At 50.4% G+C, this 115,343-nt stretch carries 100 protein-coding genes, 4 tRNA genes and 1 riboswitch (2 of these 105 only partly in view); of the genes, 46 read left to right on the top strand and 58 right to left on the bottom strand.

Going from position 1 to position 115,343, the window contains the following annotated elements; translation table 11 throughout:
* Nucleotides 1-559: the 3' end of an L-methionine/branched-chain amino acid transporter gene (yjeH, locus tag CLR69_RS11710; RefSeq protein ID WP_129712714.1), read on the top strand. 695 nt of this gene lie to the left of the window's left edge; the window shows 559 of its 1,254 coding nt (coding positions 696-1,254); its start codon lies off the left edge, out of view; the stop codon is at nucleotides 557-559.
* A gap of 73 nt (nucleotides 560-632) precedes the next feature.
* On the opposite strand, the gene ubiK is transcribed toward yjeH, so the two are convergent.
* The gene (gene ubiK / locus CLR69_RS11705) at nucleotides 633-914 is read right to left on the bottom strand and encodes a ubiquinone biosynthesis accessory factor UbiK (protein WP_129712713.1); all 282 of its coding nucleotides are present in this window, start codon (nucleotides 912-914) and stop codon (nucleotides 633-635) included.
* Nucleotides 915-1,100: 186 nt separating this feature from the next.
* A riboswitch (FMN riboswitch) is annotated at nucleotides 1,101-1,301 on the top strand.
* Nucleotides 1,302-1,426: 125 nt separating this feature from the next.
* Here ubiK and ribB point away from each other — a divergent pair.
* Complete coding sequence (gene ribB / locus CLR69_RS11700) at nucleotides 1,427-2,080, top strand: 3,4-dihydroxy-2-butanone-4-phosphate synthase (protein ID WP_129702991.1); 654 nt, start codon at nucleotides 1,427-1,429, stop codon at nucleotides 2,078-2,080.
* Nucleotides 2,081-2,165: 85 nt separating this feature from the next.
* On the opposite strand, the gene tehB is transcribed toward ribB, so the two are convergent.
* From tehB to norV, 3 genes are all read right to left on the bottom strand, one after another.
* Nucleotides 2,166-3,026: an SAM-dependent methyltransferase TehB gene (gene tehB / locus CLR69_RS11695; protein WP_129702992.1), complete on the bottom strand. Its 861-nt coding sequence runs from the start codon at nucleotides 3,024-3,026 to the stop codon at nucleotides 2,166-2,168.
* A gap of 105 nt (nucleotides 3,027-3,131) precedes the next feature.
* Entirely contained in the window at nucleotides 3,132-4,268 is a 1,137-nt protein-coding gene (norW, locus tag CLR69_RS11690) for an NADH:flavorubredoxin reductase NorW (protein ID WP_129712712.1), read from the bottom strand.
* 10 nt (nucleotides 4,269-4,278) lie between these two features.
* Entirely contained in the window at nucleotides 4,279-5,793 is a 1,515-nt protein-coding gene (gene norV / locus CLR69_RS11685) for an anaerobic nitric oxide reductase flavorubredoxin (protein WP_129712711.1), read from the bottom strand.
* A 169-nt stretch (nucleotides 5,794-5,962) separates the two neighbouring features.
* Between norV and norR the strand changes: the two genes are divergently transcribed.
* Nucleotides 5,963-7,501 carry a nitric oxide reductase transcriptional regulator NorR gene (gene norR / locus CLR69_RS11680; RefSeq protein ID WP_129712710.1) on the top strand — a complete coding sequence of 513 codons (1,539 nt, stop codon included), beginning with the start codon at nucleotides 5,963-5,965 and terminating at the stop codon, nucleotides 7,499-7,501.
* Nucleotides 7,502-7,598: 97 nt separating this feature from the next.
* On the opposite strand, the gene fumA is transcribed toward norR, so the two are convergent.
* The 3 genes from fumA to CLR69_RS11665 form a co-directional block, all read right to left on the bottom strand.
* A complete protein-coding gene (gene fumA, locus CLR69_RS11675) occupies nucleotides 7,599-9,242 on the bottom strand; it encodes a class I fumarate hydratase FumA (RefSeq protein ID WP_129702997.1) in 1,644 nt (547 codons plus the stop codon).
* 464 nt (nucleotides 9,243-9,706) lie between these two features.
* Nucleotides 9,707-9,943 (bottom strand): helix-hairpin-helix domain-containing protein, encoded by a 237-nt coding sequence (locus tag CLR69_RS11670; protein WP_129712709.1) that lies wholly within the window; start codon nucleotides 9,941-9,943, stop codon nucleotides 9,707-9,709.
* Nucleotides 9,944-9,961: 18 nt separating this feature from the next.
* Nucleotides 9,962-10,855: a LysR family transcriptional regulator gene (locus tag CLR69_RS11665; protein WP_129712708.1), complete on the bottom strand. Its 894-nt coding sequence runs from the start codon at nucleotides 10,853-10,855 to the stop codon at nucleotides 9,962-9,964.
* A gap of 283 nt (nucleotides 10,856-11,138) precedes the next feature.
* Here CLR69_RS11665 and CLR69_RS11660 point away from each other — a divergent pair, with 283 nt between their 5' ends.
* A complete protein-coding gene (locus CLR69_RS11660) occupies nucleotides 11,139-11,609 on the top strand; it encodes a multidrug/biocide efflux PACE transporter (RefSeq protein ID WP_129712707.1) in 471 nt (156 codons plus the stop codon).
* A gap of 9 nt (nucleotides 11,610-11,618) precedes the next feature.
* Here CLR69_RS11660 and CLR69_RS11655 read toward each other — a convergent pair whose 3' ends face one another.
* On the bottom strand, nucleotides 11,619-12,281 hold the full coding sequence (locus CLR69_RS11655; protein ID WP_129712706.1) for a DNA-3-methyladenine glycosylase family protein: 663 nt from the start codon (nucleotides 12,279-12,281) through the stop codon (nucleotides 11,619-11,621).
* A gap of 239 nt (nucleotides 12,282-12,520) precedes the next feature.
* Between CLR69_RS11655 and ada the strand changes: the two genes are divergently transcribed.
* Nucleotides 12,521-13,636 carry a bifunctional DNA-binding transcriptional regulator/O6-methylguanine-DNA methyltransferase Ada gene (ada, locus tag CLR69_RS11650; protein WP_129712867.1) on the top strand — a complete coding sequence of 372 codons (1,116 nt, stop codon included), beginning with the start codon at nucleotides 12,521-12,523 and terminating at the stop codon, nucleotides 13,634-13,636.
* Nucleotides 13,633-14,289: a DNA oxidative demethylase AlkB gene (gene alkB / locus CLR69_RS11645; RefSeq protein WP_129712705.1), complete on the top strand. Its 657-nt coding sequence runs from the start codon at nucleotides 13,633-13,635 to the stop codon at nucleotides 14,287-14,289. Before ada ends, alkB begins: the two co-directional genes overlap by 4 nt.
* A gap of 82 nt (nucleotides 14,290-14,371) precedes the next feature.
* On the opposite strand, the gene CLR69_RS11640 is transcribed toward alkB, so the two are convergent.
* From CLR69_RS11640 to CLR69_RS11615, 6 genes are all read right to left on the bottom strand, one after another.
* Nucleotides 14,372-15,901, bottom strand: a complete 1,530-nt coding sequence (locus tag CLR69_RS11640; RefSeq protein WP_129712704.1) for an FAD-dependent oxidoreductase — start codon at nucleotides 15,899-15,901, stop codon at nucleotides 14,372-14,374.
* Between the two features lie 41 nt (nucleotides 15,902-15,942).
* Nucleotides 15,943-16,290 (bottom strand): FMN-binding protein, encoded by a 348-nt coding sequence (locus CLR69_RS11635; protein WP_129703004.1) that lies wholly within the window; start codon nucleotides 16,288-16,290, stop codon nucleotides 15,943-15,945.
* A 45-nt stretch (nucleotides 16,291-16,335) separates the two neighbouring features.
* Nucleotides 16,336-17,712 (bottom strand): MFS transporter, encoded by a 1,377-nt coding sequence (locus tag CLR69_RS11630; RefSeq protein ID WP_129712703.1) that lies wholly within the window; start codon nucleotides 17,710-17,712, stop codon nucleotides 16,336-16,338.
* Nucleotides 17,713-18,675 carry a cytochrome c nitrite reductase subunit NrfD gene (gene nrfD, locus CLR69_RS11625; protein WP_129712702.1) on the bottom strand — a complete coding sequence of 321 codons (963 nt, stop codon included), beginning with the start codon at nucleotides 18,673-18,675 and terminating at the stop codon, nucleotides 17,713-17,715.
* Entirely contained in the window at nucleotides 18,668-19,366 is a 699-nt protein-coding gene (locus CLR69_RS11620; protein WP_129712701.1) for a 4Fe-4S dicluster domain-containing protein, read from the bottom strand. The genes nrfD and CLR69_RS11620 overlap by 8 nt, the downstream gene beginning before the upstream one ends.
* Before the next feature lie 512 nt (nucleotides 19,367-19,878).
* Nucleotides 19,879-20,844 carry an alpha/beta hydrolase gene (locus tag CLR69_RS11615; RefSeq protein WP_129703008.1) on the bottom strand — a complete coding sequence of 322 codons (966 nt, stop codon included), beginning with the start codon at nucleotides 20,842-20,844 and terminating at the stop codon, nucleotides 19,879-19,881.
* A gap of 277 nt (nucleotides 20,845-21,121) precedes the next feature.
* Here CLR69_RS11615 and CLR69_RS11610 point away from each other — a divergent pair, with 277 nt between their 5' ends.
* The 6 genes from CLR69_RS11610 to CLR69_RS11585 all read left to right on the top strand — a co-directional run bounded on the left by CLR69_RS11610 (nucleotide 21,122) and on the right by CLR69_RS11585 (nucleotide 28,556).
* Nucleotides 21,122-22,021, top strand: coding sequence for a LysR family transcriptional regulator (locus tag CLR69_RS11610; protein WP_129712700.1), 900 nt, complete (start codon nucleotides 21,122-21,124; stop codon nucleotides 22,019-22,021).
* 169 nt (nucleotides 22,022-22,190) lie between these two features.
* Nucleotides 22,191-23,405 carry a D-mannonate dehydratase ManD gene (manD, locus tag CLR69_RS11605; RefSeq protein WP_129712699.1) on the top strand — a complete coding sequence of 405 codons (1,215 nt, stop codon included), beginning with the start codon at nucleotides 22,191-22,193 and terminating at the stop codon, nucleotides 23,403-23,405.
* A 14-nt stretch (nucleotides 23,406-23,419) separates the two neighbouring features.
* Nucleotides 23,420-24,436 (top strand): Zn-dependent oxidoreductase, encoded by a 1,017-nt coding sequence (locus CLR69_RS11600; protein WP_129712698.1) that lies wholly within the window; start codon nucleotides 23,420-23,422, stop codon nucleotides 24,434-24,436.
* Nucleotides 24,437-24,835: 399 nt separating this feature from the next.
* Nucleotides 24,836-26,209, top strand: coding sequence for an MFS transporter (locus tag CLR69_RS11595; RefSeq protein ID WP_129712697.1), 1,374 nt, complete (start codon nucleotides 24,836-24,838; stop codon nucleotides 26,207-26,209).
* Nucleotides 26,210-26,312: 103 nt separating this feature from the next.
* Nucleotides 26,313-27,779 carry a mannitol dehydrogenase family protein gene (locus tag CLR69_RS11590; RefSeq protein WP_129712696.1) on the top strand — a complete coding sequence of 489 codons (1,467 nt, stop codon included), beginning with the start codon at nucleotides 26,313-26,315 and terminating at the stop codon, nucleotides 27,777-27,779.
* 90 nt (nucleotides 27,780-27,869) lie between these two features.
* Nucleotides 27,870-28,556 (top strand): GntR family transcriptional regulator, encoded by a 687-nt coding sequence (locus CLR69_RS11585; RefSeq protein WP_011092523.1) that lies wholly within the window; start codon nucleotides 27,870-27,872, stop codon nucleotides 28,554-28,556.
* A gap of 54 nt (nucleotides 28,557-28,610) precedes the next feature.
* Here the strand turns inward: CLR69_RS11585 and CLR69_RS11580 are convergent, their stop codons facing one another.
* The 7 genes from CLR69_RS11580 to CLR69_RS11550 all read right to left on the bottom strand — a co-directional run bounded on the left by CLR69_RS11580 (nucleotide 28,611) and on the right by CLR69_RS11550 (nucleotide 37,083).
* Nucleotides 28,611-29,972 carry an esterase-like activity of phytase family protein gene (locus tag CLR69_RS11580; RefSeq protein ID WP_129712695.1) on the bottom strand — a complete coding sequence of 454 codons (1,362 nt, stop codon included), beginning with the start codon at nucleotides 29,970-29,972 and terminating at the stop codon, nucleotides 28,611-28,613.
* Nucleotides 29,973-30,005: 33 nt separating this feature from the next.
* On the bottom strand, nucleotides 30,006-31,346 hold the full coding sequence (locus CLR69_RS11575) for a phospholipase D-like domain-containing protein (protein ID WP_129712694.1): 1,341 nt from the start codon (nucleotides 31,344-31,346) through the stop codon (nucleotides 30,006-30,008).
* Nucleotides 31,339-32,007, bottom strand: a complete 669-nt coding sequence (locus CLR69_RS11570; protein ID WP_129712693.1) for a MotA/TolQ/ExbB proton channel family protein — start codon at nucleotides 32,005-32,007, stop codon at nucleotides 31,339-31,341. Before CLR69_RS11570 ends, CLR69_RS11575 begins: the two co-directional genes overlap by 8 nt.
* An 85-nt stretch (nucleotides 32,008-32,092) precedes the next feature.
* Nucleotides 32,093-34,333 carry a TonB-dependent receptor family protein gene (locus CLR69_RS11565; protein ID WP_129712692.1) on the bottom strand — a complete coding sequence of 747 codons (2,241 nt, stop codon included), beginning with the start codon at nucleotides 34,331-34,333 and terminating at the stop codon, nucleotides 32,093-32,095.
* Between the two features lie 77 nt (nucleotides 34,334-34,410).
* Nucleotides 34,411-35,154, bottom strand: coding sequence for an energy transducer TonB (locus tag CLR69_RS11560; RefSeq protein ID WP_129712691.1), 744 nt, complete (start codon nucleotides 35,152-35,154; stop codon nucleotides 34,411-34,413).
* Nucleotide 35,155: 1 nt separating this feature from the next.
* Nucleotides 35,156-35,560: an ExbD/TolR family protein gene (locus tag CLR69_RS11555; protein WP_129703019.1), complete on the bottom strand. Its 405-nt coding sequence runs from the start codon at nucleotides 35,558-35,560 to the stop codon at nucleotides 35,156-35,158.
* Nucleotides 35,561-35,850: 290 nt separating this feature from the next.
* Nucleotides 35,851-37,083: a multidrug efflux MFS transporter gene (locus CLR69_RS11550; RefSeq protein WP_129712690.1), complete on the bottom strand. Its 1,233-nt coding sequence runs from the start codon at nucleotides 37,081-37,083 to the stop codon at nucleotides 35,851-35,853.
* 368 nt (nucleotides 37,084-37,451) lie between these two features.
* On the opposite strand from CLR69_RS11550, the gene azuC reads away from it, so the two are divergent.
* Complete coding sequence (azuC, locus tag CLR69_RS23410) at nucleotides 37,452-37,538, top strand: stress response protein AzuC (protein WP_085996941.1); 87 nt, start codon at nucleotides 37,452-37,454, stop codon at nucleotides 37,536-37,538.
* Between the two features lie 124 nt (nucleotides 37,539-37,662).
* Here the strand turns inward: azuC and CLR69_RS11540 are convergent, their stop codons facing one another.
* From CLR69_RS11540 to CLR69_RS11525, 4 genes are all read right to left on the bottom strand, one after another.
* On the bottom strand, nucleotides 37,663-39,531 hold the full coding sequence (locus CLR69_RS11540; RefSeq protein ID WP_129712689.1) for an Svx/AvrXca family virulence/avirulence protein: 1,869 nt from the start codon (nucleotides 39,529-39,531) through the stop codon (nucleotides 37,663-37,665).
* Between the two features lie 253 nt (nucleotides 39,532-39,784).
* A complete protein-coding gene (locus CLR69_RS11535) occupies nucleotides 39,785-41,095 on the bottom strand; it encodes a purine-cytosine permease family protein (protein ID WP_129703021.1) in 1,311 nt (436 codons plus the stop codon).
* A gap of 14 nt (nucleotides 41,096-41,109) precedes the next feature.
* Nucleotides 41,110-41,799 (bottom strand): helix-turn-helix transcriptional regulator, encoded by a 690-nt coding sequence (locus CLR69_RS11530; RefSeq protein ID WP_129712688.1) that lies wholly within the window; start codon nucleotides 41,797-41,799, stop codon nucleotides 41,110-41,112.
* Between the two features lie 29 nt (nucleotides 41,800-41,828).
* Nucleotides 41,829-42,242: a GNAT family N-acetyltransferase gene (locus tag CLR69_RS11525; RefSeq protein ID WP_129712687.1), complete on the bottom strand. Its 414-nt coding sequence runs from the start codon at nucleotides 42,240-42,242 to the stop codon at nucleotides 41,829-41,831.
* 850 nt (nucleotides 42,243-43,092) lie between these two features.
* On the opposite strand from CLR69_RS11525, the gene fhuE reads away from it, so the two are divergent.
* Nucleotides 43,093-45,324, top strand: a complete 2,232-nt coding sequence (gene fhuE / locus CLR69_RS11520; RefSeq protein ID WP_129712686.1) for a ferric-rhodotorulic acid/ferric-coprogen receptor FhuE — start codon at nucleotides 43,093-43,095, stop codon at nucleotides 45,322-45,324.
* A 114-nt stretch (nucleotides 45,325-45,438) separates the two neighbouring features.
* Here fhuE and CLR69_RS11515 read toward each other — a convergent pair whose 3' ends face one another.
* On the bottom strand, nucleotides 45,439-45,888 hold the full coding sequence (locus CLR69_RS11515) for a hypothetical protein (protein WP_129703025.1): 450 nt from the start codon (nucleotides 45,886-45,888) through the stop codon (nucleotides 45,439-45,441).
* A gap of 276 nt (nucleotides 45,889-46,164) precedes the next feature.
* On the opposite strand from CLR69_RS11515, the gene CLR69_RS11510 reads away from it, so the two are divergent.
* Nucleotides 46,165-46,656 carry a DUF2569 domain-containing protein gene (locus tag CLR69_RS11510; protein ID WP_129712685.1) on the top strand — a complete coding sequence of 164 codons (492 nt, stop codon included), beginning with the start codon at nucleotides 46,165-46,167 and terminating at the stop codon, nucleotides 46,654-46,656.
* A gap of 63 nt (nucleotides 46,657-46,719) precedes the next feature.
* Entirely contained in the window at nucleotides 46,720-47,616 is an 897-nt protein-coding gene (locus CLR69_RS11505; protein ID WP_129712684.1) for a LysR family transcriptional regulator, read from the top strand.
* 52 nt (nucleotides 47,617-47,668) lie between these two features.
* On the opposite strand, the gene CLR69_RS11500 is transcribed toward CLR69_RS11505, so the two are convergent.
* The 7 genes from CLR69_RS11500 to CLR69_RS11470 form a co-directional block, all read right to left on the bottom strand.
* Nucleotides 47,669-49,018 (bottom strand): MFS transporter, encoded by a 1,350-nt coding sequence (locus tag CLR69_RS11500; protein WP_129712683.1) that lies wholly within the window; start codon nucleotides 49,016-49,018, stop codon nucleotides 47,669-47,671.
* A gap of 122 nt (nucleotides 49,019-49,140) precedes the next feature.
* Nucleotides 49,141-49,812 (bottom strand): RraA family protein, encoded by a 672-nt coding sequence (locus CLR69_RS11495; protein WP_197730551.1) that lies wholly within the window; start codon nucleotides 49,810-49,812, stop codon nucleotides 49,141-49,143.
* A 472-nt stretch (nucleotides 49,813-50,284) separates the two neighbouring features.
* Nucleotides 50,285-50,830, bottom strand: a complete 546-nt coding sequence (locus CLR69_RS11490; RefSeq protein WP_242451589.1) for a fimbrial protein — start codon at nucleotides 50,828-50,830, stop codon at nucleotides 50,285-50,287.
* 51 nt (nucleotides 50,831-50,881) lie between these two features.
* Nucleotides 50,882-51,916: a hypothetical protein gene (locus CLR69_RS11485; protein ID WP_129712458.1), complete on the bottom strand. Its 1,035-nt coding sequence runs from the start codon at nucleotides 51,914-51,916 to the stop codon at nucleotides 50,882-50,884.
* Between the two features lie 18 nt (nucleotides 51,917-51,934).
* Complete coding sequence (locus CLR69_RS11480) at nucleotides 51,935-52,684, bottom strand: fimbrial biogenesis chaperone (RefSeq protein WP_129712456.1); 750 nt, start codon at nucleotides 52,682-52,684, stop codon at nucleotides 51,935-51,937.
* Between the two features lie 36 nt (nucleotides 52,685-52,720).
* Nucleotides 52,721-55,219 (bottom strand): fimbria/pilus outer membrane usher protein, encoded by a 2,499-nt coding sequence (locus tag CLR69_RS11475; RefSeq protein ID WP_129712455.1) that lies wholly within the window; start codon nucleotides 55,217-55,219, stop codon nucleotides 52,721-52,723.
* Nucleotides 55,220-55,356: 137 nt separating this feature from the next.
* Nucleotides 55,357-55,905, bottom strand: a complete 549-nt coding sequence (locus CLR69_RS11470; RefSeq protein WP_129712453.1) for a fimbrial protein — start codon at nucleotides 55,903-55,905, stop codon at nucleotides 55,357-55,359.
* Nucleotides 55,906-56,594: 689 nt separating this feature from the next.
* Here CLR69_RS11470 and CLR69_RS11465 point away from each other — a divergent pair.
* Nucleotides 56,595-57,368: a winged helix-turn-helix domain-containing protein gene (locus CLR69_RS11465; protein ID WP_129712451.1), complete on the top strand. Its 774-nt coding sequence runs from the start codon at nucleotides 56,595-56,597 to the stop codon at nucleotides 57,366-57,368.
* Nucleotides 57,355-57,825 carry a FidL gene (locus CLR69_RS11460; protein ID WP_129703035.1) on the top strand — a complete coding sequence of 157 codons (471 nt, stop codon included), beginning with the start codon at nucleotides 57,355-57,357 and terminating at the stop codon, nucleotides 57,823-57,825. The genes CLR69_RS11465 and CLR69_RS11460 overlap by 14 nt, the downstream gene beginning before the upstream one ends.
* Nucleotides 57,826-57,884: 59 nt before the next feature.
* Here CLR69_RS11460 and CLR69_RS11455 read toward each other — a convergent pair whose 3' ends face one another.
* Nucleotides 57,885-58,457, bottom strand: a complete 573-nt coding sequence (locus CLR69_RS11455) for a TetR/AcrR family transcriptional regulator (RefSeq protein WP_129712449.1) — start codon at nucleotides 58,455-58,457, stop codon at nucleotides 57,885-57,887.
* Between the two features lie 92 nt (nucleotides 58,458-58,549).
* On the opposite strand from CLR69_RS11455, the gene CLR69_RS11450 reads away from it, so the two are divergent.
* Nucleotides 58,550-59,443 carry an ABC transporter six-transmembrane domain-containing protein gene (locus CLR69_RS11450; RefSeq protein WP_129712447.1) on the top strand — a complete coding sequence of 298 codons (894 nt, stop codon included), beginning with the start codon at nucleotides 58,550-58,552 and terminating at the stop codon, nucleotides 59,441-59,443.
* A 105-nt stretch (nucleotides 59,444-59,548) separates the two neighbouring features.
* Here CLR69_RS11450 and cueP read toward each other — a convergent pair whose 3' ends face one another.
* The 3 genes from cueP to CLR69_RS11435 form a co-directional block, all read right to left on the bottom strand.
* Entirely contained in the window at nucleotides 59,549-60,100 is a 552-nt protein-coding gene (cueP, locus tag CLR69_RS11445) for a copper-binding periplasmic metallochaperone CueP (protein WP_129712468.1), read from the bottom strand.
* 218 nt (nucleotides 60,101-60,318) lie between these two features.
* Nucleotides 60,319-60,720 (bottom strand): VOC family protein, encoded by a 402-nt coding sequence (locus CLR69_RS11440; RefSeq protein WP_129712445.1) that lies wholly within the window; start codon nucleotides 60,718-60,720, stop codon nucleotides 60,319-60,321.
* A gap of 90 nt (nucleotides 60,721-60,810) precedes the next feature.
* Nucleotides 60,811-61,386: a TetR/AcrR family transcriptional regulator gene (locus CLR69_RS11435; RefSeq protein ID WP_242451586.1), complete on the bottom strand. Its 576-nt coding sequence runs from the start codon at nucleotides 61,384-61,386 to the stop codon at nucleotides 60,811-60,813.
* A 129-nt stretch (nucleotides 61,387-61,515) separates the two neighbouring features.
* Here CLR69_RS11435 and CLR69_RS11430 point away from each other — a divergent pair, with 129 nt between their 5' ends.
* Entirely contained in the window at nucleotides 61,516-62,049 is a 534-nt protein-coding gene (locus tag CLR69_RS11430) for an HPP family protein (RefSeq protein WP_129712443.1), read from the top strand.
* A gap of 83 nt (nucleotides 62,050-62,132) precedes the next feature.
* Here CLR69_RS11430 and CLR69_RS11425 read toward each other — a convergent pair whose 3' ends face one another.
* A complete protein-coding gene (locus CLR69_RS11425; protein WP_129712465.1) occupies nucleotides 62,133-62,759 on the bottom strand; it encodes a TetR/AcrR family transcriptional regulator in 627 nt (208 codons plus the stop codon).
* Nucleotides 62,760-62,876: 117 nt separating this feature from the next.
* On the opposite strand from CLR69_RS11425, the gene CLR69_RS11420 reads away from it, so the two are divergent.
* Nucleotides 62,877-63,464, top strand: a complete 588-nt coding sequence (locus CLR69_RS11420) for an NAD(P)H-dependent oxidoreductase (RefSeq protein ID WP_129712441.1) — start codon at nucleotides 62,877-62,879, stop codon at nucleotides 63,462-63,464.
* Between the two features lie 181 nt (nucleotides 63,465-63,645).
* Nucleotides 63,646-64,737 (top strand): methyltransferase, encoded by a 1,092-nt coding sequence (locus tag CLR69_RS11415; RefSeq protein ID WP_242451584.1) that lies wholly within the window; start codon nucleotides 63,646-63,648, stop codon nucleotides 64,735-64,737.
* Between the two features lie 663 nt (nucleotides 64,738-65,400).
* Here the strand turns inward: CLR69_RS11415 and CLR69_RS22890 are convergent.
* Both CLR69_RS22890 and CLR69_RS11410 read right to left on the bottom strand, forming a co-directional pair.
* Nucleotides 65,401-65,550 (bottom strand): hypothetical protein, encoded by a 150-nt coding sequence (locus CLR69_RS22890; RefSeq protein ID WP_165345987.1) that lies wholly within the window; start codon nucleotides 65,548-65,550, stop codon nucleotides 65,401-65,403.
* Between the two features lie 25 nt (nucleotides 65,551-65,575).
* Nucleotides 65,576-66,763 carry an MFS transporter gene (locus CLR69_RS11410; RefSeq protein WP_129712440.1) on the bottom strand — a complete coding sequence of 396 codons (1,188 nt, stop codon included), beginning with the start codon at nucleotides 66,761-66,763 and terminating at the stop codon, nucleotides 65,576-65,578.
* A 115-nt stretch (nucleotides 66,764-66,878) separates the two neighbouring features.
* Between CLR69_RS11410 and CLR69_RS11405 the strand changes: the two genes are divergently transcribed.
* The gene (locus tag CLR69_RS11405) at nucleotides 66,879-67,835 is read left to right on the top strand and encodes an AraC family transcriptional regulator (protein ID WP_129712438.1); all 957 of its coding nucleotides are present in this window, start codon (nucleotides 66,879-66,881) and stop codon (nucleotides 67,833-67,835) included.
* Between the two features lie 544 nt (nucleotides 67,836-68,379).
* Here the strand turns inward: CLR69_RS11405 and CLR69_RS11395 are convergent.
* Nucleotides 68,380-69,123, bottom strand: a complete 744-nt coding sequence (locus CLR69_RS11395) for a hypothetical protein (RefSeq protein ID WP_197730549.1) — start codon at nucleotides 69,121-69,123, stop codon at nucleotides 68,380-68,382.
* Nucleotides 69,124-69,438: 315 nt separating this feature from the next.
* Nucleotides 69,439-69,514 (bottom strand) — tRNA-Phe (locus CLR69_RS11390).
* Nucleotides 69,515-69,829: 315 nt separating this feature from the next.
* Between CLR69_RS11390 and CLR69_RS23310 the strand changes: the two genes are divergently transcribed.
* A complete protein-coding gene (locus CLR69_RS23310; protein WP_277950126.1) occupies nucleotides 69,830-69,961 on the top strand; it encodes a hypothetical protein in 132 nt (43 codons plus the stop codon).
* A 231-nt stretch (nucleotides 69,962-70,192) separates the two neighbouring features.
* Nucleotides 70,193-72,346 (top strand): ornithine decarboxylase, encoded by a 2,154-nt coding sequence (locus tag CLR69_RS11385; RefSeq protein WP_129712436.1) that lies wholly within the window; start codon nucleotides 70,193-70,195, stop codon nucleotides 72,344-72,346.
* Between the two features lie 90 nt (nucleotides 72,347-72,436).
* Here CLR69_RS11385 and ansP read toward each other — a convergent pair whose 3' ends face one another.
* Nucleotides 72,437-73,888 (bottom strand): L-asparagine permease, encoded by a 1,452-nt coding sequence (ansP, locus tag CLR69_RS11380; protein WP_129703075.1) that lies wholly within the window; start codon nucleotides 73,886-73,888, stop codon nucleotides 72,437-72,439.
* A 360-nt stretch (nucleotides 73,889-74,248) separates the two neighbouring features.
* Nucleotides 74,249-74,878 carry a TetR/AcrR family transcriptional regulator gene (locus CLR69_RS11375; protein ID WP_129712434.1) on the bottom strand — a complete coding sequence of 210 codons (630 nt, stop codon included), beginning with the start codon at nucleotides 74,876-74,878 and terminating at the stop codon, nucleotides 74,249-74,251.
* A 288-nt stretch (nucleotides 74,879-75,166) separates the two neighbouring features.
* Between CLR69_RS11375 and CLR69_RS11370 the strand changes: the two genes are divergently transcribed.
* The 3 genes from CLR69_RS11370 (at nucleotide 75,167) to CLR69_RS11360 (ending at nucleotide 78,480) form a co-directional block, all read left to right on the top strand.
* Nucleotides 75,167-76,375, top strand: coding sequence for a Tm-1-like ATP-binding domain-containing protein (locus CLR69_RS11370; protein ID WP_129712432.1), 1,209 nt, complete (start codon nucleotides 75,167-75,169; stop codon nucleotides 76,373-76,375).
* A gap of 16 nt (nucleotides 76,376-76,391) precedes the next feature.
* Nucleotides 76,392-77,222, top strand: a complete 831-nt coding sequence (locus tag CLR69_RS11365) for a phosphoenolpyruvate hydrolase family protein (RefSeq protein WP_039324005.1) — start codon at nucleotides 76,392-76,394, stop codon at nucleotides 77,220-77,222.
* A gap of 214 nt (nucleotides 77,223-77,436) precedes the next feature.
* A complete protein-coding gene (locus CLR69_RS11360; RefSeq protein WP_129712430.1) occupies nucleotides 77,437-78,480 on the top strand; it encodes an alpha/beta hydrolase family protein in 1,044 nt (347 codons plus the stop codon).
* On the opposite strand, the gene CLR69_RS11355 is transcribed toward CLR69_RS11360, so the two are convergent.
* The 4 genes from CLR69_RS11355 to mutY form a co-directional block, all read right to left on the bottom strand.
* Nucleotides 78,443-79,522 (bottom strand): helix-turn-helix domain-containing protein, encoded by a 1,080-nt coding sequence (locus CLR69_RS11355; protein WP_129712428.1) that lies wholly within the window; start codon nucleotides 79,520-79,522, stop codon nucleotides 78,443-78,445. The two genes, CLR69_RS11360 and CLR69_RS11355, sit on opposite strands and share 38 nt — an antisense overlap.
* A 69-nt stretch (nucleotides 79,523-79,591) precedes the next feature.
* Complete coding sequence (mltC, locus tag CLR69_RS11350; protein WP_129712426.1) at nucleotides 79,592-80,665, bottom strand: membrane-bound lytic murein transglycosylase MltC; 1,074 nt, start codon at nucleotides 80,663-80,665, stop codon at nucleotides 79,592-79,594.
* Nucleotides 80,666-80,717: 52 nt separating this feature from the next.
* Nucleotides 80,718-80,990 (bottom strand): oxidative damage protection protein, encoded by a 273-nt coding sequence (locus CLR69_RS11345; RefSeq protein ID WP_005975842.1) that lies wholly within the window; start codon nucleotides 80,988-80,990, stop codon nucleotides 80,718-80,720.
* Nucleotides 80,987-82,093, bottom strand: a complete 1,107-nt coding sequence (gene mutY, locus CLR69_RS11340) for an A/G-specific adenine glycosylase (RefSeq protein WP_129712424.1) — start codon at nucleotides 82,091-82,093, stop codon at nucleotides 80,987-80,989. Before mutY ends, CLR69_RS11345 begins: the two co-directional genes overlap by 4 nt.
* Nucleotides 82,094-82,258: 165 nt before the next feature.
* Between mutY and trmB the strand changes: the two genes are divergently transcribed.
* The 3 genes from trmB (at nucleotide 82,259) to CLR69_RS11325 (ending at nucleotide 84,152) form a co-directional block, all read left to right on the top strand.
* Nucleotides 82,259-82,978 (top strand): tRNA (guanosine(46)-N7)-methyltransferase TrmB, encoded by a 720-nt coding sequence (trmB, locus tag CLR69_RS11335; protein ID WP_129712423.1) that lies wholly within the window; start codon nucleotides 82,259-82,261, stop codon nucleotides 82,976-82,978.
* A gap of 1 nt (nucleotide 82,979) precedes the next feature.
* Entirely contained in the window at nucleotides 82,980-83,324 is a 345-nt protein-coding gene (locus CLR69_RS11330) for a YggL family protein (protein ID WP_010299679.1), read from the top strand.
* A 114-nt stretch (nucleotides 83,325-83,438) separates the two neighbouring features.
* Nucleotides 83,439-84,152, top strand: coding sequence for a YggN family protein (locus CLR69_RS11325; RefSeq protein WP_129703090.1), 714 nt, complete (start codon nucleotides 83,439-83,441; stop codon nucleotides 84,150-84,152).
* Nucleotides 84,153-84,228: 76 nt separating this feature from the next.
* Here CLR69_RS11325 and CLR69_RS11320 read toward each other — a convergent pair whose 3' ends face one another.
* The 4 genes from CLR69_RS11320 to mutH form a co-directional block, all read right to left on the bottom strand.
* Nucleotides 84,229-85,269 carry an NADP(H)-dependent aldo-keto reductase gene (locus CLR69_RS11320; protein WP_129712422.1) on the bottom strand — a complete coding sequence of 347 codons (1,041 nt, stop codon included), beginning with the start codon at nucleotides 85,267-85,269 and terminating at the stop codon, nucleotides 84,229-84,231.
* 207 nt (nucleotides 85,270-85,476) lie between these two features.
* Nucleotides 85,477-85,695, bottom strand: a complete 219-nt coding sequence (locus CLR69_RS11315; RefSeq protein ID WP_197730548.1) for a YgdI/YgdR family lipoprotein — start codon at nucleotides 85,693-85,695, stop codon at nucleotides 85,477-85,479.
* Nucleotides 85,696-85,871: 176 nt separating this feature from the next.
* Nucleotides 85,872-86,588: a TerC family protein gene (locus CLR69_RS11310; protein ID WP_129712420.1), complete on the bottom strand. Its 717-nt coding sequence runs from the start codon at nucleotides 86,586-86,588 to the stop codon at nucleotides 85,872-85,874.
* Between the two features lie 295 nt (nucleotides 86,589-86,883).
* Nucleotides 86,884-87,579, bottom strand: a complete 696-nt coding sequence (gene mutH, locus CLR69_RS11305; RefSeq protein WP_129712417.1) for a DNA mismatch repair endonuclease MutH — start codon at nucleotides 87,577-87,579, stop codon at nucleotides 86,884-86,886.
* A 696-nt stretch (nucleotides 87,580-88,275) separates the two neighbouring features.
* On the opposite strand from mutH, the gene rppH reads away from it, so the two are divergent.
* The 12 genes from rppH (at nucleotide 88,276) to recD (ending at nucleotide 107,326) form a co-directional block, all read left to right on the top strand.
* Entirely contained in the window at nucleotides 88,276-88,809 is a 534-nt protein-coding gene (gene rppH, locus CLR69_RS11295) for an RNA pyrophosphohydrolase (protein ID WP_129703097.1), read from the top strand.
* A gap of 12 nt (nucleotides 88,810-88,821) precedes the next feature.
* Nucleotides 88,822-91,068 (top strand): phosphoenolpyruvate--protein phosphotransferase, encoded by a 2,247-nt coding sequence (ptsP, locus tag CLR69_RS11290; RefSeq protein WP_129712416.1) that lies wholly within the window; start codon nucleotides 88,822-88,824, stop codon nucleotides 91,066-91,068.
* Nucleotides 91,069-91,294: 226 nt separating this feature from the next.
* Entirely contained in the window at nucleotides 91,295-92,161 is an 867-nt protein-coding gene (gene lgt, locus CLR69_RS11285) for a prolipoprotein diacylglyceryl transferase (RefSeq protein ID WP_129704846.1), read from the top strand.
* 35 nt (nucleotides 92,162-92,196) lie between these two features.
* A complete protein-coding gene (gene thyA / locus CLR69_RS11280) occupies nucleotides 92,197-92,991 on the top strand; it encodes a thymidylate synthase (protein ID WP_129712414.1) in 795 nt (264 codons plus the stop codon).
* A 174-nt stretch (nucleotides 92,992-93,165) separates the two neighbouring features.
* Nucleotides 93,166-93,669: a prepilin peptidase-dependent protein gene (locus CLR69_RS11275; RefSeq protein ID WP_129703103.1), complete on the top strand. Its 504-nt coding sequence runs from the start codon at nucleotides 93,166-93,168 to the stop codon at nucleotides 93,667-93,669.
* Nucleotides 93,670-93,677: 8 nt separating this feature from the next.
* Complete coding sequence (locus CLR69_RS11270; protein WP_129712412.1) at nucleotides 93,678-94,289, top strand: prepilin peptidase-dependent protein; 612 nt, start codon at nucleotides 93,678-93,680, stop codon at nucleotides 94,287-94,289.
* The gene (locus CLR69_RS11265) at nucleotides 94,286-94,741 is read left to right on the top strand and encodes a YgdB family protein (protein WP_242451582.1); all 456 of its coding nucleotides are present in this window, start codon (nucleotides 94,286-94,288) and stop codon (nucleotides 94,739-94,741) included. The genes CLR69_RS11270 and CLR69_RS11265 overlap by 4 nt, the downstream gene beginning before the upstream one ends.
* On the top strand, nucleotides 94,713-95,123 hold the full coding sequence (locus CLR69_RS11260) for a prepilin-type N-terminal cleavage/methylation domain-containing protein (protein WP_129703105.1): 411 nt from the start codon (nucleotides 94,713-94,715) through the stop codon (nucleotides 95,121-95,123). Before CLR69_RS11265 ends, CLR69_RS11260 begins: the two co-directional genes overlap by 29 nt.
* A 325-nt stretch (nucleotides 95,124-95,448) precedes the next feature.
* On the top strand, nucleotides 95,449-98,847 hold the full coding sequence (recC, locus tag CLR69_RS11255) for an exodeoxyribonuclease V subunit gamma (protein ID WP_129712410.1): 3,399 nt from the start codon (nucleotides 95,449-95,451) through the stop codon (nucleotides 98,845-98,847).
* A 96-nt stretch (nucleotides 98,848-98,943) separates the two neighbouring features.
* Nucleotides 98,944-101,892 (top strand): pitrilysin, encoded by a 2,949-nt coding sequence (ptrA, locus tag CLR69_RS11250; protein WP_129712408.1) that lies wholly within the window; start codon nucleotides 98,944-98,946, stop codon nucleotides 101,890-101,892.
* Nucleotides 101,889-105,470 carry an exodeoxyribonuclease V subunit beta gene (gene recB, locus CLR69_RS11245; protein ID WP_129712406.1) on the top strand — a complete coding sequence of 1,194 codons (3,582 nt, stop codon included), beginning with the start codon at nucleotides 101,889-101,891 and terminating at the stop codon, nucleotides 105,468-105,470. Before ptrA ends, recB begins: the two co-directional genes overlap by 4 nt.
* On the top strand, nucleotides 105,467-107,326 hold the full coding sequence (gene recD / locus CLR69_RS11240) for an exodeoxyribonuclease V subunit alpha (protein WP_129712404.1): 1,860 nt from the start codon (nucleotides 105,467-105,469) through the stop codon (nucleotides 107,324-107,326). Before recB ends, recD begins: the two co-directional genes overlap by 4 nt.
* A 30-nt stretch (nucleotides 107,327-107,356) precedes the next feature.
* Here the strand turns inward: recD and CLR69_RS11235 are convergent, their stop codons facing one another.
* A complete protein-coding gene (locus CLR69_RS11235) occupies nucleotides 107,357-108,379 on the bottom strand; it encodes a LacI family DNA-binding transcriptional regulator (RefSeq protein ID WP_129712402.1) in 1,023 nt (340 codons plus the stop codon).
* A gap of 326 nt (nucleotides 108,380-108,705) precedes the next feature.
* Here CLR69_RS11235 and CLR69_RS11230 point away from each other — a divergent pair, with 326 nt between their 5' ends.
* Nucleotides 108,706-109,902 (top strand): L-talarate/galactarate dehydratase, encoded by a 1,197-nt coding sequence (locus CLR69_RS11230; protein ID WP_129712400.1) that lies wholly within the window; start codon nucleotides 108,706-108,708, stop codon nucleotides 109,900-109,902.
* Nucleotides 109,903-109,965: 63 nt separating this feature from the next.
* Here CLR69_RS11230 and argA read toward each other — a convergent pair whose 3' ends face one another.
* Complete coding sequence (argA, locus tag CLR69_RS11225) at nucleotides 109,966-111,309, bottom strand: amino-acid N-acetyltransferase (RefSeq protein WP_197730547.1); 1,344 nt, start codon at nucleotides 111,307-111,309, stop codon at nucleotides 109,966-109,968.
* A gap of 507 nt (nucleotides 111,310-111,816) precedes the next feature.
* Here argA and amiC point away from each other — a divergent pair.
* The gene (amiC, locus tag CLR69_RS11220) at nucleotides 111,817-113,061 is read left to right on the top strand and encodes an N-acetylmuramoyl-L-alanine amidase AmiC (protein WP_129712398.1); all 1,245 of its coding nucleotides are present in this window, start codon (nucleotides 111,817-111,819) and stop codon (nucleotides 113,059-113,061) included.
* Between the two features lie 184 nt (nucleotides 113,062-113,245).
* Here amiC and CLR69_RS11215 read toward each other — a convergent pair.
* The 3 genes from CLR69_RS11215 to CLR69_RS11205 all read right to left on the bottom strand — a co-directional run bounded on the left by CLR69_RS11215 (nucleotide 113,246) and on the right by CLR69_RS11205 (nucleotide 113,572).
* A tRNA-Met gene (locus CLR69_RS11215) sits at nucleotides 113,246-113,322 on the bottom strand.
* 48 nt (nucleotides 113,323-113,370) lie between these two features.
* Nucleotides 113,371-113,447: transfer RNA gene (locus tag CLR69_RS11210), tRNA-Met, on the bottom strand.
* Between the two features lie 48 nt (nucleotides 113,448-113,495).
* Nucleotides 113,496-113,572, bottom strand: a tRNA-Met gene (locus CLR69_RS11205).
* 271 nt (nucleotides 113,573-113,843) lie between these two features.
* Here CLR69_RS11205 and mltA point away from each other — a divergent pair.
* A complete protein-coding gene (mltA, locus tag CLR69_RS11200) occupies nucleotides 113,844-114,974 on the top strand; it encodes a murein transglycosylase A (protein ID WP_129712682.1) in 1,131 nt (376 codons plus the stop codon).
* A 96-nt stretch (nucleotides 114,975-115,070) separates the two neighbouring features.
* On the opposite strand, the gene CLR69_RS11195 is transcribed toward mltA, so the two are convergent.
* Nucleotides 115,071-115,343 carry the 3' portion of a 4-hydroxy-tetrahydrodipicolinate synthase family protein gene (locus CLR69_RS11195; RefSeq protein ID WP_129703124.1) on the bottom strand. 645 nt of this gene lie beyond the right edge of the window, so 273 of the gene's 918 nt are visible here — the last part of the coding sequence; its start codon lies off the right edge, out of view; the stop codon is at nucleotides 115,071-115,073.

Here is a 115,343-nt window from a genome sequence, read left to right as displayed (position 1 = left end):
CGCGGTTTATTGGGGATGCACGGTAGCGGTATTGCATTTTAAAGCTTACGGTGAGGGAATGGCCGCAACGGCGTCATTGCCGGGGATCGTCGTGCAGCTGTTTGGCCAGCACGCTTTGTGGATTGCCTGCTTTGTTGGATATCTGGCCTGTTTTGCCAGCGTGAATATCTACACGCAGGGTTTCGCCCGTTTAGTCTGGTCGCAGGCACCGAAAGGCAGTGCGTTGGCTAAGTTGTCTGTAGGGCAGACTCCGGTTAATGCACTGTCGATGGTTGTTGCCTGCTGTTTGGTGTGCTGCCTGTTGATTTACTGGCTCAGGCTACCGTTGGACATGCTGATTGTGTACGCGAACGGCATCTTTGTGCTGATTTATTTGCTGTGTATGCTGGCAGGGTGGCGTTTGCTGAAAGGGCGCGCCAGAGTGATGGCGGCAATTGGGGGCATGCTCTGCTGTGCGCTATTGCTGATGATCGGCTGGAAATCTCTGTACGCATTAATCATGCTGGCTGTGCTATGGCTGTTCCTGCCGCGTAGGTCGGTTGAACTGGTTTCCCACTGATCGGACGATCGCCGCTGTTGCGGTGTAGAGAATCGAGCAACGCCCTGAGTAGGGCGTTGCATCGCGATGATGATTAGTCGTTTTCCGGTGCTACGGCTGGTTTTTCTTCCACAGACAGTTTCGCTTCCAGCTCGGTCAGGCGCTGTTCCAGACGCGCAATCTTCTCGCGCGTGCGGAGCAAAACCTGCGTCTGAATATCGAACTCTTCACGGTTTACCAAATCCAGTCGGGTCAGCTGTGCTTGCAAGACCTGACGAATCTTTTTCTCCACATCATCACCCAATTCCCGGATACCTTTTGGCATAGATTCATGCACTTGACGGGCGATTTGCTCAATCTTCTTTGGGTCAATCATGTCGCTTTCCTGATTAGGTTATGTAAGTAAATACTATAGCAAGAGCAAGTGTAATGCCTATAAACGAAATCCGACATCTGCTTTGCACATATTCAGCATAATTTTACTGTAATCCAGCATTCGTTTTGCCCTATTTCCTGTGGCGGATCAATTGCCCTGTCGAGGTATTAGCGTTATAGTAAACGCGCTTATTCTCAGGGCGGGGTGTAATTCCCCACCGGCGGTAAACCAGTGAACGTATGAACGAATAAGGTTCTGCGCACTGGAAGCCCGCGAGCGCTCACGCTGTGTTTTCCGGTATTTATTGTCGGTTTCCGCAACGTGAGGTCAGCAGACCCGGTGTAATTCCGGGGCCGACGGTTAAAGTCCGGATGGGAGAGAGTAACGGTATCTGTCGGGTTATGTGCCCGCTCGCGTTATTTTGTTAACCATTGCTATGCAACCAGTAGTGTGGTTACTCCTCAAGCTCGCCCTGATTCTGGTAATCCATAATAACATTGAGGTTTTTTACCATGAATCAGACATTACTTTCTGAATTTGGCAATCCTACCGAACGCGTAGAACGCGCACTTGATGCATTGCGTCATGGCCGCGGCGTGCTGGTACTGGATGATGAAGATCGTGAAAACGAAGGTGACATGATCTTTTCCGCTGAAAATATGACCGTTGAACAAATGGCGCTGACGATTCGTCACGGCAGTGGCATTGTGTGCCTGTGCCTGACCGAAGAGCGTCGCCAGCAACTGGAATTGCCGATGATGGTGGAGAAGAACTCCAGCCATTATCAAACGGCGTTCACGGTGACGATCGAAGCCGCTGAAGGCGTGACGACAGGTGTTTCTGCATCAGACCGCTTGACCACCATTCGTGCTGCGATTGCGGATAATGCCAAGCCGAGCGATCTGAATCGTCCAGGCCATGTATTCCCGTTGCGCGCCCAGGCTGGTGGTGTATTAACACGCGGTGGTCACACTGAAGCGACGGTGGATCTGATGACGCTGGCGGGCTTGAAGCCGTCTGGTGTTCTGTGTGAATTGACGAACGATGATGGCTCAATGGCGCACGCGCCGGAAGTGATCGTGTTTGCCAGACAGCATGATATGCCGGTGCTGACGATTGAAGATTTGGTGGCTTACCGCGTTGCGGCAGAGCGCAAAGCCAGCTGATATCACACAGATAGAGAATGAAAAGGGCCGATTAATCGGCCCTTTTCTATTTTACCGCTTAGGATTTTTAACGGTTGATCCCTATTTAGGATTTTCTTGCCAGCAGCGTAGCGAAACGCAGCTTGATGCGATTACCCTGTGCATCCGTTTTGTGTAATTCACCCATGTCCTCGTTATATTTGAGGATCTCCCAATCGGCATAATAGTTTTTCAGTTCGTCTTCTTTAAAGGTAAACGAGAAGGGCATTGGGCACGGGCAATCTTCCGTCGACATTGCCGCGATAATCAGGTTGTAGCCACCGTTCACGGTGCTGCCCTGCATATTGCTGATGATATGTGGAATACGGTCACGTTCCAGAAACATCAGTACGACGGTTGAGAGGATGAAATCGTATTGCTCTTTGATTTCCGCCAGATTGATGTTGTAAACGCCCGCCCGGATGTTTTCCAGCGCTTCGCTTTTGATGATGTTATTGAGCGAATCAATACTTTGCTCGTGTTTATCACAAGCAGTCACGTCAAACCCGCGCAGGTTCAGATACAGCGAGTTGCGCCCGCCGCCGCAGCCCAAATCCAGTGCTTTACCCGGTTTAATGTGCTGCACTGCGTTGATCACTTCGGAGTGGGTTCGCGTCAGACCGTATTTTTTATGGTAGAAATCTTCCGCCGAACAGAAAAAGCTAAGCTGACATTCCAGGTCGTCAGAGAATGAGACGATACGGTGCCATGCCTGTGGTTCCACAAACGGCGGCTGGTTCTGTTCGGAGAAATGGAACGTCTCCAGCGTATCGCCACCCTCGGTCAGCATGGAAAAGGTCATTTCCCCTTTCAACACGGTCAGTTTTGCCCAGGAGCCTTCTTGTGTGTTGTGCTTTTCCTGAAACGCGGCAGGCAGCGTCTGGCTGTTCCACTGTGGCATCTTCTTATAACAAATGAGATCTTGCATCGTTACCTCGGTCTGTAAATTCTACACTCTATGGCCGTATTCTATTAATCCGCATGCGGTCTGACCAGAAATATGTATTTTAAATGCATTATTTGTTTTTCCGTATCAAACGGTGGCAGAAAGCTGCCGTAGCAGAGGAAATGCCTCTTTCATTCGCTCACCGCCGACCACAAAGGCACACAGCTTTTGCTGACTATCCAGCGCTTTGGCTACCATGCCCTGATCGTTCCATTCCTGCTGCCAGTGCAAATCCCTGCTGGTGGTATCACCTGCCATCTGTAACGGAAACAGTGGCGTTTTGATTTTAACCAGCATCGGCGGCAGCGTCAGCGCTTCACTGGCTCCCAGCAGATTTTTCGCCAGTGTAATCGCGCTGAGCTGAATGGGTTGCAGGAAAGGCAGAATCTTACCGCCAATTTCCGCGCAGTCGCCCAACGCATAAATCTGCGGATCGGTGGTTTGTAGCTGCGCATTAGTCAGGATGCCTTTTCGCACGGCTAAATTTGCTGCTGTTGCCAGTTGCGTATTGGCATGCAAACCGACGGCGGAGATGATGTCGTCCACTTCGACAGTTCGCCCATCGGTAAACATAGCCTGCACACCGGTTTCAGTTTTCTCCAACTGCTGCACGGTTGTGTTTAGCCGCAGCGAAACGCCCTGTTGTGTCAGTGTGAATTGCAGGCGCGCACTGACTTCAGGCGGCATCAGCGCAGGCAGAATGCTGCCGGCGCAGTCAACTAGCGTGACCTGTTTTCCGGCGCGACCCAAATCCATCGCCAGTTCGGTACCGATGAGTCCGGCACCGAGCACCAGCACGCGTTTGGCCTGCCAGAGTCGGGATTCGTGGGCGCGGTATTCCTGCTGACTATTGAGCGTCAGCATGTGTTCGCGCCCTGGAATCGGTGGCACGATTGCGCTGGCACCTGTCGCGAACACCAGCTTGTGGTAATCGTAACGATCCGCTCCGCAGGCAACCTGTTGTGCGTTGCGGTCAATAGCGGTAACACGCGTATTGGCCAGCAGCGTAATACGGTTTTCCTCGGCAAACGCGGTTGCCTGCATTTTGGTCAGCTCGTCGGCGCGCTGTTGCTGACTCATCACATGGCTTAAATCCGGCTTGTTGTACTCATCGCCGCTGTCGGCGGTGATCAGGCGGATAGGGCTGTGGGCATCCAACTTGCGTAGCTGTCGGATGAGCTGGCGGGCGGAAAAGCCCGCGCCAATAATCACGATATCTTTCATCATCCCTTCCTTAGCGAACCGGATTGAAAACGTCTTTACCCAGCCCGCATTCTGGACAGAGGAAGCTGTCGGGTACATCCGACCACATGGTGCCAGGTGTGACGTCCTGCATGGGTTCGCCAAGTGCCGGATCGTAGATCCACTGACAAACGCTGCATTGCATACAGCCGCTTTCTGACTGTGCTGCTGGCTTTGCTGTTGACTGTGGCGCTGCGACGTCATGACATCCACAATCGCTTACGGATTGAGATGCAGCGGTAACTGGCGGTACGGCGGCGGTCGGTTTCACTGGCGAGATGACGCGACGGGCAGGCGTATCATCCAGTGGATGCAGCGCCCACTGGCGGGCAATTTCTCGGCCGTGCTCGCGGCAAATTTCCAGCGCCGAACCGTCAGGACGCCATTTAGTTTTCAGCGCCAGCGTGGTTTCAAAACCGGCGTCCATCAGGCGAGTTTGAATACGGTCTACTGCACCGCCGTTCCAGCCGTAGCTGCCGAATGCCGAGGCTTTTTTGTTCTGGAAACGCAGGCCGGTGATCTCTTCCAGCATGGCCGCGACTTTCGGCATCATCACGTTATTCATGGTGGATGAACCGACCAACACGCCCTTCGAGCGGAAGACCTGAGTCAGGATTTCGTTCTTGTCGTGGCGGGCGACGTTATATATTTTCACCGCGACGCCTGGATCGACATCGTTAATGCCTTGCGCAATGGCGTCAGCCATCATGCGGGTGTTATTCGACATGGTGTCGTAAAACAGCGTGATGCGATCTTCCTGATAGCTGTCAGCCCACTTCAGATACAGGTGGATAATCTGGGCAGGATCGTCACGCCACACGACACCGTGCGAGGTGGCGACCATCGACAGCGGCAGATTGAAGCCGAGCACTTCGTGGATCTTGGCGGTCACCAAACGGCTGAACGGCGTCAGGATATTGGCGAAATAGCGCTGGCACTGTTCGAACAGCTCAGTTTGGTCCACCTCGTCATTAAACAGGTGTTCATCGCAGTAGTGCTGACCGAACGCATCGTTACTGAACAGTACGGCATCTTCGGTCATGTAGGTCATCATACTGTCCGGCCAGTGCAGCATCGGCGTTTCGATAAAGATCAGCTGCTTGCCGTTGCCGATATCCAGCGTGTCGCCGGTTTTGACAGTGTGGAAATTCCACTCAGGATGATGGTGATGACCGGTAATGGAATCGATCGCATTGTGGGTACAGTAAATCGGCGTGTTGGGAATACGCGCCATCAGCTCGCTTAACGCCCCGGCGTGATCCTCTTCGGCATGGTTGATCACGATATAATCAATCGTGTTCAGATCCACTTCAGCCATGAGATTCTGGACAAAGTCGCGGCTGAATTTATGATCGACAGTATCGATCAGCACGGTTTTCTCCTCGCGGATCAGGTAGCTGTTGTAGCTACTGCCTTGCAGCGTTTTGTATTCTGTGCCGTGAAAATCACGGACTTCCCAATCGCGTTGTCCAACCCAGTGGATGTTGTTCTTTACGTGAATTGTCATGTTCTGAAACCTCAATAATTATATGCGGGGAAATATGCTGTAGAGAGATAGCAGGAAGCGTGCCATTTTTTAATATGTTGATTTTTATGTATTTAATAAATATTTGTTGTCATAATGACACGGATTATATATTGTCTTAATGACACAAGTTCTGTCATTAGGACACACCATGACGCTTTCTATTAACGCCCTTGCCCGCATTGCTATCGAGCTGCAAATGGGGCTATCAAATCAGGATCGTTTTCAGCGCTTGATTAACAGCCTGCGCCAACTGCTGCGCTGTGATGCGTCGGCGTTGCTGCGTTATGAAAATCAGCTGTTCCGTCCGTTGGCGATTGACGGCCTGGCACCGGATGTACTGGGGCGACGCTTTCGTTTGTCCGATCATCCTCGTCTAGAGGCGATTGCCCGTGCGGGTGATGTGGTGCGCTTTCCGGCGGACAGCCAGCTTCCCGATCCGTATGACGGCCTGATCCCAAGCCAGGAAGATCTTAAAGTGCATGCCTGCGTTGGCCTGCCGCTGTTTGCCAATCAGAACCTGATTGGGGCGCTGACCGTAGACGGTATGGATCCGTGTCAGTTCGACCATTTTAGCGATGAGGAACTGCGGCTGGTGGGGGCGATGGCGGCAGCGGCGCTGAGTAATGCGCTGCTGATGGAGCGTCTTGAGCGGCAGTTGCCCGCGCCAGTGCATGCCGAAAGTCCGGCCGCGGAAAGTGTGGAGGAAATGGTTGGATTATCGGAACCGATGCAGCGGTTGAAGAAAGAGGTTGATATCGTTGCGGGTTCCGAGCTGAACGTATTGATTATGGGAGAAACTGGCGTCGGTAAAGAGCTGGTGGCACGGGCGATTCATCGCGGTTCCAGTCGTGCAAATCATCCTCTGGTGTACCTGAACTGCGCCGCGCTACCGGAATCGGTGGCGGAAAGCGAATTGTTTGGCCATGTGAAAGGGGCATTTACCGGTGCGATTCATCATCGAACCGGCAAGTTTGAAATGGCCGACAACGGTACGCTGTTTCTGGATGAGATTGGCGAGTTGTCGCTGACGCTACAGGCGAAGCTGTTGCGCGTATTGCAGTATGGCGATCTACAGCGCGTCGGGGATGACAGTAGCCTGAAAGTGAATGTGCGTGTGTTGGCCGCGACCAATCGCGACCTGCGGCAGGCGGTACTGGATGGCGTATTTCGTGCCGATTTATTCCACCGCTTGAGCGTGTTTCCGCTGTCTGTTCCGCCGCTGCGCGAACGTCGTCAGGATGTGGCACTGCTGGCGGGTTTCTTCTGTGAACGCAGCCGCGTGCAGTTGGGGCTGGCACGTTTGGCGCTAACCGCGGAAGCAGGGGCGTTACTGGAACAATACGACTGGCCGGGGAATGTGCGCGAACTGGAGCATGCTATTTACCGCGCCACCGTGCTGGCGCGTGCCGGACAAGAATCGGGCGAGGTGCTTTTAGGCCCAGAGCATTTTAATCTCGAACTTCCCTCCCAACCGGTCCATTCCAGAGCAGGACCGTCAAATGCTATTGAGACCGTGCCCGCTTATTTCATCAGCGGCGGCCTGCGAGAGGCAACAGATGACTATCAGCGGCGGGTTATCCAACACACGCTGGCACGGCATGAGGGCAACTGGTCATCCTGCGCGCGAGAATTGGAAATGGACAGCGGCAACCTGCACCGTCTGGCGAAGCGACTGGGCATCAAATAAAAAACGCCCCGATAGTCGGGGCGTTGCAGACTGTTGACAAACCTATTTCCCGCTCGGCTGGCGTTAGCGGCTAACCTCTAATCACAGCAGAAGTGAGTCAACCGCATTTCACGCATTTGGCGCTCTGAATCACCTGGAAGAAATCGTTGCCTTTATCGTCGACCAGAATAAAGGCCGGGAAATCTTCGACTTCGATTTTCCAGATAGCTTCCATACCCAGTTCAGGGTACTCGACGCAGGTTAGACTCTTGATGCTGTTTTGCGCCAGAATTGCTGCCGGGCCGCCGATGCTGCCGAGGTAGAAGCCGCCGTGTTTATGGCATGCGTCGGTGACCTGCTGGCTGCGGTTGCCTTTTGCCAGCATGATCATGCTGCCGCCGTTGGCTTGCAGCAAATCGACATAAGAATCCATGCGGCCTGCGGTGGTTGGGCCTAATGAACCAGACGGGTAGCCTTCCGGTGTTTTTGCCGGGCCTGCGTAGTAGATCGGGTGATCTTTAATGTACTGCGGCAGACCTTCACCGTTATCCAAACGCTCTTTCAGCTTGGCATGAGCAATATCACGACCCACGATGATGGTACCGGTCAGGGAAAGGCGAGTGGATACCGGATACTGCGACAGCGTCTTCAGGATCTCGGCCATCGGACGGTTCAGGTCGATTTTAACCGCATCGCCTTCGCCCGTTTCACGCAGGTGCTCAGGGATATATTTGCCGGGGTTTTGTTCTAACTGCTCCAGCCAGACGCCCTTGCGGTTGATCTTGCCTTTGATGTTGCGGTCAGCGGAACAGGACACGCCCATACCGACCGGACAAGATGCGCCGTGGCGCGGCAGACGGATAATCCGTACATCGTGCGCAAAATATTTACCGCCGAACTGCGCGCCCAGACCCAGATCGCGTGCCGCTTCCAGAATCTCTTGCTCCAGTGCGACATCGCGAAACGCCTGACCGTGCTCGTTGCCTTCGGTTGGCAGTTCGTCATAGTACTTGGTTGAGGCTAGCTTAACGGTTTTCAGCGTGGTTTCTGCCGAGGTGCCGCCAATCACAAACGCGATGTGGTAAGGCGGACAGGCCGCGGTGCCCAGTGAACGCATTTTCTCGATCAGGAAGCTTTTTAGCTTACCCGGTGTCAGCAGCGCTTTGGTCTCCTGATACAGATAGGTTTTGTTGGCTGAACCGCCGCCTTTGGTGACGAACAGGAATTTATAGTCTTCGCCCTCGGTGCTGTAGAGGTCAATTTGCGCAGGCAGGTTGGTGCCAGTGTTGACCTCTTTGTACATATCCAGCGCGGCGTTCTGCGAGTAGCGCAGGTTATCTTCAATGAATGTGTTGTACACACCCCGCGACAGCGCTTCGGCATCGTTACTGCCGGTCCAGACATTCTGGCCTTTTTTACCAACGATAATCGCGGTACCGGTATCCTGACAGGTCGGCAGAATGCCCTTGGCGGAAATTTCTGAGTTGCGCAGGAATTGCAGAGCAACATATTTATCGTTTTCGCTGGCTTCCGGGTCGTGGAGAATATCGGCAACTTGCTGCTGGTGAGCAGGGCGTAGCATGAAAGAGGCATCGTGGAAGGCTTGTTGTGCCAGAAGGGTCAATGCTGCTGGCTCGACTTTCAGGATATCCTTGCCTTCAAATTGTGCGACAGAAACAAAGTCGCTGCTCAGCAGGCGATATTCGGTGTCATCTTTACTGAGTGGAAAAGGATCTTGGTAATAGAAGGGTTTATTCGACATTTTTTTCTCACTTGCAATTGCATTAATTAGTAAATTCCGACCTTTATAGGATTCAACGTCTTATTATTAAGGTAAGGCGTATTACCGCAGCACCACAGGGATGTCTCGAATACAAAAGTAGTAATCCCTATAATAGTATGGTTTTTTGTCGGGAAGTACTACTTTGGTACATCACAATAATAATCATGATGTGCATTATTTTTCCCTGTGGCAGACGAGAGAAGCCGCGGTGCGGCACTGATTTTCCGTGTGCAGGCTACAAAGGAAAATACGCACGGGTTCGCGTGGAAATATTCCTCTTTTAATTGGCTTAATTAAGTAAAGTAAACGGTGAAATTAAAAACAATAACCATTCCATCTTTAATGTTATTCGTTAACGATATAAAGGAATCGTTATTGGCTTTTTTATCGTTTCACGAAAAAGCAGATTCATCACATAAGCCACAGTGCTGTGGCCGATGTGATTACTGATGTGATTTTGCCAGCGTTATGGCTGCGCTGATGGCAGCGCGTGCCTGTGGGCTGTTTTTCCAGCAGGTTGAGCCTGTCAGTACGGCGGCGTTCGCGACAATATCGCTGACATTTGCCCCGCTCAATTGCGCCAGTGTGGTGAAGCCCATTTGTTCCAGACGGGTGACCACGGCAGGGCCAACGCCTTTTACTGCGAGCAGCACCTCACGTTCCTGTGGGGAAAAAGTCATGGTTGCTCCATAGGTGAATCAGTTAGTGTCCCCAGAGTGTAGCGTACTCTCTTGCTGGGCAAGGAGATTGTCGATCATCCACAGCCCAGCAGGGCCGGGTGGATGGGGTTTGGACCAGACAACGTCTACATCAATCCACTGTGGCCAGCCCGCCACAGGCAACTCCACCAGCTTCTGTCGGTCGTATTGCGCCACCAGCCAGCGCGGAAGCATGCTCCAGCCGTGCCCCTGCTGTGCCATTTCCAGCAGCATAAGGTAGGACGGCGCAGACCAAACGATCCCTTCCGGTTGCAGCCGATCGCTGCGTTTATAGGTATTGAGATAGAGCTGACGGACGGTTGCCAGTTGGCTGCGCGTTACGGCTTTTTCAGCGGCTAGCGGGTGAGCTGCCGACACGAAAATGGCCATTTCAGTCTTGATCTGCAAACGTGCAGCGGCTACATCGGGCGGATAATCCGTTTGGGCGCGTACTAGCCCAACATGCGCACGGTCCATTTGCAGCAGATCGATAACGTCGTCGCCTTCCGCAAGCAGACATTCAAATTCAATATCGGGAAAGTGCTGGGCGAAACGCTGGAGTACAGGTTCATAGTGAGTCGCTTGCCAGATGTCGGACAGCATAAACGTCAGACGAGGTTCGATATGGTCAGCCAGACGGATCGCCAGCTCATCCAGTTCTTCGCTGGCGGATAAGATGGCCTGTACGTGAGAAAGCACTTTTCTGCCCGCCAGTGTCAGAACGGGCTGATGGCCAGATCGATCAAATAGCGTCAGCCCAAGATCGGCTTCCAGATTGGCAATGGCGGCGCTGATGGTGGACTGGCTTTTATGCAATCGCCGGGCAGCGGCGGAAAACGAGCCCGCATCAACGGTGGTTACAAACGCCAGTAAGGATTCTGGTGAATAACGCATCTTTATCTATACCCTAAATAATTCGAGTTTCAGGACAAATCTGCCAGAAGCACATTTGAACGCTGATTGCAGCGGCCCCAACGGGGCGAGGTCCACGTGAGTGGGCCGAGTAGTAAAGCCAACGCGCATGCAACTTGACGCATGACGACTATATCGCTTTTATCGATGGAATCTAACTGTACTCTACCATCTTATGCGATGAAAATAAGGGCGTAATACGATGCCATCCATGGTCATGGCTAAAATTGACCAGTAACGTGCAATAAATAAAAGTGAATGTGCTATGCAGAACAAAACCAGCAAAACCTTACGTGAACGTCTTTGCCATGCGGTGGGCTTTGAACTGATCGCGTTGTCGATCTGTGCACCTGCGGGTGCCTGGCTGCTGAATAAGCCACTTTTCGATATGGGCGCACTGGCCATTATGTTGTCCAGCGTCGCGATGATCTGGAATATGATCTATAACTCGATATTCGATCGCTTATGGCCCGCGGATCGCGTTAAGCGTCGGCTGCCGATCCGTGTTGCTCACGCGCTGGGGTTTGAAGGTGGCTTTATCCTCATTGGCTTGCCGCTGGCGGCGTGGATGCTGAACGTCACGCTGTGGCAGGCGCTGATGGTGGAGATCGGCTTCTTCTTGTTCTTCCTGCCGTATACCGTGCTGTATAACTGGGCTTATGACACGTTACGGGAACGCATTGTGAACCGCCGTCGCCATGTTCGTCAGGTTTCGGCCAGCTCCCGTTCACGCTAACCCTGCGCTTTACCGGTGTGTCAGCTTGAAGCTCTGATACGCCGGTAGTTCAAGCGATCGCCATAAATACCATGATGCCACCGTGCGGTAAGGCTGACAGGGCAGGCTGAGTGCCTGCAATTCACGTGGCTTCGGCATATCCGGTAAATCATAGACGTAGCGTAATCCCTGACGAATTCCCAAATCGTCAAGCGGCATGATGTCGGTGCGTTCCAGCGAATAAATCAAAAACATTTCTACCGTCCAGCGCCCGATCCCCTTTATCGAGGTGAGCTGCTGAATGAGCGTGTCATCGTCCATGTTTGCAGCTTGCTCGAGGCTGGGCACCAGCCCACTGACGGCGCCTTGCGCGATAGCGTGTAGCGTATCCGCTTTGCGGGCGGAAAAACCGCACTGCCGCAGCGTGTCGGTGGAACAGGCCAGCATCTGCTCCGGGTTGGGAAAGGCATCGTCATGCACCCGCAGGAGTTTCGCGACCATTGCGTCTCCTGCTCGCGTCGTCAATTGCTGATAGGCAACGGCACGCATCAGCGCCTCATAGGGTTCCCTGTGAGGCGCAGTTTGATGGCGACAATCGCCAATTTGTTCGATCAGGCTGGCCCAACGCGCATTGATAGCGCTGAGGTGGGTTTTGGCCTGCTGTGTGAAATCCAACGGCGGATGGGATGGCATAAACGGCTTCCGTGATGAGAATGCAAGGGCAGAAAATGAGCATAGGAGATTGCCGCATGGCACGCCATGCGGAAAGGACTATTCGCATGAAAAAGAAAATTCGAATGAAAAAGCAAGAGTTGAACGTGTGTGTAAGGTGCCTTCGGTTTAGCGTTAGCACATGGCGTGACTTTCAGTAATAGTAAGATTGGCAGCAATGCTGAGATTGGAATGAGGTGCATATGATACGTAACGACACGATGCGTAACGATACAATGCTTAGTGATACGCCGTTTCAGGATGCCGACTCGCGCTGGCAGGCGGTAGTAACGCGCGATAAAGCGGCTGATGGCTGCTTTATTTATGCGGTGAAGACGACGGGCGTTTATTGTGTGCCCTCCTGTGCCTCACGTCAGCCCCAGCGTGAAAATGTGGTGTTTTTCGCGACGGCTAATGAGGCTCAGGCGGCAGGTTTCCGTCCGTGTAAACGGTGTCGTCAGGGAGCACTGTCGCGGCAGGAACAACAAGCACAGCAGATTGCCCAAGCCTGCCGAATGATTGAGCAGTCGGAGCATCAGCCAACGCTGGCGATGCTGGCTCAAGCGGTAGGGATGAGCACTTTCCATTTTCATCGCGTGTTCAAAACCACAACGGGCCTGACGCCAAAACAGTATGCTAATGCCCATCGTCATCGGCAGTTACGTGAACACTTAGCAGATAATGAAGAGGTGACTGCGGCGATTATCGCGGCGGGCTATGACGCTAGCGGTCGCTTTTATGCTGAAGCCGGTACGCATTTAGGAATGACGCCGACGGCATTTCAGAACAAAGGAAAGGGGATGACGGTCCACTTTGCTATTGGCAGTTGCTCACTTGGCGAGGTGCTGGTGGCGGAGAGCGAGAAAGGGATTTGCGCGATCCTGTTGGGAGACGACCCTGACGTTCTGCTCAACTCGCTTCAGACGATGTTTGCCAACGCACAGTTAATCGGTGGCGATGCGGTGTTTGAGCAACGGATGGCGCAGGTCGTCGGGTTTGTCGACGATCCGTCCATTGGATTGACGCTGCCGCTCGATATTCGCGGCACCGCATTCCAGCAGCGTGTCTGGCAGGCGCTGCGGGCCATTCCGGCAGGAGAAACGCTGAGCTATCGTGAGGTTGCCGAGCGAATCGGATCGCCCGCTGCCGTGCGCGCTGTCGCAGGTGCCTGTGCGGCAAACCGACTGGCAGTTGCGATTCCTTGTCATCGCGTAGTGCGACATGATGGGGCGCTGTCAGGTTATCGCTGGGGCGTTGTGCGCAAACGTGCGCTGCTAGAGAAAGAGCAAGTGGAGAAAGAACAGGTCGTGCATCAGCCAGAGGAATCGTCGCCGTGAATTTTGATTTATTTGCCGATGAAGCACCGCGTTGCTGGACGGAAATACTGGCACCGGGGGCGGTCATCCTGCGTGGTCGCGCTTATGACGACGCGCCAGCATTGCTTGCGGCGCTGCAAACCGTCATTGCGCGCGCGCCTCTGCGTAATATGGTCACGCCGGGTGGCTTTGTGATGTCGGTGGCGATGAGCAACTGTGGTCGGCTCGGCTGGGTAACGGATGAACAGGGTTATCGTTACACCTCACAGGATCCGATGAGTGGAGAAGCGTGGCCAGCTATGCCGGAGGCCTTTTTCCAACTGGCGAAGCAGGCGGCGAGCGACGCCGGTTTTGCTGATTTCGAACCGGATGCCTGCCTGATCAACCGCTATGATGTCGGCACGCGCATGTCTCTGCATCAGGATAAAAATGAACGGGATTTTCGCCAGCCTATCGTGTCTGTCTCGCTGGGGCTTAGCGCGACGTTCCTGTTTGGCGGTATGGCACGTAGCGATAAAGCGCAGCGCGTTCCGCTGACACATGGCGATGTGGTGGTCTGGGGCGGTGAATCGCGACTCTATTTCCACGGTATTCTGCCGCTGAAAAATGGCACCGTACCGCAAGGGATGCTTGATGAATGCCGTTTTAATCTGACGTTTCGTAAAGCCGGATAGGGAAACCACAGGGATGCTTCCCCCGTGGTCGCCCCGAGTATCTCGATACTCAAACGAATGTCAGTAGACTTAAGGGACGCGCTTATTTCTTGCTGAACTTCATATAATCAAGGGCGCTTTCTGCTGCAATTCGACCTGAGTTGAGCGCAAAGCCAAACGTGCCTCCGCCTAGCAGCAGGTCATAGGTGTCGCCATACATGCCAGCGGCATCATTACCTGTGACGTACAGACCCGGAATGACCTCGCCGGATTTATCTATCGCCTGCATTTTCTCGTCAATCTTCACGCCACCTAACGTGCCCAGTGCAGCAGGCTGCATTCTCACCGCATAGAACGGGCCGGTTTTTATCGGGCGCAGGTAATCCATGTTTTTGTTGAACACCTCATCCCGTTTTTGCGTCGCAAATTTGTTGTTTTCCTCCAGCGTATTCTTCAGCACGCTGGCATCAACGCCCATCTCTTTCGCTAGCCCGTCAACGGTAGCGGACTTGAAGACGAAACCGCGATTTTTCTGACTTTCCTTCGTAAATTCGCTATCGAATTTTGTCAGCTTGGTATTGGCGATCACCCATTCGCCAATCGGCACATCAATGCCGTCTTCGACGTAATGCTTACGGGACGTTTCGTCAAAAATGGAGTACATGATGCCACCCGCTTTTGACAGTGCGTTACCAGAGTGTGGCCAGATGATGACGTTGGATTCATCGGTAAAGCGTCGGCCATGCTGGTCAACCCACAGATAGGGCTGACGTGCAGCGGCCAGTAGGTGAGAGTTAGGCGCGTAGTCTGGCAGACCGGGGCGATAGGCTTGCAGCAGCCCCAGACCGTCCGGTTTGGCACCGGCTTTCCATGCCATATTAATCCCGTCGCCGTCCTTACCGACGTTACCAACCATTATGGTATCGGGGAAGGCTGCGTATTTTTGCAGCATCTCTTTATTGTTGGCATAGCCGCCAGTGGCGATGATGACGGCTTTGGCGTCGATCTGGAAGGTATTGCCGTCGCTATCTTGTGCGATGACGCCTGTTACTTTGCCATCTTTCACAACCAGTTCTTTACCCGCCGTTTTCACCAGCGTGGTGACATCCATACTTTTAAACTGTTCGTGGAATGTCTTGATCAGGTGGCGTCCGTGGCCGGGGCCGTCGATCACATGCCAGGTCAACATACCGCCGGGGCCGCCGGGCCCGATGTATTCAAACTTGATACCTTTCGATTTCACCCACTCAATCGTGTCCGCCGAGCGGTTGACGAAGGCGCGAACCACGAAGGGATTGGCCATCCAGTGGCTGTAATCCATGATGGTTTTAAACGCCATATCTGGCGTCACTATAATCCCCTGGCGTTTCTGCATGCTGCTGTTGGCGGCGAAGATGCCTTCGGCAAAGTTGCCCGTGCCACCGACAATCGGCTGTTTTTCCAGTAAGACGATTTTCGCCCCTTTTTCTGCGGAGGCCATCGTTGCCGAGGTGCCCGCCGCGCCTGCACCGATAATAACGATATCGGCACTTTTCGGAATTTCCGGCTTTGCTGCGTCCGCCGCCTGTGCGGTAGACCAGCTCATCATTGAGAGACAGAGCGTCGTGAGTACACTTTTTCTGAAGCGTTTCATGATGTTTTCCTTGATGTTATTAAGAGTCTTACAACACGGTATTACTTCGCCTTAGCCTGTGAGTACGCGTCTTCCGCCGCTTCTTGTACCGCGCCACTGGTCATCGTGGCACCTGACACGCCATCAACCTGTATGCTCTGTTTTTCGGTCATGGCTTTTGCGAGTTCGATTGCGGCTTCCCCGCCGACTTCGGGTGTCTCTTCCGGGGCATCAATTGTCGATTTGAGGACTTTTCCCTGCGCATCGATATCAAGCGTGACGGTGACATCGCCGCCGATACCCTGTCTGGCGGCGGAATAGGTACCCGCTTTAAAATTCCCCTCCTGTGCGGCTGCTGTTCCCATTGTGAATAACAAGCAAAGTGGAAGGATTCCTGAGCATATTTTCATATCAATAATTCCATCAGTTTTTGAATGAATACGGCGAATAATCCGTTATCTCCCATGAATAAAGTGATAACCGTCGTCGTTATTGAGAGGCCTGAATATCAGGCAGCAAATCGGTAAGCCAATGCCGAGTAATAAAAACAACAGACTGAAAGGGTTAAGATTGAAGATGATTTCTAACTGAGAGAGAAAGCGTAATAGTGGAAATGTCAGCGTCATACTGAGCATGACGGAAAGCAGTTGGCTAATGGTTAACAGGTTATTACCGCTGTGATAAGTGCTGTTATTCAGATTACTGAATGCCAGTGTGCTTTCTGCGGAATATAAGGTTGAAATCAGCACGCCTAATAGCATGGCGATAATACCGATGAGGTGCGTCGAACGCTCTTGCACGGCGACACTCAAGGCAAGGACACACAGCGACGTTACGCTGGTCGTCAGCATCAACAGTCGGCGGTAGCCAATGCGTTTGACCAGTGGCTCGAACAGCAGCTTTGACAACAGTGCTCCGCTGGAAAAGAGTAGTAGAATCAGGCTGGTTTCCGCCGGCTTACAGGCCAGCGTAGTTTGCAGCATAAGTGAGAGCACAACGGGTATTGATGCCAGTAGTGTTCGCGTCACGATGCCGCCAATAACGCCGACAGAAAAGGTTCTGATGCCAAACAGGGCAAGCGGGAATAATGCTGTTTCTGCAATCAAATGTTGTCGGTAGTAAAGAAAAACCAAACCCAATGTGCTGCAAAACAGGAATAACATGACGAACGTTGGTAATATATTTTTCGTGGCGGTGGTTAGCATGAAAGCGATAAGAAATAACATCAAGATGGGAAAGGCGGCTTCATACGCACCTGTGCGTGGCGTCTCTTTAATTGTCACAACCGGAATATATTTGCTTGCCAGAAAAAAGCAGGCTAAAGCCAGCGGAATATTAACGAAGAAAATAGCCTGCCAGGATAGAAAATTAACCAAAAGATTACCGAGTACGGGGCCGATCATCGTGCCGAGTAATCCCAATAAGGTCACCCGATTAAGAAAGCGTAATTTCAGATTTTGCGGCGTGGTACGCAATATCACGGTTCTGATGATGGGCAGCATGAGCGCACCGCCGATGCCTTGAATAAAGCGGTAAACGCCTAAGCTACCAAGAGTGGTGGCTGTCATGCACAGCAGCGAGCCGATCGTGAAAATGGCGATCGCTATCTGGTAGGTTTTTCTTTCTCCTAGCCGTTCCGCCAGCCAGCTATTGGCCGGCGTAAACGCGACGACCGTGACAATGTAGGCGATCACGATCGTTTCCATATACAACACCGGCTGGTGCAGCGACTGTGCGATAGTCGGTATGGCGATATACACCATGGTGGTATCCAGGGATTGCATGAAAAAGGTGGCAGAAGCAATCCAGAATAAGACCCATGACGCGTTCATTCAGGCCACCGTCATTTGTCCGGCATAAAGCACGAACAGCCGTAGCAGGAACACGCCGAATAGACTCATGACGGCTAAGGTAATCACTTGTCCTTTGCCGGAATGGGCAGAAGGTTTACGTACTCGATTGATAATCGAGGGGATCACAATACCGATGCCGATAATGCCAATCCAGAATACGCCTCCCCAGAAACCGGACAGCGCGGTCTGGGCGGCGACAACTTTTTGCCCGCCGCCAAGCAACAGCCCGACAAAAAACGCCAGCAGCAGGAACAACTCGGCATATACCACCGGCGTTTCCACTCGATGGATGAAATGCAGAGAGCGTGAATTCTCTGAGATCTGACGCCCCCACGCGCTGGCCAGCAGCATGACGGCAATACCGGATGTCGTACCGGACACTAAAAACAGGACGGGCAGGACGGGGTTGTTCAGTAACGGGAACGATTTCAGTGCGGACAGCAGAAAACCGGTATAGCAGCCGAGCAGGATTGCCAGCACCAGCAGCAGGTTTTCAACCACCGTGGCGTTTTTGACGATAACTGCCGTGAGTCTACGCGTTCGCATAGCCAGCGCGGGACGGTGCCAAACGGTCTCAAGCTGAGTCAGCCATGCGTCATGATAAAGCGTGATGAGCCATAACAGCATCACGACGAAATACACCTGAAAGAGCATCACCCCAAGCGACATGATGGAGGTGGGATTGTAAAAAACCATCAAATACCAAAAGGTCAGCGGTTTAGTCAGGTGAAAAATCAGAATTACCAACCCGAGGATTACAGCGAGTGGTGCCACAATGGCGGTGGCTTTGATGACGCGATTATTGCCGTGATATTCGCTGGGAACATAGTGCCTGAGCAGCAGCGACAGCGACACCATCCCCGCCGAAATGCCGACCAGAAGAAGATAAACGGCGATGGGCCAGTCCCATACCAGCGTGTCGAACGTGAAGGCATTATGCATTGTCGATTGCTCCTCGTTTCCCAGGAATACGATAGAGTTGAGGCTCGGTACCCAGATAAACCTTGGAGCGGTAGGTCGCATTGCTCTCGATCATCTTGGCAATGTTGCTTTCAGGGTCGTTGAGATCGCCAAATACCAACGCTTTGGTGGGGCAGATTTCGACGCAGGCGGGTTGTTTTCCCGCAGCCAGATTGGTTTCCCGACAAAAATTGCATTTGTCTGCCGTTTTCGTGACAGGGTTGATGAAACGCACATGGTAAGGGCACGCCGCAATACAGTAGCGGCAGCCCACGCAGCGTTTATCGTTGACGTCTACAATGCCGGTGAGAGCGTCTTTGAATGACGCTCCCGTCGGGCAAACGGCAACGCAGGGCGGATTTTCACAGTGCTGGCAGGACTTACGGAAAAATTGCTTGATGGCGCGCGTTTTCTCGACGGCGGGAATGTCGACGGTTTGCAGTATGTCCAGTCGGGTTACGCCATCAGGGACGTTATTCGTCTCTTTGCAGGCCTTGATACAGGCTTTACATCCGATACAACGCATTTCGTTATGCAATAAGCCATATTTAACGGCTAATTTGCCCTGCGCTTTTTCTGGTTCATTTTGCGCTTTGGCGAGACTGATAGGCCCACTAATGGCAATCGTACTTCCCATGTAGGCAATAAAACGACGGCGAGATAATTCTTCCATATTATAAATCTTCACATTGAGGTGATAGCCGTGCGAACGCCATATCTTTCATAGACAGTATTAACCCTGTACCAGCATTAATATTTCGCAGTTTGACGCTAATAGAAAAGAGTGGTCCATCATTACGAGGGAAATAGTTAATAGATCCCGTTGTTATTATGGTTTTATTGGAGCATGGGGATAAAAGACTAAGTGTGCGTTTGGTCACATTTGTTTTTTTGTAGATCCCTATATAACAAACATCAATTTGCTATAAGTTTAATTTAAATGGGATGTTTTTTAGAAAATAATTCATTTATGGGACTTTTCTGTTTTTTTTCTGCGTATGATAAAAATGGATAATTGATGTATATCAGATTGTATGTTTTTTTATGCGAGGTTATGAGGGAGATAAATTGATGGCGGTTTTTTTAGCAACAAATAAAAACGTTAGCACTTATTTAGCGCTAACGTTTATGCAACAAAATAGATAATCTAATGACGAAATAGATAGCTTTAATTGTCTGCGGACATCAAATCTTTAGGTGTTTATCAAGAAAGCGGACGGTAATTTGCATGATGTCCGGTTGCAGCCAATGTGGCCCGCCGTGCTCTGCGTCTTTAACGCTGTAGTACGTTGATTCGATATTTTTTGCTGTCAGAGCCTGATGCAACCGTTCGGTCTGGCGTGGAGAAACCAGGGTATCGTTGGTGCCGTGCATAATCAGGAACGGCGGTGTGGCGGCGCTGATAAAGTTAATGGGGTTGGCCGCTGCCGCTTTATCCGGGTAACGGGTAATTGCGCCTCCCTCATTAAACACCGCGGTGCCGTTGACCCAGATAGCTTCTGTCGCAGAAGGCGACGTGTGTTTCTGAACAACATCGTCAGAGAAGCCTTCACCGACGAGCGTCAGGTCGGATAATCCATAGAAATCAATCACGGCCTGGACATCACTGCTTTGATCGAGGTTATCGCCTTTATCGTAGGTTTTTGAACCATTCGTCGCCCCGGCAAATGCCGCCAGATAACCTCCCGCTGATGAACCGAAAACTGCGGCATGTTGGTCGTCAATGCCGAATTTTTTCGCGTTCGCACGCAGATAGCGAATCGCGGATTTGACATCTTCCAGCGGTGAGGGGAAAAGGACGGTGGGGGCGACACGGTATTCCATGCTGGCAACCACATAGCCAGCCTCTGCAATGCTAAGGCGTTGTTGCAGATAATTGTCTTTATTGGCATTAATGAAGCCGCCGCCGGTAATGAATAACACGACGGGAAGCGCTTTCTGCGCTTCAGGCTGAAGAATATCCATTTTTAATGCAACATTTGGATACCCCCGCATTGATACCTGAGAGTAAACGACATCAGAGATTAACTTCACCGATGTGGTTTCCTGCTTTACGGTAATTTCATGTTGATTCTGTGCTGCATTGATTGCAGTCCCGCTCATCATTGCCAAGGTTGCCAGCCCTATTTTTGTTGTTTTCGAATAACCCATATCTTAAATCCTTTTGTTAGGGATATGTAAACTTTTTCGATTTGTGAGTGACGATGTTATTATTTGTAAAAATAATATTAAAAAATCTTTAATATTAGAGGGCATTCAGTTTTGAATAATCAATTATTTCATTATTGATAATAAGTTGACTATATCTACTATTAACGTTATTTCTCATTAATTAAATGTGCATCTAATCACATTTGATTATTTACAAATCTCTATAATTGTTATTAAAGGTTGTTATAAACGAGGCAGTTAATGCGTAATATAAAAAATGCTTAGTATAAAGCGTGTGATTTATTATCAGGAACTCATCCGTGTTGGGAGTTTCACTAAAGCGGCGAAGGCACTGAATATCTCTCAGGCTTTTTTGTCACAGGAGATCGCGCGCCTGGAGATTGAAACGGAAAGAAAACTGATTAACAGAACCACTCGGCAGTTTTCTCTGACACCATTCGGGAAGCTCTTTGCTGATAAAATTCAGGGCATCATTAAAGAGCATTATGAACTGGAACAGTTCGTTAGCAGCTATGAGGAAAGCACAGACGGTGCGCTGCTGGTTGGCGTGATCCCAATCTTTAATCGTCTGGCCCACTACAATATGTTTAACCTGTTTCAGAAAGCCTATCCCAATATTGATATCTCTTTTATTGACGGTGTGAGCACCGATTTACTGGAAAGGGTGCGGAATGGCGAGATTCACCTGTCTTTCTCGACGCCTTTCGATGAATACCTGAACGATCCTTTGTTTCACCATACCATTTGTCAGGTTGATGACATTGTTGCCGTGATGGCGACGTCACATCCCCTTGCTGACAATAAGACGCTAAGCCTGCCGCAGTTAGTAAAAGAAAAGCTGATCGTTCCGCAAAAAGGGACGGGAGAGCATGCCGCTGTCTCTGAGTCCTTCACCAGACAGGGCATTAACCCCAGCTATTTTCGTGAATGCAGTAACATGGACATCATTATGGATCTGGTGATCAACCTGTCCGGCGTGGTCTTCCTCTGTTCGTCTGTCGCCAAAAGCCTGACCGCTTGCGACGTCGCGGTTATTCCGCTGGAAGAGCAGCTAAAAAGGACTTTCGCCATTAGCTATCTGAAGCGTAGCGTGAACATCCCGATGGTTCGCCTGTTTTTAGATTTCTTACAAGACTACAGTGAGTCTGTTCGGTAGCGCATTTATCCCCCCTTGATTCATTCAGTTTCCGCTTCCCGTTATTCACACGTTTTAGGTAAATGTTGCAAATGTGAATAAATGTGAGGCGATTCAAATTATCATTATAAATATACTTGTATGGTAGTCAGCATAAATGAATGCCTATATGCACAGAAGGATAAGTAACGTGAAGATTGTCAGCGCTGAAGTGTTTGTCACCTGCCCAGGGCGGAACTTTGTCACTCTGAAGATTACGACAGATAGCGGATTAACTGGCCTCGGTGATGCGACGCTCAACGGGCGTGAGTTGCCGGTCGCCTCTTACCTCAAAGATCATGTGTGTCCGCAGCTTATCGGCCGTGATGCACACCAGATTGAAGACATTTGGCAGTATTTCTATAAAGGCGCGTATTGGCGTCGTGGGCCAGTAACCATGTCCGCGATTTCGGCTGTTGATACCGCGCTGTGGGACATCAAGGCTAAAGCCGCCAATATGCCGCTCTACCAACTGCTGGGTGGAGCATCGCGCACGGGTGTGATGGTGTACTGCCACACGACGGGCCACTCGATTGATGAAGTGCTGGATGATTACGCCAAACATCGCGATCTGGGCTATAAAGCGATTCGCGTGCAGTGCGGCGTGCCTGGCATGAAGACCACCTACGGCATGGCGAAGGGCAAAGGGCTGGCCTATGAGCCCGCGACGAAAGGTAACTGGCCAGAAGAGCAATTGTGGTCCACGGAAAAATACCTCGATTTCACGCCGAAGCTGTTTGAAGCCGTACGCGACAAGTTTGGCTTCAACGAACATATGCTACATGACATGCACCACCGCCTGACGCCAATTGAAGCGGCGCGCTTTGGGAAAAGCGTTGAGGACTATCGTCTATTCTGGATGGAAGACCCGACGCCTGCGGAAAATCAGGCGTGCTTCCGTTTAATCCGTCAGCACACCGTCACGCCAATTGCGGTAGGGGAAGTCTTCAACAGCATCTGGGATTGTAAGCAACTGATTGAAGAACAACTCATCGACTACATCCGCACTACGATTACTCATGCGGGCGGGATTACCGGCATGCGCCGTATCGCCGACTTTGCCTCGCTCTATCAGGTACGTACCGGTTCGCACGGGCCGTCGGATCTGTCGCCTATCTGCATGGCAGCGGCGCTGCATTTTGACCTCTGGGTGCCAAACTTTGGCGTACAGGAATACATGGGGTACTCGGAGCAAATGCTGGAAGTGTTCCCGCATAGCTGGACATTCGATAACGGCTATATGCATCCAGGCGAAAAGCCAGGTTTAGGCATTGAGTTCGATGAAAAACTGGCGGCCAAATATCCCTATGACCCCGCTTATTTACCGGTTGCCCGTCTGGAAGACGGTACGTTGTGGAATTGGTAATTAGAGGCCAAAACATGAAAAGTATTGTGATACAGCAGCCAAACTCGTTGGTGATTGAAGAACGCCCGATTCCGCAACCGGCGGCAGGTGAAGTTCGGGTGAAGGTGAAACTGGCGGGTATCTGTGGTTCGGACAGCCACATCTACCGCGGACATAACCCTTTCGCTAAGTACCCGCGCGTCATCGGGCATGAATTTTTCGGCGTGATTGAGGCGGTCGGTGACGGTGTAGACGCGGCCCGGTTGGGCGAACGCGTTTCGGTTGATCCTGTGGTGAGCTGTGGCCACTGCTACCCATGTTCAATCGGCAAACCGAACGTCTGTACCTCGCTGGTGGTGCTGGGGGTACACCGTGACGGTGGGTTCAGCGAGTACGCTGCCGTACCGGCGAAGAATGCACACGTCATTCCTGATGAAATTCCCGATGAGTTCGCCGTGATGGTGGAGCCTTTCACGATTTCCGCCAACGTGACCGCGCAGGTGAAACCAACAGAACAGGATGTTGCCCTGATTTATGGCGCGGGGCCGATGGGGTTGACTTCGGTTCAGGTACTGAAAGGCGTGTTCAACGTGAAAGACGTCATCGTCGTTGACCGCATTCCTGAACGTCTGGATATGGCATTGCGCAGCGGGGCGGACAGGGTCATCAACAACGCATCGTTGTCATTAAAAGATGAGCTGGAGGCGCTGAATATCAAGCCTACGCTAATCGTTGACGCCGCCTGCCATCCGTCTATTTTGCAGGAAGCAATTACGATTGCTTCTCCTGCGGCGCGTATCGCTATTATGGGCTTCTCCAGCGAACCTTGTCAGATCAGCCAGCAAGGAATGACCAGCAAAGAGCTCTCCATTTTCTCATCACGCTTGAATGCCAATAAATTCCCTATCGTGATTGAGTGGCTGAAAGAGAGACGTATCGATCCGGCAAAGCTGATCACACACCGATTTGATTATCAGCAGGTGGAACAGGCGATTGAGGTCTTTGAAAAAGATCAAAAACGCTGCTGTAAAGTCCTGCTGACTTTTAATTAAGCATGACGAGTTATTAGCAACAGGGTCTATATAAAAGGAAAAACACTATCGATTACAGAAAACTATAATCATTCCTTTGAAGTAATTATTTCTCTCTTAATCACTCCAGACCATCAATAACGGGCTGGAGTGGATTGCGACACCATGATGAACGGTAATTTTATTACTGTTATTTATACCCTAAATAATTCGAGTTGCAGGACAAAACGTTAGCATTTTTAACAACGGCGGCATTGGCCCGCGAGGGCAAGGCTTATTTATAATCCTTGTAACGCGGCGACGCAGTGAATCCCAGGCGTTTACATAAGTAAGTGACTGGGGTGAATGAGGAAAGCCAACGCATAGGCAGCTTGAAGTATGACGGATATACCATAATTACAAATCGTCGAGAGTATATATATGAATAAGCATAAGATAGCATCTGGACAAAATAAACCTGCAAGAAGTACCTCTGATTTAGTTAAAGCGGCGGTGTCCGGCTGGCTGGGCACGGCATTAGAATTCATGGATTTCCAACTGTATTCGCTTGGGGCAGCACTGGTCTTTCATGAAATATTTTTCCCTGAACAATCGGCGGCGATGGCGCTGATTCTGGCAATGGGCACCTATGGCGCAGGCTATATTGCACGTATTGTCGGTGCCTTTATTTTTGGTCGTATGGGTGACTCGATCGGTAGGAAGAAAGTGCTCTTTATTACCATCACCATGATGGGTATCTGTACTACGTTAATCGGCGTGCTGCCGACCTATGCCCAGATTGGTATTTTTGCGCCGATCTTGCTGGTGACGTTGCGTATCGTGCAGGGGTTGGGGGCCGGTGCGGAGATTTCCGGTGCGGGTACGATGCTGGCGGAATATGCGCCGAAAGGGAAACGCGGGATTATTTCCTCGCTGGTTGCCATGGGCACCAACTGCGGTACGCTTAGCGCCACGGCTATCTGGGCCTTCATGTTTTTTGCCCTCTCCAGAGAAGAATTACTGGCGTGGGGCTGGCGTGTCCCGTTCCTGGCTAGCGTAGTCGTGATGATATTCGCCATCTGGCTGCGTATGAACCTGAAGGAAAGTCCGGTCTTTGAGAAAGTCAGCAACGATGTATCTGGTAATGAAGTGCCGTCGCCTGCTCTGGTGGTTGAGCAAAGCGAGCAAAAATCCATATTGTCGATGTTCAAAGGTAAAGCGTTTTGGCTGGCAGTCGGGTTGCGTTTCGGTCAGGCGGGAAATTCAGGGTTAATTCAGACCTTCCTGGCAGGGTATTTGGTTCAAACGCTGTTGTTCGAGAAGTATATTCCGACAGATGCTTTGATGATCAGTTCTATTATCGGTTTCATCACCATTCCGTTATTAGGATGGCTCTCGGATAAAGTCGGTCGTCGCGTGCCTTATATTATTCTGAATATCTCGGCGATATTATTAGCCTACCCGACGCTCTCTCTTATCGTTGATAAAGAGAATAGCGTGAATGTCATTATCGTCAGCATTATCATTATTCATAACTTCGCAGTGCTGGGATTATTTGCACTGGAGAATATCACTCTGGCAGAAATGTTCGGTGGACGTAGCCGCTTTACGCAAATGGCGATAGCCAAAGAAACCGGTGGTCTGGTTGCCGTTGGTTTTGGTCCGGTATTAGCGGGTATTTTCTGCAATATGACCGGTTCCTGGTGGCCAATTGTCGTGATGCTGATTGCTTATTCCGTAATTGGCTTATTTGCGGCTATCAGCATGCCGGAAGTTAAAGATCGTGATTTAGATGAATTAGACGACGCAGCATAACGTTCAACCTGCCATTGTTCGAGTTGCAGATGAGTCGATCTTTCTGCAACTCGAATTATTTACAACGTAGACATATTTTTTGAATCACCTATCAGGGATAACGATGAGTATTAATGAATTTTCTACTCTTAAACCGCAGGTTGTGGTGCCGCGTTACGACCGACGCCTGCTAAAAACACGTATTGCGCATATTGGCTTTGGCGCATTTCACCGTGCGCATCAGGCGGTTTGTGCCGATAAGCTGGCGGCGGAGCAGGGCAGCGACTGGGGCTATTGCGAAATTAATCTGATTGGCGGCGAGCAGCAGATCGAGGCGATTCGCCAGCAGGATTTACTGTGGTCGGTGTCCGAAATGGCGGACAGTGGCTGGAATAGTCGGGTCATCGGCGTGGCGACAACCGCACTGCATGCGGAAGTCGACGGTATTGAGACGGTGCTGGAAGCACTGAGTGCGCCAGATATCGCTATCGTATCGATTACCGTAACCGAGAAAGGCTATTGTCATCATCCGGCTACGGGGCTGTTGAATAGTGAACATCCGCTGATTTGCCACGATCTGGCGTTACCCGCAGAACCACGCTCCCTGCCCGGTGTGATTCTGGCTGCCATCAAACGCAGACGGGAGCGCGAGCTACCGGCATTCAGCGTGATGTCCTGCGATAATATGCCGGAGAACGGGCACGTTACGCACAACGTGATCGTGCAGTTGGCGGAACAGCAGGATGTCGAACTGGCGCGCTGGATTGAACAGCACGTCACCTTTCCCTCCACCATGGTGGACAGAATTGTCCCTGCCATTACCGAAGAAACGCTGGAAACAATCCAAGGACAACTGGGCGTTGTCGATCCTGCTGGGATCGCCTGTGAGCCGTTCTTCCAGTGGGTGATTGAGGATAACTTTGTCAACGGTCGTCCCGCGTGGGAAAAAGCGGGTGCGGAGTTGGTACAGGATGTGCTGCCGTTTGAGGAAATGAAGCTGCGCATGCTTAACGGTAGTCACTCATTTCTCGCGTATCTCGGCTATCTTGCTGGCTACCAGCATATCAGCGAGTGCATGCAGGATGGCGCGCTAGTCGCGGCAGCGCACCATTTGATGCTGCATGAACAGGCACCGACGCTGCGTACGCAGGGTGTCGATCTCGCCGCCTATGCGGATGCGCTGCTGGATCGCTATCGTAACCGTGCGTTAAAACACCGCACCTGGCAGATTGCGATGGACGGTTCGCAAAAACTGCCACAGCGGATGCTGGACTCTATCCGCTGGCATCTGGCGAGCGGCAGCCGTTTTGATGCGCTGGCGCTCGGTGTGGCGGGATGGATGCGCTATGTCGGTGGTGTGGATGAGCAAGGGCAACCCATTGAAGTCAGCGACCCACTGAAAGAGGCAATCGCTGAAACGGTGCAAAATAGTATGGAAGGGGAAAGCCGAGTCGCGGCGTTGCTGACGCTGACGGCGATTTTTGGTAAGGATTTACCGCAGAATCCCGCTTTTGTGGAAGCCGTGACGCAGTACTATTTATCGTTATTAGCTAAAGGTGTGAAAGGGACGTTGCAGGCGACGGACTGGTAGGATGAAAAGCGCGGCGGGTTCGGTAACAATGACACTCGCCGCGCGAAGCGTGTATCATAAGCGGTAAATTTCTTGGCTAAGCACAGCGGCATGGATACCTCTTTTCAGATCAACAACAGCGAACCAGTCAACCAGCAAATTTATCGCGTACTGCGCAAAGACATTGTGGAATGCAATATTCCGCCGGGTAAGCTACTGTCTGAAAAAGAAATCTCTGTGCGCTTTGATGTTTCCCGCCAGCCGGTCAGAGAGGCCTTTATCAAGCTGGCCGAAGCTGGATTGGTGCAGATCATGCCGCAGCGTGGCACGTTTGTGATGAAGATCTCCGAGCAGCGTGTGGCAGATGCGCGCTTTATTCGTCAGGCGCTGGAATGCGCCATTGTGCGCCGGGCTGCCGAAATGGTGACGGACGAGCAACTACTAACGCTGGAGCACAACTTACGCCGCCAGGAACTGGCCGCGCAGAATGAACAAGTGCGTGAGTTTCTTAGCCTCGATGACAGTTTCCATCAACTTCTGACGCAGATTGCCAACTGCCCACTGGCGTGGGAAACCATCGAATCGATCAAAGCGACGATGGACCGCGTACGTTTTCTCAGCCTGAGCCAGGTTTCGCCCCCACCAAGCCTTATCCAGCAGCACTACCTGATTTTTAGCGCCCTGAAAGCGCGCGATCCCGATGCAGCGGAAAAAGCGATCCGTGAGCATTTGCAGGAAATGATCTATTCGATCACGCCGATTGCACAGCAGAATAGCGACTGGTTCGAGCACGCCTGAGTGCGTTGAAGGGTGGCTTCCACTTCGATCCTTTGGTGGAAGCCATGCTAAAAGCTATTTTATTGGTTGGGCCAGATGAATTAACCACAGCTCGTTATCGGCTTCTGGTTTCTGCAACGGTTTGATTGCCAACGTCGTATCGACTGTCTTTCCGTCTCGTGTGAGTTTGCCATCAGCATTGACCTGATAGTCGTCCGCCTTGTCTTTTGCTTTCACGGGGGATTGCAGCACGGATTGCAGGCCAAAATCGTTGTCATTAATGATGGCCAGCGTTTGTTTATCGACTAGCGCCAGACCTTCTACTTTTTCCTGCTGCCAGCCGAGCTTACGCAGATCGACTAGCTCCTGCTTGTGCGCCAGCGTAATGCCACGTTTTTCCAACTGTGCGGAATCGTCAAATTCCGGTGATTTACCCTCGGCATCGAACGGTGTCAGGTCGCTCGCTTTGCTGAGATCGACCAGATAGATACGGTTCTGCATTTGCTTGTCTTTATCCGTACCCTGCTCGACCAGCAGAATACGCTGATTATCCAGTGCGACGATATCGCCGATCTTGGCATCCTTCGCTTTCTTATAGCTGTCGATGTTGATGGGGTAACCCAGCATGCGGCTGGTTTTGGTTTCCGGGTTAAACATCACCAGACGCGTAAACTGCGCTTTGTTTTTGCTTTTACCGTCGATATCCAGCGTACTTTGCACGGCCATGATGATGGTGCCGTCCGGTAGGCGAGTTAGCCCTTCAAAACCCCGATTCGGCTGACGCCATTTGATGATGTTTGGTAAGCCGCTGGCAACCGAATGCTCATTGTCCGCAGGCGTTGGGCCGAATTTTTCCAGGATTTTTCCGCTGGCATCAACGTGGATCAGGAACGGGCCATATTCGTCACACAGCCAAAAACCGCCTTTGCCATCCGGCGTGATGCCTTCCGTGTCCAGTCCACGCTGGCTGGTGCTAAGCGGTTGCAGTGCGTCGTTCAGCGCGACTTCATTGGTGGTACCAATGAAGTCTGCTGGCAGCGGCAGGCCTGTGATGTTGCCCTCGGCATCGTGAAGCGAACGTGGGTTTATGGCTTCTGCCGCTTTCGCACTGACCCGAATATCCATCATCAACGGCGCGTAGTCAGGGCTGGCGAAGATCTTGGCTTCTTTCTCGCCGACCAGCGGCGCATCGGTATTCGGGCCGCGATCGGTGACGGTGATAAACATCAGGTCGTCACCCTGTTTGCCGGTGAAATAGAGGCCTGAACCAATGCCGACAGGCAGACCGTTGGGGAAGTTTTTAGCGAATGTGCCCTGATACGGAACACGATCGCCAGCCGGGAAGGTGACGACATAGCGCGTCACTTTTTCTCCCGCGGCCTGAGCGCTGAACGGCAGAAGTCCGGCAACCAGCAGTGCTAACAACGTATGTTTCATGCTATTCCCCATCAAATGTCATTCTGGTAGTGGCTACGGTGCGGTGACCGTGCCGCCTGTCGTGGATGAAGGGCTGTCTTCCTTCGTTTTCTCTTTTTCTTTCACGCCGCCTGGGTTGGGTCGTGGGTAATCATAATCAATGCGCAGAGGATGCGCGTATGCACTGTTCCATAGCTGTGTATAGAGCATGTCTACCCGCTGTGTCATCGCTGTGTTCTGAATCACCATCTCCAGATTGCGCGAGTTATCCAGATAGCCGCCGCTCCAATTGCTGGTACCGATCCAGGCTTTTTTGCCGTCGATGGTCATGATCTTACTGTGGATCACGCGAGCAAAAGGGATGAAGCCGCTGCTGGCTTGGGGTATAGACACCGTTTTTATCTGGATATTAGGGAGCAACGCCAGACTTTTCAGGTAGGCGATATTTGGCATTTTGGTGCTCCATTCGGACACCATCAGCTCTACCTGTACGCCGCGTGCGGCGGCGGTGCGGATTGCATTATCGATCACTGCATAATACGGGCGCGTGTTATCGGGGCCGTAGGAGAGTGGGGCATAATCCATCACCTGAATGCGAACCTGTTGCTGAGCTTCCGCCAGCAAGCGGGGAAGTTCTTCTTCGGAATCTATCACGCCAGCGGGATTAAACGCTTTGGGGCTGGCAACCAGATAGTTTCCCGAACGGTCAACGGCGTCTGTCGATGCGGGTAACGGCGGAACGGTTTCACCGTTGGCTAGTCGCGCCTGTGCCTGCCAGTCTTGTTCAAAAATGGCGCTAATCTGATGAACCACGCGCGGATCGTCGATCAATAACCCCGTTTCGTGAATGTGCTCCAGTGCTCGCCAGTCAAGATTCTGGCTACCCATATAAGCCTGTTTGCCATCAACCAGCAGGTATTTGGCATGCACAATCCCGCCGCTCAGGCGCTCAAAGGGAATCACACGCAGTTCCAGATTCGGGATGGTTTTGAGCTGTTCCAGCGTGTCTGGCGTGGAGATTTTTAGCCCTTTTTCTTCGAGTAGCAGGCGGATTCGCACGCCGCGCTCTCCGGCGGCACGCAGATGCTGCAAGACGCTATCGAGGCGCGTTCCTGCCTGATTAGCGACATAGAATTGGCCCAGTTCAATGGTGTGCCGGGCGTTATCAAACAGCGATGTCCACACCGCATCGCTAGGGCGTAAATCGGGAGCGGTCAGCGTGGTTTCTACCGGGGCGTCATACACTAATTCGTAGCCGGGAATGTGATAGCCGTTCGCGCTGGTGTCGGCACTGGCTGACGTACTTACAATAAACAATACGCCTCCTGTCAGCAGCGTGTTGATGCAATGTTTCCAGCGTCGCCCCGGATACGTGAAACCACCATAATTAAGCATAGCGTTTCTCCGCCATTGCTTTCTCTGTCATGGAGCTGTGTGCCACCGCAGGGCCCGCTTTCTGTTGGCGAGTATGCGGCATTCCGGCGCGAATGAGCAGGACTTTCAGCATTTCGTTGATGTGTTCCATCCGGCTTTGCAGGAAATTATTCCCCAGCAGGCAAACCAGTGCGATGGCGATCCCCAGCCCGGTCGCGTAGAGCGCGGTTCCCATTCCCGCAGAAACCTGACTCGGGTCGGAAATCCCCGCGGCGGACAGGGCCTTGAAGGTTTCGATGATTCCCATAATAGTGCCAAGTAGCCCCAGCAAGGGTGCTGCGGTAACGACGGTTTCCAGAATCCATAGCCCACGAGATAGCTGCGGTTTACTTTGCAGATATTGTGCGTCGATTAGGTCGTTAAGCGCATCGCGATTTTCTGCCTGATGTGACTGTGCCAGAACAGGTGTGACCACCGTGATGGGCAGGCTGGGGCGCTGTGTCAGCGCATTCGGCAGATCGTGAGCGTGGCGAATATCCGCCGTCAGCGCGCGATCCAGATGTTTGGCCTGCCGACGGGTATAGGAAAAATAGAGGCTTCGTTCGATGATGATCATCAGAGCGATCACCAGTGAGGCGTACATGACGTAGAAAATAATCTCGTGCAGCATATCGGCGTTCATGGCCTGATCCTTCTGTTGCCTTGTTGGGCGTGATTTGTGATTAGTGACAGCGCGGTTGCCCGCACTGTCGTATTACGTTATCGAATTAGAACGTGGCTTCCAGTGAGGCGCTGAAGGTGCGTTCTTCCCCGACGTTGTAAAACGGTGTGCCTGCCGATACGCCGTTATACGATCTTGAGTTGAAGCTCACTGAGCGCGCAGAGTCGAGATACTCTTTGTCGAACAGGTTGCTGACGCCAACGCGTAAGGTGGCACTTTTCACGATCTTCTTATCCACTGGCAGATAGACACCGGCGCTGAGATCGAAAACGGTACGTCCACCGATTTTCTCGTCATTGGTCATATCGCCGTAGAACGAGCCGACGTAGCGGCTATTCACGCCCGCGTAGTAGAGGCCGTCGTCATAGCCCAGCCCAAGGTTGAGCATATTTTTCGGCGCATTGGCGACCTGCTTGCCCGTGGTGGGGAGCTGGCTGCCGCTGGTGGCGAGATTATTTTTCTGCTCGGTATCGGTGTAGGTATAAGCGGCGAAGTAGTTGAAGTTATGAGGCAGCTTGCCGCTCCACTCCAGCTCCAGCCCTTTGTTTTCTACTTTTCCGGCATTGATCATTTCGTAATCACCGTTGGCGTCACGGCTGGAGATCTGGCGATCGGTAAAGCGGATAAAGAACAATGAGGCACTCAGCAGCATATCTTCATTCTGGAAGCGCCAGCCGAGTTCCTGATTCCAGCTCAACTCAGGTTTGGTATTGATTGAGTCGCCAACGTTGTACAAGACGTAGTTGGGTGGAGTACGCATGTTGCGCGTGATGTTATAGAACACCTGATTTTCGGTATTGATGCGGTAGGCCGCGTTAAAGCTGGGCAGGAACTCGTGGTACTTCTTGTTCTTTTTCTCTGCGACGCTATACAAGCTGCCGAGGTTAGTCCCGTCACGTTCTACGTGCTGATAGGCCAGACCGCCAGTGAACGTCCATTCCGGTGAGAAGAACCAGGTGTTCTGTACCCAGATTTTATGAGCGGGTGTGACGGTAAACTGATTACGGCCCTGAACCACTTTCCCGTTCGCGTCGGTGATCTGATCCGCATCGCCAGGTTTGCCGGAGATGTTAGCTGGGGTGCCGTCGCTCTTAATCGGAATAAACGGCTGCGTTTGGCGCTGACGTGCACGCTCGAACCAGTAGCCGATATCCAGACTATGCTCGTCGTTAAGATCCCATTTCAGCTTGGTGGTGATACCCGGTCGCCAGGTTTCCGTCCACGACGGGCGGTAGTAGGTATTGGAGGTTAGGTTACTGAGATCGTAGTTACCCGCGCGGTCTGACGTTGCGGATAACACGCTGGCGCTTCCGCTACCGTGGCTGCCGCCGTTCGTCGAGAAATAATAGGGTTGTAAGGTCAGCGCCAGATTATCGCGTAGCTGCAATTTCTGGGTGAACGTGACATTCAGCGTTTCGAAGTTATTGCGGTTAATTTTGTAGTATTGAGAAATCTGTCCACGGTTGTTGTAAACCGGCGTCGTGGCGTAATCCATCTTACGCCCGTTTTGCTCGAACTGCCGTTTGCTCAACGTCGAATAGTTGATGGCATCTTGCTGATTGTATTTCACAATCAGGCTGCTGCTGTGGCCATTTTCATGTTCATACAGGCCGTTCCATTCGACTTTATCGGCACGGGAATACCCTGCGCCACGCCATTTGTCGGAGTCGGTGTATGAGTAGGAGAGCCAACTGCTGAAGCCGTTGTGTTTACCGGTTTCCAAACGAGCAAAGGTCTTGCTGAGGTTGTTGCTGCCGAACGTCTGCTTAACGAAGCCGCCAAACTCTTTCGCCGGACGGTGGGAAACCAGCCCGATGTTGCCGCCGCTGGCGCCGATGTGCGGGCCGTCCATTTCTGATGAGCCTTGGGTGACGAAAATCTGCTCCAGGTTTTCCGGGTCTCCCATGCCGTTCGGGTACACGGCGTAGTCGCCGGAGTCATTGACGGGAATGCCATCTGATGACAGGCCGACCTGATCCGCACTCATGCCGCGCATGGTATAGCTGACGCCGCTCAAGCCGCTGGCGTCATTGCTGCTGACGTTCAGGCCTGCGGTGTATTTCAGTTTATCAATGGCGTTGCCTGCTGCGGGCATTTTATCCAGCGCGTCTTTTGTCACGGTTGAGCGCGATTTGGCGCTATCTTCCTGAACCATTAATCCTGCGCCGAGCGGTTGTCCCTGTACGTTGATGGTGCCGACATTTGTCGCCTCCTCCGCCAGCGCAGATCCTGCCAATAATGCGCCGACGACGGACAAACATACCCCAGAAAGTTTGAACGGTTTCATTTAATTATCCTAGTATTATCAGTAATGTATTGTTGACATTGTTTTGCTGATTCACTCTCTTGCTCAGGTGCGAAACGCTACTGCGCCTGATAATCGAACGTGGCTAAAAAGCGTTTTGTGCTTTGTCCTGCAAAGGCGTCGGCAGGGAAGGCCCGAACCTGTTTGATGCTCTGTAAGCTGGCTTGCGCCGCTCGGTTTAGCAGCATGCTGGGCGCTTTGCTGTTGATCCCTGAATTGATGACTCGCCCTGTACGATCGACTTCCAGCCAGACCTCAACGCGACCTTCGGGACGTTCAAGCGATGCCTGTCGCCCGGTTGGGTAGCGTTTGGTTTGTTCAAGCTGCGCACGCAGTGCCTGCGCATAGCTATTTTCCAGCGCGGCGACATTCACCGACGGTGCAGATGGCACCGCATTTGTAGCCGGTGCCGGGCGCTTGGCCGGTGCTTCCGTGCGTGGTGCAGTTTGTTTAGCCGGAGCGGGTGTCGGTTTCGGTTTGGTTTCGGCCTTGGGCTTAACCTCCGGTTTAGGCTTCGGCTTCACTTCCGGTTTAGGGGGAATAACCGGCGGTGTTTCTATAATCGGATCTGGCTCATCAACTGGAATCGGCTCGGGTTCCGGCTGTGGCACAGGTTCCGGTTCTGGGATCGGTTCGGACTGGGGAACCGGCTCCGGTTCAGCTAGCATGATCGCCATGACCGTTTCGTCGTATTGCTGCTTAACTTTCAGCGGCGGTTGTTGACTGGCGAAGAACAGGCAGGTGGCAAAGACCGGCAACGGCAACCAACTGATGGCGTGGCGTGAGCGATAGAGCAGATACATGTCACGATTTCCGGGTTGCGATAGAAATGGACGAGAAGCCCCCCTGACGCAGGGTATCCATGACGGCGACCAGACGCTCAACCTCGACGCTTTTATCGCTGTTGATAATGATGGTGGTTTGCTGGTCTTGCTGCTGCTGTTGCAGCGTATTGATGAGATCGCCCAGTGCCATCGGCTGCCCGTCCAGCTCAAGACGATCTTGTGCACCCAGCGTAATGATCGCTTTTTTCTGCGGCTTGAGTTGCTGTGCGCTGCCTGCGGCGGGGAGCTGTGTTTTCAGGCCTAGTGCTGGAATAACGTTCATGCTGATCAGGACAAAGAAGACCAACAGGAACATCATCACATCGATCATGGGAACCAAATCGATGTGGGCTTTTTGCTTTTTAGGTTCGTTCCAGTTTCTCATTACTCAATTCCCTACAGGCGCGAATGTCTGAATATCGGCGTCGGGCAATTCGCGTGGCGCCGAAACAAAGCAGCCAATATAGGTAGGGTTTGTTTAATTTTTTTTACATTTATGTGATTAATTTTTCATGTTGATACGTTTTGATGGTAATTTTTTGTCAAAAAATAAGTTTTTTTGATGTTTTTACATCATTTATAACAGCGGCGAGTGAATCCCAGAGAAGGGAAAAGTACATCTGGCTGGTGAGAGCAGCGGAAAATGCATAGCCAGTGAAGCCACTGGCTGGGTCGTTATCGTGTGGAGGGGGCGTTATCCTTTGGCTGGGGAGTTATCCCTTTTCCGCGTGGTTTCCTGAAGGCGAAAAAGAGTTGCAGCGTATTGCATAGCACCAGAAAAGCGGTGACGACGAACACCCAGCGGAATCCCATCAGGGCGGAAACGCCAGAACCCATCAGTGGTCCCAGTACGTTGCCCAGATACATGAATGACTGGTTATAGCCGAAGATGCGGCCCGTCACCTGCTGGCTGCTGTATTTGACTAATAGCGCCTGTACGGTTGGCATCAGTGCGCCATCGGCAAAGCCCAGCATAAAGCGGAGGACACCGAGTTGGGTGGGGCTTTGTACTACTGCCATAACCAGGAACAGCAACACGCTGATTGCCAGTGCGGCGATCAGGACGCGATGCGCACCGATACGGTCGCCTAAGCGACCAAGGCGTGGTGCAGATAGCAGGGCGGAAACGCCGGGAATAGCCGCAATCACGCCGCTGATAAAGGCTATGTTGTCTGTGCCGGGGGACAGATCGCGGATGAACAGCGTCAGGATAGGGCTGATGGAGCCGTTTGCCATCTGGATCATCATCGTCGTAATAAACAGACAGATGATCAGTGCCGGATAGGGCAGGGAAGCAAAGACGGCTTTCCCGCTTAGCCTATTTTCTTTGGTGACCTTAACGACGCTCTCTTTAATCGCGAAAAGCGTAATCAGGAAACTGGTAAACAGCATACCGCCGGTGATGAAAAAGACGATGCGTAGCCCGATATAATCGGCCATAAAGCCGCCGAATAAGGGGCCAAGGATGACGCCGGCAATCTGCCCGGTCGATAACATACCGAGTGCCCAGCCGCTTTTTTCACGCGGAACCTGCGAAGCGATCAGCGCCATCGCGTTGGGAATGTAGCCGGAGGTCAGCCCCATTAATGCGCGCAGAATGAACAGGTGCCATACGTTGGTTGCCAACCCTTGCAACGACATCACGATTGCCATGCCGAGTGCGGCGCGCAGCAGCATAAGTTTGCGGCCTTTACGGTCAGCGAGGCTTCCCCACAGTGGCGCCACGATGGCTGAGATCAGAAAAGATGAACTGAAGATCAAGCCGGACCACAGGCTCAGCGACTCGTGCGAGCTAACACCAAGCTGTTCGATGTACAGCGGCAGGAAGGGCAATATCTGGCTCATGGCCAGCCCGGTGAAAAAGCATCCCAGCCAGGCAGAGAAGAGGTTAAGTTTCCAGGTTTCCATGGGGGTCGGAACGAGCCTTCATCAGCGAATAACCAATGGCGAAACTGTGGTGACTGCGCGTGAGAAAGTGTGCTACTGGCAGTGAATAGCGCTCAATTAATAACGTGCAGTGACTAAAATTTCGTCTTTCATCATGAGCATAGCATAGCTCGTGGCGTATTGGTCACTGAGGGTAATGATTCGCAACAAAAGAAAATCAGCGCGTGGAGGGGATAGCGTCGGTGAATTTGTTTTTGTGACTTGCATCACAAAAAAATGGCTTTTGCTCAATAGGGGTTGTACAATCCACCACCATAAGGCAGCTCACTGCCAGTAAGACAAGAACAACTCCATCGCGTCATGAGAATAACGAGCTAAGTAAAACCAAGGTGAAAAAAGTGCGTAATTTCTTTAAAAAAATGCTGGCGGCTTACCTGAATACTTATAAAGACGTGCCGCCTGGCGCACTGTTCTAAGAATCTGTGCTATGCATCGCATAAAACAGGCCGCCTTATTGGCGGCCTGTTTATTGATGGGGCCGACTTATTTTGAGAACCAACCTAACGTGGTTCTGAGCCAGTTCCCCTTTTTGTGGTGATATTATTTCGTGCTATAGACCGGAACGGCCGTCACTTCTGGCACGGCTTCGGTCAGGTAAGCACCGGCTGCACTGCTTTTGACTTCATTTTCATCAATAAAGCCATAGAACACACCCTGTGACGCGGAAGCACCGCGAATTTCCGCATCCCCGCGCATCTGCGCATTGCCTGATAGCACAATGCCGCGTTCATAAGCTCCTGGCCCCATGAAGACCGTATGCAGTCGTGCATTGTCGCGCACGATAGTATTGCCCTGCATGACCGTCAGGCCACTGACAACGGCACGTCCTTCCACTGTTCCGCTCAGAATCGTTGCATGATCTTCAATTCTGGCGTTATCCCTCACCGTACCACCGATGACGCGAGCATAAGGCCCGACGTATGCGGTAGGTGCGACATTCGCGGAGTTAGATACCCAGCCGCCGCCGTTTGGATGGCGAGAACCATTAGCGGTTGGATTCGGGGCCCCAGGTTGGCTGCCTTCCGGCCAGACGCCAGTGAAATCAGCCATCCACGGGTAGCGGTAAAGGGAGTAGTAAGCCTGATCCCACTTGATCTTCTGCATTTGCGATGGTGTGCCCATTACCACCATGTAAATGCCACTATCGTCCTGACGGATAGTGAAGTTCTTCACCGTAGCGGATGCGCCGCGCTGCAATTCGCTGTAGCGTGAAACGCCGTCGGAACCGATAGCGACAATACCCCAACGCCAGTCGGAATTTGGCTGTGGCATCGTTGCCGGATCGTTTTTCAGCCCAGGGAAGCGGGTAATGGCCGATTTGCTTTGCACCATGCCACGGAATTTAACGGTGATTTTCGTTGCACCGCTTTCTGGGATCAGACGGACGATGTTGTAGCCTAACTGTTGCGGAGCCTGATCGAACGGTACGGAGAAGCGTCGAAGGCTAGCGCTGGCACCGACAACGGGCTCAAGCGCAGTGGTTCTCAGCAAACGGTCGGCGTTATTCTGGTTGGGTTGAACCGCACCATAACCGCCGTAGGTTGAACGGTAAAAGCGACCACGATCGAAGCCATCTGGATCGATGTAATCCCAGTTGACGTTGTGCATCGCCCAGTCACCGAAGACATCGTTGAATTCAGACTGGCTCCAGCCCATGTTGCTACGCAGAACGGATAGCGGATCGGCAGTAGACTGGCCGCTTTCGCCTCCTTTCGGCGCTTTTGACCACATATCGTTGATGACACTATAGCCAAAGCGGTTCTTCAGATATTCCATAAACTGCCAGTTGCAGTAACGGTTACGTGTTGAACCCAAATAAATATGTGAATAGTTGACCTGCATTTCCGAACAGTGTGCTGACGTACCGCGGAATTCATCCATCTGGTGCGTCATCCAGTTCGCGTGGGATTCCCAAATCCAGCCAACGTAGTTTTCTCCGCCTGCGCCCTGGAAGCCGCCAGTTTGTCCTTGCAGCGCATGGGTAAATTCGTGTGCCAGTCCCCAGTTATCCTTGAGTGAGGCTGGGCCGATCCACATTCCCATGCTGCCACCACCTGCAATACCTCCACTGAGCCCAAAAGTGGGATCGATGTGAATATTGGCCTTATATTTCACCGTTTGTTTGCAGTAAGGCTCTGGATACTGAATTTGGTTAATGAACTTATCCCAAATTTGTTCCAGTTTTTGCCCCGCAGCAACCGCATCATTACGGTTCACGTCGTTATTATTCCAGCGGAAGGCAAAGTGCTCTGTCTGGTATTTCACGGAAGGCATATCGGTAATTGAATTATCCACCTGCCAACTGCCTGCGACACAAGCCTCAGCGGCGTTTGCCGTATTGACCATTAATGCGCCACTTAAAACGAGTAGGCAGTTTAGGGGCGTGAGAAGTGTTTTTATTTTTGGCATAAATCCTTTTCCTAGCATGAATATTGCTAATCAGCCTTATTATTTCACGAGAAGGAATTCCTCGTTGATATATAAGACTCCATCCCAAGGCCATCATGGCCTATATCCATCATACTTCCAACTGCCTGTACGTTACCGCTGCATGCAGTTGGAATTATTCAGGAGCTATTTTGCTTAAGTAAAAATATATCGACCTCTGTAGAAAGAGGTCGATTGGATTATAGATTAATTTTATCTTGTTACCTATTTCATTTTAAGTTTTGGTTATGTTCTGGTTTCCTAAAATAACGTTATTATTGGCGTAGTGCTTTATTAACCAATAAAGAAGACTGGCAGCCAGTAACGAATTAAACGCTGGCACGCCCCATTCAATGACTAATCCGACGATGGCCCCAGCAAGGCTGGCAATAATAGCAGGCCAGCCAATCAGCGGCGTTTGTGCGATATCGGGTAATTGGCCTTCGGCACGGCTGGAATCGAGCAACGTTCTGTGAGTGCGCAAAATATAATAATCAACCAGCATCACGCCGATAATCGGTGGGAACAACACGCCCAATAGCGTCAGAAAATCGATGAAACGATCCAGAATACCGGCGACAGATAGCGCGGTGCCGATGAGGCCAATTACCAGCGTAATCGAGACATAGCGTAATTTTTTCCCTGTGACGCCCTCTATGGCATTGGCGATTCCCAAAGAGGACGAATAAAGGTTGATATCGTTCACTCTCAATGTCGAAAAAATAACGGCAATCAGACCGATGCCGCCAGCTGCCTGGGACATGATCGTCACGACATCTGCGGTATTGAGCGCACGGGCAATAATGATGGCGAGGCCATTCACAATAAATTCCCCGACAATAATCGACAGCATCGTCATCCAGAACACGTGTTTCCCTTTTTGGGAATAGCGCGTCATATCTGGCGTGATTAAGCTGGCGACGATACAGCCTCCTACCACCATCGTCGCACCTGCGCTAATGGAAATAGCCTCGCCGTTAGGCGCAGAAGCGATCAGTTCAACAATATTGTGACCGGAGAGCGTCATGATCGAAATATAGCCAACAACGATCACAAACATTGGCACGGCGATTTTGGCGGTGAAGCGTAATGCTCTGAAACCAAAGGCAACCAGCAGCGTCAGCGCAATACCGGACAGGGCGGCGGACCAGCCAAAGCCGAGTTTATCTGCCATTGCGAAGTTGAGCGCTTTAGCGAATACGGCATTCTGGACGCCGAACCAGCCGATGAGGCTAACGGCGATAACCAGCCCAATCAGGACGGAACCAATACGGCCAAAGCCGCACCAGCGAGCAAGCAGGCTGCCCGACATACCTTCTTTCATCCCCGCGTAGCCAAGCCCCACGGTCACCACGCCAAAAATGGCGCTGCCAATAAAGATGGCAAGAAATGCCTGACTTAGCGTCATTGAGTGACCGAGCACTGCCCCTAACATAAACTGGTCTAGCGCGGTCAACATGCCAATATGCACTAATGCCACGTTTAAGAAAGGCAACCGGACATTCAGCGGAACGCGGCTGACGGGATAATCATCTATTTTTTCCATGTAGATATGTTCTCTTATATAAATTGAATGCCTTTCTCGATGAGAGAGTTAGGAATATAACCATCGATTCCCATATGGCGACAAAATTCCTCAAATTGAGGTAGCGAGTGCGCCTCTGCCTTTTGATACATGTTATATATTCTATTCTCGATTGTTTTTGGTGATACGTTCATTTTCCTTGCAATTTCTTTATTTGATAAACGCTGTAATATCAGAAAGATAATGTCTAATTCTGACTGAGTGAATATACTGGTTGTTAGCTCAGTTTGTAATGTGGTCGGCTTCTTTTGGTCTATATATATAAGCGGAGACCGTGTATCCAGAGGCCTGGCATTCCACATGGTCCCAATGCAAAGCTTATTTGCATCAAAAATGGGGATTTTTTCGCTGACGAAGGGGGTCAGCGTTTTCTTTCCATACCAATAGTGAGTTTCTATTACAGTTACGCGCTGTTCACTATTTTCTGTCAGCCTGTCATGCTCTTTTAAATCGTCGGAAAGTTCCGCCCAACTGGCAGGAAATTCATCATCAAGTCGCCCTTCAATATCAAAACTCATCGGTGTGTTGGTATAAAGGTAAGCGGCTTTATTCATGTAAACATGGCGTGATGATAAGTCTTTAATACCCCATGGTTCATTTAAACAATCCATCATAATAATCAGATTGCGAATATAATCAGTCATGTTTGTTTGTGATGATGGCATCCTGCCCTCCTTAATTGGCCGGGATTAAATCAACGGATTAATTTAGCTAAATAATGCCGAGTATGTTTGTGCGCATATCCTGGTAGATTACCATATTCTTTGTATCCTAGTTTTTCGTAGAATCCCTTGGCCTGGAATTCGAATGTATCTACGTAGGCCATATGACAATCGCGTTTTAAGGCTTCTTTTTCAGCCGTTTGCATGAGTTGTCGACCAAGACCGCTTTTACGATACTTCTCACTAACCCAAAGATATTGAACCTCCAATGCACCCCACCAGGTTCTGGAGATTAATCCTGCGATAATATTATTGTCATCATCTTTGAAATTTAAAAAGAGAGGGGAAATATCAACAGCATCATACTGCGCGTTGTGTTTCCAGAGACTCGCTATTACAAACTCTTCTTCATTTGCTTCTGGTGTGTCAGTAACATTCAGATTCATTACAATAAAACCTCATTATTAGCATGCTAAATTATACTTCTAATATGGATATTTCTTTATCATATTAAATATGTTTATGCAAGGGTGGATTTCACTCGTTATTAGATTGCTCTGTTGCTCTATGCTAAGAAACATAATCTGATATTTATTGATTATATGTTGATAAAAATCAGAAATTAAGCACGTATTTGCCTCGCCAGGGAAAATACCAGATTATTGATAATAAAAATGTATGCTGTATCGAAAAATATGTTTTTTATGAGTAAGTTACTCTTCTTGTCTTTCCATTGACCGACTTATTTCTCAGCCCGGTTTATACCAGCGAAATGCACCTCGTTTCGCTGGTATCCCTCTTTCGTTCATTCCCTCTGCCTGCGTATGTTGCAATCCATGTAAAAAGGCGGCACCACAGTGACTAACGAGTCGATAAAACCCTGCTCAGTTGGGCTGGTCAATACGTCACTGTGTCAGGACGGATTCTAGTTTGTCGCGCCATCCGAATGAGTATTTCTGGATAGAAGGTATTTTCCGTAAGACGATTATCGATTTAGGTTTGCCGTGAGAGATTGAACCGGTACTGAAATCACTCAGGCAGGCTTCACATTGCCGCTGTCTCATTCTCAGGCTGACCGGGCTCTATAAATTCCTCGTATGTTCTTTTTGCAACAATGCCTTGTTAACGACATGGTGATTTCTTCTTTTCTATCTAACTGTATTTTAAGTGAATTAACCATTTCATTGAAATGACAATAATAATGCGTATAGTTATCATTTGCTTTTTTGTGCGGATATTGACAAGAAACGTATCAGCATCTCGCCAAAATCATCTTTAGTTAACCGAGGATATACCATGTCTTTTGGAGTTACTCGCGCCGGAAAAACGCGCGTTTGTGATTCTTCGCTGGCCGGAGCAAAACCATTCGGAGTCTCTCTTCTCGCCCTGTTGATTTCCGCCTCTTTCCTGCCTGCTCAGGCTGTTGCCGAAGAAACCCCTGCTTCAGGTGATACGCTTGTCGTCAGCGCTAACGCCAATGCTAATGCAGAGGACAGCGATCCGCAGGATTACAGTGTGAAAGTCACTAACGCCGGAACGAAGATGACGCTGACGCCGCGTGATATCCCGCAGTCGGTGAGTGTTATCAGCAAGCAGCGTATCGAAGATCAGAACCTGCAAACGATTGGCGAGGTGATGACGAATACGACGGGGTTGTCCTCTAAAACTATTGATTCTGAACGCATGACGTATTTCGCTCGCGGTTTTCTTATCAATAACTATCTGTTCGACGATATTCCGACAGTGGTTGACGATATCTGGAACTTTGGAGACTCCGCTTCGGATACAGCAATCTATGACCGTATCGAAGTGGTGCGTGGCGCGACCGGGCTGATGACAGGAACGGGTAATCCTTCTGCGGCGGTGAATATGGTGCGTAAGCATGCGGATAGCCGCGAGTTCAAAGGCTCGGTGTCTGGCAGCTACGGCTCGTGGGATAAACAACGGATGGTGACCGACCTGTCTGCACCGCTGACGGAGTCCGGTAATGTGCGCGGGCGCGTAGTTGCTGGCTATCAGGATAACGACACCTGGCTCGATCGTTATCACAGTCGTAAAAAATTCCTCTACGGTGTGATCGACGCCGATGTAACAGATTCCACCACGTTATCGCTTGGCTATGACTACCAGGATAATCACAATACTAACTCAACGTGGGGAGGCTTGCCGACATGGTACAGTGATGGCAGCCGTGTTCGTTTTGATCGCAGCCTTAATTCTGCACCTAACTGGAGCTATACCGATACAACGTCGAAAAAGGTGTTTGCCGGTTTGACCCAGCGTTTTGATAGTGGTTGGCAGGTGCGGATGAACGGCACGCATGACGAGACGAATTTTGATTCGAAACAGATGTATGCCAACGGTTTCCCAGACAAAAACACAGGGGTATTGGTGGATCCTTATTATCCTACCTATAACACTGTGGCCGTTGGGGCCTATGGTGGCTGGAACAGAGGGAAGCGTAAAGTCGATTCAGTCGATACTTTTGCGACTGGTCCCTTTGAGCTGTTAGGTCGCCAGCATGAATTGGTGGTAGGAGCGAGTTATAGTAAACAAAGTAATGACTACAATAACTCTTATCCGCTAGATACGCTCACTTCTACGGCTGTCGGTAACTATTTCAACTGGAATGGTAACCTTGCCGATCCTACATGGAGTGCTTGGCAGCCTTACGAAAATTCTACGACACGCCAGAAATCAGTCTACACCTCTGCACGCTTTTCGTTAGCCGATCCGTTGCACCTGATCGTCGGTGCACGTTATACCGACTGGAGTGTGACGGGGTCTTCGGATAGTGATAGTAGAAACCGTATTACACCGTATGCAGGACTGGTGTATGACATCAACGATACCTGGTCGACGTATGCCAGCTATACCGATATATTCCAGCCAAATAACAAGCGTGATATCAACAAAACCTACTTGCAGCCGACCACGGGCAGAAACTATGAAACGGGTCTGAAAGGAGATTGGTATAACAGTCGCCTGACTGCGTCTGTTTCTGTTTTTCGTATTGAACAGGATCACGTGGCCCAGACGGATAGTAGTCGTTTTGCAGGATCGAACGAGACAATTTATTACGCTGTTGACGGTGTCGTCAGCAAAGGGATCGAATTTGAAGTCAATGGCGCGGTGACGGATAACCTGCAAATGACGTTTGGCGGCTCACGCTATGTGGTTGATGATAAAGATGGCAAATCGGTCAATCCAGAATTGCCGCGTACGTCGTTCAAGCTGTTTACCCGCTACCAGTTACCAACATTGCCAGAGTTAACCGTCGGCGGTGGAGTGAACTGGCAAAATGGCATCTGGCAGGAAGGTTCCGGCCCACAAAACACAACGTTACGTGCCGAACAAGGCAGCTACGCGCTGGTTAACCTATTTAGCCGCTATCAGGTCACTAAACAGCTGGCGGTACAGGCAAATATTAATAACCTGTTTGATAAAGAGTATTACGACTACCTTGCGCCTTATGCTGTGTATGGAACGCCGCGCAGTGTCTCAATGACGGTCAACTACAATTTCTAAGTTGATGGTTGAGCTGATGAATAAGTGTCGGTTCAAAGCGTAGGCACAACATCACTGGTATTGTAATGCTGCGTCCTTACTCACCATATCGGTGAGTAAGGACACTATTGTTAATTAACCTGCGGCTAACCAGAAAGAAAGCATTGGGATTTGAATATAGAATAATGTTTTATCTGCAACTGGCCACAGTTGAAGACTGACATTAAGATTCTGGTATTTTAAATCATCCAGGAAGATAGCATTCCCGCCTTTATAATTATGCGGGTTATTGGCTTTTCCTTCATGATAACGAACATTCTCTGCTGGGCCACCGTCGAAACTGACAGTGGCAGAGCCAGATGTTGAATCAGGATCTTTATCAAGCAGGTTAATATCCACCGTTGCATTAAAAGGAACGTGATGAATATTGACTGCAATAGTGATATTGGCGCTGTAATCACTAATAGAGTTAACTTTGATGGTACCACATTCGCTCATGCTGCCTCTGGAGAACAACTGCCATGATGCTGGTAATACTTTCCCAGCAGTAGCTTCGGTTCCTACAAACTGTGTGATTTTAGCCATGTTTATTCTCTCTCTATTAAGTTTTATTATGTGTGGTTTTCATGCTTCACAAATAAAATAATCAATTCTTACCTTTTTAAGGTTGAGTTTGACTTGTTTTTTTTGTTTGCATGTTGAGTTAATTTAGGTGTGAGTGGGGTGATTCACAATATGACCTGTGGATGAGGGGGAATGGCATACGTCAAATTAAATATAATCTAGCGCTAATGGTGATGTTTATATGATTATTTGTTTTATGTTGGTTAATACCGAGTGTTTTTTTATAGGGATTAAGAAATGAAGTGCTTAAACTGCGATAATGATGCGCGTAAAGAATCTGGCCTGTGCTCTGTGTGTGAAGAGAAAGAACAGCAGAAAATTAACGGTATTCTCTATCTTCCTGCGCTGGGGATTATTCTTTCTGTCATTACGACGCCGTTCTCACTGTATGACATTATCAATGCGATGATTCTTCACTTTAAGAACACTGGATTTCTCGGCTATTACGCTTTAGCTCTGGTGTTTTTCTTGCTTGTCATGTTTGCATTGGAGGTTTTTGCCGCAATGAGCTTCTTTCAGCGTAAAAAACGTACGCGGAATGTGATGGTTTCCTACTATCTTGTTAGCGCACTGCTGGTGGGATATATGACATTGCTACCCGCTTACCTGTTTGATGTTAATCTCGATACTGGCGATATTCGCGCCATTGCCTCTTCGGTTTTCGGCATTGTCGTTTGGATTCCGTATTTCATGTTATCGAAAAGAATTCCGGTGGTGTTTAATCGCTAAAAGGAAACCACTATTCACGTTATGCTGATAACATACCAAACGATCGGTAGAGGATAGCGAATCATGAATATCAAACAATTGCGTTATTTCTGTAAAGTGGTTGAAGCAGGGGGAATAAGCCAGGCAGCGAAGGTTTTTTCTCTTGCTCCAGCGGCAATCAGCCTGCAAATCACATCGCTGGAAAAAGAGTTTAACGGTGAGCTGTTTAACCGCGCTTCTCGACCCATTACGCTGACAAAGCTGGGCGAATTTCTTTTTAACAAAGCTCATGAAGTGATATTCAGCTTTGACAAGCTCGAAAGGGACGCGTTGCAGTATGTGAGTACCGCATCCGTTAATCTCAATTTGGGGTTTGTCCGGTCGGTGATGTTTAATCTTATTCCTGAAACAATCAAACTTTTTTCAGAAAAGCACGGCCATATTAGTATCACCCTAAAAGAGGTGCTTTCTGAATATCAGACCGAACTGCTATCAACGCAATCCATTGATATTGGTTTCACCCGTGAAATGGATATCAGCGAGCCGACTGATGGGCAGGAACTGTCGCGTGAGCTGATTTTGATTGATCCTCTTGTGGCGGCGATTCCGATTAATCACTATTTGAGCCGGAAGAATTTTATTACGCTGCGAGATTTTTGTAATTCACCCTTTATCATTTTCCCGAGCGATCCTAAAAGCAGTTATACCATGCGAATTCAGGATAAATTTATCGAATATGGCGTACAGCCTGCAGTTGCTCATCGCACGGTCGAGATACATACGGCGTTGGCACTGGTCGGGGCAGGATTAGGCGTTACACTTGTTGGAAGATCAACGATTCCTAATAATCGTCAGGATGTTCTTTTTCTGCCAATCGAGGATTTTAACTGTTTGAGCTATATCTACGCCGTTTATAACGCGAAGAATCCTAACCCGAATATTATGAATTTCATTGAAACGATGAAAACGATATCAGGTTGAGCGCTGCTGCCTTAGTTTAAAGGCACATCCTTGTGCCTTAACGATATGACAGTTAGGCTGCTTTCTGATCAATTTGATCGTCAGAGAGCGGTTCAGAAATGGTGAAGAGGACAAGCAAACATAAGAAAGAACCTAGCGCCATGAATCCGAAAACGTGTCCCCAGGTGTAATGATCGAGCAAGTATCCTGCGACTAAAGGACATACCGCCCCACCTAACTGGCCTCCTGTATTAATTAACGCACCAGCAACCGGAAAGACATCTTTGGTTGTCAGCGACATGGGATAGACCATATAAGCTGAGAAGCCGAGATTAAAAAGAATCCCTGTCAGTAACAGTAGTGGCCCAAGAATCATCGGGTTGTCTGGTGCATTGATGAGGATCACCATCATGATTACCGTTGCAATCGCTGATAGCATCATTAAAGGTTTGCGGCGTTTATTGAGAATGCGATCTGAGCACCAGCCGCCAATAATATTGCCAATGACTGCGCCAACCCAGGGTGCAGAGGCCAGCATCCCCATTTTGATAATGGAAAAGCCTTTTTCATTCATTAAATAGGTAGGGATCCAGGCAAGGAGAACATTCACAATCCCCATCATGAAGAAGTAGCCTAAAGTGCTGCCAAGAATATTCCAGGATCTGAAGATGCCCTTGGAATTATCAATCAGTTTCACCTTCTTGGCACGAATCAACTTGTCCAGCAGTGTGAAGCGTCGAACAGGTAGGATTTTTTTCTGTGTGACCGTATTCGCTGATGATGTGGAAACATTATCTCGTTCTTCAATCAGCGCGATCTCACTTTCGGAACAAAAGCGGCTTTCCTGTGGCGTGTTAGGAACGAGTAAATACCATATAACGCTAAGAAAAATACCGGGAATTGCAAAGAAATAAAAAACGTAGTGCCAACTATAGTGATAAAGAATGAAGGCACAAATCGGGGGAACAAGTACAGGGCCAAATTTTGCGGCGGACAAAAATATTGAGGTGACGATGCCTTTCTCACGAGAAGGAAACCACCGATTAATTGTCGATGTTATACCAATCGGCAGTGGACCTTCCGCAAGCCCCAGGATGAAACGGGAAACTTTGAGCCCGAGGATGGAGGTAGAAAACCCCACCAAGCCAGTTGCCAATGAGGTCAGGATCATGGAGAGGGAGAATATCTTCCTGACGCCGAATTTTGAATACAAAAAACCGCTTGGGATCTGCGCTATTGCATAAGCGAGCAGGAATAAACTTGCTAAGGCGCCAGCTTCTGTATTAGACATATGAAAATCGTTACGGATGAACGGTAAAACAACCCCTATGTTGGCTCTATCCGCTGCGGCTATGGTGTACACGAAGAAAATCAGTGTTGTGACAATCCAGCGAAACTGACTGCTGTTTTTTATTTTATTCATTTTTTTACCTGCTGATTAAATAAGTAAGTATTTATCTTTCATTTGGTTTTTGTTTTTTATTTTTATAACGTACTTCTTTTTTATGTTCCTGCTTTTATCCGACATGATGCCATGTCGGGGAGTTATTTCAGATTCAGATTTTTAAAAGTGCTACCTAGCTCCATTAATTCAGCCGTTGATGAGCCATGTGATATTTTTTCTTTGTAGATGTTTTCTTTTTCCTCACGCTCTTCAGAGAGATGGATAACCTCCTCCAAACGTGATTGCTCTATGACGACGAGCCCATCTGAATCGCCTACGATAATATCGCCGGGATGAATTATGCAGTCACCAATCAGAAGCGTTTCATTCATTTTCCCTGGCTGCTTTTTCTCTGTACCACGAATAGAGAGCCCTTTTGTAAAAACGGGAAAGTTTGACTCGATAATGGCATCGCTGTCTCTTACTGCGCCATTCACCACCAGTCCCGCAAGGCCAATATTTTGCGCCTGTGCCGTTAACACATCACCCCAAATACCTGCGCCAGTGAACCCGTCACAGTTGATGACCAGCACGTCACCTTTTTTAGCGTGGAGCAGTGCATAATGAATCATCAAATTGTCCCCAGGTCTCATCTGTAACGTCGTTGCAGGACCCGCGAGTTTCATCCCCCGTGCCAATGGTTTGATAGAAGAGTCAAGGGAACCTGTTGCCCCTTGTGCTTCATAGAGCGTTGCTGTACCCAGGCGTTTTAATTTCTCTGTCAATTCGATATTCAGTGTGTTTTTTTTATTCAACATATTTTCATTTAACATAGTTGTGCCTATTCTATTTTCTTGGTGCGATATTTGACGCATGTAAATAATTTTTTTACATGTGTAGAACAAATCTATTTGGCCGTGTTTAATTCTATTTTTTATTTTTTTAGTGTTGTTTTTTCTCGATATTGATAATCCGATAGGTAGAGAGAAATAGTGTTTCTATTAGCTTCTCCGTTCTTGGTAGTGATGATAGTGGTCGCGCGAAATTACTCAATATAGGGTTATTTAAAACAGTTTAAGAAAAACTTAACATGATGGGATGGCTGGCTGGAAAGAGAAGGGGAGGATCGTAGAAAGTTATTTAATACAATGAATTAAACTATTTTTTAAACGATAAAATATAGTTTTCTGGCCAAACTGGCTGTTGATTATGTGATTTCTGAGTAATTTTTTATGTACCGCGTATTGTGAATGACCGAGCCGCCCGAGTGTGGGAAAGAACATGGCGGCTCAGATCTTATCCCCGCTATAAATAGCTCAAGGTGAAGTTAGCCGTTGCTACAAAATCACCGGATTGAATCAGGTCGTCGCGTATCTTTTCGATGCGTGCTGAAAAGGGAATGGCGTTATCTCCGCTTTGTAGGAGAATACCATCCGTGCTGCTGTTGATGCTGACCAGTTTATTCGCGTGATAGATGCCAATTGCGATACCTTTGGCACTGGACGGCGTATCTAGCGCTAACCGCTTAGGCAAAAGCGGTTCTTCTTTTCCTGAAAAGCGAATGGTGACGTTTTGGTAAGTATCCAGGTTGCAGTCTGTGAGATTAATGGAGAAATCATGCCAGTTACCGTAGCTATTGGCTTTTAAATAGCGATCGGAGACTTCGCTCATGTTCACCACAATGGCTTTGCTCTCCGTGCTCACATTGCAGGCCGCGTTGACGACTAAAACGTGAAACGTCACTTCATGTTCGTCCAGCGATGACATCTGTTGCGCGATGGATGTACCCGACGAAAGCGTCAGGATGCCAAAGGTAAAAGCGAGCAGGGTGGTGCTGGAATTGGTTTTCATTATTGTATTGCTGTGTTTTATCATCGTTGCGATCTCGCGTATGAAGACAGATTAATGATAATTAAACCGCAGAATAATATTTTTCTCGGTATCGCCTATCACTGCGGGGCCGGAGGCGTAGAGCTTGGCCGTATAACGTCGTTCAAGCATGCCGCTTGATGCCGTAAGGCCGTCAACCAGATCGATGAACTGGTTAAACGCCACGTTATTACCGCTGCGCATATCTTCAATTTTTAATGTGGCGCCATTTCCCATATCCATGCCGTCTATCCCGACAAGCGAATTTCCCCGCGAAGAGGCATCGAAGTTGATGTCCAGATCGAATCCCTTGCCACAGTCTTCTCCACCGTCGGTCGATACGTTAATGTAGAACTCTGTTTGCGCCAGCGCGTTGGCCTCTGTACCAGACCACGCTCTAACCGTACCAAAATCAACATAGCTATCGGGCGAGACGTTGATATTTGCCGCGCACTGCATAATTTCGATGCCATGTAGCCCTGACAGGCTTAGGCCATAGTTGCTGTCTGGCTTATTGTTGATGCCCCCCTCACCGTCAGCCTGGAAGACGCGCAGTGAATCTACTCCCGCCGTGGTGTCGGTGATATTTCCCGTTTTTTCGAGATAGAGTTGCACCGTGACATTGAGCATGGTCGGGTTGGATGGTGGTCTTGAACCACTTGGACCTGGCAAGACCCACTGCCCTGTGGGCACGCGAGATGCGGTGGTGCCGCCATTGGTAATCACACCGAGATCCTGGCCGTTATAGATGATACCAATCCCAATGCCTTGGCTGATGACCTTACCTTCAGGATTGGGATAGAAATAGGACATCTCACCTTGTGGGCGTACGGATTGATACGCCCAGCAGGCCAGACTGCGGGTATAGGGTTTTGACGTCCAGAGGCGACTGCCAATAGGCAAGGTCGCTGGGATTTTTAGCGTACCGATATCCTCATAATCAGAGACCGGGCCGGTTACTGTACCCAGCCGACATTCCAACGCGCTGGCGTTAAACGCCGTTAGGCCGAAAAAGAGCGCCGCGTAGAGAGCGATATAGCGATGTTGACGAACGGCTAACCAAGACATGGCAGATATCCCTGTGGCTTATTTACGGATGACGGGCTGGCACTGGTTTTGTGCACAGGCAAAAGGCAATTCCAGATGCCCGCCGTAGTCATTGACGTAGTACAGATAGAAACGATCGACCGAGCCGTCATTCACCTCAACTGATAGGGTTGAGCGTGGTGCGATCATAAAGGCATTTCCCTTCAGCAGGCTGGTAGGGTTGGCTCGCGTCGCTTTAGGCTGTTTCAGGATGCTGCTTACCGTGATGTAGTACGGCGTTGGGTTTTCTACCTGAAAGGCGTTTCCTGTTTTTCTGACGGTCAGTTTTTCCTGCCATATTTCGTCTTTGGCTGGCTTTACGCTGCGGGGGCGGAAGAACACCTTGATTTCAGACTGAATCGCTATCTGTAGTACGTTAGGCTTTTCCGCCTTGGGTGGAATTTCCCGGACGTTAAGGTAAAACAGCGATTCGCGATCGGTCGGTAATTGGGTGATTTGTTCGGTTTTGACCAGACGGATCAGGCTGTAGCCCTTTGCTTCGATGCGCTGTAATGGCGGCAGCACCATCAGCGGTGTAATCACCTTATTGTGGCGCTCATCCGTCAGCCACGACTGTGCCAGAAACGGATTCTCCGCGTTTTGGTTCATCAACATGACCGTTGCGGATTGCTCATCATCGTTAAAAATAACGCGGGTGCGATCGAGACTCAGGGCGCTATAGGCCGAGGGCATCAAAAACAGGCAACCGATGATGAATCCTGTTGCTCGCCGATAAGATGGGTATTTCATAACTACTCTCCGGGCTTTTCTATATTCTCGCGCCGCTTATTTACAGGGAAGCAGCAGCGCATCAAGGTGATTTAAGGTGGCGGGCAGGGTGATGGAACACTGCGTTCTCCCCTCCCAGATGACGGACAGCGTTTCGTCAGGCGATACGCCTGTGATATAGGCTTGCCCACCGTTGGTGATCATGGCGATATCTCGGCCTTTCTTGTTTTTGATCTGGGCGGCAAATGGGGGATATTTGCCATCGGCTAGCGCAACGTGAGCCATGACTTTTTCCCCGCTAACCACGTCAAATTTGCGGTAGCCAATCGCGCCTTCGGTCAGCGTGCCCTGAACCACTGTCGTCATGGCTTCAATATTTTGCGGTAATTTCTGTAAATCAATACGGGTCGATACATCGTAGTAGCTACTGGTACCGGCAATCACTGCCAGGCCATAGCGGTTAGTCTCGACCTGACTACCAGAGAACGGTACGCCAGCTTGTTCCGTGTCGACCATGATGCGAGTGCCGCCTTGATTGCCTTTCGGATGGGCCGCGACGCCATGGCGGGTGGCGGTAATTCCACCGCGTAGTGAGCCATTCAGGTAGGTATAACGATCCTGCTGCCAGGCGACGCCAACGGAGGCATCTGTCATCGGTGCCAAATGGGTATAGTTGCCGCTCAGGTAAATGTTCTCTTTGCTATCGTGTCGGGTGCTTAGATTCCAGGTTCGGCGCGGATCGGCGTTATTGGAATAGGTTAATGCCTGATTGCTGCCGTCGTTATAGCGCCCGATGCTGTAGCTCAGGCGATCTTTTTCTCCGAGTGGAATAGAAAAACTTAGGTACAGGCTGTCATCGGTGCGGCGGTTGAATTCGGTGCGATAGGCCGATAAATTCGCAGAAATTCCTTTAATTTCACCGATATCAAAGTATTTGTTTAACGAAATGCCGTAGCGATCCTGCTCGGCTTCATTCCAGTAAGTTTGGCGCGTATAGGTAACGTAGGTTGATAGCCCACTCAGCAGCGAGGACGACTCTTGCGCCGAGAAATTTTTTGAGAGCGTAATGGTATAGCGCTCTTTTTCATTGCGATAGCGGTTATCAAGATTCAGTGCATAGAGATACTGCGCCATGCTCATGTAGGTCTTCTCTGAAAAGCGGTAGCCCGCAAAACTGATCTGGCTATCGATTGAATTGAAATATTTAGACCAGTTAAGAGAAAACGCATGTCCCATTTGCGACGATGGCGCTGTCGGAAGTGTCGCGCGTGACTGTGTGATATCAGCGGACAGCGCACCCAGCAGGTAGAGGTTTTTCCCTATGCCTACCGACCAGGACTGATAGTTATTGGACAGAATGCTGCCACCGTACACCGACCACGCGTTGGATAATCCCCATGAGGCTTCGGCAGCAGAAAAGGCCGGGCCTTGCAGACGATGATTGGTGTTCGAGGGTTTACCTGCGGCAAGTTTGTACTGCACATGCCCTGGCCGCGTCAGGTAAGGCAGGTTGGCCGACTCGGTCTGGAATGTTGTCACCGTGCCGTCTTCTTCCGTCACGCGAACGTCTAGCGTTCCGCTGACGCCATTTTTCATATCCTGAATCGCAAAAGGGCCAGCAGGCACGGTGGTTTCGTATATTAGCCTGCCATTTTGTGTGACGGTCACCGTCGCGTTTGATTTGGCAACGCCGCGAATTTCAGGCGCGTAGCCACGCAGCGAAGGGGGAAGCATGTTCTCGTTATTGGCTAATGACATACCGGTAAAGCGATAGCTATCGAAAAGATTGCTGCTGAAATACATTTCACCCAGCTTAAGATCGGCCGATAGGGTTGGCAGCGGACGATAGGCGTAAAATTGATCCCACGAGAAGCTATCGCGATTTGAGTTGCGCGATTTTTGCAGAAAGTAGCGGTAATCGGCACGGTAGCGCCAGGCTCCCTGATTAAATCCGGCTGTGCCGTAGCTGCTGAGATAGTGTGATGTGCCTCTGCCATTGGTATCACGGCGTACGTTTCCGACGAGGTTATAGTCCAGAAGCGCACCGTTTATGCCGTGATCCCATTGTTCGGGCGGAATCCAGTTGCTATCGCTGTACACAAGCCAGGCTTGAGGAATGGTAATATTTAGCGTTCCCATGCCTATTTGATTAGAGATTTTGACGCCAGCAATTGGCGTTAGATCGACACACGCGCCGTTATTCCATAATTCAGCCTGGTCGCGCGCTTCTTTTTTCAGTGCTAGTTTATCGATGAGTTCGGTCGAGAGGCAGGCCGTTGGCCGAGGGCTATTATTGCCTTGCGGCAGGTAACTAATCGTTTGCTGCTGTATTTCACGCGAGTTTACTTTTATTGATAAAAGATAAGTGCCGGGCGTGACGTATTCGGGGTCGGAAAAATGGCTAAGATCAATATCACTGCGCTCATCGACATCCAGTACATTAATGTTAAATTCCGTTGCACTGAGCGATGTTGTGCTCAAAGAGAAAATAAAAATACCATAGCGAAATAACTCGGATTTTATTTTTTCTTTGAGTGTAATGGTCTTAATTTCCATAGGAATATTATATGCTTAAACAGATGCAGCATTGTGGTATCCATTCATGTCAAACGACATGGGGAATAAAGAAAGAGTATAGGGGAGGAGACCTCCCCGCTTGATTACCTATACCCTGTTGTTAGCACATCTATATTTTATTGGTAAGACACAACAAAATTAGCCGTGCTGGAGAAAGCACCTGTGGTTATTACCGGTGCCTCACCTTCTTGTGGGGTTGGGAGTTTGGTCACGTAAGAGGTGAAAGAGAAGACATTATCTCCGTTTGCCAGTGGCGTAGCAGGAACCGCTGGTGTTGTGCCATCGAATTTGATTTTTTCGCCGATGCGTTCTACGGCAATACCTGCACCAGCTGCACTGCCATTTAATGCCAGCAGTTCATTATTGGTACCTGATGCCGCGCCACCGGAGAAAACAATTTTGGCGCTGGTTGCGGTATCCAGACTGCAATCTTTTAATGTGATATCAAACGGCTTAATTTCTGAAGTGCCGCCATTTTCCAACACCGTTTTGCTGATTTCGCCAAACTCAATAGTTTGATGTAGATCTTGCTGAGAAATCGAGCAGGGCGTATCAATAATTTTTCCTTTAAACGTCACCGTTCCGTTATGTGAATCTGCGGCATAGGCACCGACGGAAAATATCACGGAGATGATTGATGCCAGGGTGATTATTGATGGTTTCATATTATGCTCTCTCTGTTGGTTACTCTATTTAAAAGATTATCGCTACGCATGAGTGTCCACCGTACTCATACATAACCACAACGGATAATGCCTTCTCTATTGATTGACCGACGGCTTGCCACCTTTTGTACGGTTGTGCGGTGGATATATTTTATCGTCGGCCCAGTTTATTGCTCTGTAACGAAGTGAATGGTAATATCGGTCGATTTCTTGGTCAAATATATTGCTTTAAATATTTTTATTTAGATTATGTATTTTAAATTTACGTTTATTTAGGTTTTTATTCTGTTGCGTGTTTTTTTGTTTTAGGGCGGGTTTTGCGGGGTAAATATCATTTACAGATATAAATCATGTTAATTCAATGCGTTATTTTTCGTTCTCTTTCTTGTGTGATGATGTCGTAAAATGGTTGTTTTTTTATAAAAATAATGAAATGTCTTTTTGTTTAGACAATGACTAAATGAAATCCAAATAATCTTTGACAATAAATGGGTAAGTTTTTATCCTTGCCAAGGATAGCCTCGGTAAGACTATGTATATAATTAAATTTTCTTTTATAGATAAAAATTTTTGTTTTTCCATGGCTATTTTTCAGATTATTCCGTAGTTTTTATGTTCATAAAAAAGCGTATCTATCATCTTATTGTTACAGATGAATAGTGCCTATAATCTTGATGGAAAAAGGTCGAATGGTTTATTTGATCAATGATTTAATCATTTTTAACGAGGGAGAGGGAACACTGGCATGGATAGAGCGTGAAAATGAAGCAACCTCTGTGAATTTTCCTATTTCACGATTGCTCTGCTTATTAATAGAGAACCAAGGGGTAACGCTAAGCCGTGAATTTTTGTTGAAGGAGGCTCTGGAAAAGCATGCACTTTGCCCTTCTCTTAATAATCTCAACAATTATCTATCTCTATTAAGGAAGGTATTGCGCGAGTTTGATCTTTCAGATTCGATAGTGACTATCCCTAAAATGGGTATTGTCTTTAACGTTGAAAGTATTGTTTCGCATCTGAATGAGGATGTGGCGGAGAAAGAGAAAGAAACGTTAAATCAGGAGGTTGAAAAGATATTTGAAGACAATGGCTGTGAAGAGGAAAGGCCATTTTCTATAGAGCATCATGCTATTCCTGAACCCGTAAAAAAACAGCAATACGTTCGGTTCCTCCTCATCTGGATTACGATAGTCGGGATTTTCCTGCTTGCGTTGGAGAACGTAAATCGTTTTTCGTATCGACATCTTGTCGACGTGAAGATGAGCGGGAAGTGCGATCTTTTCTATTTATATAACAGCGTGGGATATCCTCTCCCGACCGACTACAAAAATCTGTGTTCAGATAACGCATTATTCTTCCTGTCGAAAAAAATTGTTATATCTGGAGTGTTAGATAAGAAAAGTGAAATTGTTATTTCCTGTAATAAAGATGGGTATGGATGTATAACTTATGTTAATAATTAGGATTAGAAAGACATTTTTTTGCACCACGTTGGTGCTTTTTGTTTCATTTTCTCTTGGGGTTATTTTTTATTTAAAAAGCGATTTATACAGAAAGCCGCTGATATGTCAGGGTGAGGTAAAACTTTACGAAGAAGACCATAAAGTCAGAAAGGAATATGACGTCTATTTTTATCTAAATAAACAAAATAGAGCGCTGGTTTTGGTCAATGGTCTTTACATTGGTGAGGATGGCGTACCGTTGACAATTCGGCGCACGTTCAGCTTTGATTCTGTGTGGGAGTCGAACCGACTGGTGGTGAACAATATTGGAATGAGTAAGAATACCAATGATAATGCGCCTGATGAGGCGATCCCCATCCTGGCTGAAAATGATGTTATCCAGTTCGAAATGCTGACGAAACATGCCTATCTGATTAGCACCGTCCAATCAAAGATGGCATGCAACATCCGCGATTAATGTGTGTTGGAACGACGTGAATGTGTTAATCGTTATTCTGGATATACGGTTTATGTGCTTCACAACACGCGTTGTATAAAATCATCAATATCTTCAATTGCTTGCTGAAAGTCGGCAGGAGCAGGGTTAATAATCAAATGGTCAGAATAGCCGTTTAGCAGTGCGCCCAGTTGGCGGGAGACGCGCTGGGTATCGGTATTTTTAAAGGTACCGGACACGACGCCTGATGCAATAATATCTTCGAGTAAAGCAGACCACTTCTCTGTCATCACATGTGCGAGCGTTGCGTAAGCGGTATTGTAAACCGCCAACTGCCATAGCGATCCATAAAGATTCCAGATAACGTCAGTGGTATCCGGCAGGTAGTTCTTCACCAGCTCATGCAGCTTCTCTTTCGGCGTTAATGTGGCGATTTCAGCCGCGACGTCCTCCAAATCTTTCTGCATAAACACCGTTAGCGCCTCAATCGACAGCGTCTGCCAGTCAGGAAAGTAATGATAAAGATGGCTGCGCGAAATACCGACGTGTTCCGCCAGTTCGCGTGTTGTCACTTTTTCTATACCTTTCTCGATAAATAGCTCGATTGCGCCATTAAGGATCTTGTCTTTTAGCGCTGTCGTCGTCTCTTTCATTGCCATCCCCGCGTTGACTTTGAGCAGGTGCTCAAATACAATTTTTTCTCTTGAGCAACCGCTCAAGTATAACTCTGCTAGATGCTATTCTCATGCAAACCCATAATATCAGCGAACCGGGCAAGGTTTCGCATAGTGCCGCTGTTACCCTTAAAAAACTTGGAAAGCTGCATGGCAAAAAACTGATTCTCACTCTGCTGTTAGTCGTCGCGGAGAATGTAACTTACCTGCTTTATCCCTTGATGGCTGGCTTTGCTATTAACGCGATTCTTAATGCTCAGCCTTGGCATGCGGTGCTGTATGCACTGATGGTTTTTGTTATGTGGGCGATTGGCGCAGCGCGACGCAGCGTGGATACCCGCACGTTTGCTCGTATCTATGCTGCCTTGGCTGTGCCAGTTATTCTGGCGCAGAGAAAAGAGAACCACAGCCATTCGACCATTGCGGCGCGCGTGGCGCTGTCACGCGAGTTCGTGGATTTTTTTGAAATCCATCTCCCGGTGCTGATCACGTCGCTGGCGTCGATCATCGGTGCAGCCGTCATGCTGCTGGTGATTGAATCCTGGGCGGGTGTCGCCTGCATCGTCATTCTGCTGTTTTTTGCCCTGTTTCTGCCAAGCTACACTCGTAAAAATGAAGTCCTGTTCGGCAAATTAAATAACCGTCTGGAGAAGGAAGTCGGTTTTGTCAGCAGTGCGACTGCCGCGTCACTGACCAAGCATTATCACGTGCTGGCTGGGTTGCGCATTCGCCTGTCGGATCGTGAAGCGTTGGGTTACTTATCGATTGGCGCTGCTGCTGCCGTGCTGTTTTCACTGACGATCCTGTATATGACACTTAACGGTGGAACTAACGCGGGGCATATCTATTCGGTGATGACTTACATGTGGATGTTTGCCATGAGCCTGGACGATGCACCAGGTTTGTTAGAAAAATATTCACAGCTAAAAGATATCGGGAAGCGTGTAGATACGGGCGTGGTATGAGTGTTTACCGCCTGTAGCTGAGGTTCGATAATTCGCCTGTTTTTCCTTTAAATAAGAAACCCAGCGATGTACTGGGTTTCTCAATCAGTACCCACTTATGTCTCTCTACGCCCGTTCTTTCAACGGTAATGTTGTCATGCAGGTCTGGCTGTCGTCATAGGTAGCAAACGGTGAGCTTGCCACGCGTCCCTGATAGGTGACATTGATTGTTCCTTCAATATTGCGCGGTAACCATACGCCAATAAAACCGTTTTGGTGGCTGTTTAGGGTTTTCTGCACGATAACGTTACCCGCTTTATCGGTGATTTTTACGTCAAACGCGGTATTAGCGAGTTCCCCCTGGCACCCAGACAAACTGTGATTAAAGCAGGGGTGTGTTTGTTGAATATAAGGGGCGAATGAGAGGTAGAATTTAGTTCCCTGCGGATAGCTATATTGCTGCTGCCCATCTGATAATTTCAGTTCTTTGCTGGTAATAGAAGCGCTGTAGGGCAAAGGTCTTGCCTGTGGTGATTGATCGATAACATCGACGATCTGCTCGACGGTTTTCCCCGCGAGCCCTTGCTTGGCAAGAAAAGCGTTAGCATCAGCCGTCGCTGCAAAACCTGAGCTGCTTAATATCAAACCGAATAGTCCCGCCATCATCTTTATCTTCATCATTACTTCCCCTCAATAGAATCATTATCTTGGAATCACATGCTATGACGTTACACCTTCCCCCTACGGGAAGGTCAAAAGGCAGGGTGTATAGAAAGGTAAAGTAATGTATTTACTTGGTTTTTGTTGATTTTGGTCAATTTTAGACCATGGTAAATGACGGTGATATCAGTGCCATTATTGATGCTGGTCATGAGCCGGGGTTTCTTCGTCTACGCTTACTGACCTGACCAATAAAACTCGATGCGGATTCCACTTGGTTCATAGCACATCATATGCATTGCCGGCCCATCATTAATCAGAGAGGGCGCGAACTCAATGTTGATGTTATGGGCTGATAACTTCTCAAAGAGCTTAAACAGTACGGCTTTGTTATCAATCTTAATGGCAAGATGATGTAATCCGACGTTGTTTTTTCGATCGAACGGAACAGGCTCGCTGGTCTGTACTTGCCAAAGCGTGAGCATCACCGTGCCGTCGCTGACAAAAATAGCGGGATAATCCTCTTTTCGTTTTACCTCTTTCCATCCCAGAAGCGAGGTAAAAAAGTATGAGCTTTCTTCCAGTGCTGATACCACCAAACCAATATGGTGAACGCCTTGTGTGGCTGGTGAATTCATGGCGAGTTCCTCAATTAAAGACAAAACTAATGATGACTACGCATTCGTCGGTTCGTTTTACTGTGCCAATGTGTGATAGGCACCGCGCTATTACTGGCTGAGAGCAGGATGAGATAATGCTAAGAGCTTCGCGTGTCGGCGATAAACATCCTCGCCGCTGGCTACGCCGATAAATTCCGCTCTCACGATCATTCCTTCAAGAAACGTCATGATAGCTTCGGCTTTATATTCCTTGTCTGGTTCTTCGGGGGTGAAGATGGATAGTAAAAATGATTTGAGCCAGGCTTTATGGTGCAGCGCTAGAGCGGTAATGGCTTCATCTTGCCCCTTAAACTCAGCCAGCGCATGCATGAACATACATCCCTTAAAGTTCACGGTTCTGAACCAGGCAAAATGCCAGTCCATCACGGCATCCAGGCGACTTTCCGCATCTTTACTCCCTGATACCGCGCGAGCGAGTCCTTCCTCAAAATGCGTATGCCGACGAATCAGCACGGCTTCAATCAGCTTGTTTTTTGAACCGAAATGGCGATACATGGAGGTCTTGGAGACTTCCGCCTTATCTCGAATCAAATCCACGCCAACGGTGGTATAGCCAAATTCATTAAATAGCGCTTCGGCGATATCTACAATGTGCTCTTTCTTACCCATGTTCTCTTTCATCATTTTCTTCATCGGTAATGGGTTGTTTTTGTGTGTACAGATCTGTACCATTTATTTTGCTTGTGTACAGATCTGTACACTCAATATAGCACGGCAATATCATAAAACTCATATTTTTATCGAGGATGAGCAATGAAGAAACTCAGGGGAGGCGGTGCTTTACCGCCAAAGCCAACGTTTATCCAGTTAATGAAGGGGTTAGTTGGTGGGAGTGTAGGAGTTCTGATCCTAAGCTATTTGGGACAATCCACTGGCGTACCGTGGTTGATGGCACCTTTTGGAGCAACGTGCGTCATTTTATTTGCTGCGCCAGCATCGCCATTCGCACAGCCAAGGAACGTAATTGGAGGACATTTCATTACATCAGCCGTGGGCCTGATTGCTTTATATGGATTCGGTGACACGATCATTGTTTTGTCACTCGCGGTTGGTGTGGCGACGATGCTGATGCAATATTCTCGCACTGTTCATCCACCGGCTGGCGCTAACCCACTGGTCATTATTCTGGCAGGGAAAAGCGCTGTGGGGTTTGAGTTCTTAGTCACGCCCGTTCTGCTGGGGAGCATTGTGCTGGTGGCGATCGCCGCGGTGATCAATAACTACGCTGAGGAAAGTAAGTGGCCTGCGTATTGGCACGGCATTGGGCTGCGCAAGCGACAGCCCTGAGAGAGTTTGCCTCAGGGATGAGGCGAGTCGTGGGATGTCTTTTGATGTGGGGCGTTTTCTTACTAATTCAGTATTGGATTGCTTCAGCTATTTTGCAGGGAAGCGTTATGGCGCTCGTTTGTACTGCACCTTTGCACCATAGAAATAATTACGTGGAATAGCTCATCCTTAGCCTGTTGTTCCGTAATAATTCCTTTAACCGCAGCATAAGATAATCCTTCTGCGGAACCGAGCATAGCGCGCAGTGCTGCATCATGAAGTGGTTGAGCTGAACAGAATGGAGCAAAAAGATCGCGGCATTTCTCCGTGAAAATGGCATCGTACTCCTGCCTGATCTGTTCAAGCTCGGGAGTACCCGTGAGTGCTGCCATGACGTTAGGCATTTCGCGCCCCTGAAGCAGCACGCAATCAATGTACGAGGTGGCAATAACCGTCGCCAACTTTTCGAGCACAGGTTCAGTCTTACGGATCATGTCATCCATAATCGCCGTCTGGCGAGCATCATATTCCTTGTAAAGTGCAGCTAACAGCCCCGAACGGTTAGTAAAGTGATCGTAAACTACCGGTTTCGTTACACCTGCCTGTTCTGCCAGGTGCCCAAGTGTCAGCGCTTCCGTACCTTCCTCCCGAATAATCTGCCAGGCGGCTTGTATCAGTTGTATATGGCGCTCTTCTCTTGATAAACGCTGTCGTGCCTGTGGTTTGGAGATCACCGATATTATCCTGTTGACATTCTTATGTACCAAAAGTAACTTGCCAGTGGTAAGTTACCGTTAGTATATAAGACTATCTCTGACGTCGTTTTATAGCAATAGGGAGTACCCAGAATGCATGCATTACTTGTCGTTTCTCATCCTGTTAATACCTCACTAACCCATAGTGTCGCGACCGCCATCGCGGAAGGGATTACTGGAGTAAACCCGACAAATACGTTTGAAATCGCAGATCTTACGCAGGAAGGTTTTAATCCGGTGTTTTCTGTGTCAGATATGGCGGCTTTTCAGCACACATGTACAACACCGCCTGACGTTGTTGCTGAACAATCCCGTATTGATAACGCAGATGCGTTGGTGCTGGTATTCCCGATTTATTGGTGGTCCATGCCGGGGCTGTTGAAAGGCTGGATCGACCGCGTTTTTGCAAACGGCTGGGCCTATGAAGAAACGACTGATGGACGAGTGATAAAGAAACTGGGGCACTTACCGGTGCACCTTGTGGCTCTGGGCGCAGCCAACCAGAGAACATTCGAAAAGCGTGGCTACGCAGATGCCTTTCATGCGCAGATCGCTCATGGGATTTTTGACTACTGTGGTGCGCCAGTCTTGACGTCTGAAATGCTGTTGATGCCGGAACTGGGAACGCCAGAGGCTTGTATTGATGCCGCACGCAATATTGGTGAGAAAATTTTCCGATAAATGCTGTGATCGATCTATTGCTAGCAAACTCCCCTTTGTTTAAAACAATAGCTTTTTAAATAATATCGATTTCATCCCTTATTTATTTTGGCCGAGTCGTAAATAGCTGATTATCGCTCGGCCAAATGGATGATACTTTTTAGCCTCATTTCAGCATACTTTGTGTATCGGCATAAATGACATGCTAGATAGTCAATTCATCCTCGCTATGAAATCAGATAATAAAGGTAACGATATGAATTCCGCTGAGTATATAAGAAATATTTCAGAAATAATGATGATGCCTTTAGCTGCAAAAGCATTATGTGTCGCAGCGGAAATAGGGATAGCAGATAAGATAGAGGAACCGGGTTCAACCATTTATGAATTGGCAAAGGCATGTCATACATGTGAGAAAAACCTTTTTGATATTATAAAGGTACTTGAGGTCTTTGGCTTTTTCGAAGTGAAAGATGACAATGTTATTAAAAATAACGCACGTTCTGCGCTGCTGATGTCGGATAACATTAGCTCAATGAAAAATTTCTGTATGTTATTCGGTAATGAATATTACCAGGGGTTTGATGGATTACTGCATACGTGCCGTACGGGGGAGTCGGGATTTAAGCAGAGGTTTGGGCTGACATTGTATGAGCACCTGGCGGATTCCCCATCACGTGCAGAAGTTTACGATCTTGCCATGCGGGATTTATCGCGTCCGGTAGGTTATGTGTTGGCTAAAGAATATGCATCTCTTTTTAAAAAGGCTGGAAGCGTTGTTGATATTGGCGGCGGTAGTGGCGTTATTCTGGTTGAGATTATAAAACAGTTTCATAACTTGACCGGATGTCTTTTCGACATGACTGGCGTCTGTAGTCGAAGCGAAAAGCGTGTCGCACAGCACTATCCTGCATTGAAAGAAAGAATGGTTTTCACTCCCGGCAGTTTTTTTGAGGCGATTCCTTCTGGTTATGATGTCTACCTGCTTAAAAATGTATTACATAACTGGAATGATGAATTTAGCCTGAAGATCTTAAAAGAAATAGCGAAATCAATTGGAAATTCAACGCTGTTAATTATCGAGCCTCTGCTGGAGTATGAAGAAACGTCACCCAGATTATTGATGAATGCACTTTTCCAATCCGTTATCTGTCAGGATGGCACGCGATACAGGACATTGAAAGATATAGAAGATATTCTGACGTTAAGCGGATTAGCCATTGTTGGCACAAAGAAAATAACAACCGGCCATACGATCGTTGAAATTAAATTAAACACTACGTTGCTGGGTTGAATGGCGTAAGTGACCTGTTTTCTTACGTTTTCATTATCCACTCCCTCATGAATACTGTTATTAAAAACATGTTATTAATAACAGTATTGACACTGTTTTTAAAATCCGTAAATTGGTTATTAACGGCGACTATTTTAAGTTTGCTGTTATATTAAAGACAACGAACATGTTCTTTAATAAGTTATTTTGCGATAAAGGCCACGAAGTATTTTTGTATGGGTAATCGATGTTGAGAAAAGTTAATATTCTCACTTGATGATGCTTAAGGCCACGTAGTCAGTATCTACAATCGCAAAAGGGGACGAAAGCGCGATGATGTAAGGCCATGATTTAGTTTTTATTGTTTGCGATTGGGTGTTGATTGAGTCATTCGTAAAATGTCGCAACGAGAGTAAGGCCACGCATCAAAGAGTCTATATCGCGATGGGGGATGTACCCGTTAATCTGCCATACCTTTGCATGTCTGGTAAGGTTGGTCGGGGGTAAACCAGTAAATATATGGGAGGTTTAGCTATTTTTTTAGTACCCAATATTATCTGTGATACACGTGTACATTTGAGGCAGTACCAATAGTAGTAAGACGTTATTAAGTCAATGAATGTTAAACATTAAGTCTGTAGTACCTTAAAAGCCCTGGCTAACACAGTCAGGGCTTTTATTCTTTTAGGCCGTAGCTATATCAAGCAGCTGTTTCTTCAACTCTGTGCCTGCTTGCTCCTGCGCGGTGATGACTGTCGGTTCTTCGCTTAGTGGATTCAGCAAATCGTAGTCATAGGTCATGACGTTATAACGGGTAAGTGACAGATACCACACCCACGCTCGGGTGTGTCATACCGTTTTATTGCGTCCGAACTCGCACGCCCGCAAAAACAATCACCATTGCTGATACCAGCAATAATCCGCTGCCAGCAAATACGCCACTGGCCCCGTTGAGGTCAAATATCACCCCGCCACCTGCGGCGCCAGCACCGATGGCAAACTGGATCGATGCCACCAGTAAACCGCCTGCGCTTTCAGCTTCGTCCGGTACGGTGGTCGCAAGCCAGGTTGACCAGCCCACAGGAACCAGACCAAACGCAAATCCCCACATTGCCACCAGTAAACCGTCCAACATCGGCAGATGTCCAAAGGCCACCATGGTCAGAGCCAGTACGCCCATCACAAAGGGCACCAGTGCCAGCGTCAAGCGTAAGTTTCGCGCCAGTAGATAACCGGCAATCGAGGTACCAACAAAATTGGCGAGGCCAAAGCCGAGCAAAATTAAGGAAATGCTTTCGACGCTTGCCTGCCCGACAGTTTCCAGAAACGGCCGCAGGTAGGTAAAGAAAGCGAAATGTCCGCTAAAGATCAGCACGGTTGCCAGCAATCCACCGATCATGCCCGGACGGCGCAGCACGCGAAGCAGTGTTCCCAGGCTACCGCTGCTCTCCGGTTTCATTGATGGTAATACCCATAACTGCCAAAACAGCGCCACAATGCTCGGTAGAATGCAGAGGATAAAGACGTTTCGCCAGCCGATCAAACTCCCCAGATAGCTGCCAAGCGGCGCGGCAACGACGGTAGCAATCGAGACGCTGGAGAAGATCACCGCCAGTGCTTTCGGTACTTTATCCTTAGGCACAAGACGCATCGCCGTGGCGGTGGACATGGCCCAGAATCCACCAATGGCAATCCCCAGCAGTAAACGCCCGAATAGCAACACATGCAGATTGGGGGCAAAGGCTACCAGTAAGCTGGAGATGATTTGCAGCACCGAGAAAAACATCAACACCCAACGGCGGTCGATACTTTTGGTCGCCGGAGTGATAAGCAATCCGGTCACCAATGCAATCAGCGCCGTCGCAGTCACCGCTTGGCCTGCCATGCCTTCCGTCACGCCTAAGCTTGCTGCCATCGGCGTTAGTAAACTGGCCGGTAAAAACTCAGCCGTAATCAGGCCAAATACCCCCAGCCCCAGTGAATAAACGGCTCGCCAGGCGGGTTTTGCGGGCGAGATGGCCTCACTTGCCGCTATACATGAATTCATCTGTTGCTCTCTCGTTAGAAAAATGTGACAACCGTCACGAAGCATAAAGCGTTCCGCATGGACGATCTATGACATATACTCTTCACTTATTGATTATTCGTCCGGGGTTGTTGCCATGACCGTTCAGTCACCCGATTTGATCAGCGAACTTCTGCGCCGGATGCGTCTTTCTGGGGTGATATATCGCCGAATTGAAACCCATGCTCCGTTTGGTGTGGCGTTTCACTATGTGCCCGGCAAGGCGCAGTTCCATTTTGTCAGCCAGGGGACGGCGCTGCTGCGTATGGAGAGTGGTGCGACGTTTGTGCTAAAAAGCGGGGATGCGCTGTTTATCCCCAACGGGAATTCGCATGCGCTGCTCTCTGATGAAAAGGCTGACGTTACGCCAGTATCTGCCTTTCCCAGCGAATCGATTTGCAATTCGGTCTGTGCGATTGATTGCAAACCCTGCCCTGACACTGAGAACACGGTAATCTTCAGCGGATGCATGGATTTTGAGCTGGGTGGAATGCAGCCGCTGATTAAAGCGATGCCGGAAGTCATGATGGTGAGCCGCTTGATGTCGACCTGGCCGGAAATTCATCCTCTTCTTGTAGCTATGGAGCGTGAGTCGATGACACGTCAGGTGGGCTTCGCTGGTATTCTGGCGCGACTGGCCGATGTGGTCGCTGCGCTCATCGTGCGCGGATGGGTTGAAGCAGGCTGCGGTAAAGCAACGGGCTGGGTACAGGTACTGCGCGACCCGAGGCTAAGCCGGGCGATTTACGCGATGCATCAGAATCCGGGCGTCAATTGGAGCGTTGCGGAGCTGGCAAAAGAAGCGGGCACTTCCCGTTCCGTTTTTGCCGAACGCTTTCTCTCCGCAACCGGAACCACGCCCGTAAAATATCTCAGCGAGCTGCGCATGCGTCTGGCTGTCCAGTACATCCGTCATGAGCATCAGCCGATTGAAACAGTGGCGCTACGTCTGGGTTACGGATCGCTGGCGGCGTTCAGCCGCGCATTTAAACGCATCGTGGGCCATGCACCGGGAACGCTGCGGGAAACCAGTCAGATTTCTGAGGAAGTTTGATAGGGAACAGAGTTAGAGATCGTACTGGAAGCGAACGCGTCATCGTATCGATCGTTGTTGCTGGTGGGGAGTTTATCAATTTGAAATTGATACCGTGCTCGTGAACATCAAAAGATGGATGGTTCATTTTAGTGGGATACTTACACTGCACCGCAGAATGCCCTGTATTTTGAATTCAACCTCGATGGTAGCGTGGGCACACAGCAGCCAAATCAAGGGAATATGTTCGGGCGCAAGCCGTACTACATTTTAACCAACGTTAACCCGGCGCTTAGTCAGTACGTTATTGTTGGCACACGGACGGCCACACAGGAAGCCACGTTTTTTACTGATGTCCCCAGTGGCTGGGTAACGTTACTGAGTTAATTGCATTTCATCATTGTCATTATCATAACGTAACGATGCGTCATTTTTATCGGGGTTCAAAACCTGAATGTTTTTGCGATGACATCAATCTTATGGCTATATAGCGGCAATGCCGTTGGTTTAATCAACAACGGCATATTTTTCCACATAACCAAACTTCAACAGCGAATCGTCCAGACTATTGTTGCAATATGTTCAGGCTTTCTTGCAGCGAGAGAATATCGTTCGGCGATCCTTTACCTTCTACGGTATTGGTAAAGTAGTTGTAATCGAGATCAATCCATTTCTGCAATTTCGCTTCATAGTTCTCTGGATATTGTGCCTGCTCGATATCCGGTAGTGTTTTATAGTGGTCCAGCACCTCGCTAAAGAAACCGGTCAGTTTCCCGCTGCTGTTATATTCCGCCATCGCTTTGGCGACCACCTCTTTGCGCCATGCATATTCTTGATCGTATGACTCTTCCCATGCTGCTCTTCTTTCGTTGGTGGTATAGAGTCCACTGTCGTCATAGGTAATTAAAGCAAGCTGATCGCGTGAAAGACTGGCAAACGGATTCTTTCCGGAACCATTAACAAATTTTGTGGCGTCTGCTGCCCTACCCAAACGTTCAGGATCGGAAGAATTGGGCACTTCAGCGTTATTGATCGCCCGGTTAGCGTCATAATCTGACCCGGTGATTTTTTTGAGCAGCGTGGTGGCTTTTTCACCGAGTTCTTTTCTGCTGAGGCTCGCATACTCGGCATCTGCGCGGCTTGCGCTGTCGCTTAATTGCTGCGCCAGAGAGGAAAACACCACCTCTTGTTTGGTCTGGCTGTCGGCGTTTACGGTTACGCTATCCGCAGTGGCTGACTGGGGGGCCGTGCGCTGGGTATCTGCGGCCTGTGTGCTGGTGCTATAGGGGGTTCCAACCTGGTTGATCATACCTGAATTTCCTTCTGGCACTATTTTTTAAAGCGTTGGATGAATACTGTGGACCCGTATCGGGCATCACTTCTCATCAAAACAATAAAGATATCGGTCAGTGAAGGGCAATCTTTATACGTTCGGATGAGGCGGCCTAAAAAAGGAAAGGTAGTGCCGGACTCGGACAAACGCCGGAGGCGTTGAGCAGTGCGCTTGTCGCGCTGGCCCTGAAAGGGTGAGCCGCTTGCGGCGAATAATCGAATGGTGTTCGATGGAGAGTTCGAATCTCCCAAAAGCAAAAAACCAGCCGTTAGGCTGGTTTCTTTAAATAAGTGGTGCCCGGACTCGGAATCGAACCAAGGACACGAGGATTTTCAATCCTCTGCTCTACCGACTGAGCTATCCGGGCAACGGGGCGCATTAAACCGTATTGGCTGCGTGGCGTCAACGGGTTTCTGTCACAAAGCGGAGAGCCTGCGCTATTTTCAGGCAATTGTATTATTTGCTAGCCGATTCCTGGCGATCCTTTCAGCATGCTTAGCGCACTCATGCTTCTTCCCGTATACGTTCGGCATGTTTCGTTGCACTTTTTACCGCCTTGTGTACGGGCTGGATTGTTGAATTTGATGAAGAATAATGCCACTATTGCGCGGTTTTTAACGTCTCGTTCACCTGAACGCCCCTTTAAGCGTAGTTAGCGTATAGCTAAAAGAGGATCGCCGATATGTCAGATTCATTGCTCATGGTGCAGAATGCTCGTGCCAGCTCGCTGATGACGTCACTGCGCGTTTCTTCTTCCCATCGCTGCACGATTTACTTTTCTTCCTGTCGATTATCCTCCTTCACCATGCGGTGAGGCGTTCGTTCGCTCGCTGTTAGGCATGAGTAAAAATAGAGTGCTGCTCTGCTTTTACTGATGTCTATCGGATGGTGCTGGCTCCAGTTTTTCCATTCTTAGCCTACAGTTTACCTGTAGGGATCATACGCTTGTCGTTATTGATTGGCATTGTGATTGGTCGGGATTGTTATCCCTGAACGGTGTCTTCTAGGCACGTACACTTACCCTTAACCGTTTGGGTTTGGTTACATGAAACAGTTAAAAATTGCGGCGAATGCAGCGGTTGCCACCCGTTTAATCACAACGCGCGAGATTGTCGCGTTGAGTCAGACTGACTTCACTGATGTGGCGGCGGTCGTCGTCTCTATTGAGGAAGCCCGTAGCGGTATCCTGTCGATATTGCAGCACACCGGTTTTACTATCCCGGCGTTTGTCGAAGAGCCTGATGAAGATAAAGAGTCAGATGTTCTGCCTGCGGGCAGCGAATGGCTGATTCTCGATGATGAAGGTGAGCATGCCAGCGTGCTGGAACGTGCGGCGAAAGGCTATCAGGATGCGCTGCTGCCGCCGTTTTTCGATACGCTGACCAAGTACGTCAAAATGAAAAACACGACGTTTGCCTGCCCGGGGCATCAGGGCGGTCAGTTCTTCCGTAAGCATCCGGCGGGGCGTCAGTTTTTTGAATTTTACGGTGAGAACGTTTTTCGGTCTGACATCTGTAATGCCGACGTCAAACTGGGCGATTTGCTGATCCATGAAGGGGCGGCGAAGAAGGCGCAGAAGCACGCAGCGCGCGTGTTTAACGCCGATAAGACCTATTTCGTGTTGAATGGCACCTCTTCGGCGAACAAAGTGGTGACGAATGCGCTGCTGGCGCGCGGCGATCTTGTGCTGTTTGACCGTAATAACCATAAGTCCAACCATCACGGTGCGCTGATTCAGGCGGGCGCGACGCCAGTTTATCTGGAAACTGTGCGTAATCCGTTCGGCTTTATCGGCGGCGTGGATGCACACTGTTTCGATGAAGCCTATCTGCGTAAGCTGATTGCGGAAGTTGCGCCGGAACGCGCCAACGAGCCGCGCCCGTTCCGTCTGGCCGTCATCCAGCTTGGCACCTATGACGGCACGATTTATAACGCGCGTCAGGTCGTCGATAGCATTGGGCACCTGTGTGACTACATTCTGTTTGATTCCGCCTGGGTCGGCTATGAGCAGTTCATTCCGATGATGGAGCAGTGCTCGCCGCTGTTGCTGGATCTGAATGAAAACGATCCGGGTATCTTCGTCACCCAGTCGGTGCATAAGCAGCAGGCGGGCTTCTCTCAGACCTCGCAGATCCACAAAAAAGATACGCACATCAAAGGTCAGCGCCGTTTTTGTAACCATAAACAGCTGAATAACGCCTTTATGCTGCATGCCTCAACCAGTCCGTTTTACCCGCTGTTCGCCGCGCTAGACGTCAATGCCAAAATGCACGAAGGAGCGAGCGGGCGTCGTATGTGGATGGACTGCGTGAAGCTAGGTATTGAGGCACGTAAGCAATTATTGACGCGCTGCTCGCTCATCAAGCCGTTCGTGCCTGTAACCGTGGGCGGGGCGCTCTGGCAGGATCACGATACGGAGACGATCGCGCAGGACGTGCGTTTCTTCAACTTTGAACCGGGCGAGAAATGGCACGCGTTCGAAGGGTATGCGGAGGATCAGTACTTTATCGATCCTTGTAAGTTACTGCTGACTACGCCGGGTATTGATGCGATTAGCGGTGATTACACTGAATTTGGTATTCCGGCGACGATCCTGGCTAACTATCTGCGTGAGCACGGTATCATCCCTGAAAAATGCGACATGAACTCGATCCTGTTCCTGTTAACGCCAGCGGAAGACGGTGCCAAAATGCAGGAACTGGTGAATGCGCTGGTTCATTTTGAAACGCTGATCGCTCGCGATGCGCCGCTGAGCGAAGTGCTGCCCAGCTTGTATCAGAAATACAAAGAGCGCTACCGCGGTTATCGACTGCGTCGCTTGTGTCAGGAAATGCATGATTTTTACGCCCAGCACAACGTGAAAGATCTGCAAAAAGCGATGTTCCGCAAAACTGAGTTTCCGTCCGTGGTGATGTTGCCGCAGGATGCTAACAGAGAGTTTGTGCGTGGGAATATTGAACTGGTTCCCATCGTTGAAGCGGAAGGACGTATCGCGGCAGAAGGGGCATTGCCATATCCCCCTGGCGTGCTGTGTGTCGTACCGGGTGAAACCTGGGGCGGAGCGGTACAGCGCTATTTTCTGGCGCTGGAAGATGGAATTAACCTGCTGCCCGGTTTTTCACCAGAATTGCAGGGGGTTTACAGCGTGGCGGAAGAAGATGGTAGTAAACGGCTGTACGGTTACGTGGTAGAAAAGTAACGATATTGCTTTTCACATCGAAAATTCAGGCTCGGAAACGAGCCTGAATTGTTTCTTTCTTAAAGCAAGATGATTTTTATCACTGCATCGCTAACGCAGGCTGGATTCCTGCTGGTTGGCGAGTTTCACCGCTTCACGCTGTTTTTTCAGCCCGCGCCAGCCGATGATCAACATGATCGCCAGCACGGGTACTGTCGCAATCGTCCAGGTGCCGTTTGGGTAATCAAACGCCATCAACCCCAATACGCTCAACAGAAAAGCCAGCGTCAGCCATGATGTTACTGGCGCACCGGGCATTCTGAACGCAACCGGTTTGGCTTTCCCCTGACGGATCGCTTTACGTAATTGCATCTGGCACAGAATGATGAACGCCCAGGAGCAGATAATGCCGAGCGAGGCGATATTCAGGACGATCTCAAATACCTGTGATGGCACTACGTAGTTCAGCACCACGCCGATAATGTGGATGCCGACCGTCACCAAAATGCCGGTATAGGGGACAGATTGGTTGCTCATTTTCGACAAGAAAGCGGGAGCCGAGCCACCCAGCGACAGCGAGCGGAGAATACGCCCCGTCGAGTACAGGCCGGAATTCAGGCTGGACAGCGCGGCGGACAGCACCACGATATTCATGATTGTCCCGATATAGGGAACGCCCAGTTTGCTGAAAAAGGTCACGAACGGGCTTTGTCCTGCCTGATATGCATTCCACGGTAGTAGGCAGACCAATAGCACGACAGAACCGACGTAGAATAGACCGATACGCCAGATGACACTGTTGACCGCTTTCGGCAGCACCTGTTCCGGGTTTTTACATTCGCCTGCCGTTGTCCCGATGATTTCGATACCGGCAAAGGCAAAGATTACCCCCTGAACCAGTACCAGTGCGGGCAGAATGCCGTGTGGGAACAGACCGCCGTTATCGGTAATTAAATGCAGGCCGGGCGTGTTGCCAGCCAGTGGGCTACCCGTGCCGAGATAGACCGTGCCGACCACTAGAAAAATAGCGATGGCGGCGACCTTAATCAGCGCGAACCAAAATTCCATTTCTGCAAACCACTTCACGCCGATCAGGTTCATCAGCGTGACGATGGACAGTGCGCCCAGCGCGAACAGCCACTGGGGAACATCGGCAAACGTACCCCAGTAATGCATGTAGAGTGCGACGGCGGTGATGTCGACAATTCCGGTCATCGCCCAGTTGAGGAAGTACATCCAGCCTGCTACATAGGAGGCTTTTTCACCCAGAAACTCACGCGAGTAAGACACGAAGCTGCCGCTGGTGGGGCGATGAACGATCAGTTCACCCAACGCGCGCAGGATGAAAAAAGAGAAGATACCGCAAACCAGATAGACCAGCGCCAGTGCTGGTCCCGCCATTTGCAGACGTGCGCCTGCGCCAAGAAACAGGCCGGTGCCGATGGAACCGCCAATCGCGATCATCTGTACGTGGCGGTTGCCGAGACTTTGGTGATAGCCCTTTTCGTGGAGGTTCTGCCCGGCTGCATGAGGCTCGCTATGAGGGGAGGAATGTTGTGTCATTGATGTCGGTGCTTTCCTGTCTGTCACGCATTCTATGATGGTGCGCTTGCTATTGTTATTTAAAAATCAAATGGTTATGTTTTTATCTGCGGCGTTTTTTTTATTGTGCGTCGAGCGCGGTAAGCCGCATTGTTGAGAACAACGGCAGCGATGCTACCTTTTCCTGTGTTCTGTGGCAAAAAATGGATAGGGGGAAAGTGTGTCAGAGGATGATGGTGCGTTGGGCATTCGGCGGGAAACAAACTTCACCGCCCCGGTTACGTGATGAATATACGGGGCGGGATGAACAGAAAAAGGTGATGAATTACCCGCTAATATCCGGGCCAGCAACGTAGCGAGATACGGCGTTACTGTCTTTCGTTATATTTTCGATGAATCAGCCTGCGCTGCGTCTTCTTCCGCCTGCCGTAAAATGGCTTTGGCAACCCACTGCGTGACGTCCTGAATACCGTCTTCCTCCAGATTCCAGATATCTTTCAGTACCAGGAAAACTTCGGAACCATAAATGAGCGACAGAGCGTAAATTACCCGCTGCTGTGCTTCCGGTGTGATTTTTCCTTCCAGCGGTTCGGTGGCAATCTTGAGCAAGCGTTTACGATTGCCGCGTGTCAGCACGTCGGTATGAAGACGATTAGAGCGACGGTCGGCCCATTGTTGCAGTGAAAGATGCAGTGCGGCACGCAGCGCACCTTCATGCTCCAGCATCCTTGGGTAAGCAAAACGCAGCAGTTCGGCAACGCGTTCGCTGGCGTCCGGTTGTGTTGGATGCCACGCAAGAATAGGGCCAAGGCTTTCGCCAACAACGGCTGAAACTAACGCACTTTGCGTCGGAAAATAGCGGTAGGCCGTCGCGCGTGAAAGCTTGGCCGCAGTGGCAATATCGGTAATGGAAGGGAATATGCCTTGATCAAACATATTCATGGCGGTATCAATCAGTAAACGACGGGTTTTCGCCCTTGTTGATGTCAGTTTCTCATCCTGTTCAATCACATAGACCTCATTGAATTTTTCTGGCCGGAGCTATCAGGCAGCACGGCATTATCACCTGAACTATAGCAAATTGAGTGATTCTTGTGTCACGTCAAGCTTTCTTACTGGTTATGTGTTGGCATACATAACATTTTGAGACTTTTGTCTCATTTGGGTGTTTAATGAATTGTCTTTCTGATACTCAAGTCTCAATATGGTGATAAATTAATCTTGTCTGTTTTTGGTTTCTTGTAATTGTTATTTATATCAATCTGTTAATTGTTTCGCTAATGGTGAGAGGGATACCAAGTGGGAAGTGAAGTTGGCAGCGTTTATATTGCAAGTACAGCTGATACTAAAGGGAAAGAACAGATTTATGTCCGCGATCTGATAGCAGCAACGGGCTTGAAAACCGTCACGGTTGATCTGTCAACGCATTCACCTACGTTGGATACAACTGATATCAGCGCAGACACGGTGGCATCTTACCACCCGCAGGGTGCATCAGCGGTGTTTTGCCACGACAGAGGGAAAGCGATTAGCGCCATGGCCATCGCATTCGAGCATTTCATGCTGTCGCGCGATGATATCGCTGGGGTGCTCGGCCTCGGGGGGTCCGGCGGTACGGCGCTGATTACACCCGCGATGCAGGCTTTACCGATTGGTATGCCGAAGCTGATGGTTTCGACGATGGCTTCCGGCGACATTTCCGGCTACATCGGAGCCAGCGATATCAGCATGATGTATTCCGTTACCGATGTGGCGGGTCTGAACCGTATTTCTCGTCAGGTTCTCGGCAACGCGGCGCACCAAATTGCTGGAGCCGTGAAGTTTCACATTCAGGAACATCGTGAAGATAAGCCCGCTATTGGCCTGACTATGTTTGGTGTCACGACGCCCTGTATTCAGGAAGCCAGTAAATTGCTGGAGACGGAGTTTGACTGTCTGGTCTTTCATGCGACGGGCAGCGGTGGCAAAGCGATGGAAAAACTGGTGGACAGCCATTTGCTCACTGGCGTGCTCGATCTCACCACGACAGAAGTGTGCGATTTACTGTTTGATGGCGTGCTGGCCTGTGGGCCGGAACGGTTTGATGCGATAGCCAAAACGCAGGTGCCTTACGTGGCGTCCTGTGGTGCGTTGGACATGGTCAACTTTGGTGCCCCTGCCAGCGTGCCGGAGAAATACGCGCATCGCCTGTTCTACAACCACAACGCACAGGTCACTCTGATGCGTACCACGATCGACGAGAACATTGAGATGGCGCGCTGGATTGGGGAGAAGCTTAACCGTTGTGAAGGCGAGGTGCGTTTCCTGATCCCGGAAGGCGGCTTCTCCGCACTGGATGCACCGGATCAGGCATTCTGGCACCCAGAAGCGCGTGATGCGTTTGTCAGCACGCTGGAGAGCGTGGTTAAGCAAACGGCAAGACGACAGATTATTCGTCTGCCTTTCCATATTAACGATCCTTTATTTGCCCACGCGGCTGTTGATGCGTTCCGGGCGTTATTGAAATAAGAAGGGGGAAAGCAAGATGTCAGGCATAAATCGTCAGGAACTGTTGGCAAAATTCCGCGCAATGATTGCCCGCCGGGAACCGATTATCGGTGGTGGTGCGGGAACGGGGCTGTCCGCAAAATGTGAAGAAGCGGGCGGTATCGACCTGATCGTGATCTACAACTCCGGGCGCTATCGCATGGCGGGGAGAGGTTCGCTGGCTGGTCTGTTGGCATACGGCAACGCGAATGAAATCGTCGTGGATATGGCGAAAGAAGTGCTGCCGGTTGTGAAGCATACCCCCGTGCTGGCAGGGGTGAACGGTACCGATCCGTTCTGTCAGTTCGATAAATTTTTGGATGACCTGAAAGCGCTAGGTTTCTCTGGTGTACAGAATTTCCCGACGGTTGGCCTGATTGACGGTAATTTCCGCGCCAATCTGGAAGAAACCGGCATGGGATATGCGCTGGAAGTAGACATGATTCGTCTGGCGCACGAAAAAGACATGCTGACCACGCCTTATGTGTTCAGTGCGGAAGATGCCGTCGCGATGACGAAAGCGGGCGCGGATATTATTGTTCCGCACATGGGGTTAACGACTGGCGGTAACATTGGGGCAGAAACCGCGCTTAATCTGGCAGATTGTGTTCCATTGATTAACCACTGGGCGGATGCGGCGAAGGCCGTGCGTAAGGATGTAATTGTGCTGTGTCACGGTGGACCGATTTCAACGCCGCAGGACGCACAGTTCATTATGGATCACTGCCCGCAGTGCGATGGTTTTTACGGTGCCAGCTCCATGGAGCGGTTGCCGACAGAAACAGCGTTAACAGCTACTACACAGCAATTCAAAAAAATTAAGCGTTAACAGACTTTTTTGGCTCTATATCCGCCGATGTCCTAACTCAGGAAGAAAAACGGGTAAATTTTGTGCCAATATCAGGGAATGCGGCCAGCTTATGCTGGCCGTAGTTTTTTGTGCATTAAGAAGAGGTACTAAATAGCGTTTTAGGTCGCATAGGAAAGAAAGCCATTGTTATAAATACTGTTTTTCACAGTGCAGAAACTTCGGAGAAATAGAGATGACATGGCGTATCACAATAGGATTGCTCACTAACTTACTACTCAGCTTTGCTGTTATGGCGGATGCCGGTATTGGGTTTCAACAAATAACACTCACCGATGGGGCTAATAATCGGCCGTTGGACGTCGCTGTCTTTTATCCGACGTCGTTATCACAACAGACTGCGATAATCGGTGAGAATGTTGTTTTTCCCGGTATAGCAGTGAGTAAAAGCGCTGCGCCTGAATCTGGTGAACATCCTTTGATTGTGGTTTCACACGGTTACGGTGGGAACTGGCTTAATCAACTTTGGCTGGCGCAGGCGTTGGTTAAACAAGGCTATATTGTCGCCGCCCCCAATCATCCAGGAACCACCACTAAAGATATGCGGACGGAGAACGCTCAGAAATTGTGGCAACGGCCTAATGACATCAGCCGCGTCATTACCGCATTACTTGCTGCACCAGAAAAGACGGGGCGAGTCGATGAGAAGCGGATTGCTGCTGTGGGTCACTCGTTAGGAGGCTGGACGGTGCTTGAGCTAGCTGGTGGGCGCTTCAACACGGAGCAATTTGAGACGGATTGCCTGACGCACGCCGGGCTGGCGTCCTGTAAAGTCTATGAAAAGATGCAGGTCGCAAAAAGTGCCTCATCGCGTACACAGCTTGATAAGTCATTAGCGGACCCGCGCATCAGCGCAGTGGTATCGCTGGATATGGGACTGGCGCGAGGGTTTACCGCAGAGAGTCTGGCAGCAATAAACATTCCTGTATCGATCGTCGCGGCAGGGTATCCGAATGAGGAACTGCCTGCGGAATTGGAATCTCACGACTTGGCGCGGAAGCTGTCGCCAGCGCATTCAGCCTATAAGGAAATTGCTGATGCGACGCATTTTAGCTTCATGCAGCTTTGTAAACCGGGTGCCGTTGAGATCATCAACGCCGAGAATCCGGGTGACGGCATGATTTGTCTCGACGGTGGTGAACGATCGCGTGAGCAGATTCACCAGGAAGTGGCAAAGGATATCAGCGATTTTCTTCAGGCGGCGTGGCGGAAGCTGTAGCTTGTTCCCGAAGTGGGCACTGACTACGCCAGACGCTGGGGCTCATGCCCGTTAGCCGCAAAAACTCGCGGTTGAAGTTTGATTTAGTCTGAAACCCGCTCTCCAGCATGATATCCGTGATGCGTGCATCCGTTTGACTGAGGAGGCGTTTAGCCTCCTCGATTCGGTATTCGTTTATCACCTGCGAGAAATTACGGCCGTGAACGCGGTTGATGGTTTCGGACAGGCGTCTGAGTGGGATTCCCATGCGTCTGCTCAGGCGCTGAAGTGTCATGCTGGGGTCGGTATATAACGCATGAGTACGAATGAAGTCATCTACGGTTTTTGCCAACTGGTGTTCATCATCGGTTGCGGGTGGCGCTTCCGGCCTCTGACCAGGTGTAACGATAAGCTCAGCCTGCGGGCGTGCTGAATGCGTGACGATAAGCATCGCCAGGATCGCCAGCATGACAACATGGAATACGGTAATGATAGTTGCCGCGTGGTTACCGTTGTTGAAGGCGATATCCAATGCGATCGCTGTATCAATCGTGCCGGAAATAAGGACATACCATCCTGCGATAAACGGCGCGCTTTTCCATATGGATGATGGTGTTTGAAGATGGCGAGCGGTGTAAATTAGCGCGGCCCCATAACCGAAGTAAATACTCACCAGCGTTATATCAATGAGCGGAATGGTCGTTCTACTCTGGATGACGCCTGTAACCAGGGTGAAAAGGGGCGGTAAGAGGTGAAGGAGGGACGCTTGTCGTCTGCGGGGTAAGGTATCAGTCGCGTTCTTGCCATAGGGGAAAAGGCAAAGCCATAGCAGTGACGGAATTGACGCGGCAATCGCGGGTTGGATAAAAGCAGGGAAAGCCATATTGCTACCCCAGCGTAATGCCACCAGTGTCAGTGCAATGCAGCTCACACCGATAAATATCGCCTCTGCTTTGGTATGACGCCTCTTGGTTTCTTTATTTTGAATATGCAGAAGCTGGATGCGGAAAAACAAAATAACCAGCAGAAATGCGGTAATAAACGGTAAGGGAATTGTGGTCATATTGTTCGTCTGATGATGCCGCGCTGCCGGAGTAAAACCGGTAGCGCGGCGTTCTGTGGCTTACGTGAGTTAGCGGCGATAATTTTTCTGCGCCGTGTTCACTTTATACAGGTAGCGACGTGATTCACCAGACGGGTGCTTCGTCGTCAGCGTTTGGTAGACATCGCTCGGTGACATATTGTTAATAATGCCCACGGCACGATCTCGATCGCTGGAGAAGACGCGCAGCACGCTTCCCGCGCCACCGTTATACGCGGTGATGACGGCGTAGCGTTTTGACGTCGGGTTTTCAATACCGGCCAGATAGCTGTTCTTCAGAATCGACAGATAGGCCGTACCTGCATCGATATTCTGTTCTGGATCGAACAGATAACTGCGGCTCGGCTGTCCCCATTTTCCTTTCATCTTGAAGACGTCGCGCCCTGCGCTGTGCTGTACCACCTGCATTAGACCCAAAGCATCAGAACGGCTGACGGCGTAAGGGTTGAAGCTGGATTCTGTCTGCATAATCGCCAGAATCAGCGACTCTTCAATGCCATAACGCTCAGAGGCTTTACGCACCAGTGGCAGATATTTGTGTGCACGTTTGTCCAGATGGTTAGGGACAAGCTGCATCGTGACCGACCAGATAACGTGCAGGCCGGAGGTCCGTTTTTGCAAACGGTTCTGGAGCAGGTAATCAGCGAAGCTGGCTGCACGACCTTCCCAACGGATCGCTTGTCCAGTGTTATCCAGCACCTGCCCATATAGCAGAGGTTCGCGGCTAATTTGAATATCGTTAGCGTCGGAATACAGGTCGGTGTTACTGGCATCATCGCCCATCAGCAGGGTGGTGATGATTGCCTGGCGCAAGCTGGCAACAGAGTTAGTCGCCGAAATGGTTTCAATAGTGATTGAACCGGCATCAAAGTTGATGTGGCTACGTGTCTGATATTGATCGGTGTATTTGACGTAGTCTTTAGGTCCAGCGATCAGAACTTCATTCATCCCCCAGATATTTTCGATGTTGTTGGCGAACTGGCCCATCAAAATATCGAAGGCGTTAGTATCCTTGAGAAACTCTTCGTCGTTGGTATTCCCTTTGTTTCCCGAACAGGAAACCAGCAGTGGGGCAATCACCAGCAGAGCTAATATTTTCTTCATATAACAAGCCGTGTCGGAATAGGGACGCAAGCGGGCCCGAAAGCCCGCAATCTCAGTGGCTCGGAGGCGTATAGCCTTCGATGTGAACGTCCTTCCCTTCAAACAGGAATTTGATCATTTCCTGTTCCAGTAGCTTACGGTCGTCAACATTCATCATGCTGAGTTTTTTCTCGTTGATCAGCATCGTTTGCTTGGTTTGCCACTGCGCCCAGGCTTCTTTAGAGATTTCGTTATAGATGCGCTTGCCCAGATCGCCGGGGTAGAGCTGGAAGTCCTGCCCTTCAGCGTCGCGTTGTAAAAAGGTACAAAAAATCGTTCTGCTCATGCTTCTTCCTCATCGATTGCGCAGTCATTCAAAAGTGTTGACTGTGGGTGAGCCAGCTCCCTCAGCAGGCGTTCTACCGGGGCGGCCAGTCCGACAGACGGCGGCTGCGCTAAGTTATACCAGAGACCTGCACTGTCATCCATGCAGGACCTGTTTTGTGAGCGTTCGCTCTGCGATACGTTCAACCAAAGCGGAACGATATCCAGATGAAAATGGCTAAATGTGTGGCGGAACGCGACAAGCTGTTGCAATCCATCAGGATTCAGACCACGTTGCTGCATCCAGAGTTCCAATTCATGACGTTCGCTGAACTGTGGGAAGCAAAATAGCCCGCCCCACAGACCCACTGTGGGGCGCTGTTGCAGCCAAACCTGAGAACCCTGTTGCATCAGCAGGAACCAGCCAGTTTTCTCCGGCAATGTCTGCTTAGGCTTCTTACCAGGGTATTGCGCCCAGCTGTGGTTGGCGTAGGCAATGCAACCAGCGTTCAGCGGGCACAGTTCGCACTTGGGGCGGCTGCGGGTGCAAACCATCGCGCCGAGATCCATCATCGCCTGATTAAACTGGCTGACACCTTCGGCAGGTGTGACATCTTCACTCCGTGCCCACAGCTTCTTTTCGACCTCTTTCTTGCCCGGCCAGCCGTCAACGGCGTAGCAGCGTGCCAGCACGCGCTTCACGTTGCCATCGAGAATGGGGTAATGCTGGCCGAGAGAGAGCGACAAAACTGCGCCTGCGGTAGATCGCCCAACGCCCGGCAGCGCGGCGACTTCATCAAAGGTGGTCGGGAATTCGCCGCCATGGCGTGAAACGATGGTCTGCGCCGCTTTGTGTAGATTACGTGCACGGGCGTAGTAGCCCAACCCGGTCCATAAGTGGAGCACTTCATCCAGCGGCGCTGCCGCCAATGCGTTGACGTTTGGAAAGCGTTCCATAAAGCGTTGGAAATAGGGGATAACCGTGGTGACTTGCGTTTGTTGCAACATCACTTCGGATAGCCATACTTTATAGGGAGTTTTCTCAAGCTGCCATGGCAGCGTTTTGCGGCCATAGCGTTGATACCAGTCCAGCACCTGATGGGCGAACTGTTGCGCTTGCATCATAAAATGGAATCACTATCCGACAGGTAAAAAGTTTGACAGCGATTCCAGCACAGAGTGAATGTGCTGTAAACCGGAACTTTCCGAGGCAGTGGGCTTGCTAAACCGCGGTATCCTTGCATAATGCGCGTTTCATTAACGAAATCGGACAGCAAGTAAGCACTCTTTATGATTAACAACGTCATTTCACCGGAATTTGATGAAAACGGGCGCCCGATGCGTCGTATCCGCAGTTTTGTCCGCCGTCAGGGGCGTTTGACCAACGGGCAGCAGCTGGCGCTGGATAACTACTGGCCGGTGATGGGCGTGGAATATCAGACCGAGCAGGTAGATTTTAATGCGTTATTTGGGCGCGAAGCACCCGTGGTGCTGGAGATTGGTTTTGGGATGGGGGCATCGCTGGTGACGATGGCGGCACAGCATCCCGAGCAGAATTTCCTCGGTATTGAAGTTCACCTGCCCGGTGTAGGGGCGTGTCTCGCTTCCGCACAGGATGCGGGAATCAGCAATCTGCGCGTGATGTGTCACGATGCGATCGAAGTGCTGATGAGGATGATTCCCGATGGCTCATTGTCCATGGTTCAACTCTTCTTCCCTGACCCGTGGCACAAAGCTCGCCATAATAAACGCCGTATCGTGCAGGTGCCGTTCGTCGAATTGGTGCAAAGTAAGCTGAAAGTTGGCGGTGTGTTCCATATGGCAACAGATTGGGAACCTTATGCACAACACATGCTCGAAGTGATGACGTCTGTCGCTGGGTACCGTAATCTTTCCGATAATAATGAGTACGTTGTGCGGCCGGAGTCCCGCCCGCTGACGAAATTTGAAGCACGCGGCCAGCGTTTGGGGCATGGCGTGTGGGATCTGATGTTTGAGAGGATAAAATAAAATGGCACAAGCTCGTAGCCGTCGTTTACGTAAAAAACTGCACATTGATGAGTTTCAGGAATTAGGTTTTTCGGTTAGCTTTCGCTTCCCGGAAGGCACTAGCGTGGAAGATATCGACAAGCTGATGGATAAATTCGTCGACGACGTCATTGAACCACAAGGGTTGGCATTTGAAGGCAGCGGTTATTTGCTCTGGGAAGGCCTGATCTGTCTGCAAAAAATTGGTCACTGCACCGAAGAGCATCGCCAACTGGTTAGTCGCTGGTTGGAAGAGCAGAAACTGACGGACGTGAAAGTCAGCAACCTGTTCGATATCTGGTGGGATCTGCCAGAACACCTGCTGTAATCCTTGGTCTTATCAAGGCATGCCTGAGCTGATCCTGGCTCAGGCGTTATCCACCTCATCAGAGGGCACATTGCCGCTTTCTCGCCACTGTCGTTGTTTTCTTCAGGAGAAAATATGTCGCGTAAAATGACCTTGGGTTTATTAATGTTGCTGTCCTGGCAAGCGCAGGCGGCCTACCAGTGCAACGTGAATCCGCAGGACGACATCATTATCAGTCCGCAGTATGTAGAGGTCGTGGGTGCTAGCGGCAATTTACAGCTTTCTCCGCAGGGTGATATTGTCCGCAACGGAACGCCATTGACCCTGAACGCCGAACAGCGCCAGAAATCCAAAGCCTATCAGGCGGATTTACGCCAACAACTGCCGTGGATCGACCAGGGTGCGCAGCAGCATCTTGAAAAAGCACGTGTCGCGTTGGATAAAGTGATCGTGCAGGAGCTCGGCAGCGACAGCAATGTGCGTAATCGTCTGACTACGCTGGATAAACAGCTCAAACAGCAGATGAACCGTATTATCGAACACCGCAGCGATGGCCTGACGTTCCACCATCAGGCGATTAAGCAGGTTGAGCAAGATGGCAAGCAGATCGTGCAGCAAAGCATGGGCGGCGTCTTGCAGGACAGCCTGAACGAAATGGGCGTAAAACAGATGTCCAGTGGTGGCAATCCGCTACAGGCGATGATGGGTAATCTCGGCGGTTTGCAGAAAGCGATTCAGGCTGAGTGGAATAATCAGGAACTGGAGTTCCAACGCTTTGGCAATGACGTATGCGGACGCGTCACGTCATTGGAAAACCAGCGCAAGAGCCTCTTACAGTCGCTAAAGTAAACGCAGTACCACTACATACTATTGCAGTGCATCTACAAACATTAAAGAAAACCGGGCATTGCCCGGTTTTTTGCGTTTATGGTGCCGGGAACGTGAAGCGGCGGTGGATAGCTTCCAGCTCATCTAAGATCTCACCGTCCAGCGTCAGATTCTGGCTGTCGAGATTGATTTGCAACTGTTCCAGCGTGGTCGCGCCCAGCAGCGTACTGGCGACGAACGGCTGCTGACGCACAAATGCCAATGCCATTTGCGCTGGGTTCAGTCCGTGCTTTTGTGCCAGCGCTACATACTCGGCAACCGCTGCCTGAGCCTGTGGGCCAGTATAGCGGGTGAAGCGGCTAAATAACGTGTTGCGGGCATCCGCGGGTTTCGCGCCATTGAGGTATTTACCCGTCAGCGTACCGAACGCCAGTGATGAATAGGCGAGAAGTTCTACCCCTTCATGCTGACTGATTTCCGCTAAACCGACTTCAAAACTGCGGTTCAGCAGGCTGTAGGGGTTCTGAATCGAAACGATGCGTGGCAGATCGTGTTTTTCCGCCAAAGTCAGGTAACGCATCACGCCCCATGGGGTTTCGTTGGAAACACCGATATAGCGGATCTTACCGGCACGCACCTGTTCATTCAGCGCTTCCAGCGTTTCCAGCAGCGTCACTACCGGTTTATCATCAGTATATTGATAGCTAAGTTTGCCAAAGCAATTGGTCTGGCGCTGTGGCCAATGCAACTGATAGAGATCGATATAGTCAGTGTTCAGACGTTGCAGACTGGCATCCAGCGCGGCGCGGATGTTTTTCCTGTCCAGAGCTTGTTGTGGGCGGATGCTGTGATCGTTTCCGCGCACAGGGCCGGACACTTTACTCGCCACAATCAACTTTTCACGTCCACCACGGGATTTTAGCCAGGAACCGATATAGCTTTCGGTTAATCCCTGTGTTTCAGGGCGAGGAGGAACGGCGTACATTTCTGCTGTGTCAATCAGGTTAACACCTGCGGCAATGGCGTGATCTAACTGGGCATGAGCGTCTGCTTCGCTATTCTGTTCGCCAAAGGTCATCGTACCAAGACCCAGCACGCTCACTTCTAAAGAACTATGGGGAATACGGTGATATTGCATTGCCAGCTTCCTTATGTCTGAAAATAGCAGGCGTATTTCCCGTCATCTCCGCATGATTTGCTGCGATTCCAATGAGTTTGGGAAGACACACCTGAATTCGACTATAACGAAGCCGTGGCGAGTGGGGAAGTCTCTTCTGTTATCCTTTTCAGATTATTCTTGGTAGTTCGGCCGAGGCGAGGAGCTTGTTTCGGGCTGGCAGCGATCTTAACGCTGCACTATCTGTGAGATTTGGTCATTGTTGATTTGTTTCTGATTACCTTGCTCATCGATATAGCTGAGCAGCCCGGTATCTTTATCCAGCACAGGTTTTCCCTGCGTAAGGAGCATTTGTCCTTCTTTTGTCGCCATTACGTAGTTACTGGAACAGCCCACAAGGGTGAATAATAACGCCAGTGTTACCGCCATTTTCATCTGTATTTTCATCAATTAACCCGTTAATAAGTGCCAAAACTTAAAGTGAGTCTAGCAAATGGTTTTGGGAGATAACGTAGGAATAATGGAAAAAATGCGTTTGGAGGGAATTAATTTTGTGTAATCAGGCGGCAGGTTGCCGCCTGATTATGATGTCTTTACCGTAAAAAACGGGCGCAATATAGCGATCAGTGCGCTGTTTTATCTTTTTTACTGCGCAACAGGTTCAATGCTTCAACGGACATTGAGAAGAACATGGCGAAGTAGATGTAGCCTTTCGGTACGTGGACGTCGAAGCTTTCCAGAATCAGGGTGAACCCAACAAGGATCAGGAACGACAAGGCCAGCATTTTGACGGATGGATGACGTTCTACAAATTCACCGATAGGACGTGCGGAGAACATCATGACACCCACAGCGATAACGACAGCAGCCATCATAATAAACAGATGGTCAGATAGGCCGACGGCGGTGATAACAGAATCCAGGCTGAAGATAATGTCTAACAGCATAATTTGCACAATCGCACCAAAGAAAGAGTACACCTTGGAATTATGAGTTTCCGAACCGCCTTCGACGGTTTCGTGAATTTCCATACTCGACTTCCAGATCAGGAAGAGTCCCCCGAAGAACAGAATCAGGTCGCGCGTGGAGATTTCATTACCTGCGAGGGTAAACAGTGGGTCGGTCAGACGCATGACCCAGGCGATAGACGCGAGCAGTCCCAAACGCATCAACATTGCACCCATCAACCCGATGCGGCGAGCTTTATTTTGTTGGGCTTTCGGCAGTTTGGCGACAACCAGAGACAGGAAAATAATGTTATCGATCCCAAGAACGATTTCCAGAATAGTCAGCGTTCCCAATGCCAACCATGCGTTCGGATCAACAATCCAATCAAACATTATATCAATACACCTTAAACAAAACGTAAACGATATTATACTCTGCCAGTTCGGTGTGTAGGCAAGCAAAAGTGTGATGTTGTAAAAACATCCTTTGCATCTTTCGCATGGCGGCACGTCCGCTGGCATCCCTTTTGCTTCAGGTCAGCGTCAGGTTTTCCCCAGTAGCATTCCCTCGTCGCACAACTGCTGCATATATAGTGCTATGTATAAGGCAGTGTACGATGAAGTACCCTACCGATGAAGTAGGGGGCTAATAGAGCATCGCGCTAATTAAATTTGCTGCTGATTAAATTCAGTCGCTGAGCTGCATAAAGTGGCGGGCCAGTAGCGGTGTGGTAAAGGTTTTTTTCAGGTAGAACCCGCGCGGTAGCGTCAGAATCGGTTGACCAAACTCGCCAATGGCTTCTGTTAATGCTCGACTATTTGCTGCTTTGGGGCGTAACTGTAGCACTTCGCCATGTCGGGCGGTGATGCTTTCTACCCGGCCGAGTACGATCAGATCCATCAACTCTTCCCAATCGCAGCGCAACTGTTCTTCTTCTTCTTCATTGGGGCTCCATATCAGCGGTGTGCCAATACGACGTTCTCCTAGCGGAATGTGTCGCGAGCCTTCTACTGGAATCCACAGCACCCGAGCGAGCTTGTGTCGTACGTGGCTGCTTTCCCACGTTACGCCGCTGTTGCCTGTTAACGGTGCAACGCACACGAAGGTCGTTTCCAGCGGTTTTCCCTGTTCATCAATAGGTATGGTTTTTAGCTCAATGCCGATGTCAGGGAAATCCTGCTCAGGCTTGCTGCCAGCACTTGCGCCTAGAAAGTGCTCCAGCAAGATGCCAATCCAGCCTTTGTCGCGTTTCAGGTTGGCAGGAAGAGGCAGGCGAGCGATATCTGCTAATTCTGCGAGATTATAACCCGCGAGGGATTGCGCACGTTCCAGCAAAGCTTGCTCATTTAGCGGTGCAGTCGTGTGAACCTTGGGTGAATTCATAGCGTATAGCTCGATGTTTTTCCGCTCAAAAAAAATACAGCAGATAGAAAATATCAGCACACAGCCTGAAAGACTGTGGAGAGAAACAATAATAGCATGATTAATAGCGATTTTTTTTAGTGTGATGACGATCACTGAACATCGTTTTGCAAACTGTGCACTTGTAGCCACCAACAATAAACAGGATCTTACACTAGGTTATCCACAGATTTCTTGGATAACCCACATAAACATGAATTACTGGTTCCATTTACAGCCTTGACTCCTGGCCTTTTTGCTGTTTTTGCCTATTTATTGCCTGAGTTTGAGGCATTCCCTGTGGATAAAATCGGCATAGTGCGATCTTTCGCCAATCTTGTATTGTATGTCATTTGAACAAAAAATCAGGGTTCGCTATTTCAATTAAAATGGTTTGTAATTTAATGAATAAAAAGCACTATTTTTTAATTTGTAGTGATTTTTTTTCTTCATGAAAAATGAGTTTTACTCACTTCTTCATGGGTTCTGCACAAAGATGTCCACAGAAAAAGTGAATAAATTGCGAATTATGGCCTTCACATGTTTATAACTTTGATCTTATCTGTGGGTTATCTTACTTTTATTCGTGTCACATGCTTTCTAAGCAGTGGTTTACCGCCTGACGGGAGTGTGAAACAATCAGGTCATCTTTGCATTGATGTTTATTGAGGTAGTCCGGTGATCGATGATGATGGCTACCGCCCAAACGTTGGTATTGTAATTTGTAATCGGCAGGGGCAGGTGATGTGGGCCCGGCGCTATGGTCAGCACTCATGGCAGTTTCCACAGGGGGGAATTAATCCCGGTGAAAGTGCCGAGCAGGCGATGTACCGCGAACTGTTTGAAGAAGTCGGGTTAAGAAAAAAGGATGTGCGCGTGTTGGCATCTACCCGTAACTGGTTACGCTATAAATTACCAAAGCGTTTGGTGCGTTGGGATACAAAACCGGTCTGTATCGGCCAAAAGCAGAAATGGTTTTTGCTACAGTTGATGTGTAATGAGTCGGATATCAATATGCAGAGCAGCGGCACGCCGGAATTTGATGGCTGGCGCTGGGTGAGTTACTGGTATCCGGTACGTCAGGTCGTCTCTTTTAAGCGAGATGTGTATCGTCGCGTGATGAAGGAATTTATCAACCCGGTGATACTGCTTCAGGAGAGTGTTGCGGCTCGTGCGGCGACCCCATCTGGTCCCCGGCGAAAAAGAGGGTAATTCAGGCACATTATGCTCACGCGCTTGCGAGAAATTGTCGAAAATGTTGCGGCAACGGCCCGCCTTAGTGATGCGCTGGACATTCTGGTCAATGAGACCTGTCAGGCTATGGACACGGAAGTCTGCTCCATTTATCTGGCCGATCACGATCGTCAATGCTACTACCTGATGGCAACGCGCGGATTGAAAAAGCCGCGCGGGCGTACGGTTACGCTGGCGTTTGGGCAAGGTATCGTCGGGCTGGTCGGTCAACGTGCTGAGCCTATCAATTTGGCCGATGCTCGTACGCACCCCAGCTTCAAATATATCCCCTCGGTAAAAGAGCAACATTTCCGTTCTTTTCTCGGTGTTCCTATTATTTACCGTCGCCATCTGCTGGGTGTGCTGGTGGTTCAGCAGCGTGAACATCGTCAGTTTGATAAAAACGAAGAATCGTTCATGGTGACGCTGGCCACGCAGATGGCCGCTATTCTTTCTCTTTCGCAGATAAAAACGCTTTTCGGCCAATACCGTCAGACGCGCGTTAAGGCGCTGGTCGCTGCACCAGGTGTAGCGATAGCCCCCGGCTGGCAGGATTGTACCCAGCCTTCTCTGGAGCAGGTTTTCCCCGCCTCGAGCTTGGATAGCGAGCGCGAGCGTTCCCGTTTAACGCAGGCGTTAGAGGAGGCGACGGCGGAATTCCGTCGCTTCAGCAAACGGTTTAGCGCCAGCGCGCAGAAAGAGAGCGCGGCGATTTTCGATTTGTATTCGCACTTGCTGAATGATGCGCGTCTCAAACGTGAACTGTTTCAGGAGGTGGATGCGGGTAACGCCGCTGAGTGGGCCGTCAAACTGGTGATCGAACGTTTTGCGGCGCAGTTCACCAATTTGCAGGATACCTACTTGCGCGAGCGTGCTGGCGATCTGCGCGCGTTAGGACAACGGCTGCTGTTTCACCTTGACGATAACGCGCAAATCATGGGGCAATGGCCTGAGCGCTTTATCCTTGTTGCGGATGAATTAACGGCAACGCTCTTGGCGGAACTGCCGCCAGAGCGGTTGGCGGGCGTAGTTGTGTATGACGGTGCTGCCAATTCGCATGCGGCGATTTTAGTGCGTGCCATGGGTATTCCTACGCTGGTTGGCGCAGATATTCAGCCAGAATTGCTGCATCAGCGGCAGCTGATTATCGACGGCTATCGCGGTGAGCTGCTGGTCGATCCCGAACCAGTGCTGGTGCAGGAATACCAGCGCCTGCTGACGGAAGAAAACGAGCTGACTCGTCTGGCCGAAGGCGAGATGGAGCAGCCTGCTGTACTGAAAAGCGGTGAGCGTATTCAGGTTATGCTGAATGCGGGGCTAAGTGCCGATCATGAAAAACGTTTTATTAATCAGGTTGATGGTGTTGGGTTATACCGTACGGAAATCCCTTTTATGCTGCAAAGTGGGTTTCCGTCCGAAGATGAGCAGATGGCGCAATACCAAAGCATGTTGGCGCTTTATCCTACGCGCCCCGTGATGCTGCGCACGCTGGATATTGGTGCGGATAAGCCATTACCTTATTTACCTATCAGCGAAGAAAACCCTTGTCTTGGCTGGCGTGGTATTCGTATTACGCTCGATCAGCCTGAAATTTTTCTAATTCAGGTGCGCGCCATGCTGCGTGCTAATGCACATATCGGTAATCTCAATATCCTGTTGCCAATGATCAGCAGCCTGGATGAAATCAGTGAAGCGCGTCGTCTGATCGATCAGGCCGCAGGTGAAGTAGAGGAATTACTCGGCTTCCCGCAGCCCAAGCCGCGGATTGGGATTATGATCGAAGTGCCATCGATGCTGTTTCTGCTCCCTCATCTGGCTTCCCGGATCGATTTTGTTTCGGTCGGCACCAACGATCTGACGCAATATCTGCTGGCAGTGGATCGCAATAACGCTCACGTGGCATCGCTTTATGACAGCCTTCATCCTTCTATGTTGCAAGCACTGAATATGATAGCTGCCGAGTGCGAACGGCATAACATTCCGCTTTCCGTATGCGGTGAAATGGCGGGAGAAGCGCTTGGCGCACTGCTGTTGACCGGGCTAGGTTATCGTTCTCTCAGCATGAACGGGCGCAGCGTTGCACGAATTAAATATTTGCTGCGCCAAATTACGCTCGCTGAGTCGCAGGCACTGGTGAAGCAATTATTGAATGCACAGAATGCGACAGAAGTTCGACAGTGGGCGGCGATCTTCATGGAAGAGCGCGGACTGGGCGGCTTGATTCGCGGTGGGCGCTAATGCGTAGCGATACATTCTCTGCTGAGATATCACGACGTAATTGCGAATAAATGTTTAACGACGCATAAATGTTTTACAGAACTTTTCCCGTTCTCGAGCAATGAGTACGGGGGCGTATGCTATGATTCGCCACCGCGGTTCGCAGGAATGGATTCATTCTCCTGCCTTTTGCCTATCAATGACGATCCCGAAAACAGGGATAACACAATAAAATATGTGGTGAATGATGACGACAAGCTATCTGGCGTTTCCTCAGTTTGATCCAGTGATTTTTTCAATCGGCCCGCTGGCGCTGCACTGGTATGGACTGATGTATCTGGTGGGTTTTGTATTTGCCATGTGGTTGGCGGTGCGTCGGGCGAATAAACCGGGTAGCGGTTGGACCAAGGATGAAGTCGAAAATCTGCTGTATATGGGATTCCTTGGGGTGTTCGTCGGCGGACGTCTGGGCTATGTTCTGTTTTATGCTTTCCCGTCATTTCTTGAAAATCCGCTCTATCTTTTCAAAGTCTGGGATGGCGGTATGTCGTTCCACGGCGGCTTAATGGGCGTTATCTGCGTCATGCTGTGGTTTGCTCACCGAACCAAACGTCATTTCTTCCAGGTCGCTGATTTTATTGCTCCCCTGATTCCTTTTGGACTTGGCGCTGGCCGCTTGGGCAACTTTATCAACGGCGAACTGTGGGGTCGTGTCACGACAGATACCCCATGGGCTATGCTGTTTCCTGGTTCGCGCAGCGAAGATATGATGCTGGCCGTCAGCAATCCGCAGTGGCAGGCGATTTTCAATCAGTACGGTATGCTACCGCGTCATCCTTCACAGCTGTATCAAATGATGCTGGAAGGTGTGGCGCTGTTTATCATTCTGAATCTCTTTATCCGTAAATCTCGGCCGATGGGGAGCGTATCGGGGCTTTTCCTTATTTGCTACGGCATGTTCAGGATCATTACCGAATTCTTCCGCCAGCCGGATGCGCAGTTGGGTCTGTTTGGCGACCTTTTCAGCATGGGGCAAATCCTGTCGTTGCCAATGGTGATCGCCGGTATTCTGATGATGGTTTGGGCTTATCGCCGTCAGCCTGCACAGCAATAATCCGCTGTCCTTCTTTAATTTTGTGGTGAGGTAGTATGAAACAGTATCTGGATCTGATGAAAAAAGTGCTTGAAGAAGGCACGCCGAAGGCCGACCGTACCGGCACGGGCACGCGTTCCATTTTCGGCCATCAGATGCGTTTCAACTTGCAGGACGGGTTTCCGCTGGTTACCACCAAAAAATGCCACCTGCGTTCGATTATTCATGAACTGCTTTGGTTCCTGAACGGCGATACCAATGTTGCTTATTTGCATGAAAATAAAGTCAGTATTTGGGACGAATGGGCAGATGAGAACGGTAATTTGGGGCCAGTTTATGGTAAACAGTGGCGTTCGTGGGGAGCCGCAGACGGCCGCCAAATCGACCAGTTGAAGAATGTTCTGACCCAGTTGAGACAGGATCCAGATTCTCGCCGTATCATCGTGTCTGCCTGGAACGTAGGAGATCTGGACAAAATGGCGCTGGCACCGTGCCACGCATTTTTCCAGTTCTACGTGGCGGATGGCAAACTCTCTTGCCAGCTTTACCAGCGTTCATGCGATATCTTCCTCGGCTTGCCATTCAATATCGCCAGCTATGCGCTGCTGGTGCATATGGTGGCGCAGCAGTGCGATCTGGAAGTCGGTGATTTCGTCTGGACGGGGGGCGATACGCATCTGTATAACAACCATATGGAACAGACGCACTTACAGCTGAGCCGTGAACCGCGCGCGCTGCCTAAATTGGTGATTAAGCGTCGCCCAGATACGCTGTTCGACTATCGCTTCGAAGATTTTGAAATTGAGGGATACGATCCGCATCCTGCCATCAAAGCACCGGTTGCGATCTAAAGCCTTTCACCGTTTCTCTGGGCCGCATAATGCGGCCCTTTTTGTTTCCTCACTTTACCCACCTCCCCGCACGATTTTTCTGTTGTTACATCGTTGCAGCAAAACATTGCGAACCGCCGCGTATAGCACCATTAACGCGCTGTTTTTGTGGATAAGACTCTCTATCCTGACGTCATGAAAACAGGGAATCGACAACCGCGAGGGTTTACCTTGCTTGAATTATTGGTGGTGCTGACGATTGTGGCACTGATGGCGGGCGGCGGCCTACATGGCTGGATTCAGTATCAGCAGGCCATCCGTCTGGAACAGAGTGCGCAGCAACTGTTGGACTTCTTGAGCCGGGTTCAGGCGAATGCCTATTGGCATAACGAAACTCGTACTGCGAAGCTTATTTCACAGGGGACGCAGTGGTGCATGATGGCAGGTCAGAATGAAAAACAGACGGAGGACGTGTGCCGTGAGAATCATCCAGGGCAGTTTGTTCGCCGTTCTCAGGATGTCGTGTTGGCCAAGTCCACAAGCAATATTTTCACGTTTTTTGGCTTGCGTAACGCGGCACAGGCTGGTCACATCTCGTTGTCGAACTCTGCGGGGCAGTTGCGTCTGGTTATCTCGGTGAGGGGACGCATCCGTCTGTGTAGCGAGTCGCAAGTTGTATTGGCGATTCCATTATGTTGAAGCAGAGAATGTTGAAACAGAGAGTGTTGAGACAAGCAGGGTTAGGGTGTGAACAACGCGGTTTCACACTGCCGGAAATCCTGTTGGCGCTGAGTTTAGGTAGCCTGATTATGCTGTCGGCAGCGCAGTTGTACCCTCTGTTACGCAGCCAAAGCCAGGACAGCGCACAGCTTTTCCGATTGGAACAGCTATTTAGTCAGGTAGCGATGGGGATTGAGAAAGATATCCGTCGGGCGGGGTTTTGTGCCGGAAGATGCCAGGGAAAGGCGATCAGCATGGGGAATTATCCGGGAGAAACGGAAAACAGCTGCCTGAATGTCTCTTACGATCTGAACCGGAATGGCGTGTGGGATGGTGGAGAACAGCAGGATGCCGAGTCTTTTGGTTATCGTCTGCGTGCGCGGTCGTTAGAAATTCAGAGTGGGGCGCATAGCTGCCAGGGAGACAGGTGGGAGAAGCTGTTTGATCCGCAGGAGGTGGTGCTCACGGTTTTCCGACTACAGCGCCTGTCTGCACAGAATGATGTGGCGTTGTACGAACTGCAACTGGCTGGTTATTGGGCCAAACGCCCTGCCGTCCGGCAGCATATTACTCGCATTATTCTTGGTCGTAATCAATGAGCGCAGGAAAGCAAGAAGGGAGTGGAACGCTGGGTATGGTGCTGCTCATCGCCATTATCGGCCTGCTGTTAATGTCTGGTTTGCAACGCCAGCTTGATGCTGCCATTCAACTAGGAAACGATGAACGGCACTATCTGCGAGCCTTCAATCAGGCATTGTCCTCGCTGAACTGGGGAAGAGAGCAGCGCTGGGGGGCGCTAACGGAAAACTGGCAATGCCAGCAGTTGTCGGCAGATCAATTGGTGGTGTGTCTGCGTGCGGCCTCGGATGGAGCGCAAGGATTACTGCGAGGTGAAGGAATGCTCCCTGCTTCTGCGCGACCATTGAGGTTGTACCAACGAGTGTCATTTTCGGCACTATCGTCGGGCCAGATTGCTATTCAACCATTAGGTAATGGCTGGCTAGATTTTTGCCCAGATAAAGATGTCACACGCTGTGACGCAACGGAGTAGTGCAGTGAACAACAGGTTCGTGAGTCGTCAATCAGGTTTCAGCCTGCCGGAGACGCTGGTGGCAGCGTTGCTGTTTGCTGTATCGCTGATGGGGCTATTGCAATATCACCAGATCTTGCAACAGTCATTTCAGCACCAGTGGCAGCAGCGTCAGGCCTGGCGGTTTGCTATGCAGCAGCTCGAGGCCTATGAAGCGGGTGTGTCATATTATCCGTTCGATCTTGATAATGCTGCGTCTCTTTCGGGTAAAAACTGGCAGTTTAGTTTGTCAGAGCAGTTACAGAGCGGAGAATGCCGTCAGGTAACGGCAAGAGTCATGACGCCACGTCGCTATCAGGCTACACTGAACCGTTGGTTTTGCCGGTCATCACCTGTCAGCTAAACATGCCTGGCAAACTATACCCTAAATAATTCGAGTTGCGGGCAGGCGGCAACCGCACGACAAATTCGTCGGGAACGAATTTGACCAGCCAACGGCTGGCCTTCGGTGAGAGACGGGATGTCTCTTATTTCATCCCCGAGAGCTTACACCAGTAAGTGATTGGGGTGACAAATCTGCCGGGAGCAGATTTGAACGCTGCTTGTAGCGGCCCTTTAGGGCGAGGCCCACGACGGGCCGAGTATTTAAGAGAAGCCAACGCACATGCAGCTTGAAGTATGACGGGTATATGAATGATCAATCGTAAGCAGCGGTAGCAGGAGCCAGAATGTTTAGAATCTATCACTCCAATCAGTTGGATATCTTGAAAAGGCTGATGGTTGAGCTGATAAAACGTCAGCCGCTTGTGGATCCTTTCCAGCAGGAAGTGATTTTGGTGCAAAGCCCAGGGATGGCGCAGTGGTTGCAAATGGAACTGGCCGCAGACTTTGGTATTGCTGCCAATATTCAATTCCCGCTGCCCGGCGTTTTTTTGTGGAATATGTGTCGCCATGTGCTGCCGGATATTCCAAAAGAAAGCGCTTTCAGCAAGGATGCGATGACGTGGAAGCTCATGCACTTGCTACCCGATTTGTTGGCACAACCTGACTTCTCAGCACTTAACCACTATTTGCAGGATGATGATAACCAGCGCAAGCTGCACCAACTTGCCGGACGTGTGGCGGATCTTTTTGATCAATACCTGATTTATCGCCCTGATTGGATTAAAGCATGGCAAGAGGGGAAACAGGTTGACGATCTCGGTGGTAACCAGCTGTGGCAGTCGGCGCTGTGGCGCGCTCTGGTGAATTACACACGTGAACTGGCGCAGCCTGAATGGCACCATGCGATTCTATACCAACGTTTTATTAATGCGTTAGAACAGGCAAAAACATGTCCGAAAGGCCTGCCGCCACGCGTTTTTATCTGCGGTATATCGGCGTTACCCCCCATCTATTTACAGGCATTGAACGCGCTGGCGCAGCACATTGATGTGCATCTGCTATTTACCAATCCCTGTCGCCATTACTGGAGTGATATTCAGGATTATAAATTTCTGGCGAAGCTAAAAGCCCGTAACCGCCGTTTACATCGTTTTGACCGCGAACAGACTGATGAAACCCGTTCGTTATTTCGCGATCCCTCACTGGCAGAAACGCTATTCAACGAGGAAGGTAAACAGTCGATTAATAATCCGTTGTTGGCATCGTGGGGCAAGCTGGGGCGCGATAACCTGTATCTGCTGGCTGAATTGGATAGCGTGCAGGAAATCGATGCCTTTGTTGAGTCGGATGGTGAAAATCTACTGCAAACTTTGCAGCGCGATATCCTTGAACTGGAAGATCATGCGGTTGTGGCGGTAAGCCACGAAACACAAAATACCAGTACGCAAAAGCGTCTGTTGGCACTCGACGATCGTTCGATCGATTTTCATGCCTGCCATAGTCCGCAGCGTGAAGTTGAAGTGCTTCACGATCGGTTGTTAGCCATGATGGCAGACGATCCTGAACTGATGCCGCGCGATGTGATTGTGATGATGGCGGACATCGACAGCTATACCCCGTTTATTCAAGCCGTGTTTGGTAATGCGCCGGACAACCGCTACCTGCCTTTTGCCATTTCCGATCAGCGTGCGCGACATGCACATCCTGCGTTGCAGGCGGTGATTAGTCTGTTAGATCTGCCCACGAGCCGTTTTACGGCGGAGCAAGTTCTGGCATTGCTTGAAGTACCCGCACTCGCTGCTCGTTTCGGTATTCAGGAAGAAGGGCTACGTCGTTTGCGCCTGTGGGTGGTGGAATCGGGTGTGCGTTGGGGGTTGGATGACGACAACGTACGCGATCTGATGTTGCCGCCAACGGGGCAACATACGTGGCGTTTCGGTCTGACGAGGATGCTGCTGGGTTATGCGATGGATAGCCAGACTGGCGACTGGCAGGGCGTGCTGCCTTATGACGAATCCAGTGGGCTGATTGCGGAACTGGCTGGTCAACTGGCCGAACTACTGATGCAGATTCATCAATGGCGTCAGCGCCTGTCCCAGCCACGTTTGCTTGTCGACTGGTTACCGCTATGCCGAGAACTAATCGAAACCTTCTTTGATGCTGACAGTGAGACTGAAGCGGCGCTGGCGCTAGTTGAAAAACAGTGGCAGCACGTCATTGGCATGGGCACGATGGCGCATTATCCGCAACAGGTGCCGATCTCCCGGTTACGTGATGAACTGTCACGGCGTCTCGATCAAGAACGACTCAGCCAGCGTTTCCTGGCTGGTGCTATCAACTTTTGTACGCTGATGCCTATGCGTTCCATCCCCTTCAAAGTCGTGTGTTTACTGGGGATGAACGATGGCGTTTATCCTCGAACGTTGCCGCCGCTTGGGTTCGACCTGATGGGGAGGAAAATCAAGCGCGGTGACCGTAGCCGGCGTGACGATGACCGCTATCTGTTTCTGGAAGCGCTTCTGTCGGCACAGCACAAGCTTTATATCAGTTATATCGGGCGCTCGATTCAGGATAATATGCGCCGTTATCCTTCCGTATTGGTCAGCGAGCTGACGGAATATATTGCGCAGAGCTACGTCCTGCCGGGTGATGAGGCGCTGGATATTGATAGCAGCGCAGAGCGTGTTGTGCAGCATCTATGCCGTGAGCATAGCCGTATGCCTTTTGATGCGCATAACTTCCAGCCTGCACCGCAGCCGTTGAGCTTTGCGGCAGAGTGGCTGGCGGCGGCGAACCAAAAAGGAGAAGCACAGCCTGATTTCGATCGTGAAGCACTGTCCGAAAGAGCAAGTGATATCGATGTCAGCCTGGACGATCTGAAACGTTTTTACCGCCACCCTGTGCGCGCTTTTTTTCAACTGCGGCTTGGCGTGAGTTTTATGCTACACAGTGACGAGCTATTGGATGAAGAGCCTTTTGTGGTTGATAGCCTGAACCGCTATCAATTGAATAGTGAGTTGCTGAATACCTTGATTAATGAAGGTGATACGGAAAAACTGTACCGTCGCGCCAGAGCCGCGGGCGAATTGCCCTATGGCGCGTTTGGCGAAATTTACTGGCAGGAACAGCAGCAGGATATGGCGCAGCTCGCCGCGCGCGTGCGTGATGAATTAACGCTGTCGCTGTCGGTGAGCCGGGAAGTGGATATTCTCCTTGACGGCGTGCGTGTCAGCGGCTGGCTAAATCAGGTTCAGCCGGATGGTTTGCTGCGCTGGCGTCCCGGTACGCTTTCCATGAAGGATGGCATTACGCTGTGGTTGGAGCATCTGGCCTACTGTGCAACGGGTGGACAGGGAGAAAGTCGGCTGTATGGGCGGGAAGACACCGTGTGGCGCTTTGCCGCGTTGTCGGAGGCTCAGGCCAGAGAATATCTGAGCATTATGCTGGATGGATATCGTCAGGGAATGAGCAAACCGTTGTTACTGCTTAACAAAGCAGGGAGCGCGTGGTTGGCGGAATGTTATGATCGTGAAAGCGATAGCCTGCGGTCAGATGAAGAGGCGCAGAATAAAGCGCGCGCCCGCTTGCTGCAAGCTTGGCAGGGTAACATGGGAATGCGGGGTGAAGGTGAGGATTATTACCTGCAACGTATTGTCCGTGAGTTGGATGAAAAACGAATGAATGAGGTGATTGAAGCGGCGCAAGTCTGGCTACTGCCGCCGTTCCGCTTTAATCTGGCTTGATGAGTGTGTTTTGAATGATGTCTGTATAGATTTCGAGGTGCGAAAAGATAACGCACTGCAACGTGAAAAGTGGTGGATATGAGGTTGGAGAATTGCATGCGTAAACAGTGGGTCTGGATTACCGGGTGGTTTCTTTTATTCACATTCTGGCTTCCGGCGAGTTGGGCTGATACGGGTTGGCAGCCGCTGGCCCAGACGATTCGAAAAAGCGAAAAAGATCCGCGGCAATATCAGGCGATCAAACTGGATAACGGCATGACGGTTCTGCTGGTTTCCGATCCACAGGCACCGAAATCTTTGGCATCGCTGGCGCTGCCTATTGGTTCGCTGGACGATCCTAATAACCAACTGGGATTAGCACACTACCTCGAACACATGGTGCTGATGGGATCGAAACGTTACCCGGAACCGGAGGCGCTTTCCGAGTTTTTGAAAAAGCATGGTGGTAGCCACAATGCCAGTACGGCGTCTTACCGCACGGCATTTTATCTGGAAGTGGAAAACGATGCGCTACGGCCAGCAGTGGATCGGATGGCTGATGCTATCGCGGAACCGCTGCTCGATCCGGTGAACGCCGATCGTGAACGTAATGCGGTCAATGCGGAATTGACGATGGCGCGTTCACGTGACGGTCACCGTATGGCACAGGTTGGGGCGGAGACGTTGAATCCGGCGCACCCGAGCGCACGTTTCTCGGGGGGCAATCTTGAAACTCTGAGCGATAAACCCGGCAGCAAACTGCATGATGAGCTGGTGAAGTTCTACCAGCGATACTACTCCGCTAATCTGATGAAAGGGGTGATTTACAGTAATCAACCTCTGCCTGAACTGGCGAAACTGGCGGCCGACACATTCGGTCGCATTGCCAATCATAACGCCAGCATTCCCGCGGTTACGGTTCCCGTAACAACGGAGAAGCAGCGTGGAGTCATGATTCACTACGTTCCTGCTCAACCGAGAAAACAGCTGCGTATTGAGTTTCGCGTTAGCGATATTAGCCAGGAATTTCGTAGCAAGACGGATACCTACATCAGCTATCTGCTCGGCAACCGCAGCCAGAATACGCTCTCTGACTGGTTGCAAAAGGAAGGGCTGGTTGAGTCTATCGGTGCAGGCTCTTCACCGATAATTGACCGCAACGGCGGCATGTTTGCTATTTCTGCTTCGCTGACCGATAAAGGCCTGGCGCAGCGGGACGAAGTCATCGCAGCAATATTCCGTTACCTACAACAAATCCGTACCGAGGGGATTCAGCAGCGTTATTTTGATGAGATCGCGCATGTTCTGGATCTGGATTTCCGCTATCCGTCCATCAGCCGGGATATGGATTATATCGAATGGCTGGTTGATACCATGTTGCGCGTGCCAGTCGAGCATACGCTGGATGCACAATATGTGGCGGATCGCTACGATCCGAAAGCTATCGCTGCACGACTTGATGAGATGACGCCGCAGAATGCGCGCGTGTGGGTCATCAGCCCGAATGAGCCGCATAATAAGGTGGCTTATTTTGTCGATGCGCCGTACGAGATGGATAAAATCCCGTCAGCAACCTTTGCAAAATGGAAAACGCTGGGGCAGAAAATGTCGCTGTCGTTGCCGACAATCAACCCTTATATCCCGAATGATTTTTCTCTGATCAAAGCGGATAAGGCAATGACTAAACCGACACTCCTGCTGAATCAACCGGGGTTGCGCGTGTTGTACATGCCGAGTCACTATTTCGCCGATGAGCCGAAAGCGGAAATTACACTGATGCTGCGTAATCAGCAAGCATGCAGTACCGCCCGCAATCAGGTGTTGTTCGCGTTAAATGATTATCTGGCAGGACTGGCATTGGATGAACTGAGTTATCAGGCCTCAATTGGCGGTATCAGCTTCTCCACCCAAAACAATGATGGTCTGCTTATTAGTGCGGATGGTTATACTCAGCATTTACCACAGTTGTTACTGACGCTGGTCGATGGCTATGCTTCCTTTACCTCAACGGAAGCGCAACTCGCGCAGGCAAAATCTTGGTATTTGCAGCAGTTGGATGCGGCGGAGAAATCAAAAGCTTTTGAACAGGCAATGCAGCCTATCCGAGCCGCGTCTCAGCCTCCATATTTTGAACGCTCTGAGCGCCGTAGCCTGTTGAAGGATATTCGTTTGCAGGATGTGGTTAATTACCGCAATGACCTGCTGAAAAAATCCACACCGGAAATGCTCGTTGTCGGCAATCTGGCACCGAATCGTGTCATCGAGTTAGCGAATACGCTAAAAACGCATTTGAAGGCCAATGGTGAAAATCTGTCGCGTAGCGATGATATAAAAATCAGCCAGCCACAGCTTGCTAATCTGGAGCGCGCTGGCAGTAGTACCGATTCTGCATTAGCGGCGGTGTATGTGCCGACTGGCTATTCCGAAACGGAAAGCATGGCGTATAGCTCAGTGCTGGGGCAGATCGTTCAGCCTTGGTTCTATAGCCAACTGAGAACGGAAGAGCAGTTGGGCTATGCGGTGTTTGCTTTCCCAACGGCTATCGGCAGGCAGTGGGGGATCGGATTCCTGTTGCAAAGCAATAGCAAACAGCCTGCCTATTTGTATCAGCGCTATGAAGACTTCTACGAAAAGGCGCAAAAACGACTGCGCGAAATGAGTGAAGAAGAATTTGCGCAGTATAAGCAAGGCGTGATGAATGAACTGAATCAGCGTCCACAAACGCTGGGTGAAGAGGCCAGCCGACTGCGCCGCGATCTGGATCGGGAGAATTTTGCTTTTGATTCGCGCGAGAAATTGCTCGAACAAATCAAACCACTGACAGTGAAGCAACTGGCAGATTTCTTCCAGCAGGCGTTGAAGCCCGAAGGGCTGGCGGTGTTATCACAGGTTTCCGGTAGCCATCATGGCAAAGCCGACTATGCTGCGCCTAAAGGCTGGCATACCTACGCTGATGCGTCTTCATTGCAGAAAACGTTACCGCGTGAGAAAGCACCCACAATGATCCCCGCACCTGCACCACAGCCAGCGGCATCGGAAGCTGTTGGTAAGGTTTCAGCACAATGAAAAATGCCGCGCCGCAATCATTAGACGTTATGACGTTGCCGCTCTTAGGTGAGCGACTGATTGAGGCGTCGGCTGGAACGGGGAAAACCTATACGCTGGCGGCGCTCTACCTACGTCTGCTGTTGGGGCTGGGTAAGCAAGCCGCGTATCCACGTCCGTTACTGGTCGAGGAAATTCTGGTTGTGACTTTTACGGAGGCCGCGACCGAAGAGCTGCGTGAGCGCATTCGAGCAAGAATTCACGCGCTGCGCATCGCTTGCTTGCGTAAAAGCGCGCAGGGTGAAGCGGCGCAGGAACCTAAGGATACCTCGTTAGCGCAACTGCTCGCAGAGATTGCGGATCACCGCGAGGCTGCCGATGTATTGCTGGCAGCCGAACGACAAATGGATGAGGCGGCGATCTACACGATCCACGGTTTCTGCCAACGCATGCTTAGTACCAATGCATTTGAATCCGGCGTGCTGTTTGAACAGGTGCTGATAGAAGATGAACAGCCGTTGCGCCGCCAGGCCTGTGCCGATTTCTGGCGTCGTTATTGTTATCCGCTGCCGATGGACGTCGCGCGTATCGTTGGTCTGGAGTGGAAAGGACCGGAGAATTTGCTGGCCGATCTGATGCCTTATCTGCACGGGGAGGCTCCTGCGTTTCGCTTGCCGCCAGAAGAAGACGAAACGCTGCTGAGTCGACATGAGAAAATCGTGGCGACGATCGACGCTTACAAACAACACTGGCTGGCGTCAGCACCGGGGCTTGAAGCGCTGATTAGTACTTCTGGCGTGGATAAACGTAGCTACAGCAGCAAGCACCTTCCCAACTGGCTACAGAAAGTTACGTTGTGGGCAGAGCAGCCGACGTTGGATTACCAACTGCCGAAAGATCTGGTGAGGTTTGCCCAGCAAACGTTAATCGAGAAGACGAAGAAAGGTGAACCGCCCGTTCATGTCATCTTTGAGGCGACAGAGCGGCTGCTGGAAACACCGCTATCGCTGCGTGATTTGGTCGTTGTACGTGCGCTATCAGCAATTCGGGATTCTGTACGTGAAGAAAAACGGCAGCGTGCGGAACTGGGATTTGACGATCTGCTGAGCCGTCTGGATGACGCATTACAACAGCCTGGTGGAGAACAGCTTGCCAGCGCCATTCGTGAACGTTATCCGGTGGCGATGATCGATGAGTTTCAGGATACCGATCCTCAACAGTATAGGATTTTCCGCACGCTTTATGTCGGGCAGCCGCAGTGTGGACTATTGCTGATTGGTGACCCGAAACAGGCTATTTATGCATTCCGTGGCGCGGATATTTTTACCTACATGCACGCGCGTGGAGAAGTGGCCGCACATTATACGTTGGGTACGAATTGGCGTTCGTCGCACCAGATGGTACGTGGTGTTAATCGCCTTTTTGAACGTCTCGAATACCCTTTTATTTTTCGCAATATCCCTTTTCTACCGGTCAATCCTGCTGAATCTAAGCGCGGTTTGGTGTTTGATATCGCCGGACAGCCTCAGCCAGCTCTGCAATTCTGGCTAACGGGCGCGGAACCGATTGGTGTGGGGGATTATCAGCAACAGATGGCACGCCAGTGTGCAGCGCAGATTCGTGACTGGTTGGCGGCGAGTCAGCGCAATGAGGCCTGGTTGGTAAACGACGATTCCCGGCGTTTGGTCAAAGCCTCTGATATGAGTGTGCTGGTGCGTAGCCGACGTGAAGCCTCGCTGATTCGTGATGCACTGAGCCGTTTGTCCATTCCCTCGGTGTACCTGTCGAATCGCGATAGTGTGTTCACTACGCCTGAAGCTAGCGATATTTTGTGGCTACTGCAGGCGGTGTTGGCACCCGAGCAGGAGCGCACGTTACGTAGCGCCATGGCAACGGCGCTAATGGGTCTGGATGCTGAACAAGTTGACGCTTTAGGACAAAGCGAAACCGCATGGGACGCGCTGGTGGACGAGTTTGCTGGCTACCGCACGCTGTGGCGTCAACGAGGTGTACTGCCAATGCTGCGTGCGTTGATGAGTTACCATCAACTTGCGGAGAACCTGCTGGCGAGCGCAGAGGGGGAACGCCGCATTACCGATATTCTGCATATCGGTGAATTGTTGCAGGATGCCTCGGCAACGCTCGATAGTGAGCACGCGCTGGTGCGCTGGCTATCACAACAGATTGTCCAGCCTAATCCGCAGGCAGAGAACCAACAACTGCGTCTGGAAAGCGACCGACATCTGGTACAGATCGTGACAATCCATAAATCGAAAGGGCTTGAATATCCGCTGGTATGGCTACCTTTCATCAGCAACTTCCGCGTACAGGAACAGGGGATTTACCACGATCGCGATAGCTATCAGGCCGTGTTGGATCTGCAAAATAACGAAGAAAGCCAGACGCTGGCGGAAGAAGAGAGGCTAGCGGAAGATTTACGTTTGCTGTATGTCGCACTAACCCGCTCTATCTACCACTGTAGCGTTGGCGTTGCACCCGTTCAGCGGTCGCGTAAGAAAGATGGCAGCAGTGATATGCACCACAGCGCGCTGGGCTATTTGCTCCAGCGCGGCCAAGAGGCAGATGTCGCCACGTTGGTCAGCGAACTTGAGGGAATGGTGGGCGACGGTGTTGCATTGACACCGCTACGGGCGACGGCAGTGGAACGTTGGCAACCGGATAGACCTGAATTGGCAGAGTTGCAGGCTCGCTATATTGAGCGCCAACTGCGCGACGGCTGGCGAGTGACCAGCTATTCCGGGCTTCAGCAACATGGGTCAGCAAACGCGCAGGATCTGGTGCCGCGCCTGGATATTGAAGCGATGGGTGAACGTCAGGAAGCGGGGGAAACCCAATTGACGCCACACACGTTCCCGCGCGGCGCGAGTCCGGGGACGTTTCTACATAGCCTGTTTGAAACGCTGGATTTTACCCAACCCGTTGATGATGACTGGCTGGCCGAGCAGTTGCAGCTACAGGGATTTGAAGCGCATTGGCATCCGGTGTTGAAGGCGTGGATGGAGACACTTTTGAATACGCCGCTTAACGATCAAGGAATCACGCTATCGGCGCTGGATAATTCGGATAAGCAGGCTGAATTACAGTTCTACATACCCATTGAAGCATCTATACAGGCAGCGCAGCTCGATCGGCTGGCAAAGCACTATGACCCACTATCCGCACTGTGTCCGCCGCTCTCTTTTCAGCAGGTTAAAGGCATGCTGAAAGGGTTTATCGATCTGGTCTTTCGCTGGGAAGGACGTTACTACCTATTGGACTACAAATCTAATTGGCTCGGCCCTGAGGCCAGTGCTTATACCCAGTCTGCCATGGCGCAGTCGATGGCCGAGCACCGCTATGACTTGCAATATCAGCTTTATACGCTGGCTTTGCATCGCTATTTGCGTCATCGCATTGCGGATTATGACTATGATCGCCATTTTGGCGGGGTAGTTTATCTGTTTTTACGCGGCGTTGAGGATTCTCACCCCGGTAATGGCATCTTTGCTTTTCGTCCCACGGCTGAATTTGTTTTCGGGCTTGATACGCTTTTCAAGGGAAAGGCGCTTGATGATGCTGATACAGGAATTCCATCATGATTGCGTTGCTTGAAATGGCGCTAGCGCGGCGATTGCTACGCCCGCTGGATATACAGTTTGCCAGAATGTTGGCTGATGACACGCAGCCCGATCTGCTGCTGGCCGCCGCCTGCCTGAGTGCACATTCGGGCGCGGGGCATGTGTGTCTACCGTTGGAAAACTTGCAGGCGCAGACGCTATTTGACGGCCGCGATCCTGAACTGGCGCAACAACTGATCACCGAATCTGGAATCAACACGGTTGCCGGGTGGCAGCAGCGTTTGCTGGCATCCGATGCCGTTAGCGATGGCAGTAAACCGGCACCCTTAGTGCTGCAAGGGGCGAAACTTTATTTACAGCGTAGCTGGCAGAGTGAAGGCCGCGTAGCGCAGTTTATTGCCAGTGAGCGTGATACGGTGTCGGTCGACGAACCTGCGATTCGGGCGGTACTGGATCGCCTGTTTCCTGATACGGGCGAAGAGACTGACTGGCAGAAGGTGGCCGCTGCTGTCGCCTTGACACGCCGTATTGCGGTTATTTCCGGTGGACCGGGAACGGGGAAAACGACGACGGTTGCCAAGCTGCTGGCGGCGCTGATTGAGCTGAATACAGGGGAAGCGTTGCGTATCCAATTAGCTGCGCCTACCGGAAAGGCCGCCGCGCGGCTAACGGAATCGCTAGGGCTGGCATTGCATCGTCTGGCGGTGGATCAACGGCAGAGAGAGGCGTTTCCGAAGGAGGCGACAACGCTGCATCGCCTTTTAGGCGCGGTGACGGATAGCCAGCGACTACGTCACCATCAGGGAAATCCACTTCATCTGGACGTACTCATTGTGGATGAGGCATCGATGGTTGATTTACCGATGATGGCGAGTGTGATCGCGGCCCTTCCAGCACAGGCCAGAGTTATCTTTCTGGGCGATCGCGATCAGCTGGCGTCCGTAGAAGCGGGGGCGGTGTTAGGTGACATCTGTCGTTTTGCCGAGGCCGGCTATAGCCGTGCGCGGGCGCAGCAATTGCAACGCTTGACGGGCTGTACACTGGATGAAAGTGGTCCCGAAGGGCAGACGACAGTCAGTGACAGTATTTGTCTGCTACGTCGGAGCTACCGCTTCGATCCGCATTCCGGTATTGGGCAATTGGCGCTGGCGGTGAACGCTGGCGATGATGTTCGCTTGCGTGCGGTGCTGAACGGCGAGTTTGCCGACATCACCTGTAGTCCATTAGCAGAGGCCGAAGAGTATCAGACGATGCTGGCACAGTGTGTCGAAGGGTATCGTGATTATCTAGAGCTTATCGCAGCGGGAGCGACACCGGACGCCGTGCTGATTGCCTTCCAGCGTTATCGCCAGCTGTGTGCGTTGCGCGAAGGGCCATTTGGCGTAGCAGGGCTCAATCAGCGTATTGAGCAGGCTTTGCATCAGTCAGGGCTGATTCTACGCAGTCGGAATCCACTTAACCGCTGGTATCCCGGCCGACCGGTGATGATTGGACGTAATGATGCCGCGTTGGGTCTGTTCAATGGTGATATCGGTATCGCTATGATGGGGGAGAACAGGGAACTGAGAGTATTTTTCCCCTTGCCGAATGGCGAAACCAAAGATGTTACGCCAAGCCGTCTGCCGCCGCATGAAACGGCTTATGCGATGACGGTGCATAAATCGCAGGGGTCGGAATTCGATCATACAGCGCTGGTGCTGCCGAACCACTACTTACCCGTGCTGACGCGGGAGTTGGTATATACCGCTATCACGCGTGCGCGCCAGCGCTTGTCACTCTATACCGATATCAGAGTCCTATGTCGGGCGGTGAAAACGCCAACGCAGCGCTATAGCGGTTTGGAAGAGAGAATTAGCGCACTAATGGAGCGTTTTTAATAGGATGATGCTTTTGAGTGGGCATTAAGGTCAGGCGGACTCACGCTCAATCAGTGAAAAACCGATATCCATGATGGGGGAAGGCACGCTTTTTCCCTCAATCTTTTCCGCTAACATTGCCGCAGCATCGGTACCAATCTTCCAGCGATCGATCTTGACCGTGGTTATACTCGGCCTGTTGTGAGCAGCGAAATCAAGATCGCCAAATCCCATGACTGCCAGCGCCTTCGGTATCGCTAATCCTCTGGCTGTAGCTTCGATAATCACACCTTGTGCCAGCGTATCGGAGCTGCAAATAATGGCATCAAAAGTCTCGCCATCAGCGAGAAGTTCGCTTAGCCCCTGTCGCCCTGATGCCAGCGTCGCGGGCCATGGGGCGATGGCTTCACGCACCGAGTTTCCCGGCTGTTTTTGGATGATGTCGTAAATGCCTTTCTTACGCAGTCCGGCGCGTGCATCTTCCGTCCAGACAAGGCCGAAGCGCGAATGCCCTTTACCGATCAAATACTGTCCGATGGTATTTCCGATGCTTTCATGAGAAAAACCGACCAGCATATCGAGCGGCGTCGGGGTCAGATCCCAGATTTCAACGACGGGGATGGCTGCGTTGAGGAGAAGGCGTTTGAGCTCGGGCGTGTGGTGAATACCGGTGAGCACGATGCCGTCTGGACGGCGAGAAAGTAGAGTGGCGACAATCTCCGCTTCTGATTCATTGGTGTAGCCAGCAACGCACAGCAGCATGTGATAACCACGTGCGGCCAGTTCATCGCTGATTGCCTGAACGGTATCAACAAACATGTTGTTATTGATTTGCGGCACGACGACGGCAATCAGCTTGCTGCGTCTGGAGGCCAGTCCGCCCGCTAACATATTGGGGATATAGCCCGTAACACGGACGGCTTCCATCACCTTGTTTACCGTTTCTGCACGAACAATCTTCGGGTTGTTTAGCGCGCGGCTGACGGTCATGGGCGAAATGCCTGCGGCGCGCGCGACATCTTCAAGCGTGGGCGCGCGAGGTGGAGTGCTGTTGGCGTTCTTATCGCGTTTCAATCACTGGTTCCCTTTTGAGGCTGCGCGCATATTCACGTGTTGCGGGATTATCGTTGATGGTACATCGATTTTCCAGTCATCCATGTTTTTAGCAACCTGCCGAATTTTCTCGTTTTTTCGCGTTGGCACCTGAATTTCCTGTTGCATATTTTCGTTTTATCCTCTTACTTTTCGTGGTGATTGCGCAATCATTATTTGGTTGCTTGAAGTTTTCCCTACGCATTTTAATGATTATTATGTGATCTATGTTGCATGTTTTTTCTTCTTTTATCGCTATCTTCTTTTTCGTTTATAAATGTTAGCGCAATCATTTAATGGGGTGAGACATGACCATCAGTGCAAATTCAGCGGCGGTTAGCTATGCAAAAGTCACGAATGTCAGAACGGCTGCCGAGTCAGGCGATCGAATCGAATGGGTAAAACTCTCTCTGGCATTTTTGCCGCTGGCAACGCCGGTCAGCGATGCGAAAGTGTTAACCGGAAGGCAAAAACCGCTGACTGAAGTGGCTATTATTTTTGCTGAAATTCGCAGTCGTGATGGGTTTGAAGGGGTGGGATTCAGCTACTCCAAGCGGGCGGGTGGACAAGGTATCTACGCTCACGCGAAGGAGATTGCAGATAACCTGTTAGGCGAAGATCCGAATGATATCGATAAGATCTATGCCAAGCTGCTGTGGGCTGGAGCATCGGTCGGCCGCAGCGGAATGGCGGTACAGGCGATTTCTCCGCTCGATATCGCCCTGTGGGATATGAAAGCCAAGCGTGCGGGGTTGCCTTTGTCGAAGCTGCTGGGTTCACATCGGGATTCCGTTCAGTGTTACAACACCTCCGGTGGCTTCCTGCATACGCCGTTGGAACAGGTATTAAAAAATGTCGTGATCTCCCGTGAAAGCGGTATCGGCGGAATCAAACTGAAAGTCGGGCAGCCGAACGCAGCGGAGGATATCCGTCGTCTCACCGCGGTGCGCGAAGCGTTGGGGGACGATTTCCCGCTGATGGTAGATGCTAATCAGCAGTGGGATCGTGAAACGGCGATTCGGATGGGAAGAAAAATGGAAGCCTTTAATCTGGTCTGGATTGAAGAGCCGCTGGATGCCTATGATGTGGAAGGCCATGCGGCGCTGACGGCTGCGTTGGATACGCCGATTGCCACGGGTGAGATGTTGACCAGTTTCCGTGAGCATGAACAACTGATTCTCGGTAACGCCAGTGATTTTGTTCAGCCGGATGCGCCGCGTGTAGGGGGGATTTCTCCTTTCCTGAAAATCATGGATTTGGCCGCTAAGCATGGTCGTAAACTGGCACCGCACTTTGCGATGGAAGTGCATTTGCATCTGGCTGCGGCCTATCCGATTGAACCCTGGCTGGAGCATTTCGAGTGGCTGAATCCGCTCTTCAACGAGCAGCTAGAGTTGCGTGATGGACGCATGTGGGTATCCGATCGTCTGGGGCTAGGGTTCACGCTGAGTGAGCAGGCAAGAAAGTGGACGACGCTGAGCTGTGAGTTTGGCAAACAGTCCTAAACCGATGAAATTATCGTGGCCGATTTTACGATCGACCACGATAAATGTATCGAATGGAATAATTCAGAGGTCCAGTACCAGAATTTTCGAACGACGTTGGTAGTTATACAGCGCCTGTTTTTTCTTCGGCAGCATTTCCACTTCAGCGGGTAAAAAGCCGCGTTCCTGGAACCAGTGGATACTGTGTGTTGTCAGCACGAACAGTTTTTGCAGACCTTGCTGACGTGCTTGAGCGGCCACGCGTACTAACAACATATCGCCACGTGATGAACTGCGATAATCCGGGTGAACCGCAACGCAGGCCATTTCTCCGATGCTTTCTTCCGGGAACGGATAAAGTGCGGCACAGGCGATAGTCAGGTTATCGCGTACTACGACAGTGAATTTGTCGATCTCCATTTCCAGCTGTTCGCGCGAGCGTCTTACCAGAATACCTTGCTCTTCCAGTGGGCGGATCAGTTCAAGAATTCCGCCGATATCATTGATGGTCGCACGGCGAACTTGCTCGGCGCTTTCCATCACGATCTGTGTACCGATTCCATCGCGTGAGAACAGTTCCTGCAACAGTGCGCCGTCGTCCTGATAGCTAATCAGGTGGCTACGACGGACGCCGCTACGACAGGCTTTGACCGCGCCGCGCAGGAATCTGACCGTACCCGAATGGTAATCGCCAGTCTGCTCTAATGCATCAATACGCTGCTGCGCATCATCGGGGAACAGCTCTGAAATGATGTGGCCTTCTGCGTTGGTCACACCCTGTGAAGAGCAGAAGCCGATCATTTTCTCTGCTTTCAGCTTAATGGCGAGCTGGGTCGCGACCTCTTCTGAGGTTAAATTGAAACTTTCACCCGTAACGGAAACTGCAACTGGGCCGAGCAGCACAATCGCGCCGCTATTCAACTGGCGGTGAACCGCTTCTTCATCAATACGGCGAATACGGCCACTGTGGCAATAGTCCACACCGTCATCAACGCCAAGCGGCTGCGCAATAATAAAATTACCGCTGACGACATTAATATGAGCACCTTGCAGCGGCGTGTTGTTCAGGCTCATCGACAATCGAGCGGTAATGTCCAGTTGCAGCATACCCGCCGCCTGTTTCACCAGCTCCAGTGTGGCGCTGTCGGTGATACGGGTATTTTTATGATAGTGGGGCTCGTAGTGGTGCGTTGTCAGGTTGGCATCGATCTGGGGGCGGGCACCATAAACGACGACCAGCTTGATCCCCAGGCTGTGTAGCAACCCGATATCATTTACGATGCTAGAGAAGTTGGCATGTTCAATGGCTTCGCCACCTAACATGATGACAAACGTTTTGCCACGGTGGGCATTGATATAGGGAACTGAATGGCGGAAGCCCTGAACCAGCTCTGTACTACGTTCCTTCACTGTGAGCCCTCTTTGCATTTTTATTCGTAATTTCTGTATTTTTATTCTTTATGACGTAAAACGCAAGAGGAAGTATTAACCAGAAAAGTGAGAGTTTTGTTTCATATCGTCACCATGCCCTAAATAATTCGAGTTGCAGGACAAAACGTTGGCGTTTTGAACAACGCAAAGCGTTGGCCCGTTAGGGCGGGGCTCATTTCTGAGCCTCGTAACGCGGCAACCGCGCGAGTCCCCGGGAGCTTACATAAGTAAGTGACTGGGGTGACAAATCTGTCGGGAGCAGATTTGAACGCTGCTTGCAGCGGCCCTTCAGGGCAAGGCCCACGACGGGCCGAGTATTTAAGAGAAGCCAACGCACATGCAGCTTGAAGTATGACGGGCATGCACAGGATTTTTGCATGACAGCATCGAGCAGATTCGTTAAAGTTTTTGACAATTTTTACCTTTATTCATTTTTGATGGCATATCCAATGCATTGGCAACACGGTAATGCAGGATAGCGCACAGCAATCAGATCGGAGCGGCATGTCTCATTCGAATCATCATCTGACTCGACGGCGTCTATTACAAAGCGCAGCAGCAACCTGGCTATTAAGCGTCAGCGGTGTGGGTTTGGCGGCGACGACACAGATCATCGCCGTGCGCGTCTGGCCGTCTTCCGCCTATACCCGCGTCACGTTGGAATCCAATCATTCGCTGAAATATAAACAGTTTAGTCTGAGTAATCCTGAACGCATTGTGGTGGATATTGAGAATGTTCATCTGAACAGTGTACTGAAGGAGATCGCTAGCCAGTTTCAGCAGGATAACGATCCGCTGATTAAAGAGGCGCGCATCGGCCAGTTTGATAAAAGTACGGTGCGTTTAGTGCTGGAGCTCAAACAGCAGGCAACGACCAAAGTCTTTACGCTGGGACCAGTGGCTGAATTCAAGCATCGACTGGTGCTGGATTTGTACCCTGCTGCGGGGCGCTATGACAACGAAGAAGATCCGCTGTTGGCGCTGTTGGAGGACTACAACAAAGGCGAACTAGAACGCACGCTGCCAGCGGAAGCGCCGAAAGCCGGGAAAGCAGGGCGGGATCGCCCGCTGATTATTATGCTCGATCCCGGTCACGGCGGTGAAGATCCCGGCGCGATTGGCAAGAATAAAACGCGTGAAAAAGACATCGTGCTGCAAATCGCCCGTCGTCTACGCAAGTTGATCGATAATGAATCCAACATGAAAGCGTATATGACGCGCAATGAAGACGTATTCATTCCGCTGCGTGTACGGGTGGCGAAAGCGCGTAAGCAGCGTGCCGATCTGTTCATTTCGATTCATGCGGATGCCTTTACCAATCGATCTGCCAGAGGATCGTCGGTTTTTGCACTCTCGAAGAAAGGGGCAACCAGTACCGCAGCCAGATTTCTGGCAGAGACCCAGAACGAATCAGATTTGATCGGTGGGGTGAGTATGAGCGGCGATCGCTATTTGGATCACACCATGTTTGATCTGGTGCAGACCGTGACGATTGGCGACAGCCTGAAGTTTGGTAAAGAGATCCTGACCCGGTTGGGCAAGGTGAATCGTCTGCACAAGAACAGCGTCGATCAGGCTGGGTTTGCGGTATTGAAAGCCCCGGATATCCCGTCTGTCCTGGTTGAGACGGCGTTTATCAGTAATCTGGAAGAAGAGCGCAAGCTGCGCACCAGTCATTTCCAGCAGCAGATTGCCGAATCCATTTTCGCAGGGATTAAAGCCTATTTTGCCAGTCAGGCGGAGCGGTAGTTCGTGTTGTTGGTATCGCTGATAGAGTCAATATTACGTATGGCCGCGTTTTGTCGGCGCGGTTTAAAAGAAATATCTCTGAAACGATCGTAGAAGTAGAGCATGTGTAGAAACATGTTTTGCAGAAAACAAAAAAGCACCCGTTAAGGTGCTTTGTCGCATAGTTCTTAATCAAAGTCTTAGTTGGTTGCGGGGGCCGGATTCGAACCGACGACCTTCGGGTTATGAGCCCGACGAGCTACCAGGCTGCTCCACCCCGCGTCCGTAATAACTAATCTTCACTGCTTTTGATGGACGATTCACATCAATTGGTTGCGGGGGCCGGATTTGAACCGACGACCTTCGGGTTATGAGCCCGACGAGCTACCAGGCTGCTCCACCCCGCGTCCGTACTGACTTATCTTTACTGCTTTTGATGGACGACTCACATCAATTGGTTGCGGGGGCCGGATTTGAACCGACGACCTTCGGGTTATGAGCCCGACGAGCTACCAGGCTGCTCCACCCCGCGTCCGTGGATGCGCACTATACTCTCCATGAACATTGATGCAACCTATTTCTGTAAAAAGCGCAGTATTTGGCTGTTAGGTGATTGATTTACCGCCTGATGGGTTGTTTTGTGAACGTAATGGGGCGATTTACAGAAAATGGCTTTTTGTGATGCCGTGAGCTGAACTGTTCTTCCCTTGCCTCATTGATTTATGCGCTGTCCCATTCCTTTCTCGATAGGCGTTTGTTATCGTTCGACGGTAAATTTTTTGATGTAAAAAGCGAGCGCAAAGATGAAGGGACGGTGGGGAAAATATGTGCTGACCGCAGTGGTCATTGCCATTCTGGCGGGGTGTCAATCGAGGCCAACCGATCGTGGGCAGCAATATAAAGATGGTCACCTCAACCAGCCTCTGGAATTGGTGAATGAGCCTAATGCCAAAGGAAAGCCGGTCAATGCGCGGGATTTCATCACTCAGGTTTCGGAAATTCGGTCGGCGTCACCGAATCTCTACACACGTAATAACACGACCTTTCAGGCGATCGAAAACTGGATGATGTCGGGGGCGGATACCCGCGAACTGAGCAAATTTGGTCTGAACGCCTGGCAGATGGAAGGTGTCGATAACTTTGGGAACGTGCAGTTCACGGGCTATTACACGCCAGTATTACAGGCGCGCCATACCCGTCAGGGTGAATTCCGCCATCCTTTATATGCTATGCCTGCAAAGGGTAAAAATAACCGCCGTTTACCGGATCGGGCCGGAATTTATTCAGGCGCGCTGGATGAGCGATTGGTTCTTGCCTGGACCAACTCGCTGGTTGATAACTTCATGATGGAAGTGCAGGGCAGCGCTTATATAGATTTTGGCGATGGACGCCCGCTGACGTTCTTCGGCTACGCAGGCAAAAACGGCCATGCCTATCGCAGTATTGGCAAGGTGTTGATCGATCGTGGTGAAGTGCCGCGTGAAGAGATGTCGATGCAGGCGATCCGCAAATGGGCGGAGCAGCATTCCGAGTATGAAGTGCGTGAGCTGTTTGAGCAAAATCCTTCTTTTGTCTTCTTTAAGCCGATGATGTCTGCGCCAGTGAAAGGGGCGAGCGCTGTGCCGTTGGTGGCGAAAGCTTCCGTGGCTTCTGACCGCTCGCTGATTCCGGCAGGTACTGCTCTGTTAATGGAAGTACCGTTGTTGGATAACGTCGGAAAATTCACCGGCAAGTATGAGATGCGCTTGATGATTGCGCTGGATGTCGGTGGGGCAATTAAAGGCCAACACTTCGATATGTATCAGGGTATTGGGCCTGATGCAGGGCATTCGGCTGGTTTCTACAATCACTATGGACGGGTCTGGGTGTTGAAGAACGCACAAAGCAGTACGGCGAACGGTTCAGGCTCGCTGTTAGTCAGTAATCCGCAGTAGCTATCTCTTTCGTTTGATATCTCAGAAGTGGCTCTCTATTTACGCCACTTCTGAGAGTAAATCTTCGCGTTCTACACGCTAATCTCCAGAAGATAATCAGCTTTTAAAACCGTATTTGCTGCTCAGTCCTAATTCGTTCACGATGCGAACGCCGGAATCCAACGCTTCGCCTTGTAATCCTCTCAGCGGACGGCGCAGACTGCCTGCCGGTAAACCTACCGCCTTCATCAATGATTTCACCGCCACCGGGTTGATTGCCGAATAGGTGTAATGCAGCAGCGGCAGCAAATGCTGATAGGCTTTACGGAAGCGTTCTGCATCCTCGCCGTTTTTCCACGGCCGAGAAATTTCGGCCAGTTCTGCTGGCGC

Source organism: Pectobacterium zantedeschiae, from assembly GCF_004137795.1.
Lineage (GTDB): Bacteria > Pseudomonadota > Gammaproteobacteria > Enterobacterales > Enterobacteriaceae > Pectobacterium > Pectobacterium zantedeschiae.
Note: the sequence above shows the minus strand (reverse complement) of the source record. Positions and strands in the feature narration are given on the sequence as shown.

Excerpts from the sequence above, each read along its gene's own strand:
- CLR69_RS11460 (WP_129703035.1), top strand. The coding sequence starts at position 57,355 with ATGTTAATAATTAGGATTAGAAAGACATTTTTTTGCACCACGTTGGTG.
- CLR69_RS11365 (WP_039324005.1), top strand. The coding sequence starts at position 76,392 with ATGTCAGGCATAAATCGTCAGGAACTGTTGGCAAAATTCCGCGCAATG.
- cueP (WP_129712468.1), bottom strand. The coding sequence starts at position 60,100 with ATGAAGATAAAGATGATGGCGGGACTATTCGGTTTGATATTAAGCAGC.
- norR (WP_129712710.1), top strand. The coding sequence starts at position 5,963 with ATGACGCTTTCTATTAACGCCCTTGCCCGCATTGCTATCGAGCTGCAA.
- CLR69_RS11595 (WP_129712697.1), top strand. The coding sequence starts at position 24,836 with ATGAATAAGCATAAGATAGCATCTGGACAAAATAAACCTGCAAGAAGT.
- CLR69_RS11510 (WP_129712685.1), top strand. The coding sequence starts at position 46,165 with ATGAAGTGCTTAAACTGCGATAATGATGCGCGTAAAGAATCTGGCCTG.
- CLR69_RS11485 (WP_129712458.1), bottom strand. The coding sequence starts at position 51,916 with ATGTCTTGGTTAGCCGTTCGTCAACATCGCTATATCGCTCTCTACGCG.
- lgt (WP_129704846.1), top strand. The coding sequence starts at position 91,295 with ATGACGACAAGCTATCTGGCGTTTCCTCAGTTTGATCCAGTGATTTTT.
- CLR69_RS11420 (WP_129712441.1), top strand. The coding sequence starts at position 62,877 with ATGCATGCATTACTTGTCGTTTCTCATCCTGTTAATACCTCACTAACC.
- CLR69_RS11590 (WP_129712696.1), top strand. The coding sequence starts at position 26,313 with ATGAGTATTAATGAATTTTCTACTCTTAAACCGCAGGTTGTGGTGCCG.
- CLR69_RS11410 (WP_129712440.1), bottom strand. The coding sequence starts at position 66,763 with ATGAATTCATGTATAGCGGCAAGTGAGGCCATCTCGCCCGCAAAACCC.
- thyA (WP_129712414.1), top strand. The coding sequence starts at position 92,197 with ATGAAACAGTATCTGGATCTGATGAAAAAAGTGCTTGAAGAAGGCACG.
- CLR69_RS11505 (WP_129712684.1), top strand. The coding sequence starts at position 46,720 with ATGAATATCAAACAATTGCGTTATTTCTGTAAAGTGGTTGAAGCAGGG.
- CLR69_RS11575 (WP_129712694.1), bottom strand. The coding sequence starts at position 31,346 with ATGCTTAATTATGGTGGTTTCACGTATCCGGGGCGACGCTGGAAACAT.
- CLR69_RS11670 (WP_129712709.1), bottom strand. The coding sequence starts at position 9,943 with ATGACTTTTTCCCCACAGGAACGTGAGGTGCTGCTCGCAGTAAAAGGC.
- ada (WP_129712867.1), top strand. The coding sequence starts at position 12,521 with ATGCGTAACGATACAATGCTTAGTGATACGCCGTTTCAGGATGCCGAC.
- CLR69_RS11260 (WP_129703105.1), top strand. The coding sequence starts at position 94,713 with ATGTCACACGCTGTGACGCAACGGAGTAGTGCAGTGAACAACAGGTTC.
- mltC (WP_129712426.1), bottom strand. The coding sequence starts at position 80,665 with ATGAAGAAAATATTAGCTCTGCTGGTGATTGCCCCACTGCTGGTTTCC.
- CLR69_RS11580 (WP_129712695.1), bottom strand. The coding sequence starts at position 29,972 with ATGAAACATACGTTGTTAGCACTGCTGGTTGCCGGACTTCTGCCGTTC.
- CLR69_RS11455 (WP_129712449.1), bottom strand. The coding sequence starts at position 58,457 with ATGAAAGAGACGACGACAGCGCTAAAAGACAAGATCCTTAATGGCGCA.
- CLR69_RS11550 (WP_129712690.1), bottom strand. The coding sequence starts at position 37,083 with ATGGAAACCTGGAAACTTAACCTCTTCTCTGCCTGGCTGGGATGCTTT.
- fhuE (WP_129712686.1), top strand. The coding sequence starts at position 43,093 with ATGTCTTTTGGAGTTACTCGCGCCGGAAAAACGCGCGTTTGTGATTCT.
- CLR69_RS11325 (WP_129703090.1), top strand. The coding sequence starts at position 83,439 with ATGTCGCGTAAAATGACCTTGGGTTTATTAATGTTGCTGTCCTGGCAA.
- mutH (WP_129712417.1), bottom strand. The coding sequence starts at position 87,579 with ATGAATTCACCCAAGGTTCACACGACTGCACCGCTAAATGAGCAAGCT.
- CLR69_RS11495 (WP_197730551.1), bottom strand. The coding sequence starts at position 49,812 with ATGTTAAATGAAAATATGTTGAATAAAAAAAACACACTGAATATCGAA.
- CLR69_RS11615 (WP_129703008.1), bottom strand. The coding sequence starts at position 20,844 with ATGGGTTATTCGAAAACAACAAAAATAGGGCTGGCAACCTTGGCAATG.
- CLR69_RS11610 (WP_129712700.1), top strand. The coding sequence starts at position 21,122 with ATGCTTAGTATAAAGCGTGTGATTTATTATCAGGAACTCATCCGTGTT.
- CLR69_RS11665 (WP_129712708.1), bottom strand. The coding sequence starts at position 10,855 with ATGCGTTATTCACCAGAATCCTTACTGGCGTTTGTAACCACCGTTGAT.
- ptrA (WP_129712408.1), top strand. The coding sequence starts at position 98,944 with ATGCGTAAACAGTGGGTCTGGATTACCGGGTGGTTTCTTTTATTCACA.
- CLR69_RS11490 (WP_242451589.1), bottom strand. The coding sequence starts at position 50,830 with ATGAAAACCAATTCCAGCACCACCCTGCTCGCTTTTACCTTTGGCATC.
- CLR69_RS11640 (WP_129712704.1), bottom strand. The coding sequence starts at position 15,901 with ATGAAACGCTTCAGAAAAAGTGTACTCACGACGCTCTGTCTCTCAATG.
- CLR69_RS11320 (WP_129712422.1), bottom strand. The coding sequence starts at position 85,269 with ATGCAATATCACCGTATTCCCCATAGTTCTTTAGAAGTGAGCGTGCTG.
- CLR69_RS11465 (WP_129712451.1), top strand. The coding sequence starts at position 56,595 with ATGGTTTATTTGATCAATGATTTAATCATTTTTAACGAGGGAGAGGGA.
- CLR69_RS11450 (WP_129712447.1), top strand. The coding sequence starts at position 58,550 with ATGCAAACCCATAATATCAGCGAACCGGGCAAGGTTTCGCATAGTGCC.
- trmB (WP_129712423.1), top strand. The coding sequence starts at position 82,259 with ATGATTAACAACGTCATTTCACCGGAATTTGATGAAAACGGGCGCCCG.
- mltA (WP_129712682.1), top strand. The coding sequence starts at position 113,844 with ATGAAGGGACGGTGGGGAAAATATGTGCTGACCGCAGTGGTCATTGCC.
- CLR69_RS11480 (WP_129712456.1), bottom strand. The coding sequence starts at position 52,684 with ATGAAATACCCATCTTATCGGCGAGCAACAGGATTCATCATCGGTTGC.
- CLR69_RS11620 (WP_129712701.1), bottom strand. The coding sequence starts at position 19,366 with ATGGAAGAATTATCTCGCCGTCGTTTTATTGCCTACATGGGAAGTACG.
- CLR69_RS11275 (WP_129703103.1), top strand. The coding sequence starts at position 93,166 with ATGAAAACAGGGAATCGACAACCGCGAGGGTTTACCTTGCTTGAATTA.
- ptsP (WP_129712416.1), top strand. The coding sequence starts at position 88,822 with ATGCTCACGCGCTTGCGAGAAATTGTCGAAAATGTTGCGGCAACGGCC.
- CLR69_RS11540 (WP_129712689.1), bottom strand. The coding sequence starts at position 39,531 with ATGCCAAAAATAAAAACACTTCTCACGCCCCTAAACTGCCTACTCGTT.
- CLR69_RS11315 (WP_197730548.1), bottom strand. The coding sequence starts at position 85,695 with ATGAAAATACAGATGAAAATGGCGGTAACACTGGCGTTATTATTCACC.
- CLR69_RS11475 (WP_129712455.1), bottom strand. The coding sequence starts at position 55,219 with ATGGAAATTAAGACCATTACACTCAAAGAAAAAATAAAATCCGAGTTA.
- argA (WP_197730547.1), bottom strand. The coding sequence starts at position 111,309 with ATGCAAAGAGGGCTCACAGTGAAGGAACGTAGTACAGAGCTGGTTCAG.
- CLR69_RS11345 (WP_005975842.1), bottom strand. The coding sequence starts at position 80,990 with ATGAGCAGAACGATTTTTTGTACCTTTTTACAACGCGACGCTGAAGGG.
- norV (WP_129712711.1), bottom strand. The coding sequence starts at position 5,793 with ATGACAATTCACGTAAAGAACAACATCCACTGGGTTGGACAACGCGAT.
- nrfD (WP_129712702.1), bottom strand. The coding sequence starts at position 18,675 with ATGCATAATGCCTTCACGTTCGACACGCTGGTATGGGACTGGCCCATC.
- CLR69_RS11560 (WP_129712691.1), bottom strand. The coding sequence starts at position 35,154 with ATGTATCTGCTCTATCGCTCACGCCACGCCATCAGTTGGTTGCCGTTG.
- CLR69_RS11435 (WP_242451586.1), bottom strand. The coding sequence starts at position 61,386 with ATGATGAAAGAGAACATGGGTAAGAAAGAGCACATTGTAGATATCGCC.
- CLR69_RS11655 (WP_129712706.1), bottom strand. The coding sequence starts at position 12,281 with ATGCCATCCCATCCGCCGTTGGATTTCACACAGCAGGCCAAAACCCAC.
- recC (WP_129712410.1), top strand. The coding sequence starts at position 95,449 with ATGTTTAGAATCTATCACTCCAATCAGTTGGATATCTTGAAAAGGCTG.
- fumA (WP_129702997.1), bottom strand. The coding sequence starts at position 9,242 with ATGTCGAATAAACCCTTCTATTACCAAGATCCTTTTCCACTCAGTAAA.
- CLR69_RS11330 (WP_010299679.1), top strand. The coding sequence starts at position 82,980 with ATGGCACAAGCTCGTAGCCGTCGTTTACGTAAAAAACTGCACATTGAT.
- CLR69_RS23310 (WP_277950126.1), top strand. The coding sequence starts at position 69,830 with ATGTCAGATTCATTGCTCATGGTGCAGAATGCTCGTGCCAGCTCGCTG.
- CLR69_RS11515 (WP_129703025.1), bottom strand. The coding sequence starts at position 45,888 with ATGGCTAAAATCACACAGTTTGTAGGAACCGAAGCTACTGCTGGGAAA.
- tehB (WP_129702992.1), bottom strand. The coding sequence starts at position 3,026 with ATGCAAGATCTCATTTGTTATAAGAAGATGCCACAGTGGAACAGCCAG.
- CLR69_RS11230 (WP_129712400.1), top strand. The coding sequence starts at position 108,706 with ATGACCATCAGTGCAAATTCAGCGGCGGTTAGCTATGCAAAAGTCACG.
- CLR69_RS11565 (WP_129712692.1), bottom strand. The coding sequence starts at position 34,333 with ATGAAACCGTTCAAACTTTCTGGGGTATGTTTGTCCGTCGTCGGCGCA.
- norW (WP_129712712.1), bottom strand. The coding sequence starts at position 4,268 with ATGAAAGATATCGTGATTATTGGCGCGGGCTTTTCCGCCCGCCAGCTC.
- recB (WP_129712406.1), top strand. The coding sequence starts at position 101,889 with ATGAAAAATGCCGCGCCGCAATCATTAGACGTTATGACGTTGCCGCTC.
- ribB (WP_129702991.1), top strand. The coding sequence starts at position 1,427 with ATGAATCAGACATTACTTTCTGAATTTGGCAATCCTACCGAACGCGTA.
- CLR69_RS11500 (WP_129712683.1), bottom strand. The coding sequence starts at position 49,018 with ATGAATAAAATAAAAAACAGCAGTCAGTTTCGCTGGATTGTCACAACA.
- amiC (WP_129712398.1), top strand. The coding sequence starts at position 111,817 with ATGTCTCATTCGAATCATCATCTGACTCGACGGCGTCTATTACAAAGC.
- ubiK (WP_129712713.1), bottom strand. The coding sequence starts at position 914 with ATGATTGACCCAAAGAAGATTGAGCAAATCGCCCGTCAAGTGCATGAA.
- CLR69_RS11395 (WP_197730549.1), bottom strand. The coding sequence starts at position 69,123 with ATGATCAACCAGGTTGGAACCCCCTATAGCACCAGCACACAGGCCGCA.
- CLR69_RS11415 (WP_242451584.1), top strand. The coding sequence starts at position 63,646 with ATGCTAGATAGTCAATTCATCCTCGCTATGAAATCAGATAATAAAGGT.
- CLR69_RS11600 (WP_129712698.1), top strand. The coding sequence starts at position 23,420 with ATGAAAAGTATTGTGATACAGCAGCCAAACTCGTTGGTGATTGAAGAA.
- CLR69_RS11385 (WP_129712436.1), top strand. The coding sequence starts at position 70,193 with ATGAAACAGTTAAAAATTGCGGCGAATGCAGCGGTTGCCACCCGTTTA.
- CLR69_RS11360 (WP_129712430.1), top strand. The coding sequence starts at position 77,437 with ATGACATGGCGTATCACAATAGGATTGCTCACTAACTTACTACTCAGC.
- CLR69_RS11470 (WP_129712453.1), bottom strand. The coding sequence starts at position 55,905 with ATGAAACCATCAATAATCACCCTGGCATCAATCATCTCCGTGATATTT.
- CLR69_RS11440 (WP_129712445.1), bottom strand. The coding sequence starts at position 60,720 with ATGAATTCACCAGCCACACAAGGCGTTCACCATATTGGTTTGGTGGTA.
- CLR69_RS11525 (WP_129712687.1), bottom strand. The coding sequence starts at position 42,242 with ATGAATCTGAATGTTACTGACACACCAGAAGCAAATGAAGAAGAGTTT.
- CLR69_RS11535 (WP_129703021.1), bottom strand. The coding sequence starts at position 41,095 with ATGGAAAAAATAGATGATTATCCCGTCAGCCGCGTTCCGCTGAATGTC.
- CLR69_RS11555 (WP_129703019.1), bottom strand. The coding sequence starts at position 35,560 with ATGAGAAACTGGAACGAACCTAAAAAGCAAAAAGCCCACATCGATTTG.
- recD (WP_129712404.1), top strand. The coding sequence starts at position 105,467 with ATGATTGCGTTGCTTGAAATGGCGCTAGCGCGGCGATTGCTACGCCCG.
- CLR69_RS11430 (WP_129712443.1), top strand. The coding sequence starts at position 61,516 with ATGAAGAAACTCAGGGGAGGCGGTGCTTTACCGCCAAAGCCAACGTTT.
- CLR69_RS11530 (WP_129712688.1), bottom strand. The coding sequence starts at position 41,799 with ATGCCATCATCACAAACAAACATGACTGATTATATTCGCAATCTGATT.
- CLR69_RS11570 (WP_129712693.1), bottom strand. The coding sequence starts at position 32,007 with ATGAACGCCGATATGCTGCACGAGATTATTTTCTACGTCATGTACGCC.
- CLR69_RS11635 (WP_129703004.1), bottom strand. The coding sequence starts at position 16,290 with ATGAAAATATGCTCAGGAATCCTTCCACTTTGCTTGTTATTCACAATG.
- CLR69_RS11585 (WP_011092523.1), top strand. The coding sequence starts at position 27,870 with ATGGATACCTCTTTTCAGATCAACAACAGCGAACCAGTCAACCAGCAA.
- CLR69_RS11355 (WP_129712428.1), bottom strand. The coding sequence starts at position 79,522 with ATGACCACAATTCCCTTACCGTTTATTACCGCATTTCTGCTGGTTATT.
- mutY (WP_129712424.1), bottom strand. The coding sequence starts at position 82,093 with ATGATGCAAGCGCAACAGTTCGCCCATCAGGTGCTGGACTGGTATCAA.
- CLR69_RS11405 (WP_129712438.1), top strand. The coding sequence starts at position 66,879 with ATGACCGTTCAGTCACCCGATTTGATCAGCGAACTTCTGCGCCGGATG.
- ansP (WP_129703075.1), bottom strand. The coding sequence starts at position 73,888 with ATGACACAACATTCCTCCCCTCATAGCGAGCCTCATGCAGCCGGGCAG.
- CLR69_RS11265 (WP_242451582.1), top strand. The coding sequence starts at position 94,286 with ATGAGCGCAGGAAAGCAAGAAGGGAGTGGAACGCTGGGTATGGTGCTG.
- CLR69_RS11630 (WP_129712703.1), bottom strand. The coding sequence starts at position 17,712 with ATGAACGCGTCATGGGTCTTATTCTGGATTGCTTCTGCCACCTTTTTC.
- CLR69_RS11270 (WP_129712412.1), top strand. The coding sequence starts at position 93,678 with ATGTTGAAACAGAGAGTGTTGAGACAAGCAGGGTTAGGGTGTGAACAA.
- CLR69_RS11660 (WP_129712707.1), top strand. The coding sequence starts at position 11,139 with ATGCAGAACAAAACCAGCAAAACCTTACGTGAACGTCTTTGCCATGCG.
- CLR69_RS11310 (WP_129712420.1), bottom strand. The coding sequence starts at position 86,588 with ATGTTTGATTGGATTGTTGATCCGAACGCATGGTTGGCATTGGGAACG.